The organism is Escherichia sp. WS3227_2, assembly GCF_046486495.1.
Classification (GTDB): Bacteria; Pseudomonadota; Gammaproteobacteria; order Enterobacterales; family Enterobacteriaceae; genus Escherichia; species Escherichia coli.
Genome location: NZ_JBJQLG010000004.1, coordinates 230,687 through 319,467, shown reverse-complemented (window position 1 = coordinate 319,467; position 88,781 = coordinate 230,687). Strand labels below are relative to the sequence as shown.

86 protein-coding genes, 1 tRNA gene and 8 pseudogenes (1 of these 95 cut by a window edge) are annotated in these 88,781 nt (G+C 49.2%); 56 read left to right on the top strand and 39 right to left on the bottom strand.

The features are described 5' to 3' along the window. From ACJHXB_RS08275 to ACJHXB_RS08260, 4 genes are all read left to right on the top strand, one after another. The coding region (locus ACJHXB_RS08275) for an RHS repeat-associated core domain-containing protein (protein WP_175098489.1) at positions 1–349 on the top strand (349 nt) is incomplete at its 5' end. 33 nt (positions 350–382) lie between these two features. Continuing rightward, the gene (locus ACJHXB_RS08270; RefSeq protein ID WP_000981126.1) at positions 383–631 is read left to right on the top strand and encodes a hypothetical protein; all 249 of its coding nucleotides are present in this window, start codon (positions 383–385) and stop codon (positions 629–631) included. Next, on the top strand, positions 632–1,030 hold the full coding sequence (locus ACJHXB_RS08265) for a hypothetical protein (protein WP_000425547.1): 399 nt from the start codon (positions 632–634) through the stop codon (positions 1,028–1,030). A 280-nt stretch (positions 1,031–1,310) separates the two neighbouring features. Continuing rightward, complete coding sequence (locus ACJHXB_RS08260) at positions 1,311–2,447, top strand: ISAs1 family transposase (protein WP_000420957.1); 1,137 nt, start codon at positions 1,311–1,313, stop codon at positions 2,445–2,447. Between the two features lie 175 nt (positions 2,448–2,622). Here the strand turns inward: ACJHXB_RS08260 and yafV are convergent, their stop codons facing one another. Next, positions 2,623–3,393 (bottom strand): 2-oxoglutaramate amidase, encoded by a 771-nt coding sequence (yafV, locus tag ACJHXB_RS08255; protein ID WP_001118043.1) that lies wholly within the window; start codon positions 3,391–3,393, stop codon positions 2,623–2,625. A gap of 180 nt (positions 3,394–3,573) precedes the next feature. Here yafV and ivy point away from each other — a divergent pair, with 180 nt between their 5' ends. Continuing rightward, positions 3,574–4,020, top strand: coding sequence for an Ivy family C-type lysozyme inhibitor (ivy, locus tag ACJHXB_RS08250; protein WP_001308392.1), 447 nt, complete (start codon positions 3,574–3,576; stop codon positions 4,018–4,020). Positions 4,021–4,062: 42 nt separating this feature from the next. Here ivy and fadE read toward each other — a convergent pair whose 3' ends face one another. Further along, positions 4,063–6,507 (bottom strand): acyl-CoA dehydrogenase FadE, encoded by a 2,445-nt coding sequence (gene fadE, locus ACJHXB_RS08245; RefSeq protein WP_000973094.1) that lies wholly within the window; start codon positions 6,505–6,507, stop codon positions 4,063–4,065. A gap of 239 nt (positions 6,508–6,746) precedes the next feature. On the opposite strand from fadE, the gene lpcA reads away from it, so the two are divergent. After that, positions 6,747–7,325 carry a D-sedoheptulose 7-phosphate isomerase gene (gene lpcA, locus ACJHXB_RS08240; RefSeq protein ID WP_000284050.1) on the top strand — a complete coding sequence of 193 codons (579 nt, stop codon included), beginning with the start codon at positions 6,747–6,749 and terminating at the stop codon, positions 7,323–7,325. 121 nt (positions 7,326–7,446) lie between these two features. After that, entirely contained in the window at positions 7,447–8,214 is a 768-nt protein-coding gene (locus ACJHXB_RS08235; RefSeq protein ID WP_000333380.1) for a class II glutamine amidotransferase, read from the top strand. On the opposite strand, the gene dpaA is transcribed toward ACJHXB_RS08235, so the two are convergent. Next, a complete protein-coding gene (gene dpaA / locus ACJHXB_RS08230) occupies positions 8,185–8,925 on the bottom strand; it encodes a peptidoglycan meso-diaminopimelic acid protein amidase (RefSeq protein ID WP_001225679.1) in 741 nt (246 codons plus the stop codon). The genes ACJHXB_RS08235 and dpaA overlap by 30 nt on opposite strands. Positions 8,926–9,225: 300 nt before the next feature. On the opposite strand from dpaA, the gene ACJHXB_RS08225 reads away from it, so the two are divergent. Further along, positions 9,226–9,975, top strand: a complete 750-nt coding sequence (locus ACJHXB_RS08225; protein ID WP_000093946.1) for a C40 family peptidase — start codon at positions 9,226–9,228, stop codon at positions 9,973–9,975. 56 nt (positions 9,976–10,031) lie between these two features. Here the strand turns inward: ACJHXB_RS08225 and ACJHXB_RS08220 are convergent, their stop codons facing one another. The 3 genes and pseudogenes from ACJHXB_RS08220 to ACJHXB_RS08210 all read right to left on the bottom strand — a co-directional run. Continuing rightward, entirely contained in the window at positions 10,032–10,388 is a 357-nt protein-coding gene (locus ACJHXB_RS08220; protein WP_001030484.1) for a type II toxin-antitoxin system HicB family antitoxin, read from the bottom strand. Then, complete coding sequence (locus ACJHXB_RS08215) at positions 10,381–10,659, bottom strand: type II toxin-antitoxin system HicA family toxin (protein ID WP_000598760.1); 279 nt, start codon at positions 10,657–10,659, stop codon at positions 10,381–10,383. The genes ACJHXB_RS08220 and ACJHXB_RS08215 overlap by 8 nt, the downstream gene beginning before the upstream one ends. Before the next feature lie 104 nt (positions 10,660–10,763). Next, positions 10,764–12,482 (bottom strand): annotated as a pseudogene (locus ACJHXB_RS08210) (flagellar biosynthesis protein FlhA); the annotation flags it as partial. Between ACJHXB_RS08210 and lafU the strand changes: the two are divergent. From lafU to prfH, 7 genes and pseudogenes are all read left to right on the top strand, one after another. Further along, positions 12,448–13,233 (top strand): putative lateral flagellar export/assembly protein LafU, encoded by a 786-nt coding sequence (gene lafU / locus ACJHXB_RS08205; RefSeq protein WP_000207554.1) that lies wholly within the window; start codon positions 12,448–12,450, stop codon positions 13,231–13,233. The pseudogene ACJHXB_RS08210 and the gene lafU overlap by 35 nt on opposite strands. 70 nt (positions 13,234–13,303) lie before the next feature. Beyond that, positions 13,304–14,359 (top strand): DNA polymerase IV, encoded by a 1,056-nt coding sequence (dinB, locus tag ACJHXB_RS08200; protein WP_001226183.1) that lies wholly within the window; start codon positions 13,304–13,306, stop codon positions 14,357–14,359. Between the two features lie 51 nt (positions 14,360–14,410). Further along, entirely contained in the window at positions 14,411–14,704 is a 294-nt protein-coding gene (gene yafN, locus ACJHXB_RS08195; RefSeq protein ID WP_000554755.1) for a type I toxin-antitoxin system antitoxin YafN, read from the top strand. A 2-nt stretch (positions 14,705–14,706) separates the two neighbouring features. Next, the gene (gene yafO, locus ACJHXB_RS08190; protein ID WP_001263484.1) at positions 14,707–15,105 is read left to right on the top strand and encodes a type II toxin-antitoxin system mRNA interferase toxin YafO; all 399 of its coding nucleotides are present in this window, start codon (positions 14,707–14,709) and stop codon (positions 15,103–15,105) included. Between the two features lie 9 nt (positions 15,106–15,114). Next, entirely contained in the window at positions 15,115–15,567 is a 453-nt protein-coding gene (locus tag ACJHXB_RS08185; RefSeq protein ID WP_001059899.1) for a GNAT family N-acetyltransferase, read from the top strand. 244 nt (positions 15,568–15,811) lie between these two features. Then, positions 15,812–16,018 (top strand): annotated as a pseudogene (locus tag ACJHXB_RS08180) (RNA ligase RtcB family protein); the annotation flags it as partial. Beyond that, positions 16,014–16,366: pseudogene (gene prfH, locus ACJHXB_RS08175) on the top strand (peptide chain release factor H); the annotation flags it as partial. The pseudogenes ACJHXB_RS08180 and prfH, both read left to right, overlap by 5 nt. A gap of 56 nt (positions 16,367–16,422) precedes the next feature. Here the strand turns inward: prfH and pepD are convergent. Beyond that, positions 16,423–17,880, bottom strand: coding sequence for a cytosol nonspecific dipeptidase (gene pepD / locus ACJHXB_RS08170; RefSeq protein WP_001293009.1), 1,458 nt, complete (start codon positions 17,878–17,880; stop codon positions 16,423–16,425). Between the two features lie 260 nt (positions 17,881–18,140). Between pepD and gpt the strand changes: the two genes are divergently transcribed. The 3 genes from gpt (at position 18,141) to crl (ending at position 20,394) form a co-directional block, all read left to right on the top strand. After that, positions 18,141–18,599 carry a xanthine phosphoribosyltransferase gene (gpt, locus tag ACJHXB_RS08165; protein WP_001291990.1) on the top strand — a complete coding sequence of 153 codons (459 nt, stop codon included), beginning with the start codon at positions 18,141–18,143 and terminating at the stop codon, positions 18,597–18,599. Between the two features lie 91 nt (positions 18,600–18,690). Further along, on the top strand, positions 18,691–19,935 hold the full coding sequence (gene frsA, locus ACJHXB_RS08160; protein WP_000189541.1) for an esterase FrsA: 1,245 nt from the start codon (positions 18,691–18,693) through the stop codon (positions 19,933–19,935). Positions 19,936–19,992: 57 nt separating this feature from the next. Further along, positions 19,993–20,394 (top strand): sigma factor-binding protein Crl, encoded by a 402-nt coding sequence (gene crl / locus ACJHXB_RS08155; protein WP_000174682.1) that lies wholly within the window; start codon positions 19,993–19,995, stop codon positions 20,392–20,394. Between the two features lie 38 nt (positions 20,395–20,432). On the opposite strand, the gene phoE is transcribed toward crl, so the two are convergent. Continuing rightward, positions 20,433–21,488 (bottom strand): phosphoporin PhoE, encoded by a 1,056-nt coding sequence (phoE, locus tag ACJHXB_RS08150; RefSeq protein ID WP_000749881.1) that lies wholly within the window; start codon positions 21,486–21,488, stop codon positions 20,433–20,435. Positions 21,489–21,775: 287 nt separating this feature from the next. Between phoE and proB the strand changes: the two genes are divergently transcribed. The 23 genes and pseudogenes from proB to ACJHXB_RS08035 all read left to right on the top strand — a co-directional run bounded on the left by proB (position 21,776) and on the right by ACJHXB_RS08035 (position 40,330). Next, a complete protein-coding gene (gene proB / locus ACJHXB_RS08145) occupies positions 21,776–22,879 on the top strand; it encodes a glutamate 5-kinase (RefSeq protein ID WP_001285288.1) in 1,104 nt (367 codons plus the stop codon). Positions 22,880–22,890: 11 nt separating this feature from the next. Further along, positions 22,891–24,144 carry a glutamate-5-semialdehyde dehydrogenase gene (gene proA, locus ACJHXB_RS08140; protein ID WP_000893262.1) on the top strand — a complete coding sequence of 418 codons (1,254 nt, stop codon included), beginning with the start codon at positions 22,891–22,893 and terminating at the stop codon, positions 24,142–24,144. A gap of 114 nt (positions 24,145–24,258) precedes the next feature. Next, positions 24,259–24,334 (top strand) — tRNA-Thr (locus ACJHXB_RS08135). Positions 24,335–24,499: 165 nt separating this feature from the next. After that, the gene (locus ACJHXB_RS08130; RefSeq protein ID WP_027661785.1) at positions 24,500–25,714 is read left to right on the top strand and encodes a tyrosine-type recombinase/integrase; all 1,215 of its coding nucleotides are present in this window, start codon (positions 24,500–24,502) and stop codon (positions 25,712–25,714) included. A 391-nt stretch (positions 25,715–26,105) separates the two neighbouring features. After that, complete coding sequence (locus tag ACJHXB_RS08125) at positions 26,106–26,309, top strand: helix-turn-helix transcriptional regulator (RefSeq protein WP_000035054.1); 204 nt, start codon at positions 26,106–26,108, stop codon at positions 26,307–26,309. Next, the gene (locus ACJHXB_RS08120) at positions 26,309–26,740 is read left to right on the top strand and encodes a hypothetical protein (protein WP_000412538.1); all 432 of its coding nucleotides are present in this window, start codon (positions 26,309–26,311) and stop codon (positions 26,738–26,740) included. Before ACJHXB_RS08125 ends, ACJHXB_RS08120 begins: the two co-directional genes overlap by 1 nt. Positions 26,741–26,752: 12 nt before the next feature. Beyond that, positions 26,753–27,586, top strand: coding sequence for an antA/AntB antirepressor family protein (locus ACJHXB_RS08115; RefSeq protein ID WP_001019369.1), 834 nt, complete (start codon positions 26,753–26,755; stop codon positions 27,584–27,586). Next, complete coding sequence (locus ACJHXB_RS08110; RefSeq protein ID WP_027661786.1) at positions 27,579–27,761, top strand: DUF4222 domain-containing protein; 183 nt, start codon at positions 27,579–27,581, stop codon at positions 27,759–27,761. Before ACJHXB_RS08115 ends, ACJHXB_RS08110 begins: the two co-directional genes overlap by 8 nt. Then, positions 27,755–28,390: pseudogene (locus ACJHXB_RS08105) on the top strand (ash family protein); the annotation flags it as partial. The gene ACJHXB_RS08110 and the pseudogene ACJHXB_RS08105, both read left to right, overlap by 7 nt. A gap of 26 nt (positions 28,391–28,416) precedes the next feature. Next, positions 28,417–28,611, top strand: coding sequence for a host cell division inhibitor Icd-like protein (locus tag ACJHXB_RS08100; RefSeq protein WP_001304881.1), 195 nt, complete (start codon positions 28,417–28,419; stop codon positions 28,609–28,611). 203 nt (positions 28,612–28,814) lie between these two features. After that, entirely contained in the window at positions 28,815–29,009 is a 195-nt protein-coding gene (locus tag ACJHXB_RS08095; RefSeq protein ID WP_001065661.1) for a hypothetical protein, read from the top strand. Continuing rightward, on the top strand, positions 29,006–29,269 hold the full coding sequence (locus ACJHXB_RS08090; RefSeq protein WP_001024673.1) for a hypothetical protein: 264 nt from the start codon (positions 29,006–29,008) through the stop codon (positions 29,267–29,269). The genes ACJHXB_RS08095 and ACJHXB_RS08090 overlap by 4 nt, the downstream gene beginning before the upstream one ends. After that, the gene (locus tag ACJHXB_RS08085) at positions 29,266–29,487 is read left to right on the top strand and encodes a hypothetical protein (protein WP_195463474.1); all 222 of its coding nucleotides are present in this window, start codon (positions 29,266–29,268) and stop codon (positions 29,485–29,487) included. Before ACJHXB_RS08090 ends, ACJHXB_RS08085 begins: the two co-directional genes overlap by 4 nt. Further along, positions 29,480–30,082, top strand: a complete 603-nt coding sequence (locus ACJHXB_RS08080) for a hypothetical protein (protein WP_001058743.1) — start codon at positions 29,480–29,482, stop codon at positions 30,080–30,082. Before ACJHXB_RS08085 ends, ACJHXB_RS08080 begins: the two co-directional genes overlap by 8 nt. A gap of 10 nt (positions 30,083–30,092) precedes the next feature. Beyond that, positions 30,093–30,434 carry a hypothetical protein gene (locus tag ACJHXB_RS08075; protein ID WP_027661788.1) on the top strand — a complete coding sequence of 114 codons (342 nt, stop codon included), beginning with the start codon at positions 30,093–30,095 and terminating at the stop codon, positions 30,432–30,434. Beyond that, complete coding sequence (locus ACJHXB_RS08070; RefSeq protein ID WP_001208878.1) at positions 30,427–30,798, top strand: hypothetical protein; 372 nt, start codon at positions 30,427–30,429, stop codon at positions 30,796–30,798. Before ACJHXB_RS08075 ends, ACJHXB_RS08070 begins: the two co-directional genes overlap by 8 nt. After that, a complete protein-coding gene (locus tag ACJHXB_RS08065; RefSeq protein WP_247798048.1) occupies positions 30,785–33,541 on the top strand; it encodes a TOPRIM and DUF927 domain-containing protein in 2,757 nt (918 codons plus the stop codon). The genes ACJHXB_RS08070 and ACJHXB_RS08065 overlap by 14 nt, the downstream gene beginning before the upstream one ends. A 593-nt stretch (positions 33,542–34,134) precedes the next feature. Beyond that, a complete protein-coding gene (locus tag ACJHXB_RS08060) occupies positions 34,135–34,296 on the top strand; it encodes a hypothetical protein (RefSeq protein WP_001018524.1) in 162 nt (53 codons plus the stop codon). Positions 34,297–34,312: 16 nt separating this feature from the next. Further along, a complete protein-coding gene (locus tag ACJHXB_RS08055; RefSeq protein WP_027661789.1) occupies positions 34,313–34,774 on the top strand; it encodes a DUF2824 family protein in 462 nt (153 codons plus the stop codon). Beyond that, on the top strand, positions 34,768–35,445 hold the full coding sequence (locus tag ACJHXB_RS08050) for a hypothetical protein (protein WP_000909176.1): 678 nt from the start codon (positions 34,768–34,770) through the stop codon (positions 35,443–35,445). The genes ACJHXB_RS08055 and ACJHXB_RS08050 overlap by 7 nt, the downstream gene beginning before the upstream one ends. Next, complete coding sequence (locus ACJHXB_RS08045) at positions 35,445–36,764, top strand: phage DNA ejection protein (RefSeq protein ID WP_027661790.1); 1,320 nt, start codon at positions 35,445–35,447, stop codon at positions 36,762–36,764. The genes ACJHXB_RS08050 and ACJHXB_RS08045 overlap by 1 nt, the downstream gene beginning before the upstream one ends. Next, on the top strand, positions 36,761–39,481 hold the full coding sequence (locus ACJHXB_RS08040) for a lytic transglycosylase domain-containing protein (RefSeq protein ID WP_027661791.1): 2,721 nt from the start codon (positions 36,761–36,763) through the stop codon (positions 39,479–39,481). Before ACJHXB_RS08045 ends, ACJHXB_RS08040 begins: the two co-directional genes overlap by 4 nt. A 150-nt stretch (positions 39,482–39,631) precedes the next feature. Beyond that, on the top strand, positions 39,632–40,330 hold the full coding sequence (locus tag ACJHXB_RS08035) for a hypothetical protein (RefSeq protein WP_000594596.1): 699 nt from the start codon (positions 39,632–39,634) through the stop codon (positions 40,328–40,330). 859 nt (positions 40,331–41,189) lie between these two features. On the opposite strand, the gene ACJHXB_RS08030 is transcribed toward ACJHXB_RS08035, so the two are convergent. Both ACJHXB_RS08030 and ACJHXB_RS08025 read right to left on the bottom strand, forming a co-directional pair. Then, positions 41,190–41,627 (bottom strand): hypothetical protein, encoded by a 438-nt coding sequence (locus ACJHXB_RS08030; protein ID WP_000098670.1) that lies wholly within the window; start codon positions 41,625–41,627, stop codon positions 41,190–41,192. A 12-nt stretch (positions 41,628–41,639) separates the two neighbouring features. Next, positions 41,640–42,596, bottom strand: a complete 957-nt coding sequence (locus ACJHXB_RS08025) for a hypothetical protein (protein WP_001528727.1) — start codon at positions 42,594–42,596, stop codon at positions 41,640–41,642. 616 nt (positions 42,597–43,212) lie between these two features. Between ACJHXB_RS08025 and ACJHXB_RS08020 the strand changes: the two genes are divergently transcribed. The 3 genes from ACJHXB_RS08020 to ACJHXB_RS08010 all read left to right on the top strand — a co-directional run bounded on the left by ACJHXB_RS08020 (position 43,213) and on the right by ACJHXB_RS08010 (position 44,640). Next, positions 43,213–43,494, top strand: a complete 282-nt coding sequence (locus ACJHXB_RS08020; RefSeq protein WP_000617442.1) for a PerC family transcriptional regulator — start codon at positions 43,213–43,215, stop codon at positions 43,492–43,494. Between the two features lie 297 nt (positions 43,495–43,791). Then, positions 43,792–43,977: a hypothetical protein gene (locus tag ACJHXB_RS08015; RefSeq protein ID WP_000188903.1), complete on the top strand. Its 186-nt coding sequence runs from the start codon at positions 43,792–43,794 to the stop codon at positions 43,975–43,977. Positions 43,978–44,097: 120 nt separating this feature from the next. After that, positions 44,098–44,640 (top strand): plasmid pRiA4b ORF-3 family protein, encoded by a 543-nt coding sequence (locus tag ACJHXB_RS08010; RefSeq protein ID WP_410233481.1) that lies wholly within the window; start codon positions 44,098–44,100, stop codon positions 44,638–44,640. Here ACJHXB_RS08010 and ACJHXB_RS08005 read toward each other — a convergent pair. From ACJHXB_RS08005 to ACJHXB_RS07990, 4 genes and pseudogenes are all read right to left on the bottom strand, one after another. Then, positions 44,633–44,992, bottom strand: coding sequence for a hypothetical protein (locus tag ACJHXB_RS08005; RefSeq protein WP_001350215.1), 360 nt, complete (start codon positions 44,990–44,992; stop codon positions 44,633–44,635). The genes ACJHXB_RS08010 and ACJHXB_RS08005 overlap by 8 nt on opposite strands. A gap of 344 nt (positions 44,993–45,336) precedes the next feature. Then, positions 45,337–45,567, bottom strand: a pseudogene (locus tag ACJHXB_RS08000) (LysR substrate-binding domain-containing protein); the annotation flags it as partial. Between the two features lie 288 nt (positions 45,568–45,855). Next, positions 45,856–45,924: pseudogene (locus ACJHXB_RS07995) on the bottom strand (hypothetical protein); the annotation flags it as partial. A 211-nt stretch (positions 45,925–46,135) separates the two neighbouring features. Next, a complete protein-coding gene (locus tag ACJHXB_RS07990) occupies positions 46,136–47,020 on the bottom strand; it encodes a LysR family transcriptional regulator (RefSeq protein WP_001119037.1) in 885 nt (294 codons plus the stop codon). 264 nt (positions 47,021–47,284) lie between these two features. Here ACJHXB_RS07990 and ACJHXB_RS07985 point away from each other — a divergent pair, with 264 nt between their 5' ends. Both ACJHXB_RS07985 and ACJHXB_RS07980 read left to right on the top strand, forming a co-directional pair. Continuing rightward, a complete protein-coding gene (locus ACJHXB_RS07985; RefSeq protein ID WP_122989386.1) occupies positions 47,285–48,343 on the top strand; it encodes an alpha/beta hydrolase in 1,059 nt (352 codons plus the stop codon). 141 nt (positions 48,344–48,484) lie between these two features. Beyond that, positions 48,485–49,612 (top strand): MFS transporter, encoded by a 1,128-nt coding sequence (locus ACJHXB_RS07980; RefSeq protein ID WP_000171074.1) that lies wholly within the window; start codon positions 48,485–48,487, stop codon positions 49,610–49,612. A gap of 179 nt (positions 49,613–49,791) precedes the next feature. Here the strand turns inward: ACJHXB_RS07980 and paoD are convergent, their stop codons facing one another. The 4 genes from paoD to paoA are packed head-to-tail and all read right to left on the bottom strand — an operon-like array spanning position 49,792 to position 54,595. Then, positions 49,792–50,748 carry a molybdenum cofactor insertion chaperone PaoD gene (gene paoD / locus ACJHXB_RS07975; RefSeq protein ID WP_000122402.1) on the bottom strand — a complete coding sequence of 319 codons (957 nt, stop codon included), beginning with the start codon at positions 50,746–50,748 and terminating at the stop codon, positions 49,792–49,794. Between the two features lie 9 nt (positions 50,749–50,757). Continuing rightward, positions 50,758–52,956 carry an aldehyde oxidoreductase molybdenum-binding subunit PaoC gene (paoC, locus tag ACJHXB_RS07970; RefSeq protein WP_000667015.1) on the bottom strand — a complete coding sequence of 733 codons (2,199 nt, stop codon included), beginning with the start codon at positions 52,954–52,956 and terminating at the stop codon, positions 50,758–50,760. After that, the gene (paoB, locus tag ACJHXB_RS07965) at positions 52,953–53,909 is read right to left on the bottom strand and encodes an aldehyde oxidoreductase FAD-binding subunit PaoB (RefSeq protein WP_000643332.1); all 957 of its coding nucleotides are present in this window, start codon (positions 53,907–53,909) and stop codon (positions 52,953–52,955) included. The genes paoC and paoB overlap by 4 nt, the downstream gene beginning before the upstream one ends. Further along, on the bottom strand, positions 53,906–54,595 hold the full coding sequence (gene paoA / locus ACJHXB_RS07960) for an aldehyde dehydrogenase iron-sulfur subunit PaoA (protein WP_000070678.1): 690 nt from the start codon (positions 54,593–54,595) through the stop codon (positions 53,906–53,908). The genes paoB and paoA overlap by 4 nt, the downstream gene beginning before the upstream one ends. 406 nt (positions 54,596–55,001) lie before the next feature. On the opposite strand from paoA, the gene ACJHXB_RS07955 reads away from it, so the two are divergent. After that, positions 55,002–55,616: a YagU family protein gene (locus ACJHXB_RS07955; RefSeq protein WP_001019924.1), complete on the top strand. Its 615-nt coding sequence runs from the start codon at positions 55,002–55,004 to the stop codon at positions 55,614–55,616. A gap of 248 nt (positions 55,617–55,864) precedes the next feature. On the opposite strand, the gene ACJHXB_RS07950 is transcribed toward ACJHXB_RS07955, so the two are convergent. The 7 genes from ACJHXB_RS07950 to ecpR all read right to left on the bottom strand — a co-directional run bounded on the left by ACJHXB_RS07950 (position 55,865) and on the right by ecpR (position 63,300). After that, positions 55,865–56,194, bottom strand: coding sequence for a YkgJ family cysteine cluster protein (locus ACJHXB_RS07950; protein ID WP_001303809.1), 330 nt, complete (start codon positions 56,192–56,194; stop codon positions 55,865–55,867). Between the two features lie 313 nt (positions 56,195–56,507). Beyond that, positions 56,508–57,218: a fimbrial chaperone EcpE gene (gene ecpE, locus ACJHXB_RS07945; protein ID WP_097446874.1), complete on the bottom strand. Its 711-nt coding sequence runs from the start codon at positions 57,216–57,218 to the stop codon at positions 56,508–56,510. Then, positions 57,187–58,830, bottom strand: a complete 1,644-nt coding sequence (gene ecpD, locus ACJHXB_RS07940) for a fimbrial adhesin EcpD (protein ID WP_001265652.1) — start codon at positions 58,828–58,830, stop codon at positions 57,187–57,189. The genes ecpE and ecpD overlap by 32 nt, the downstream gene beginning before the upstream one ends. Continuing rightward, the gene (gene ecpC, locus ACJHXB_RS07935; RefSeq protein ID WP_001131071.1) at positions 58,820–61,345 is read right to left on the bottom strand and encodes a fimbrial usher EcpC; all 2,526 of its coding nucleotides are present in this window, start codon (positions 61,343–61,345) and stop codon (positions 58,820–58,822) included. The genes ecpD and ecpC overlap by 11 nt, the downstream gene beginning before the upstream one ends. A gap of 25 nt (positions 61,346–61,370) precedes the next feature. Next, positions 61,371–62,039 (bottom strand): fimbrial chaperone EcpB, encoded by a 669-nt coding sequence (gene ecpB, locus ACJHXB_RS07930; RefSeq protein ID WP_000716405.1) that lies wholly within the window; start codon positions 62,037–62,039, stop codon positions 61,371–61,373. 57 nt (positions 62,040–62,096) lie between these two features. Then, complete coding sequence (gene ecpA / locus ACJHXB_RS07925) at positions 62,097–62,684, bottom strand: common pilus major fimbrillin subunit EcpA (protein ID WP_000730974.1); 588 nt, start codon at positions 62,682–62,684, stop codon at positions 62,097–62,099. 73 nt (positions 62,685–62,757) lie between these two features. Then, the gene (gene ecpR / locus ACJHXB_RS07920; protein ID WP_001605081.1) at positions 62,758–63,300 is read right to left on the bottom strand and encodes an ECP biosynthesis operon DNA-binding transcriptional regulator EcpR; all 543 of its coding nucleotides are present in this window, start codon (positions 63,298–63,300) and stop codon (positions 62,758–62,760) included. 823 nt (positions 63,301–64,123) lie between these two features. Between ecpR and ykgL the strand changes: the two are divergent. Beyond that, a pseudogene (ykgL, locus tag ACJHXB_RS07915) lies at positions 64,124–64,349 on the top strand (protein YkgL). 34 nt (positions 64,350–64,383) lie between these two features. Here the strand turns inward: ykgL and ykgO are convergent. The 5 genes from ykgO to ACJHXB_RS07890 all read right to left on the bottom strand — a co-directional run bounded on the left by ykgO (position 64,384) and on the right by ACJHXB_RS07890 (position 68,033). Further along, positions 64,384–64,524: a type B 50S ribosomal protein L36 gene (gene ykgO / locus ACJHXB_RS07910; RefSeq protein ID WP_000866436.1), complete on the bottom strand. Its 141-nt coding sequence runs from the start codon at positions 64,522–64,524 to the stop codon at positions 64,384–64,386. Further along, a complete protein-coding gene (locus tag ACJHXB_RS07905) occupies positions 64,524–64,787 on the bottom strand; it encodes a type B 50S ribosomal protein L31 (protein WP_000803997.1) in 264 nt (87 codons plus the stop codon). The genes ykgO and ACJHXB_RS07905 overlap by 1 nt, the downstream gene beginning before the upstream one ends. 364 nt (positions 64,788–65,151) lie before the next feature. Continuing rightward, positions 65,152–65,253: a small membrane protein YkgR gene (gene ykgR / locus ACJHXB_RS07900; protein WP_000662258.1), complete on the bottom strand. Its 102-nt coding sequence runs from the start codon at positions 65,251–65,253 to the stop codon at positions 65,152–65,154. 472 nt (positions 65,254–65,725) lie between these two features. After that, positions 65,726–66,868, bottom strand: coding sequence for an NADH-dependent flavin oxidoreductase (locus ACJHXB_RS07895; RefSeq protein ID WP_000182349.1), 1,143 nt, complete (start codon positions 66,866–66,868; stop codon positions 65,726–65,728). A 244-nt stretch (positions 66,869–67,112) separates the two neighbouring features. After that, complete coding sequence (locus ACJHXB_RS07890) at positions 67,113–68,033, bottom strand: alpha/beta hydrolase (RefSeq protein WP_000860029.1); 921 nt, start codon at positions 68,031–68,033, stop codon at positions 67,113–67,115. Between the two features lie 156 nt (positions 68,034–68,189). Here ACJHXB_RS07890 and ACJHXB_RS07885 point away from each other — a divergent pair, with 156 nt between their 5' ends. Next, a complete protein-coding gene (locus ACJHXB_RS07885) occupies positions 68,190–69,116 on the top strand; it encodes a LysR family transcriptional regulator (protein WP_001605084.1) in 927 nt (308 codons plus the stop codon). 199 nt (positions 69,117–69,315) lie between these two features. Continuing rightward, positions 69,316–70,209 (top strand): LysR family transcriptional regulator, encoded by an 894-nt coding sequence (locus tag ACJHXB_RS07880; RefSeq protein WP_000910713.1) that lies wholly within the window; start codon positions 69,316–69,318, stop codon positions 70,207–70,209. 30 nt (positions 70,210–70,239) lie between these two features. On the opposite strand, the gene ACJHXB_RS07875 is transcribed toward ACJHXB_RS07880, so the two are convergent. Both ACJHXB_RS07875 and ACJHXB_RS07870 read right to left on the bottom strand, forming a co-directional pair. Then, the gene (locus ACJHXB_RS07875; protein WP_001172275.1) at positions 70,240–71,229 is read right to left on the bottom strand and encodes an aldo/keto reductase; all 990 of its coding nucleotides are present in this window, start codon (positions 71,227–71,229) and stop codon (positions 70,240–70,242) included. A 26-nt stretch (positions 71,230–71,255) separates the two neighbouring features. Continuing rightward, positions 71,256–72,107, bottom strand: coding sequence for an aldo/keto reductase (locus tag ACJHXB_RS07870; RefSeq protein ID WP_001174465.1), 852 nt, complete (start codon positions 72,105–72,107; stop codon positions 71,256–71,258). A 565-nt stretch (positions 72,108–72,672) separates the two neighbouring features. Between ACJHXB_RS07870 and fdeC the strand changes: the two genes are divergently transcribed. Beyond that, on the top strand, positions 72,673–76,926 hold the full coding sequence (gene fdeC, locus ACJHXB_RS07865; RefSeq protein WP_000092568.1) for an inverse autotransporter adhesin FdeC: 4,254 nt from the start codon (positions 72,673–72,675) through the stop codon (positions 76,924–76,926). A gap of 120 nt (positions 76,927–77,046) precedes the next feature. Here the strand turns inward: fdeC and ACJHXB_RS07860 are convergent, their stop codons facing one another. After that, a complete protein-coding gene (locus ACJHXB_RS07860; protein ID WP_001375817.1) occupies positions 77,047–77,904 on the bottom strand; it encodes a helix-turn-helix domain-containing protein in 858 nt (285 codons plus the stop codon). Between the two features lie 248 nt (positions 77,905–78,152). Here ACJHXB_RS07860 and ACJHXB_RS07855 point away from each other — a divergent pair, with 248 nt between their 5' ends. Continuing rightward, positions 78,153–79,022: an aldo/keto reductase gene (locus tag ACJHXB_RS07855; protein ID WP_001469420.1), complete on the top strand. Its 870-nt coding sequence runs from the start codon at positions 78,153–78,155 to the stop codon at positions 79,020–79,022. Positions 79,023–79,181: 159 nt separating this feature from the next. Here the strand turns inward: ACJHXB_RS07855 and rclC are convergent, their stop codons facing one another. From rclC to rclA, 3 genes are all read right to left on the bottom strand, one after another. Beyond that, positions 79,182–79,775 carry a reactive chlorine species resistance protein RclC gene (gene rclC, locus ACJHXB_RS07850; RefSeq protein WP_001355150.1) on the bottom strand — a complete coding sequence of 198 codons (594 nt, stop codon included), beginning with the start codon at positions 79,773–79,775 and terminating at the stop codon, positions 79,182–79,184. 11 nt (positions 79,776–79,786) lie between these two features. Continuing rightward, positions 79,787–80,023, bottom strand: coding sequence for a reactive chlorine resistance periplasmic protein RclB (gene rclB, locus ACJHXB_RS07845; RefSeq protein ID WP_000474077.1), 237 nt, complete (start codon positions 80,021–80,023; stop codon positions 79,787–79,789). Positions 80,024–80,131: 108 nt separating this feature from the next. Then, positions 80,132–81,457 (bottom strand): reactive chlorine resistance oxidoreductase RclA, encoded by a 1,326-nt coding sequence (gene rclA, locus ACJHXB_RS07840; RefSeq protein ID WP_001046322.1) that lies wholly within the window; start codon positions 81,455–81,457, stop codon positions 80,132–80,134. A 225-nt stretch (positions 81,458–81,682) separates the two neighbouring features. Between rclA and rclR the strand changes: the two genes are divergently transcribed. From rclR to ACJHXB_RS07820, 4 genes are all read left to right on the top strand, one after another. Beyond that, complete coding sequence (gene rclR, locus ACJHXB_RS07835; RefSeq protein WP_000339603.1) at positions 81,683–82,537, top strand: reactive chlorine-specific transcriptional regulator RclR; 855 nt, start codon at positions 81,683–81,685, stop codon at positions 82,535–82,537. Positions 82,538–83,064: 527 nt separating this feature from the next. Further along, positions 83,065–83,784: a (Fe-S)-binding protein gene (locus ACJHXB_RS07830; protein WP_001102122.1), complete on the top strand. Its 720-nt coding sequence runs from the start codon at positions 83,065–83,067 to the stop codon at positions 83,782–83,784. Positions 83,785–83,794: 10 nt separating this feature from the next. Next, on the top strand, positions 83,795–85,222 hold the full coding sequence (locus tag ACJHXB_RS07825; RefSeq protein WP_000023924.1) for a LutB/LldF family L-lactate oxidation iron-sulfur protein: 1,428 nt from the start codon (positions 83,795–83,797) through the stop codon (positions 85,220–85,222). Further along, positions 85,215–85,910, top strand: coding sequence for a lactate utilization protein C (locus ACJHXB_RS07820; RefSeq protein WP_001469421.1), 696 nt, complete (start codon positions 85,215–85,217; stop codon positions 85,908–85,910). Before ACJHXB_RS07825 ends, ACJHXB_RS07820 begins: the two co-directional genes overlap by 8 nt. Before the next feature lie 242 nt (positions 85,911–86,152). Here the strand turns inward: ACJHXB_RS07820 and ACJHXB_RS07815 are convergent. The 3 genes and pseudogenes from ACJHXB_RS07815 to betB all read right to left on the bottom strand — a co-directional run. Next, positions 86,153–86,808 (bottom strand): annotated as a pseudogene (locus ACJHXB_RS07815) (hypothetical protein). A 196-nt stretch (positions 86,809–87,004) separates the two neighbouring features. Further along, on the bottom strand, positions 87,005–88,693 hold the full coding sequence (gene betA / locus ACJHXB_RS07810) for a choline dehydrogenase (protein WP_001159082.1): 1,689 nt from the start codon (positions 88,691–88,693) through the stop codon (positions 87,005–87,007). A 13-nt stretch (positions 88,694–88,706) separates the two neighbouring features. After that, positions 88,707–88,781 carry the final stretch of a betaine-aldehyde dehydrogenase gene (gene betB, locus ACJHXB_RS07805; RefSeq protein WP_000089054.1) on the bottom strand. The gene runs 1,398 nt beyond the window's last position, so 75 of the gene's 1,473 nt are visible here — the last part of the coding sequence; its start codon lies beyond the right edge, outside the window; the stop codon is at positions 88,707–88,709.

The window sequence follows — 88,781 nt, the reverse complement described above, 5'->3', positions numbered from 1 at the left end:
CCAGCCGTACCGTCTGCCAGGGCAGCAACACGATGAGGAGTCGGGGCTGTATTATAACCGTCACCGGTACTACGATCCGTTGCAGGGGCGGTATATCATCCAGGACCCGATTGGGCTGAAGGGGGGATGGAATCTGTACCAATATCCGCTGAATCCAGTGCAACACGTTGATCCATTAGGGCTTAGTACTATGATAATAGGTAACGGCCCCGTTCCTGATAATCCTTTTGGGCATGCTGCGGCGGCAAATCGATATGGATTAATGAGTTCGGGAACTGGGGATGAGATGGGAGCCTCTGTCTCTGATTATTTTAAAAAGATGCAACCCCGCAGAGATACCTGGATTTGAATAATAGATACAACAGATGAAGAAGAACAATGTATGATGAATAAGGCAATAGACCTTAATAAAAAACTAAAAACTATTAACCTCGGGCCTCTTCCTGTTTTAAATAATTGTTTTAGCCGAACGAACATGATTTTTGAGGCGTGCGGGTTTAACAACCCCTCTATGAATACAAATGCGCCTATAAGCCTACAAGTGCTCGGTGAGCTTTATGGATATCAAAGATATATTATGCCTAAAGGTCCTTTCACTGGATTCCCATTTGAATTTCAAGAGGTAAAGTAAATGGAAATGCTTGGGAATATATTAGTGATAATTATTTCCATGATAATTATATCTTGTGATTATTATAATGCTGGCATGGACTATCAAGATAATATAGCCCTCGAGCAAGTCGTAACATGGGATTCTGATAATATATTCACACCTAATATCTTTGAACATAATGGAAGATGTTTTATGAAGAAAAATGAAACATGGATGTTATTAAATGGAGATGCAACACCAAACATTAGAACAATGAGCAATAAGAAAATAGAATGCCTGGAGAAGAGTGAAGTAGAATGGGCTAGTAGGGTTTGCGACAGTATCACAGACAAGGAAAGGGAAAATCTGAAGGCATTAATATGTAGCAAACCAGCTAAATCAGTTAATACAGGCAAAAGACCAGCGTTAGGATATTGAAACCGGCACTGCACTCTATCACTATTACAATATTCTGAGTGACTAGAGCAACTGCTCCGCCATCCGGGCTAGCAGTATGACGACGAATCCGAACTGCACTACAACTGGCACCGGTACTACAATCCGGGACAGGGACCAGGGAAAGATCACGTAACGCTGCTTTTTTGTACTAAGTAATTCGCATTTTATGTTTAAAAATTGAGATATTCCTCATTACCTAAAGCTGTTTTTTATTGCTTATACATGATCAAATACTCCTTACATAATTAAGGAGAACAAAATGGAGCTTAAAAAATTGATGGAACATATTTCTATTATCCCCGATTACAGACAAGCCTGGAAAGTGGAAAATAAATTATCGGATATTCTACTGTTGACTATTTGTGCCGTTATTTCGGGTGCGGAAGGTTGGGAAGATATAGAGGATTTTGGGGAAACACATCTCGATTTTTTAAAACAATACGGTGATTTTGAAAATGGTATTCCTGTTCACGATACCATCGCCAGAGTTGTATCCTGTATCAGTCCTGCAAAATTTCACGAGTGCTTTATTAACTGGATGCGAGATTGCCATACTTCAGATGATAAAGACGTCATCGCAATTGATGGAAAAACACTCCGGCATTCTTATGACAAGAGTCGCCGCAAGGGAGCGATTCATGTCATTAGTGCGTTCTCAACAATGCACAGTCTGGTTATCGGACAGATCAGGACGGATGAGAAATCCAATGAGATCACAGCTATCCCTGAACTTCTTAACATGCTGGATATTAAAGGAAAAATCATCACAACTGATGCGATGGGTTGCCAGAAAGATATTGCGGAGAAGATACAAAAACAGGGCGGTGATTATTTATTCGCTGTAAAAGGAAACCAGGGGCGGCTAAATAAAGCCTTCGAGGAAAAATTTCCGCTGAAAGAATTAAATAATCCAGAGCATGAGAGTTACGCAATTAGTGAAAAGGGTCACGGCAGAGAAGAAATCCGTCTTCACATTGTTTGCGATGTCCTTGATGAACTTATTGATTTCATGTTTGAATGGAAAGGTCTGAAGAAATTATGCGTGGCAGTCTCCTTTCGGTCAATAATAGCAGAACAAAAGAAAGAGCCAGAAATGACGGTCAGAGATTATATCAGTTCTGCTGATTTAACCGCAGAGAAGTTCGCCACAGCAATCCGAAACCACTGGCACGTGGAGAATAAGCTGCACTGGCGTCTGGACGTGGTAATGAATGAAGACGACTGCAAAATAAGAAGAGGAAATGCAGCAGAATTATTTTCAGGGATACGGCACATCGCTATTAATATTTTAACGAATGATAATGTATTCAAGGCAGGGTTAAGACGTAAGATGCGAAAAGCAGCCATGGACAGAAACTACCTGGCGTCAGTCCTTGCAGGGAGCGGGCTTTCGTAATCTTGCCCTGGCTTTATTATCGAATTCGGTGACCGCCTTGACGGTCACTTCTGAGAAAGGCATTTACACAGAATGGTAAACAGACTCACAGAAACTACCTGGCATCAGTCCTTGCGGGGAGCGGGCTTTCGTAGTCTTACCCTGACTCTCCCCCGGCCCTAAACACAACCCCCACTCACCACAACCTAAACTCATCCGCATCCCGCCATGCCGGAAATTTCTCTCTATACTCCCGCAACGCCACCATCGACAGCTCCGCATCAATGCGCGTTGCCTGATGCGCGTCGGCAGTAGCGATAATCTCGCCTTGCGGATTAATCACCCGGCTGTCACCACGATAATGGCAGCCGTTGCCATCGCTGCCGACGCGATTGCATCCCGCCACATACGCCTGATTCTCAATCGCGCGGGCCGTCAGCAATGCCTGCCAGTGCAGAGAGCGCGGAGCAGGCCAGTTGGCGACGTACAGGGCGAGGTCATAATCGTTGAGATTGCGCGACCACACCGGAAAACGTAAGTCGTAGCACACCAGCGGCAAAATACGCCAGCCGCGCCATTCCACAATCACTCGCGCATTGCCCGCTTTATAATGCAGATGCTCATCTGCCATGCGGAACAGATGACGCTTATCATAAAAATGTACCGTGCCGCCCGGCTCAACCAGCAAAAAGCGGTTAACCGAACCAGACTCCGTTTGTAATGCAACACTGCCTGCAATCAGCGCATTGCACTGCTGCGCTTTAGCTGTCATCCAGTTCACTACGTCATCTTGTGCTAGCGACGAAGCTGCCGCTTCCATGGCAAAGCCGCTGGTAAACATCTCCGGTAGAACGATCACATCGCGCCCGGTAATACCTTCCAGTTGACGATCAAAATGACGCAGGTTGGCAGGACCATCCATCCACACCAGTGGTTGCTGCAAAAGCGTAATCTTCAAACCAGGCACGGTGTACAACTCCTTTATGCGAAGGGTTTTATAACTCTAACACCTTATCAGGCAGTTGCCTTAGCGCAGAATAAATTGATAACAAATGCTGATATTGGAAATATCTGATTTGCAAATTATCGTGTTATCGCCAGGCTTTAGGAGGTTAATAACATGGGCAGGATAAGCTCGGGAGGAATGATGTTTAAGGCAATAACGACAGTCGCCGCTCTGGTCATCGCCACCAGTGCAATGGCGCAGGATGATTTAACCATTAGCAGCCTTGCAAAGGGCGAAACCACCAAAGCTGCGTTTAATCAGATGGTGCAAGGGCATAAGCTGCCTGCCTGGGTGATGAAAGGCGGGACTTATACCCCTGCACAAACCGTAACGTTGGGAGATGAGACGTATCAGGTGATGAGCGCGTGCAAACCGCATGACTGTGGCTCGCAACGTATCGCTGTGATGTGGTCCGAGAAATCTAATCAGATGACGGGGCTGTTCTCGACTATTGATGAGAAAACGTCGCAAGAGAAACTCACCTGGTTGAATGTGAACGATGCGCTTTCGATTGATGGTAAAACGGTGCTGTTCGCGGCGTTGACCGGCAGCCTGGAAAACCATCCGGATGGCTTTAATTTTAAATAATTAGCGGATAAAGAAACGGAGCCTTTCGGCTCCGTTATTCAATTACGCGGCTTCAACTTTCCGCACTTTCTCCGGCAACTTTACCGGCTTCGTCGCCAGCTCTTCCGGATCAAAGTCATCAACGTTAATACTGCGCAGACGGCTTTCTTCAGCTTTCACCAGAATAGCGGCTTCATCTTTATCAATCAGCCCCTTCGCCAGCGCGTTGTGCGCCAGTTCATCCAGACGGGTAAATGGCAGATTTTTACCCAGCTCTTTACAGATCCGCTGATGAATCGGGTCGGCGGCAATCACATCCACTAGCGCCTCTTCCAGTAAACCAACCGGGTTATGCTCGCTTGGCGTCAGGTACTGACCGCGACCAATACGTGAACGAGTGGCGTTCGGCACTTGTAAAATCTTCGCCACTTTATGATCCAGCTTGTCAGACGGTGCCAGATAATGACGTCCGGTCGGGAAGATCACCACATTCAGCAGCCCGGCAACCACGCGGTTCGGGAAGTTTTGCAGTAAATCATCCATCGCCTGTTCAGCCTGATACAGCGCATCCTGTACGCCCCAGTGCACCAGCGGCAGGTCGGCTTCATTACGGCCTTCGTCGTCATAACGCTTCAGAACGGCAGAGGCGAGGTAAAGCTGGCTTAAAATATCCCCCAGACGTGCCGAGATACGCTCGCGACGTTTCAGGCTGCCGCCCAGCACCGCCATCGAGACATCAGAAAGCAGGGCGAGGTTGGCGCTCAGGCGGTTCAGATGCTGATAGTAGCGTTTAGTGGCATCGCCGGTTGGCGTGCTGCTGGTTAAACCGCGCGTCAGGCCCAGCCAGAAGCTGCGAACTTTGTTGCTACCGACGTGACCGATATGTTTAAACAGCAGTTTATCGAACGCGTTGACGTCATTGTTCTTCGCCGCTTCCATCTCTTCCAGCACGTACGGATGGCAACGAATCGCTCCTTGTCCGAAGATCATCATGCTGCGGGTCAGAATGTTAGCCCCTTCAACGGTGATGGCAATCGGCGCGCCCTGGTAAGCACGCGCCAGGAAGTTGCTCTGCCCGAGCATAATGCCTTTGCCACCAGTGATATCCATCGCATCAATAATCGACTGCTGCCCACGGTGGGTACAGTGATACTTAACGATAGCCGACAGCACGGCAGGTTTTTCGCCGAGCATAATGCCGTAGGTAATCAGCGACGCCGCAGCATCCATCACATAGGCATTACCGGCAATACGCGCCAGCGGCTCTTCAATCCCTTCCATCTTACCAATAGAGATTTTGAACTGACGGCGAATGTGCGCATACGCGCCCGTTGCCAGCGCTACCGATTTCACACCGCCGGTTGAGTTGGAAGGCAGGGTGATGCCGCGGCCTACCGAGAGGCACTCCACCAGCATCCGCCAGCCTTGTCCGGCCATTTTCGGCCCGCCGATGATGTAATCGATCGGTACGAAGACATCTTTACCGCGCGTCGGTCCGTTCTGGAACGGTACGTTCAGCGGGAAGTGGCGACGACCAATTTCCACGCCCGGCGTGGTAGTCGGGATCAGCGCACAGGTAATACCTAAATCTTCTGCACCGCCGAGTAATTTCTCCGGGTCGGAGAGTTTAAACGCCAGCCCAAGCACGGTCGCAATCGGTGCGAGCGTAATGTAGCGTTTGTTCCAGGTCAGACGCATCCCCAGCACCTGCTGGCCCTGCCATTCACCCATGCAGACAATCCCGGTATCCGGAATCGCGCCCGCATCGGAACCCGCTTCGGGGCTGGTCAGTGCAAAGCAAGGGATCTCCTGACCACGCGCCAGACGCGGCAGATAGTGATTTTTCTGCTCGTCAGTGCCGTAATGTTGCAGCAGCTCGCCCGGGCCTAATGAGTTCGGCACGCCGACGGTAATTGCCAGGATCCCGCTCACGCCGGAGAGTTTTTGCAGCACACGAGATTGGGCATAAGCCGAGAACTCCAGCCCGCCGTACTCTTTTTTGATGATCATCGCGAAGAAACGATGCTCTTTAAGGTACGCCCACAACTCCGGCGGCAGATCCGCCAGCTCATGAGTAATCTGGAAATCATTCGCCATCCGGCAGGCTTCTTCTACCGGGCCGTCGAGAAACGCTTGCTCTTCTGCGGTCAGGCGCGGCTGCGGATAGTTATGCAGCTTTTTCCAGTCCGGCTTGCCCTGGAACAAGTCGCCCTCCCACCAGGTGGTGCCCGCATCAATCGCTTCTTTCTCAGTGCGCGACATCGGCGGCATTACCTTACGGAAACCGCGAAATACCGGCGCGGAAATCATCGACTTACGCATAGGCGCAAAGTTAAATGGCACGAGGATAATGGCCAGAGGCACCAGTACCCACGCCGACCACAGACCAGCAACGCCGAGGGCGGCTGTCCAGGCGAGCAAAATCAGACTGCTGATAAATAAGCTCACGCGGTGATAGAACAACGCGCCGAGCAGGACAACCGTAGCGAGAATACTCAAAATCATCATAACGAAAAGCCCCTTACTTGTAGGAGGTCTGACCACTTGTGATGATATGGTTGTAGTGGATGTAAAAACATTTAGCAATGTGTTTACAATATAATTACAACAAAGCTCACATTGTTGCTGTTTTTATCCGCACTTCAGGTCAAAAAGTCCTGGTCATAGCACCTGCCCGTACTTCTCGCTTTTGGCGGTATCCGGTACACTGCATTTTGTCTATTACATTTATGCTGAAGGATATCCTCATGTACCAGGATCTTATTCGTAACGAACTGAACGAAGCGGCGGAAACGCTGGCTAACTTTTTAAAAGATGACGCCAATATTCACGCCATTCAGCGCGCGGCGGTCCTGTTAGCAGACAGCTTTAAAGCCGGTGGCAAAGTGCTTTCCTGCGGCAACGGCGGCTCCCATTGCGACGCTATGCACTTTGCCGAAGAGTTGACCGGTCGCTACCGTGAAAACCGTCCGGGCTACCCGGCGATTGCCATTTCTGACGTTAGTCATATTTCCTGCGTCGGTAACGATTTTGGTTTCAATGATATTTTCTCCCGTTACGTTGAAGCGGTAGGTCGCGAAGGCGATGTACTGCTGGGGATCTCCACCTCCGGTAACTCTGCAAACGTGATCAAAGCGATCGCGGCGGCGCGTGAGAAGGGGATGAAAGTGATCACCCTGACCGGTAAAGACGGCGGTAAAATGGCTGGCACAGCGGATATCGAAATTCGTGTTCCGCACTTTGGTTATGCCGACCGCATTCAGGAGATCCACATTAAAGTGATCCATATCCTGATCCAGTTAATTGAAAAAGAGATGGTTAAGTAAGGTCTTTTCTCCCTCTCCCTTTCAGGGAGAGGGCCGGGGTGAGGGTAACAGCCTGAACCTTTGTACTTTTTAATCAATCTTCGCCGGGGGCCATGTGCTCCCGCTGTTGTGGAGGTTACCCATGTGCGAATTGCTCGGGATGAGCGCCAACGTCCCTACCGATATCTGCTTTAGTTTCACCGGGCTTGTACAGCGTGGTGGTGGAACCGGGCCACATAAAGATGGCTGGGGCATCACCTTTTACGAAGGTAAAGGCTGTCGCACATTTAAAGATCCACAACCCAGCTTTAATTCCCCCATCGCCAAACTTGTCCAGGACTACCCGATAAAATCCTGTTCGGTGGTGGCTCATATTCGCCAGGCGAATCGGGGCGAGGTGGCGCTGGAAAATACTCACCCGTTTACCCGCGAGTTATGGGGGCGTAACTGGACTTATGCCCATAATGGGCAACTGACGGGCTATAAATCACTGGAAACCGGCAACTTCCGCCCGGTCGGTGAAACCGACAGCGAAAAAGCCTTCTGCTGGCTCCTGCATAAATTAACGCAGCGTTACCCGCGCACACCGGGCAACATGGCGGCAGTGTTTAAATATATCGCCTCACTGGCGGATGAACTGCGGCAGAAGGGCGTTTTCAACATGCTGCTTTCTGACGGGCGCTATGTAATGGCGTATTGCTCGACTAATTTACACTGGATCACCCGCCGCGCGCCGTTTGGCGTGGCAACGTTGCTGGATCAGGATGTGGAAATCGACTTCAGCTCGCAGACCACACCGAATGATGTGGTCACGGTGATTGCGACACAGCCGCTGACGGGCAATGAAACCTGGCAAAAGATTATGCCAGGCGAATGGCGCTTATTTTGCCTCGGGGAGCGTGTAGTTTGATGCCAGCTGTGGCTGCACAACTTCGTGGCTTAACGGCTTGCTGACCACGTAACGACCATTGACCACAGAAACGGTCGGTGGCTTACGGGTTTGCTCAAAGTAGTCGTAACCCGGCTTCAGCTGCTCCCAGAAGTCCTTAAAGTTGGAATATTTATGGCGCTTCATATTGGCGTCGGTCATGCGGAACGGGTAAATACTCACTTGCACGCTCGGCTGACCAAAAACCAGCGCACCAGTAACGAACTGGAAGATCTCATCAATACCCTGATTGGTCATCGCGTAGCAGCCGATGGAAACACAATCGCCGTGGATCATCAGATATTTCCCTTCATAACCATGCGCACGGTCATAGGCATTGGGGAATCCAATATTAATCGCCTTGTAGTAACGGCTGTCTGGTTTTAACTGATTACGCTGGACGCTATAAAACCCTTCCGGGCTTTTGAAATCGCCCTGACGCTGTTTTGGCCCCAAGCCGCCGGAATATTTACAGATTTTATAGCTGTCGAGCAGTTGATATTGCTCGCCCATTTTGACGTAGAGATCGAGCGTACGTTCTTCCTTGAAGATCTGGATGTAGACAGGGGATCCCATCAACTGCTGCTTATACTCTTTGCTCACTGGCGTGGTCGAGCTACTGCTGCCCAGCAAACCGGCAAACGAAACGCACGGGATCAACAACATCGCAAGAATTAATGCGATTTTACGCATACTGCTTATTCCTTGATAAAACGGTTACACACGCCAGGACGGCAAAATAGATCCCAAATCGGAATAGTCTGGATTTGGAAGGCTCACATTATCACCAAAAGAGTTTTACGCAAGCCTGTCGGCGCAGGGTTTACAAATTTAGCACAGGGGCAGTTTTCAATAGTCCGAAAAGCGCATGTATCATTTATTTCCTAAGATTATGAAACCTCAATAGTAATATGCAAATAAGCAATTAATAATCCCGTTTACTCCTCCGGTCTTTTAAAATTCTCACCTTCATTCAGCCGGTTTATGTCCTTCATGTCTTCGTTCTTGCTCGGCAGATTTCTGCATCCAGGCGTGTTTTCGTTATGCGTTTTGCTCCCTTTACTCGCCAGCGCCACCACATCACATATCTCATTCAGCTACGCCGCCCGCCAGCGGATGCAAAACCGTGCGCGTTTATTAAAACAGTACCAAACCCATCTGAAAAAACAGGCCAGCTATATTGTGGAAGGCAATGCCGAAAGCAGAAAGGCGCTGCGCCAGCACAACCGCGAACAGATAAAACAGCATCCAGAATGGTTTCCTGCGCCGCTCAAGGCAAGTGACAGACGCTGGCAGGCGCTGGCGGAGAACAACCATTTCTTAAGCAGCGACCATCTACACAACATCACCGAAGTGGCGATTCACCGCCTGGAGCAGCAGCTTGGCAAGCCTTACGTCTGGGGCGGCACGCGGCCCGATCAAGGCTTCGACTGTAGCGGGTTGGTTTTTTATGCCTACAACAAGATCCTCGAGGCGAAGCTCCCGCGCACGGCCAATGAGATGTATCACTACCATCGGGCAACGATTGTGGCGAACAACGACCTGCGCCGGGGAGATTTGCTGTTTTTCCATATTCACAGCCGTGAAATTGCCGACCATATGGGCGTGTATCTGGGAGACGGTCAGTTTATCGAGTCGCCGCGCACGGGGGAAACCATTCGGGTAAGTCGGTTAGCTGAACCTTTCTGGCAGGATCATTTTTTAGGCGCGCGGCGGATTTTGACGGAGGAGACGATTTTGTAAATGGGTAATATTGACGAACTGGCAAAAGGTCGGATGCCACGCGGCATCCGACCTGTTTACATCTGGGCTGAAAACTCACGTTCTAAGACATCAACAATGAGCTGGTTTTTTGAAATGGAATGTTGTCTGGCGACGATGGTCAGCCGCGAATCAATGTGATGAGGAACACGAAGCGTCAGGCGTTTTTGCTCTTCTTCTTCACGAAAAGGGGCAATACCGTCCTCTTCACAATCCGCCATCCACTCATCCAGCGCGCTTTCGCCTTCACGATATAATGCCTCAATACTTGTGGCTACAAAGTCACAATAACCGTTTACATTGAGGAACTTGCCGCGAAATGCGTTGATATCGGCTTCAAATGTCACTGCGGCTGGTTGACCTTTAATTGTGATAATGTTCGATGCTTTATTCATAATCTACCCCTACACAGTTAACAAACCACTCCTTAAGACCTGCTACTGCGCCTTTATCCATCACATTCTTTGGATGTGGCTCATGTGTGCTGAATTTGGTCGTTCCAATCTGAAATTTTCGTCTGGAGCCGTTGTTATTTTTTATTGTTCCACCCACAGCTTTAATGAGTGCAACAACATCATCCCATTTAATTCCAGATTTTGGCGGCTCCGTCATTACATCGTCGAATGTTTTTCTATGACGAGAGCCTAGCGCGCTGACCTTAATCATACTATCAATCCATGACGTCATTGTATGGTGTCATCGTAGTCTCTTTGCAGTGTGACGTCAATTAATGGTGTCAGGTGCTGCAAAGCATGGAAAAGATTCCTCAATCAACTCAACGCCCCCATAATCTTCAACTCCAGCTCATCCGGCACTTCGTTATACGACAGCACATGCAGCCCCGGCGCAAACAATCTCGCATAGCGCGCCAGCAAAGGACGCAACTGCGGCGGCACCAGCAGCACCGGGTCTTTCCCCGCCGCTTTCATCTGCTCCTTCACCTGCGGCATCGTGATCTGAAACTGGTTGAGCATATTCGGGTCAACCGGTACGCTGTCGAGCATCACTTTCCCGCCCTGTTGCGCCTGATTCACCACGTTGGTCAGCAGATTTTCCAGCTCATTATTCAGCGTATACACCGTCAGCTCCTGCTTGCGAACGAGCGGATGGGTAATGCTGCGCCGTAGCGCCAGGCGCACATCAGCTGCCAGCAGAATATGATCTTTGGTCACTGTGCTACTGGCGACCAGCACGGTGGCGATGGTGACGATATCGCGCAGGGAAACGCCTTCAGTCAGTAGCGCCCGGTACACTTTCAGCAACTGGCTGTAATTGAGCGCCGCGCTCAAATCTTCCGCCAGTCGCGGTGCCATCGACGACAAACGGTTATGCAGCTGAGTAATATCGTCATAGTTAAACAAATCAGGAATATAGCTGCGGACAATCTTGTTCACATGGGTGGCAATCACGCTGGCGCTGTCGATCACCTGATACCCCATATTCAGCGCCTTCGCTTTCTGCGCAGGCTGAATCCAGGTGACCGGCATCCCGTACGCCGGGTCGTTCCCCAATACGCCGTCTATCTCGCCGTAGGTTTCGCTGGAGGGCAGGGCCATCAGTTTATCCGCCGGAATATCCGCTTCATCAGCCTTAATGCCGTTGATGAAAATGGCGTACTGGCTGGGCTTGAGGCGGAAATTTTCCCGAATGCGGATCTCCGGCAGCAGCACGCCGTTGCCGTCGGAAATCACCTGCCGCACGCCGCGAATCCGCTGGGTGAGCGGGTTACCTTGGGCTTTATCGACCAGCGCCACCAGCTTGTAGCCGAGGCTTAAGCTGATGGGCTCGATCAGCGGAATGGTTTCCCAACTGACCTGTTGCTCGCTGGTTTCAGTGATAGTGCGGGTCAGCGTTTCGAGACTTTTCTCTTCTGCCTCCGCCGCCTGCGGGCGTTTGCTCATCCGCCAGCCGGTAAAGCCAAGCAGGGCGCTGAACAGCAAAAACGGCAGATGCGGCATTCCCGGCACCACCGCCAGTACGAACATGATCCCGGTGGCGGTGTAGAGCACCGACGGGCTTGCCAGCAGCTGGTGGCGCACGTCATGGGCGATATCGCCGTTGTCGCTGACGCGGGTGACGATAATCGCCGCCGCGGTGGAAAGCAGCAGGGAAGGGATCTGCGCCACCAGGCCGTCGCCGATGGTCATCAGCACATATTGCTGGAAGGCGGCGTCGGCGCTCAGGTTGTATTTGAAGATCCCGATACAGACGCCGCCGATCAGGTTGATCGCCAGAATCATCATCCCGGCTATGGCATCCCCACGCACAAACTTCGATGCCCCGTCCATCGCGCCGTAGAAATCGGCCTCGCTGGCAACATCTTTACGCCGTGTTTGCGCCTGCGCCTGGTTGATCAACCCGGCGTTAAGATCGGCGTCAATCGCCATCTGTTTGCCGGGCATCGCGTCCAGGGTAAAGCGGGCGGAAACCTCGGAAATACGCTCGGCCCCTTTGGTGACGACGATAAAGTTGATTGTCAACAGCGTCAGTAAATCCGAGCGTGAAAGCATTATCGCCGCGCTGCACGGGCAGTCGATTTTCAATGGCGGCGGGTTGTCGCCGTTAAATAAAATCAGCCCGTCTCATCCGCCAAAACCTGCCACCGTGGCGGTGCCGGAAGAGACGGAGAAAAAAGCGCGTGACGTCAATGAGAAAACGGCGCTGCTGAAGAAGAAATCAGCCACTGAGCTTGGCGAGCTGGCGACCAGTATCAACACCATTGCCCGTGATGCACATATGGAAGCGAATCTGGAGATGGAGATTGTTCCCCAGGGACTGCGCGTGCTGATTAAAGATGACCAGAACCGCAATATGTTTGAACGCGGCAGCGCACAGATTATGCCGTTCTTTAAAACTTTGCTGGTGGAGCTCGCGCCAGTGTTCGACTCGCTCGATAACAAAATTATTATTACCGGGCATACCGATGCGATGGCCTACAAAAACAATATCTACAACAACTGGAACCTTTCGGGCGATCGCGCGCTTTCGGCTCGTCGGGTGCTGGAAGAGGCCGGAATGCCGGAAGATAAAGTGATGCAGGTGAGCGCGATGGCGGACCAGATGCTGCTGGACGCGAAAAATCCGCAAAGCGCGGGCAACCGACGCATTGAGATTATGGTGCTGACCAAAAGTGCGTCCGATACGCTGTATCAATACTTTGGTCAGCATGGGGATAAAGTGGTGCAGCCGCTGGTGCAAAAGCTGGATAAGCAGCAGGTGCATTCGCAGCGAACGCGCTAGATGCTGAATCTTTACGCATTTCTCAAACCCTGAAATCACTGTATACTTTACCAGTGTTGAGAGGTGAGCAATGCGTAAAATCATTCATGTGGATATGGACTGCTTTTTCGCAGCGGTGGAGATGCGCGACAATCCCGCCCTGCGCGATATCCCTATTGCTATTGGCGGCAGCCGCGAACGTCGGGGGGTGATCAGCACCGCCAATTATCCCGCGCGTAAATTTGGCGTACGTAGCGCTATGCCGACAGGGATGGCGCTCAAATTATGCCCACATCTCACCTTGCTTCCGGGGCGCTTTGACGCCTACAAAGAAGCCTCAAATCATATCCGTGAAATCTTCTCGCGCTACACCTCGCGTATTGAACCGTTGTCACTGGATGAAGCCTATCTCGATGTCACTGATAGCGTCCATTGCCACGGTTCTGCGACCCTCATCGCCCAGGAAATCCGCCAGACGATTTTCAGCGAGCTGCAACTGACGGCGTCTGCGGGCGTGGCACCAGTAAAGTTTCTCGCCAAAATCGCCTCCGACATGAATAAACCCAACGGCCAGTTTGTGATTACGCCGGCAGAAGTTCCGGCATTTTTACAAACCTTACCACTGGCAAAAATCCCCGGCGTCGGCAAAGTCTCGGCGGCAAAACTGGAAGCGATGGGGCTGCGGACCTGCGGTGATGTACAAAAGTGTGATCTGGTGATGCTGCTTAAACGCTTTGGCAAATTTGGCCGCATTTTGTGGGAGCGTAGTCAGGGGATTGACGAACGCGATGTTAACAGCGAACGGTTGCGAAAATCCGTCGGCGTGGAACGCACGATGGCGGAAGATATTCATCACTGGTCTGAATGTGAAGCGATTATCGAGCGGCTGTATCCGGAACTTGAACGCCGTCTGGCAAAGGTGAAACCTGATTTACTGATTGCTCGCCAGGGGGTGAAATTAAAGTTTGATGATTTTCAGCAAACCACTCAGGAGCACGTCTGGCCGCGGCTGAATAAAGCTGATCTAATCGCCACCGCGCGTAAAACCTGGGATGAACGCCGCGGCGGGCGCGGTGTGCGACTGGTGGGGCTGCATGTGACGTTGCTTGACCCTCAAATGGAAAGACAACTGGTGCTGGGATTATGATGTATACTATTATGTCTATTCTGGTGTGCATTATTATGAGGGGATCACTGTATGCATCGAATTCTCGCTGAAAAATCGGTCAATATCACTGAGTTACGTAAAAACCCAGCTAAATACTTTATTGATCAACCGGTTGCGGTTCTTTCTAATAATCGCCCCGCAGGATATCTCTTAAGTGCCAGCGCATTCGAAGCGTTAATGGACATGCTTGCTGAACAAGAGGAGAAAAAACTGGTTAAGGCGCGCTTCCGTCCGAGTGCCGCAAGATTAGAGGAAATTACACGCCGCGCTGAACAATATCTTAATGATATGACGGATGATGATTTCAATGACTTTAAGGAATAAGGATGCGGGTATTCAAAACAAAACTTATTTGCCTGCAACTTACAGCAGAGGAACTTGATGCGTTAACGGCGGATTTTATTTCCTATAAGCGTGACGGTGTTTTGCCAGATATATTTGGTCGCGATGCACTCTACGACGACTCGTTTACCTGGCCATTAATCAAATTTGAGCGAGTTGCTCATATTCATCTGGCAAATGTGAATAATCCATTTCCGCCACAGTTGCGCCAATTCAGCAGAACGAATGACGAAGCGCATTTGGTATATTGTCAGGGTGCGTTTGATGAGCAAGCATGGTTGCTCATTGCCATTCTGAAACCTGAACCTCATAAACTGGCTCGAGATAACAACCAAATGCATAAAATTGGGAAAATGGCAGAAGCGTTTCGCATGCGTTTTTGAATTTATATTATGAATAACATACAAATAAGAAACTATCAGCCTGGCGATTTTCAGCAACTATGCGCTATTTTCCTTAGAGCGGTTACGATGACCGCCAGTCAGCATTATTCACCACAACAAATTGCCGCCTGGGCGCAGATTGACGAATCTCGCTGGAAGGAGAAACTCGCGAAATCACAAGTATGGGTTGCGATCATTAATGCACAACCGGTTGGTTTTATTTCCCGCATTGAACACTATATCGATATGTTATTTGTTGACCCTGAATACACCCGCCGTGGGGTTGCCAGCGCTTTGTTAAAACCTTTGATTAAGTCTGAATCCGAACTTACGGTGGACGCAAGCATAACCGCAAAACCCTTTTTTGAACGTTATGGTTTTCAGACAGTTAAGCAGCAGCGCGTTGAATGCAGGGGAGCGTGGTTTACTAATTTTTCTATGCGATATAAACCGCAACATTAAATTCAGCTTGCAATGAAAATAACACCCGCCTGGTATGTGCGCGTTTTCTTATTCCACAAACTGCAAGGAGGTAAATCATGACAAATCCTTTATCAATGACTCTTTGCAGACCTTTCCAGGATTAATTCTTTTTTCTTGCCCTGGATTCGTCTGCCATTTCCTGATTTTTATATTTATATACTCTAAATAATTCGAGTCGCAGTACATGCAACTTGAAGTATGACGAGTATAAATGGGATGGTACATGGGCAAATCTATTCGTCCCTTATCCGATGCGGTATTTACCATCGCATCTGATGGCCTGTGGATCGAGAGTTTAGCGATCCAACAATTACACACCACGGCAAATTTACCCAACATGCAGCGCGTAGTAGGGATGCCAGATTTACACCCCGGACGCGGCTACCCGATTGGCGCAGCGTTCTTCTCCGCAGGCCGTTTTTACCCGGCAAGACGTCGCGGTAACGGTGCTGGAAACAGAAACGGGCCGCTACTCTGACACGCTGCGTTCGGCGCTGATTTCTCTGGATGGCGATAACGCATGGGCATTAAGCGAAAGTTGGTGCGGCACTATTCAGTGGATTTGTCCGAGTCCGTATCGGCCTCATCATGGGCGCAAAAACTGGTTTCTGGGCATGCTAACAAGCGGCTGGCGCGATTGCTGATTGCCTGGAAGCTGGAACAACAGCAACAGGAAAATAGCGCGGCGCTGAAATCGCAGTGGCGAATGTTCCATCATCAAATTGAACGTGGCAACCCGCGACGGACATTTACAGGGATGGCTTTTATCGAAGGATAATGAAGGATGAAACTGCCGGAAGGCGATTAAACGCCATCCGGCAGCAAATCAAATAATTACTTCGCCGGAATTTCTTTCAGCAGTTCAGTCAGCAGTGTCCAGTAATGACCAACGCTTTCGATATGAACCTGCTCATCCGGAGAGTGCGGACCGGTGATGGTTGGCCCGATAGAAACCATGTCCATTTCCGGATACGGTTTTTTAAACAGACCACATTCCAGGCCCGCGTGGATAATCTGGATGTTCGGCGTCTTGTTGAACAGACGCTGATAGGTTTCACGCACCAGGTGCATCACCGGAGAATTAGCGTCCGGCTGCCAGCCTGGATACGCGCCTTTCGCTTCGGTTTTCGCGCCAGCCAGTTTACCCAGCGAATCCAGCATGCTCACCACGTAGTCTTTACCGCTGTCGATCAGAGAACGGATCAGGCAGTGAATTTCTACGTTATTGTCAGTCATGGTCACCACACCGACGTTCAGGGAGGTTTCGACCACACCTTTTGCCACGTCGGAGTTGCGGATCACACCGTTCGGGGTAGCGTTCAGCAGACGAATAAAGGTATCGCGAGATTTCGCAATCAGGGCAGCTTTATCGTTCGCAACAGAGTCCAGCAGCAATGCCAGATTTTTCTCTTTCTCTGCCAGCTCGTTTTTCAGGATCTCCTGATAGGTATTCACCAGAGATTTCAGTGCGTCGACTTTATCAGCTGCGACAGCAATCGTCGCAAAGGCTTCACGCGGGATGGCGTTACGCAGTGTGCCACCGTTGAAATCGATAAGGCGCAGGTCCAGCTCTTCCGCATGACCCGCCAGGAAGCGCACCAGCAGTTTGTTGGCATTACCCAGGCCAACGTGGATTTCACCGCCGGAGTGACCGCCTTTCAGGCCTTTTAAGGTTAACTTGAAGGTTTCAAAGCCAGCTGGAACCGCTTCACGATCTAAATGCAGGTTGGAGGTAAAGTCGATACCCCCCGCGCAACCCATGTAGATTTCACCTTCCTCTTCGGAGTCGGTGTTAATCAGAATATCAGCCTGCAACCAGTTGCTCTGTAAGCCAAAAGCACCATCCATACCGGCTTCTTCGGTCATGGTCAGCAGCACTTCCAGCGGGCCGTGAACCACGTTTTCGTCAGCCAGAACCGCCAGCGCAGACGCCATACCAATGCCGTTATCCGCACCCAGCGTGGTGCCGCGCGCTTTAACCCATTCGCCATCAATATAAGGCTGGATAGGATCTTTAGTGAAGTCATGCACAGTGTCGTTATTTTTCTGCGGCACCATATCGAGGTGGGCCTGCAAGACGACCGGTTTACGATTTTCCATACCTGCGGTAGCAGGTTTACGAATCAGGATATTACCTACCTGATCGCGTTCGACATGGAAACCTTTCTCTTTTGCCCAACCAACAATGTATTCAGCGAGTTGCTCTTCATGATAGGACGGGTGAGGAATAGAACAGATTTTGGCAAAAATATCCCACAGCGGCTGTGGAGATAATTGAGACAGTTCAGACACGTTAAGTCTCCTTGTCGATCACCCGCAAAACAGTATTGCAGGTCACAGGGTTAGCAGAAAATGTTGTCAACACAAGACAGGCTTGCGAGATATGTTTGAGAATACCACTTTATCCCGCGTCAGGGAGAGGCAGTGCGTAAAAAGACGCGGACTCATGTGAAATACTGGTTTTTAGTGCGCCAGATCTCTATAATCTCGCGCAACCTATTTTCCCCTCGAACACTTTTTAAGCCGTAGATAAACAGGCTGGGACACTTCACATGAGCGAAAAATACATCGTCACCTGGGACATGTTGCAGATCCATGCACGTAAACTCGCAAGCCGACTGATGCCTTCTGAACAATGGAAAGGCATTATTGCCGTAAGCCGTGGCGGTCTGGTACCGGGTGCGTTACTGGCGCGTGAACTGGGTATTCGTCATGTCGATACCGTTTGTATTTCCAGCTACGATCACGACAACCAGCGCGAGCTTAAAGTGCTGAAACGTGCAGAAGGCGATGGCGAAGGCTTCATCGTTATTGATGACCTGGTGGATACCGGTGGTACTGCGGTTGCGATTCGTGAAATGTATCCAAAAGCGCACTTTGTCACCATCTTCGCAAAACCGGCCGGTCGCCCGCTGGTTGATGATTATGTTGTTGATATCCCGCAAGATACCTGGATCGAACAGCCGTGGGATATGGGCGTCGTATTCGTCCCGCCAATCTCCGGTCGCTAATCTTTTCAACGCCTGGCACTGCCGGGCGTTGTTCTTTTTAACTTCAGGCAGGTTACAATAGTTTCCAGTAAGTATTCTGGAGGCTGCATCCATGACACAGGCAAACCTGAGCGAAACCCTGTTCAAACCCCGCTTTAAACATCCTGAAACCTCGACGCTAGTTCGCCGCTTTAATCACGGCGCACAACCGCCTGTGCAGTCGGCCCTTGATGGTAAAACCATCCCTCACTGGTATCGCATGATTAACCGTCTGATGTGGATCTGGCGCGGCATTGACCCACGTGAAATCCTCGACGTCCAGGCACGTATTGTGATGAGCGATGCCGAACGTACCGACGATGATTTATACGATACGGTGATTGGCTACCGCGGCGGCAACTGGATTTATGAGTGGGCTACCCAGGCGATGGTGTGGCAACAAAAAGCCTGTGCGGAAGAAGATCCGCAACTCAGTGGTCGTCACTGGCTGCATGCGGCTACGTTGTACAACATTGCCGCCTATCCTCATCTGAAAGGAGATGACCTGGCCGAGCAAGCGCAGGCTTTGTCAAACCGCGCCTATGAAGAGGCCGCCCAGCGTCTGCCGGGCACCATGCGGCAGATGGAGTTTACCGTACCCGGCGGTGCGCCCATCACCGGCTTTTTGCATATGCCGAAAGGGGATGGCCCGTTCCCGACAGTATTAATGTGTGGTGGTCTGGATGCGATGCAGACGGACTATTACAGCCTGTATGAACGTTATTTTGCGCCGCGCGGCATTGCGATGCTGACTATTGATATGCCGTCGGTGGGCTTTTCTTCAAAATGGAAGCTCACCCAGGACTCCAGCCTGTTGCATCAGCACGTCTTAAAGGCGCTGCCTAACGTACCGTGGGTAGATCACACTCGCGTCGCGGCCTTTGGTTTCCGTTTCGGCGCTAACGTTGCCGTACGTCTGGCATACCTTGAATCGCCGCGTCTGAAAGCGGTTGCCTGTCTTGGTCCGGTAGTTCATACCCTGTTGAGTGATTTTAAGTGCCAGCAACAGGTGCCGGAAATGTATCTTGACGTTCTGGCGAGTCGTTTGGGGATGCATGATGCTTCCGACGAAGCGTTGCGCGTGGAGCTGAATCGCTATTCATTAAAAGTGCAAGGATTGCTGGGACGTCGCTGCCCAACGCCAATGTTATCAGGCTACTGGAAGAACGATCCGTTCAGCCCGGAAGAGGACTCACGCTTAATCACCTCATCATCTGCTGACGGTAAATTATTAGAGATCCCATTTAACCCAGTGTATCGGAATTTTGACAAAGGTCTTCAGGAAATCACCGACTGGATCGAAAAACGATTGTGTTAAAAATTTGCTAAATTTTACCAATTTGGTAAAACAGTTGCATCACAACAGGAGATTGCAATGACGTTACCGAGTGGACACCCGAAGAGCAGATTGATCAAAAAATTTACCGCACTAGGCCCGTATATTCGTGAAGGTAAGTGCGAAGATAATCGATTCTTTTTCGATTGTCTGGCTGTATGCGTCAACGTGAAACCGGCACCGGAAGTGCGTGAGTTCTGGGGCTGGTGGATGGAACTGGAAGCGCAGGAATCCCGTTTTACCTACAGTTACCAGTTTGGTCTGTTCGATAAAGCAGGCGACTGGACGAGTGTTCCGGTAAAAGACACTGAAGTGGTTGAACGACTGGAGCACACCCTGCGTGAGTTTCATGAGAAGCTGCGTGAGCTGCTGGCGACGCTGAATCTGAAGCTGGAACCGGCGGATGATTTTCGTGATGAACCGGTGAAGTTAACGGCGTGAGTGAAATGTGCCGGATGCATCACATCCGGCAATATCCATTAAAACTGATAGGTCATGCCAACCGCGACAATATCATCATTATTGATGTTCAGCTTATTATCGCTATCCAGTTGGTTTATTTTATAATCAACAAATGCCGACATATTTTTGTTGAAATAATACGTAGCACCAACATCGATATAATTGACCAGATCTTCATCACCGATGCCTTCAATATCTTTCCCTTTCGATAAGACATAACCCAGCGACGGACGTAGACCAAAGTCAAACTGGTATTGGGCGACCGCTTCAAAGTTCTGTGTCTTATTGGCAAAGCCGCCAGTTATTGGCGTCATTTTGCGTGTTTCAGAATAGAAAGTTGCCAGATAAATATTATTGGCATCGTATTTCAGACCTGTTGCCCATGCTTCTGCACGCTTGCCTGTGCCACGGCTTTGCAGGTTCTGCTCGTTGGTGCGATCAGAGTTGGTATAGGCTCCACTGATGGCGAAATCGCTGCCACCAAAGTCATATGTCAATGACGTGCCGAAGCCATCGCCGTTTTGCTTTTTAACGTCGCGGTTTTCGTTTTTCCCTTGATATTGCAGGGTTAAGTTCAGACCATCGATAACGCCGAAGAAGTCGGTGTTCCTATACGTCGCCAGACCGCTGGCACGTTTGGTCATAAAGTTGTCGGTCTGTGCGGAGGAGTCGCCACCAAATTCCGGGAACATATCGGTCCAGGCTTCCACGTCATACAGCGCGCCCAGGTTACGACCATAATCGAAAGAACCCAAATCTTTATATTTCAACCCGGCAAAAGCGAGACGTGTTTTTTGCTGTGCAGTATCACTCTCTGCTTTATTACCGGCAAACTCTGCTTCCCAGCGACCATAACCGGTCAATTGATCGTTAATTTGTGTTTCGCCTTTAAAACCAAAACGGATATAACTCTGGTCGCCATCTTTACTGTCATTATCACTCATATAATGCATGGCTTTAACTTTGCCATAGACATCCAGTTTATTACCGTCTTTGTTATATATTTCTGCGGCCTGTACGGATGCAGATGCCACAATGCCCATCACCACTAATGCCAGAGTGCTCTTTTTCATTTTCATTCCTGATTTTAATTAACGCGCGAATATTCAGCGGGAGAGTCCCGTTGAAAACAGGAAAGTTTTTAACCTGAGATTGTTAAAGATATATTACAGATTAATAATATTCTTAAAATGTGGTAATTTATTAAATCTGTAATAAAAGCGTAAACAACTGCCGCTACGCTTGCTGATCCCGCGCAACAAAACGCCATGCTTTGCTCGCAGATGGTTGGCAACCGACGACAGTCCTGCTAAAACGTTCGTTTGATATCATTTTTCCTAAAATTGAATGGCAGAGAATCATGAGTGACAGCCAGACGCTGGTGGTAAAACTCGGCACCAGTGTGCTAACAGGCGGATCGCGCCGTCTGAACCGTGCCCATATCGTTGAACTTGTTCGCCAGTGCGCGCAGTTACATGCCGCCGGGCATCGGATTGTTATTGTGACGTCGGGCGCGATCGCCGCCGGACGTGAGCACCTGGGTTACCCGGAACTGCCAGCGACTATCGCCTCGAAACAACTGCTGGCGGCGGTAGGGCAGAGTCGACTGATTCAACTGTGGGAACAGCTGTTTTCTATTTATGGCATTCACGTCGGGCAAATGCTGCTGACCCGTGCTGATATGGAAGACCGTGAACGCTTCCTGAACGCCCGCGACACCCTGCGTGCGTTGCTCGATAACAATATCGTTCCGGTAATCAATGAGAACGATGCTGTCGCTACTGCAGAGATTAAGGTCGGCGATAACGACAATCTTTCTGCGCTGGCGGCGATTCTGGCGGGTGCCGATAAACTGTTGCTGCTGACCGATCAAAAAGGTTTGTATACCGCTGACCCGCGCAGCAATCCGCAGGCAGAACTGATTAAAGATGTTTACGGCATTGATGACGCACTGCGCGCGATTGCTGGCGACAGCGTTTCAGGCCTCGGAACTGGCGGCATGAGTACCAAATTGCAGGCCGCAGACGTGGCTTGCCGTGCGGGTATCGACACCATTATTGCCGCGGGCAGCAAGCCGGGCGTTATTGGTGATGTGATGGAAGGCATTTCCGTCGGTACGCTGTTCCATGCCCAGGCGACTCCGCTTGAAAACCGTAAACGCTGGATTTTCGGTGCACCACCTGCGGGTGAAATCACGGTAGATGAAGGGGCAACCGCCGCCATTCTTGAACGCGGCAGCTCCCTGTTGCCGAAAGGCATTAAGAGCGTAACTGGCAATTTCTCGCGTGGTGAAGTCATCCGCATTTGCAACCTCGAAGGTCGCGATATCGCCCACGGCGTCAGTCGTTACAACAGCGATGCATTACGCCGCATTGCCGGACACCACTCGCAAGAAATTGATGCAATACTGGGATATGAATATGGCCCGGTTGCCGTTCACCGTGATGACATGATTACCCGTTAAGGAGCAGGCTGATGCTGGAACAAATGGGCATTGCCGCGAAGCAAGCCTCGTATAAATTAGCGCAACTCTCCAGCCGCGAAAAAAATCGCGTGCTGGAAAAAATCGCCGATGAACTGGAAGCACAGAGCGAAATCATCCTCAACGCTAACGCCCAGGATGTTGCTGACGCGCGTGCCAATGGCCTTAGCGAAGCGATGATTGACCGTCTGGCACTGACGCCCGCACGGCTGAAAGGCATTGCCGATGATGTGCGCCAGGTGTGCAACCTCGCCGATCCGGTGGGGCAGGTAATCGATGGTGGCGTGCTGGACAGTGGCCTGCGTCTGGAGCGCCGTCGCGTGCCGCTGGGTGTGATTGGCGTGATTTATGAAGCGCGGCCGAACGTGACGGTTGATGTCGCTTCGCTGTGCCTGAAAACCGGTAACGCAGTGATCCTGCGTGGTGGCAAAGAAACCTGTCGCACTAACGCTGCAACGGTGGCGGTGATTCAGGACGCCCTGAAATCCTGCGATTTACCGGCAGGCGCAGTACAGGCGATTGATAATCCTGACCGCGCGCTGGTCAGTGAAATGCTGCGTATGGATAAATACATCGACATGCTGATCCCGCGTGGTGGCGCTGGCCTGCATAAACTGTGCCGCGAACAGTCGACGATCCCGGTGATCACAGGTGGTATAGGCGTATGCCATATTTATGTTGATGAAAGTGCAGAGATCGCTGAAGCCCTGAAAGTAATCGTCAACGCGAAAACCCAGCGTCCGAGCACATGTAATACGGTTGAAACGTTGCTGGTGAATAAAAACATCGCCGATAGCTTCCTGCCTGTGTTAAGCAAACAGATGGCTGAAAGCGGTGTGACGTTACACGCCGATGCTACCGCACTGACGCAATTGCAGGCAGGTCCCGCGAAGGTGGTTGCTGTTAAAGCTGAAGAGTATGACGATGAGTTTCTGTCATTAGATTTGAACGTCAAAATCGTCAGCGATCTTGACGATGCCATCGCCCATATTCGTGAACACGGCACACAACACTCCGATGCGATCCTGACCCGCGATATGCGCAACGCCCAGCGTTTTGTTAATGAAGTAGATTCATCCGCTGTTTACGTTAACGCCTCTACGCGTTTTACCGACGGCGGCCAGTTTGGACTGGGCGCGGAAGTGGCGGTAAGCACACAAAAACTCCACGCGCGTGGCCCAATGGGGCTGGAAGCGCTGACCACTTACAAGTGGATCGGCATTGGTGATTACACCATTCGTGCGTAAATAAAACCGGGTGATGCAAAAGTAGCCATTTGATTCACAAGGCCATTGACGCATCGCCCGGTTAGTTTTAACCTTGTCCACCGTGATTCACGTTCGTGAACATGTCCTTTCAGGGCCGATATAGCTCAGTTGGTAGAGCAGCGCATTCGTAATGCGAAGGTCGTAGGTTCGACTCCTATTATCGGCACCATTCAAACATCTCCCCAAGTCTACTAAAGTCTTTCAAAACCCCTTATAATCCGCGTATTAAAGCCCCGTTCGTCTTTTGACGTCTACTAAAGTCCCTCAAAATCTACGGTCAGATGGGGGTACTTATGGGGGTATTTGCTGTTCGGTTTAGTGGAGGTACCCCCAAGTGAAACTCAATGCCCGTCAAATAGACACAGCCAAGCCAAAAGAGAAGGCTTACAAGCTGACCGATGGTGGCGGTTTGTATCTCTTGGTAAAACCTAATGGAGGTAAATACTGGCGACTTAAATATCGTGTAGCTGGTAAAGAGAAGCTATTGGCACTAGGTGTGTATCCTGAGGTTACTCTAGCCGATGCTCGGGCAAAACGTGAAGATGCGAAAAGAGGTATCGCTGGTGGTATCGATCCGATGGAAGCGAAACGAGAGGAAAAGATTGCCCGGGAAACGCAGTTAAACAACACCTTCAAAGATATTGCCCTTGAGTGGCACAGCAGCAAATTAAAAAAATGGTCTGATGGTTATGCTTCAGACATCCTCGAAGCCTTCAACAAAGATGTGTTCCCTTACATTGGCAAAAAACCCATCGCCGAAATCAAACCACTTGAACTTCTGAATGTGCTGCGTCGCATCGAGGGGCGCGGTGCTACAGAAAAAGCCAAAAAAGTGAGGCAACGGTGCGGGGAAGTTTTCCGCTATGCAATAGTCACTGGTCGCGCAGAGTATAACCCTGCACCAGACCTTACTAGCGCGATGCAAGGCCATGAATCTAATCATTACCCTTTCCTTACAGCCAAAGAATTACCTGATTTTTTCAAGGCATTGTCCAGTTACTCAGGAAGCGCATTGGTTGTTATGGCGGCTCGTCTACTGATTATCACCGGCTTGCGGACTGGCGAACTACGTGGCGCATTATGGGATGAAATTGATTTCAACAAGGCTATCTGGGAGATACCCGCTTCACGTATGAAAATGCGGCGGCCTCATATTGTGCCATTGTCTGAGCAGGCTCTTTCGCTTATTGGGAAGATTAGAGAAATAACAGGCAATTACCCTCTTATGTTTCCCGGGCGCAATGATCCAAGGAAAACAATGAGCGAGGCCAGCATAAACCAAGTGTTTAAGCGCATTGGCTACGCTGGACGTGTAACTGGTCATGGGTTCCGGCACACTATGAGTACGATTTTGCATGAGCAGGGCTATAACACCGCGTGGATAGAAACGCAGCTCGCTCACGTTGATAAGAACTCAATTCGTGGCACATACAACCATGCGCAATATCTGGATGGAAGGCGGGAGATGCTTCAATGGTATGCCGACTATATGGATTCTCTCGAGCATGGCGGAAATGTGGTGCATATGGTGTTTGAAAAACACGCATGAAACAACTGGACAAGTATACAGAGGTTTACTAAAGTATAGGGGAGTAGATTGATAAAAACTCACAGAGGATTGCTATTTAACAGTTAGCCCTGGAGAAGGGCAATCGCTCTTTTATAAACGAAGGTGTATTGAGCCTTCTACGTCGCTGACAAAGCGGAATGTTCTTTAAAACTACTGGATGTCACGCCTAATAGCGTGATCCTGCCGAAATGCAGGGTAGCTCTACCCTTGTGGAGCAAACAAACCAAAACAATCTGACTATCTTTTATAAAAGACCGCAATATGTTTTTCATATTGTGGTCTTTGGCGTATTCGACATTTGACGCAAATAAAACTCTCGCCATTCGTTGCAGGAGGGGGTTATTGCGTCATTAGTACAGGATATTAATAAATGGCTAATTACAATTCATTAATTCGTCTCTCTGAAGTTCAAAGGCGAACTGGTTATAGCAAAGCATGGATTTATCGTCTTATTAGTCAGGGGAGGTTCCCTAAACAGGTAAAAATTGGAAGTCGGGCAATTGCTTTTGTTGAGTCTGAAATAGATGAATGGATTGAGAAGTGTATATTAGAATCTAGAGACGAGGTGGCCTGATGGAAAAGAAAAACCGCCCATTACAGGCGGCTAATTCAGATATTCGTGTATCTGATGTTACGCCCCTTACAAAATCCCTTCAAGCACCAAAGCGTACACCGAAAAAGCATCGTGCCAGAGTCTATATGCTGCGTACTGGTATAGAGGGATGGACAGAAAATGACATTCTTCGCTACTGCCGTCTGTCTTCTGGTCGTAACTATGCAACAGAGTTAGAACGCCAGCTTGGAATCACTCTGGAGCGTATCGACGAAAAGAATCCTGATGGTATCGGAACACACCTTCGCTACCGTTTCTCCTGCCGTGGTGATGTTCTGAAAGTGATCACTCATATTAACCATCTTGCGAACATAAATGATCACAACGGACTTTCTCAGCAGGAAATTGCCGACATTCTGAAACTCTACCCGGACGCGTTTAACGCCGCCTAACGGAGACTGAAAATGAACATCGAAAAAAGCAGATTAATTTCTGAGGCTGCCCCTCATCTGAACGCCTCTCTGGGCACAATTAACGGTAATGAATTTGCCGCAATTGTCCCGGTTATTCCTGGTCATATCGGTGGGCGTGAAACCAATATTGTTAGCGCAAAAGCGTTACACAAAGCGTTGGGCGTGGGAAAAGACTTCTCTACATGGATCACTGATCGCATCTCTGAATATGACTTCACCATTGGGCACGATTACTCAGTCCATAAAACAATTTCCCCAAATTTGGGGAAAAGCCCGAATGGCGCGGCTTACAGCAAGATTAAGCAGTCTGGCAGACCCGGCAAAGACTATCTGTTAAGTGTCGGAATGGCGAAAGAACTGGCAATGATCGAACGCAATGATCAGGGTCGCGCTATCCGTCGTTATTTCATCCAGTGCGAGGAAGAATTACAGCGTAGCGTGCCTGAAATCGCCGCCCGCTATCGTCGCCAGCTAAAAGCCCGTATTAGTGCCGCAAACAACTTTAAGCCAATGTGCGATGCGCTGAATATGGCCCGTGCCGAGCAGGGGAAAACGACGCAGCAACACCACTACACAAACGAGAGCAATATGATTTCTCGTATCGTTCTTGGTGGGCTAACTGCTAAGCAGTGGGCGCGGATAAATGGCTATTCTGGCGAACCTCGCGACCATATGAACGCAGAACAGCTTGAGCACCTCTCATATCTCGAAAGCACCAATATCACGTTAATTGATATGGGCATGGAATATGAGCAGCGCAAAGGAGAACTCACCCGCCTGTCGCAACGCTGGCTCGCCAAGCGTCTGGAGGCGGTCCATGTTTAAGCCGACAGGAACACCACAACCCCAAAAACGCTACAAAGATGCCCACGGAGCACTCGTTACTGTCGAAAGCGTGTCTCACAACCGAGTGACGTTTTATCGCGACGGGTATCAATCGCCATGCGTACAACTGCTGGCGCGCTTCATGAAGGAGTTCGCGGAGGTTAACAAATGCTAACCGTCCAGAAGAAGATATTTTCACTGGCTGGTATGTCGCCAAAATCCAGCAATATGACAGCAAAGTCTGGCATTAATACAGCATATACAAGCAAAGTTTATCATTTTCTGGTGGTAGGAGCGGATGCCTTAACTATGTCAGAAATTACGGTCGATGGTGTTAGCGTTGAGAAGGTCGGCGGCTGCGCCAGAGAATTTCTGGTCGTAGATGGCTTTCTCTGCTCGCGTAGTGACTCCACAAAAACCTTCGTCCACACGCGCGACGTTAACGAAATGAGCGCGATGTATTGTGCATCTGGTGCTTCCAATAGTGAGTTTTCGGAGTCCATAAAAAAGAGCTTGCCGTTATGCGGCAACACGGTTTATGGTTATAAGGCACCTCATAAAACGGGTGCCGGGATTGGCGTCCTGAAAATTCTGAAGGCGACATATGACGCGCCGAGCGTCTTTTTTTATGTCGTAGGTCTGACTCACCCATTTTTTGGGCGTTGGTGTATAATCCAGCGCCTTTGTCAATCAATGGTGGCTCAGGCGGGGGCTTCTTCGGAAGCGCCGGTATCCTTCAGAGCCGGTTACGCCAACCCTGTCTGGGCTACCACCAGCGAAATTGGCGTTTCCGGTGGTAGCGTAACCTGCTATCTGAAGGAGGCTGCCACATGCTGGCTACTACCCCTACCCAAAAACCGCAATTTATCTGGATTATCGCCGCAGTTCGCCGCGATTGCCCGACAATTACCGCCAAAATTCATCATATTGCTGCCGAGTCTGAACGCGATGCTCGCCGTTCTCTGGTGCGCGATCACGTCTGCTTTTTTGCTGGTCGTATCCGCATGGAGGTGGCACATGATTAAAACCTACGATGTGCATATGGATCCCCTCGAACGCACAAGCCAGATCATCACACTGACAGAAGTGATTAACGACATTCTGGTGAGCAACTCTCCCTCACGAGACGAAAGACTGAAGGCGTTACTCGCGATATTGGATCTCGCCGTTCGTGACGTTCATTTCCTGCTGGAAGGTGGCGAAATGCCAGGAAAAACGGGGGCAACCAATGAATAACTCAATTAATGCCCCTCGACTTACGTCCGCACTTCAATTAATCGAGCAAGCAGCGGCTGTCCTGGTTGCTGTCAGTCTTTCGGCTGAAGAAATGGACGCTGCTGATGTCGTGGATGCGATTAAAGCGTGCTCATCTTTGGTTAACGATGCCCGTGCAGAGCTGGTAATTCTTGGGGGTGAAAAATGAATATCAACTTAATTTATCGTCATCCGTGTGAGCTGGAAATTGAATCATTGCTGGGGCGTGAAGAGCCATATCCAGACACATTCACTCCCGCAGATTGCGCGACTGAACGGCTTACCAGAGCGCGCACAGGTCTGGTTCATGTGATGAATGAGATTATTCCCTCGGTGGGAGGGGAACAGGCGACAGTAATCAATAGCTGGCTACAAAAAGTTACCTCCCTGATAGATATCAGTTTAATCGATGTGGAGAGTGCGAAATGACCAACATCCAGCTCATTGAAGCGCAATGTCGCATCGAACAGGTTCAGACTGTTTTAGGGTTCTGGCTTGAAGGGGCCTGCCCCAGCAACAGAGACAAGTTAATGATTGGCGCGGTTATGTCACTGCTCAATGGCGTACCAGAAGCTATTCAGGAAGCAGACGAATTGTTGGGCAAATATGAGTTACAGAATCATTCAGGCGAGGCGAAACATGAATAATTTCTTAACCTTCCATGCAGAAGCAACGCCTGACGGCGTAAACATCATGTACCGCAGCAACGATGGCATGACAGAACGCGTTGAGGCCGTTTCATATATTGATGCCGTAAATCGTCTGGATGCCGGGGATTATGACGATAAACCAGATGAAGGTATGTCAATACATCTTGCTATTGCCGATGGCGGCAACCAGGGATATTTCGATTACACATCACAGCATAACGTCATTATGTGGAGATGGCTGATCGCAACAGTATTCATGCTGGAAATGAGAGAGGAAAACGGCACTGTCAGCATCATTGATGATACTGGCAATCCTTCCGAAGTGGCTGTTTATTCCAACGGCATCGTCGCCATGCCGCTGTATCCAGTAGCAGAGCGCCTCGCTATGGCAAACAACATTGAGGGCGCGATGATAGAACGTTTTGGCATCGAGTCTGGCACAGAACGCGCCATCATTTTCTACAGAGCCATGATGGATGTGGAACAAGGAGCACTGACTCCATTTGGTCGTGAAACGCTTGCTGAACTTCACAACAGCTTTATAGCTGAACTGAATGAAAACGGCATGCCAGCGGAACCAGTGACGCACTGAGGATGGAGCCATGATTACTAAAAATTTCCGACTGAATGCGCTGGCAAATAAGTATGCGTCGGCACTGTATAACCACATTACCTCCACCAGCGGCGGGGACTATTTCATGGTTCATGCGGACGACAAGGCCGTACGTGTGGAAATCGTCAATGGAGTAAAAGGCGTTCGCAGCCTGATCGATAGCTACACACTGGCTGCCATGAAAGTGTTCTACCCGCAGTGGGAAACCGTGGGGATCGAGCTTCTTGATCGTTGCGTCACTAAGGACGGATTGACTGACGTCGGGCGTGAGATATGGCAAAGCATGGTTAATGACATGGGCGCAACTGTAGCGGGAGGTTCTCATGCGTGAAAATGCAGAAATGGCGCTTAGCTCCGCAATCGGAGAGCAGGTGGCAAAGATTGCTGGTGCTGTGTGGATTCATAACCTTCATTCTACTGGTGAAGAGAAAATGGCAATTCAGACGCCAGAGGGACGCACCATTACTACATCTCTGAAGCCGTCAGATGTTTGTGATCTGATTTGCGCATTCATGTACCCAGCAATGAGGACTGTCCACGGCGATAAGTGGAAACTTGCGACAACCGCTGAATTTGATATGTGGCTAAACAATGATGGCATGCTGACTGATTACGGAATAACCAAGTGGCAGATGCTGGTTAGCCATATCGCAAACGCTATAGACCACGTGGGGTACGGTGATGCGAAACATTGATCTTATCCGTCAGGTTATCAGTGCGTCTGAAAACAACTGGCCTCATGTGCTGGGCTGCCTGAACATAAATGTCCCTGACTCTCCGCGCCGTCATGCTCCCTGCCCTGCATGTGGGGGCAAAGATCGATTCCGGTTCGATGACAACGGGCGCGGTAGCTTCATCTGTAATCAGTGCGGCGCTGGTGATGGGCTGGATTTAATTAAACGCGTAAATAACTGCGACACAACAGAGGCGGCGCTTCTTGCCGCTGATGTTCTGGGTATTGATTACCGGACAACGGAAACACCAGAAGCCACCAGCCAGAAACGGGAACAACTGGAAACCGAGCGCCAGCGACGCGAACAGGAGCGCCTGAAAAGGGCAGAGAAGGACGAACAACAAAGACGGGATACGTTTTCCCGTCAGTTTGATGACATGCGCAGAAAGGCTGTAAACGGCAAATCTGATTATCTGGTTGCGAAAGGGGTAGGTGATTTTACACTCCCCGTGTTGCCCGATGGATCTCTGTTGCTGGCGCTGGTGGATAAATCCGGCGCAGTCACAGCAGCACAGACTATTACCTCACATGGTGAAAAAAGACTCCTGACAGGTTCAGCAAAGCGGGGGGCATATCACGCCATAAACGCACCAGAAACAACACAGAGCATCTTAATCGCAGAAGGGCTGGCAACGGCATTATCTGCCCATTTAATTCGTCCAGAGGCGCTGACAGTGGCGGCGATTGATGCCGGGAACCTGTTATATGTCGCCCAGGTACTGCGGGATAAATATCCATCAGCACAAATCATCATTGCTGCGGATAACGACCACAGCGAAGGAAGACAAAACACGGGGAGAATAGCAGCAGAAAAAGCAGCTTTATCTGTTTCTGGATGGGTGGCATTACCCCCGACAGATCACAAAGCAGACTGGAATGATTACCACCAAAAACACGGCATTAAATGCGCCACAGAAGCGTTCAATAAGTCAATGTACCAACCACAGGGTAATGGCGTGAAACAGGAGCCACAGACCATTGAGGGAAGCGATTTTAAGGTTATGGATACCGACCCACTGAAACCAAGAATAGAAAGCCGCGAGGATGGTATTTATTGGGTATCTCCGAGAGCTGACAGCCAGAGTGGAGAAATCATCAATAACGAAAGCTGGTTATGTTCTCCGTTAAGCGTTATCGGTACTGGCAGAGACGATAAAGACCAGTATCTCATTCTTCGCTGGCTGTCGTTTGGTTCTGAAACGCCGACAACCGCTGCCATTCCACTGGCTGATATTGGTGAACGTGAAGGATGGCGCACACTTAAAGCTGGTGGGGTAAATGTCACGACCAAAAGCAGCCTCAGAGCAATACTGGCAGACTGGCTACAACGCAGTGGCTCTCGTGAATTGTGGCGTGTTGCTCATGCCACTGGCTGGCAATGCGGAGCGTACATCATGCCTGATGGGGAAATCATCGGAACACCTGAAAATCCTGTGCTGTTCAGCGGGAGAAGCTCAGCCGCAGCCGGATATACCGTCTCAGGGAGCGCGAAAAGCTGGCGTGATAACGTGGCGCGTCTGGCCTTTGGTAACTATTCAATGATGACCGGGATCGGCGCAGCACTGGCAGCGCCATTGATTGGGCTGGTGGGCGCTGACGGGTTCGGCATTCATTTCTATGAGCAGTCGAGCGCAGGTAAGACCACCACGGCAAACGTGGCGAGCAGCTTATACGGCAACCCTGATTTACTGCGGCTGACGTGGTACGGAACCGCGCTGGGGCTGGCAAATGAAGCCGCCGCCCACAATGACGGACTAATGCCGCTTGATGAAGTTGGTCAGGGCGCTGATCCTGTCAGTGTTTCACAGTCTGCCTATGCGTTATTTAACGGTGTAGGGAAACTGCAAGGCGCTAAAGATGGTGGAAACCGGGATCTAAAACGCTGGCGTACAGTGGCAATCAGCACTGGAGAAATGGATTTAGAAACATTTATCGCTACTTCCGGGCGAAAAACCAAAGCCGGGCAACTGGTGCGACTGCTGAATATTCCGTTGAGTAAAGCAGTACGCTTTCACGATTACCAGAACGGAAAACAGCACGCAGACGCACTGAAAGACGCTTACCAGCATCACCACGGCGCAGCCGGGCGTGAGTGGATTAAATGGCTGGCAGACCACCAGCAACAGGCAATTAAAACTGTTCGTGACTGCGAAAGCAGATGGAGAAGTCTGATCCCATCCGATTATGGTGAGCAGGTTCACCGTGTAGCCGCGCGATTTGCCATTCTGGAGGCCGCATTGCTGTTAGGCGAGGTTGTAACAGGCTGGGATGCTCAGACATGCCGTGATGCGATACAGCACAGCTATAACGCATGGTTGCGCGAGTTCGGCACAGGTAACAAAGAACATCAGCAGATTATTGAACAAACGGAGGCATTTCTTAATGCCTATGGGCTTAGCCGTTTTGCACCATTTCCATACAGCCCGGCAGATTTGCCCATCAAAGATTTGGCCGGATACCGTCAGCGTGGAGAACATGACGAAAGCCCAATGATTTTCTACACATTCCCGGCCACATTTGAAAAGGAGATCGCATGTGGTTTCAACGCAAAACAGTTTGCTGAAGTGTTGAAAAAAGCCGGGATGCTAACCCCACCAAACAGCGGTCGTGGATACCAAAGAAAATCACCACGTATTCAGGGACGACAAATAAACGTTTATGTACTCAATTACCAGCCAGGAGATTATAACTCATCTGAAGAATGAGCTTCTTCATGTGCGTAGAAAAGGTGTTGGTTCAGTTGGTTCAGTTGGTTCAGTTGGTTCAATTTGTAAAGAGTATTGTTTTATAAGGATTTTATTCTTTTTATTGAACCAACACTGAACCAACAACACGGTATTTTGAACCAACACAATGTGACTGAATTGATGCGCACAACACCTGGCTGGCATCAGAGAGTGTTTTACGAGACTTTCGTAAAATCCTGTGTACAAGGGCGTGACGTTTTTGAAAGTGAGCACTACGAAATTTTCGTAGTTCAAAAAACAGCCTCTGAGAAGTTGTTATGCCTGTTCAGCAAACCATCCGCATAGCTGATCGCGAATCAAATTACCAATGGAGCCAGAAGCAAGGGCAGAACTGAAAAGTGCCTGCCGTGAAGAGTAATGCGACACCATAAATATAGTTTTTAGAGTCCATAAAAAACCTGTCAAAACCTGACACACAGAACGATGCCACCAGCTACTGAGCGGTGGCATTTTTTTGTGCTATTTGTTTCATATTTTGCAATTACGATGATGAATATTGCGATTTATGAAACTATAATAACTGTTGTTTTATACAGTTCTAAGGGGGCGTTATGGCTATTTCAGTAAAGCCGGTATTGATAAGTGAGAAGCAAATGGAAGCGATAAAGAAAATTCAGGAAGAGCAGCGTAAAAAATCAGGAATTGGAGTAGCGCCAACTCTGCATGAAATTGCTCGAGGGTTAATAGATAAGGCGCTGGCAGGCTGTATGTGAAAATGGATGGCATCGCATGGAACTAAAATTTATTGATAACCCTGTGCGATTACAGGCCTTTCTTAACGATCCTGGCAATACCGAAAATATTGTTGAGCCGGGGCACACGTACTACATCAAGCCTGATGCGGTATATCTCGGCATCTACGAAGGATTGGTGCTGGCTGGCGTTCATGAAGTGCGTAACTTCTGGCATAGCGTTGTTGAATGCCATGCGGTGTATGACCCCGGATTCCGTGGTGAATATGCACTGCAAGGGCATCGACTATTCTGCAAATGGCTTCTCGAAAACTCACCATTCCTTAACAGCATCACTATGGTTCCTGACACCACGAAATACGGACGGGCAATTATCCGTTTGCTTGGCGCTACCCGTGTTGGTCACCTTGATGATGCTTATATCAGATGTGGTAAACCCGTCGGCGTAACGCTTTATCAGTTAACTCGGCAACAATATAAGGAATTCAGCGAATGTTAATTACCCATATAGCTCATAAACATCTCAATCGTGCCGTATACGAAAAAGGCGGTGATGGTGGTGCCTCTAAAGCTCAGGCGAAGGCCCAGCAGCAGGCAATTGATTTGCAGCGCGAGCAGTGGAATACGGTGATGAATAATCTCAAGCCGTATGCAGAAGTCGGATTGCCTGCTTTACAACAACTACAAGGACTGATGACTCTGGAAGGGCAGAATAAAGCCGCGAATGATTTCTTTGGTTCTGGTTTATATAAAACACAGGCAGATCAGGCCCGTTATCAGAACCTTGTCTCAGCAGAAGCTACCGGGGGGCTTGGCTCAACAGCTACCAGTAACCAGTTATCTTCCATTGCGCCCATGCTTTATAACAATTGGCTTAGTGGGCAAATGCAAAATTATGGAAACCTGCTAAATGTCGGGATGAATGCGGCATCAGGGCAGGCAACGGCAGGGCAAAACTACGCCAATAATACCGGACAACTCTTGCAGGGGCTTGGCGCTATTCGTGCAGGTCAGGCGCAGCAGCCATCCAGTCTTGCGCGTGGTATTGGTGGGGCAGCATCAGGCGCTTTAGCGGGTGCGCAACTTGGTTCCGTTGTTCCTGGAATAGGTACTGCGGCAGGCGCTATTGGTGGTGGGCTTATTGGTCTTGTTGGGGGGCTTGGATTCTAATGGCGACATGGCAACTTGGCGGGCTGCCTAGCATGGCACCGCAAAATGATAATGCTCCTCGTTCTTCCGTTCCTCAGCCTGTGCAGTATCAGCAGCAGCCAAACGTAGGTTTAATGGCGCTACAGGGGCTAAGAGGCGTTGCTGAGATTAATCAGCAGGCGCAAATTTCCCAGCAGCTAAAAGAATATCAGGCACAGTTGGGTAGTGCGGTAGCTAATAATGATCGTGTTGGCGTGCAGAAGTTAATGGCCCAGTATCCCCAGTTTATGGCTGATTCTCAAAAACAGATGGGATTCATTGATGCTGAGCAAAATCGGCAGACCGCTGACGCTGCCATGAATCTGCGTCTTGCGTCACAAACTGGAGATCCACTGACCATGCAGAAGGCCATTCAGCAGGCAAATCCAGTATTACAGCGATTTGGTCTTCCTGCTGAAGAGGTTTATCAGTCTTGGCAGAATGACCCACAGGAATTCAACAGAATCACTGACCTCATCCACCTCCATGCTGATCCAAATAGTTACTTTAGTGTTCAAGAGAAGCAGCAAGGGCAGAGTATTGCACAGCAGAACGCAGATACATCTGCATATAATGCTCAGGTTAATGCGGAACAGGGTAATCGGCGTCTCGATATGGAGCAGTTCAAAGTCCTATCCGATAACCAGCTACGCACGAGAGAAATGGTTCTGAAAGCACGACTTGGACGTGCTCAAAATGACATCGAGAGAGACAAGCTCAATGCTGAACTGAGCAAGGTACAGCAGGCGAAAGTGGAGAAGATGAACGATAAAATTAATACTGTTGCAGGTAACATCGACTCCTTGAACTCTGCGCTTGAAGTGGGTCATGAACTGGCGGGAATTGTAGGGAAACATCCTTCGGCCGTTACCCGTTCGCAGAACTATAACCCCCTGACGCTGGGGTTTGGATTCCTTCCTGATGTAGCAGAAGACACACGAAGCCTACGCGCCAAAGCTGATGAATACAACCTAAAGGTTATTCTGCCTAGCCTCAAAGGGACTTTTGGCTCTAACCCAACCGAAGGGGAAAGGGCTGCCCTTATGCAATCTCAAAATGGCATTAAGTCAGCAACCAGCAATGAGGCATTTTTGCGAGAGTTGAATAAAGCGCAGGACGTAATTATTCGAATGCAGAAACGACAGATTGCCGGGCTCGGTATTCCTGTAACCAAATCTAAGGACGAAGAAACTGATACTAAAATGCTGTTGCAGGATCCTTCTCTGGTTAAGGATTATGTGACCGCACATGGCTATCTGCCGGAAAGTTACTATCAGGCAAAACTTAAGGGATGGCAATGATGGCACAACTGACAGAAAAACAGAAAGCCTATTCCCGTCATCTCGATGAAAAATATGGTTTCCCATCAGGGACGATGGAAACATTAGTTGGCAATGAATCTAGTGGTAACGGAAGTGCCGAGTCACCGAAAGGAGCTAGAGGATTTGCTCAACTGATGCCCTCAGTAATGAGTGATGCTGGTTATCGTGGAACAGATCCGCGCTCACTGCCATTTGAAAAGCAAATGGATATCGCAGCAAACCATCTCAATAAAGGAATGAAGCGATTTGGTGATATAGGTATGGCATTGGCTGGGTATAATTCTGGCTATGCTCGTATTAATGCCGTAAGAAACGGTAAATCTACACTGCCAGATGAAACGGCTAATTACGTAAGTAAATTTGCAGATGCCGGAATAATCCCTGATGACAGTGAAATCTTGCAGTTTGCACAAACCAGTCAACATCGCAATCTTCAGCAGCCTGACTACTCAGAGCTTGATAAAGAAATCTCTCAGGTGGGAGATATTTCTGCATGGGAAGCAAAACGTCAGCAATTTAAGAACATAGAAGCAGGACTACCAACAGCCAGTTCATGGGAGCAGAAAAGAGCTCATTTTCTCGCCGATGAAAATGCCGGGGAACCGCAGCAGCAAGTAGCCAAGTCTAACCTTAATCCTGAGATGGAATATCTTTCGCCAGGACTGAAAGCTGCGCCAGAGCAGATGGCCAGAGGGATTGCTAATATACCGTTTGATGTAATGGACGCAGGCGTGGGGGTAGTCAATGCGGCGCAATCAGCCGGAGCATGGGCAGCTCAGAAGCTTGGTGTGGGTGATGGTACATACACGCCCATATCACCTGTCTTTCGCCCAGTAGACCAACCTACAGATCCATACGCGCAGGCTGGTGAGCAGCTAGCACCTTACCTTATTACAGGATTAGGTGCAGGAAAGGCAGCTACCGCAGCTTCTTCAGTTGCCAACGCTCCACGTGCTGAACGTGCGGCCACAAAGGTGGCTAGTATGTTGGCAGAAAACCTGCCAGGTACATTGGTGAACGCCCAAAAGAACGGGCAGATCAGCCCAGAAGACCTAGCAAAAGAGACAGGTATTGGCCTAGCAGGATCGCTAGGAGCACGCGCTTTAATAAAGAGCGGACAGACAGCCAGTGACGTAATGCGAGATGTATTGCGGAGTAATACAAATCAATCAAGCTATGTGTTAGGGGCAGCAAATACTCTGGAAACCGCCAATGATGTATCGAAAGCAGCGCGTTCTGCCGTAGGCCGAGAGCATATCGCATCGCAGGCATCAAACGTCAGAGATGATGTCGCTAAGGCGGCGAAAATCACTGGTATTAATATCAACACCCTGACGCCTGGAATGCGCTCAGGTAGTCGTGGAATTGCCCAAGCAGAAGGTGTTCTGGCATCAACTCCTGGGAATGTTCAGGATGCTCACCTTACGGCCTTCAATGAAATATCCTCAAAGTTGAATAAGCAGTTGTCTGATTTCGGTGCTGAGTCTGGAAGCGCATCAGAAAAAAGCGCAGCAATTAAAGAGCGCATCATCGCGAGCCTCAGTGATATGAAAACAGCAGAGAATATGGCATGGGCAGAACTGCGAAGCACGATGCCACGCGAAAGGATGAAAATGAGTAATGGGATGGCTGTCGTCCAAGCAGAAAAAGCAGCCAATGTTCCACTCAGCCCGGAGATGAAACAGTTTCAGGCTGCCAATAACCAAGGTGGCGGCATAACCTTCGACGGGATGAAGGCATGGCGTGCTAAGTTTGCTGATGCTGAACAAGCAAACACCCGGGCAGGTAAGGCCAATGCCGCCCGGGTTGCCGGAGAAATGCGCAGAGCTATCACTGATGACATGCGCATCATGGCTGAAAAAGGAAACTTCCTCACAGAATGGCAGAAAGCTAACGATCTCTCTAAAAGTTACATTATCGCCAAACAAAATGCCGAATCTGTTTTTGGTCGAGATCTCGCATCAGACGCTATGGTAAGAAAAGGTGCCGATACGCTTAAGGCATCCGCAAACACTGGAACGGGAGCTTTTCACCGTCTTATCTCCGCGCTGCCGGAAGCAGAACGCCAACCAGCAATAGCATCTATTCTTCAGCATGCTGTGGCGCAGGGAGAGAAGGGAGGAATCGGTGAAGAGTCTGGTATCCAGTATTTTGCCAAGCTCATGACCCAGCAGAATGTAAACGCCATCAGTCGTCATGCGCCAGATCTCGGTAGAATGATGAAAGAGTTCGGTGTACTCGCTAAAGCCAGCACCAGACCGCAGCGATACGTAGAGCGCACGGGAAGAACAACTGAGGCTCTCAAAACGCTCGATTCAGGCCTTCCAAAGATCGTCGGCGTGATTATGAACGGAGTTCAACAGTCAGGTGCGATCGCTGGAGGCTTTGGCGGTGGTGTAATTGGTTCGATTAGTGGTTTGGTTGCTGGTGGCGCGCTGAGAAATACTGTGGCTAAGATTGGGGCGACAAGAAGTGGTCGATATGCGATAGAGAAAGCCGTTCAGGAAGCTACAAAAGCAGTGCGCGCAGGGGCATCACCAGCAGCGATCGCCGCAGCAGAGAAACGATTTTCGGCCAATAAAATTGCCATGAAAGCAATTCGTGATGCCGTTGGGGCTGAAGAATTCGTGAAACTGACAAGGGCCGGGATTGTAGCTACCCTCAGTGGCATGAAAGATGTTAGCGAATGGGAATAGACGCTCTAACTAACAAAACCATAATAGCCAAGGACGGCATACTGATATTGAGCCAACTATCAAAATTCCATATCACATTACGAGCCTGTGGCTTACATTCGCTTACAGTGATGATAATTTATAACCACGCAATTCTTAGGTGAGATTATCATGATTAAAAATCTTCTTTTAATATTATCCCTGTCATTATTGGCTGGATGCGTACAAAAACCGTTAGTAACGGTCAATGCTTTATCTTCCGGGCAATCTGTCGGTAAGAAGTTCTTGATCATCCCCGCAAGCCAAGAACTTTGGAACACCAAACAGATTGAATACACTCAAATAGCTACGGTAGTAGCCGCCAGTTTATCAAGCCAAGGATATACACAAGTTAAAGATGAAAAATTGGCTGACCAGGTAATTCTCTTGAACTTTTTGAGAAGCGGGGCCATTTCAAATACTCGTAATGTAACCATCCCAATATACGGGCAAACTGGTGTGAGCTCAGCAACAACGTACGGAAACTCGAACACCACGTTCAATAGTTATGGTGGTGGCTACGGTACAGCTAATACCACTGGAACGGCAACAACAGTTTATACGCCTACTTATGGAATTACTGGCGCGTATAACACAACTGTGACGGACACGTTCTACGGCGCAGGGGTGATACTCCAGTCGTTTGATGCCAAGGCCTATCTCAATAATAGGCAGATTAATATGTTATGGAAAGTTGGTAGCTCAGTCGTCTCGCAACAGTCTGATGGAATTGCTGATTACAAGGGGTTGGCGAGAATAGCCGCTAGCTATGCCGGGAAAAATACAGAAGGTGATATAACTTTTAATGTTGACCCTAAAGCACCAAATTAACTAATAAGCCCGGTACGCCGGGCATTTTGCCCCCTATTATTCATGAATCGCTTTTTCTAGAAGGTATGCGACAAACGTTAAGTGACATTGCCTACACATTCGGGGCGGGATTTCAAATCCGCTCCCAGTTGATGGGGCCGTTACAGTACGCGCATATCCGCTTTATGTGAAACAGGAAGATTTTTCTGATATCACTGCCACAGCAAAACACCAATTTCGAGACAAGTACGCGCGCGAGGGGTATCAGTTGCAAAAAATTTTGCAACTACGTCCGACCAATACACACACGATGGCGGGGGATACCATAAAACTGTTCTCTACATGAGACAGAGTGGTGGTGATGTGTTGATTATCGGCCTATATGCGCACAGGACGCGCTATGACAATGTTTTATGCGGGTACACCAATCACATGTATCTGGTGTGATAAATCGCGTTACATGACCTCTCATGTTGTGCTGGTGGTTATCACGACGTTCTGAATCTGGCTTTTGTCTGATATTTTGCGACAAGTACGCGCGCGTAACATCGAAATTATCGGATGGCGTATGTTGCTGGCAAGATAAAGTCGGCGTAATACAAAGGCGTTACTTGATAGCAGCAAGATTACAACAATGGTTGTTGAATTTGAGCGATGTAAGGAATTGATTTAGGGAGGCGCTGATGGCTAAAAAGTTCCACTACCAGCGGATGAATGCGCCAGCGATGGCCGTTTGGTAGTAAAAGAGGAGCCATTCCTCAATCAGTTGAATACATTATGCCAACTAAATGGGTGGGGGCACTGTGTGGGTATTCAGCGGTGACGGTATTTTTTAAGCCAAGGACTATCCGTAGCAGGGGGACTCATTTTGAAATATTTATCATATGTAACTTATTATTTTAGATAAAGATTTCCAGTTAAAGAAAAAAGTTATCATTGATATAATCAAATATGCCCCTGCGAGTAGCAGGGCATAATAATCCAGAGGCAGATTGCTGACAACAGGGGCAAACATCGAGATCATTGCTAATAGGCAGGCTGTGATCAGCGTAGTTCCTGTATCAAAAAGCCCCTCAATAATGCCTTTTAGTACTCCGTTACTTTTTAGAGCGCCTACAATTCCCTTTGAACTATCAAAGCTACTTAGCATGGTGACTGATGCCAAAACAAAACCAAAGAGAACTCCAGAAATAGTTGAAAGAGCACCAGCAGCCGAAATGACAGCATTGTGATCTAGGTCGTGTAAAAAATGGGCACCAGCAATAGCCATAGCTAGAGCAAACAATGACTTGGCAGCAAACAATTTCCGAGAACTCATAATGTATTCCTGTTACGTTTGACTAACCAAATAGTACTGGGTTAGATACCTAAGGTTGTCATTCTTTGCTTGTAGCATAGCATTTTTAACGTCAGTATCGGTCGGATACCCATCTGCTTGGATAGGCACCATCTTCTTTACCGTAAGAACTTCGTCTACAAGACTTTTCTTCTTTTTATCGCCCTGAGCAACAACATTTGCTTTCTCAAAAGTTAAACGACCATCACCACCAGGGAACTTTTCTAGCATCTCCTTAAGGCTTTTTTTAACGTCATCCTCAAGCCATCCCTTTGCTTTTCTTTTTAATGGAGAATGTCCGCGTAACGAAATAGTCAGGTGGCTTGAACTGGTGCCTCTGATCATCTCAATCATCTGATTCGCGAACATTCCATCGAGTTGATACTGTGCGGCATTGAAGTTTCTTGGGATGGCCACAGAAATCTCGCAGCTTCTTAGATTGGATCCAGTTTCGAGTAGTTCTTTGATGCTTTCTTCTTTCCAAATGGCTTCAAAAGAAACAGGGACTCCGCGATCACTGGAGTTGAAAAGAAGGAAGGCTAAGTCACTATGGCGTGGACCTAAATGATTTAAAGACAATACTAGAATGTCTGTCTGAGGATAATAAATAAAGTATGTACGTTCTGAAAGAGTCTTTGCCCCGGCTAGAGGGATTTTCTCTTCCACCCACTCTTTATCTGTAATATATGCCAGTGTTGCGCTTTTTCTTCTTCGAGACATGAATCCGAAGTAGGAGCCATCCTCGGGTGAGATGTCTAGAAAATGAATTTTAAGTTCTCTTTCACCAAAGTCTGCATAGTGGGTCATCTTGAAGTCTTTAGAACACCGATCATAGAGATTTTTAAAGGCCTCTGCGGTTAACCCCTTGTTACTAGTGCGAATATTCTCAGAGCTTGTGTAAAAGCCCACCCTTACAGATTTCAAACTTTGATCTTTTGGTGCCACAGTCATTTGAGCTCCATTGTACTCTGCGATAGTTTTTGCACACCTTGAAATCAAAATCTCCATGTCAGTCACGAGAAAATAACTATGGATGAAACCCATCAAAGGCATTGAATACAGGTGGCTTTTGAGAATCATCCTAACCTGGTGACGGTGGTTCGCATATCCTGATGGATGATCAGTGATTAATCAATGCGCCAAGCAGATGTGTCTATGTGTTTGTTAATCATTGCATGACAGTAGATCGACATGGGAGATCACGTTATATAGTTGAATTGTTAGGATATCCATGCACCGATCAACTGACTAGGCTGATGTGCTTTTTAGCAGGTGCCATATAGTAGTTAGGCGGTTCTGTGAAATGATTACTGTTCCAGCATAACTGCGGCATAAAGCGGTGCTATATAAGCTATTTGCTGGCGGATTTAGTCTTCACCGTTCATATATGTAGTGACTATTTGACAGAGTGTTAGTTCACGGACACTTTTTGTTGGTTCAAAATGAGTTGATGTTGGTTCAATATTTTAGAAAAAACACAATAAAAACAACGCTCTTTACAAATTGAACCAACTGAACCAACTGAACCAACACCTTTTTGCTTATCTATATAATCTGAGAGGCAGAAATGATAAGGGACAGGAAAGCTGAAGAGCTGGAGTCAAAAGGGCTATACCGGAGAGCTGCCGCACGATGGATGGAAGTCATGCTGTTATGCAGCGAGGACGATGATCGGGAATGGATAAAGCGCCGCCGTGAAACGTGTCTGGAGAACGTGAAGCGCCCGCCCGTGAAGGTTGAGGAATTTGGCGACCTGCATAAAGCTGTTACCGAAACGCAACACCGCATGGGGATAGCGCAACCGAACGGTAACGCCTTCCGGTTAAATGGCGGCAAGAGGCAAAGGTAGACCACCAGAGGGAAATCATCCTCTGGCTGGCGGTTTCTGGTATTTCGGGACAAGTACGCGCGCGCGTAGCACCCAATCGGTGAGGAAATAGCGGCGACCTGAATGGTCAAAATCACAACGCAGCTATCCCCGTAAGCAGCGCTTAACGGAATAGCAGTAACCTGAATCCAGTGGGGAGGGGGTAGTCAAATCTCTACAGCCCTGACTATCCGGGACTGCCCGCCCCATCGTTTTTTTATACCCGCGAAAAATGAAATTTAATCCGGGCGTGTTTCATCCTTCCAGAGGGTATGACGTATGACACCACGCGAAATAGCCTTATTGACCATCGCCAAACTTGAGCACGGAGGCCACCAGCTTACACAGGCAGATCAACGGGAGATAGAACGATCAGTTAATGCCGATATAGCCCGGCGCGACAGGTTCCGCGAAATGATGCGAGCACCTGCCTACCAGTGGAAGAAGCCAGCGCCGCGCAGGTAGATATGGGATTATTCCACATGTAACTTATGCGTATTAAGCAAATTTCCTTTATTCACCTTTACAGAATTGTGAGTACGTCAGTATCGTTATCCTTCCGATTCGCATTTATTCAGGATTTGCATGTACCAGCTAAAGATAACCATCCGAGACAGCAAACCACCTATATGGCGGCGTGTGCTGGTTCCAGAGCAAATCCCCTTTAGTAAACTTCATGCCGTGATCCAGTTAGCTTTTGGCTGGAATGACGAACACCTGTATATGTTCGAGAAAGGGCGTAAAGGTGATCCAGGTGGCGAGTATCGCGTATGGGGTGAGGATGAAAGCATGGGTAACGCGGCAATCACGCCACTATGGGCGGCGCTCCAGAATGAGGGTGACAAGCTGGTTTACACGTATGACTTTGGCGACTGGTGGGATTGCGTCATTGTGCTGGAGAAGCAAACACACGATACGAGTAATCAGCCCATTAGCTGCCTGCGTGGGAAAGGCACCACCCCGGCGGAAAACTCAGGCGGCTTGCATGGTTACAATGAATTGCTATTACAGGCCAGAGAGTCTGATAATCCTGAGCAGGCCGAGATCCACAATTTCCTGATGCTGGATATTGAACGCCGGGTTTACGACCTGAGCCGCATCAACGACAGATTGCAGGCTATTAACTGACCCGCATGTATTCACCTGATATTGCGTTGTCAGCGCCGCCAGTATCGCGCATAACAGCGCACTGACCGGGTAAACCGTAGCGCACGACCGTTGCGTTAGTATCACCGCCGCGCCGTATCTGGCGCGATTCATACACTGTCACCCGCTCAAGCAGTCCACCAGCAACCATGCTTTCCAGTGTGCGCCGGGTTGATTCGAGCTGGTGACGCTTATCGAACGACACCATGCCATGAAGCAGGTAGGCCACACCCGACACATCGAACGGCGGCGCACCAATCTCACCAGTCACCCATTCGAGGTTATCCGGTTCAAAGTAGCTAAGTATCTCTTTTTTGCGACTGGTCATTCTCATGGCTGGCTGATTCCTTATTGTGGGATAGCACTATCATACAATAAGTGGGTTAAAGGGAGAGCGTTACCGCCTGATATGCTGTATGAATAACAACCAAATTTCAGGGGCGGAAAAAGATATGGGGGTACTTTTGGGGGTATCTATAAAAAATGAACAATAAAAAAGGCAACAAAAACAAAGCTTATCGCCTATGTGTATTGTTCCTATTATCGCACCATTTAAATCAAGTAGTTACCTCACATTCAATTACACCACATTTTCCTCCTGTGCCGTATTTGTGCCATTGTAACCCTGGCAATTCATCAAAATACTGTTCTGACATCAGGCAGTGCAGGTGCAGACATTTAAGCCAATTGCTGCCGCCATTCCTTGACGTGGTCAATCAGGGCGCGGAGCTTTGGTGCAATATTGCGACGCTGTGGGAAATACAGATAGAAGCCCGGAAATTGTGGAAGAAAGTCATCAAGCAGCGATACAAGCTTACCGCTTTCAATATATGGCCTGAAAGTTTCCTGAGTGGCAATTGTTATGCCTGCGCCGGCAAGAGCCAGCCTCAACATCAGACGCAGATCATTCTGCTAATCCCACCGATGCTTCGGTCTGGAGTGGTAAATTAATATTGGACACAGTTTTATTTTCTCTCTTTTTCGAGGGCTATATGAACAGGAAGAATACATCCCTAAGCGGTTAATGCTGGCGTAATCAATAGACCAGCATTAATCACAGATGATTACCAATCAGACAGAAATGGTTAAATCGTCGAATTCATATTTAATACGTTTTCTTACGCCGCTGAGCAACTTGAAAGCAGGAAAAGGATGTATATTTTAAATATCAGTGAAGTGAACAGTTTATTGCCGTTATTAATAGAGATGGAGGAATAAATAGGCGTATTCTACTATTGCAACAAAAACAACGATAATGATCAGTTTTCATAATGAAGTAACCTGACAGATATAAAAATGTTGATTGAGGCTAAATGCCCGGATGAAGGTTGTCGAGGGAGCCAGGTGGTTTTTTCTTTTGGGTGATCTCCATTGCTGGATAGTCCTCTCTTTCTCGCTCAAAGCAGACCCTGGAATTGAATGCAGAGGGACTACCTGACACAATTTTGCACAGTGAAGAGTCGGTCGTTATTAACGTTCAGATTTTCAATGTATCAATGACCATCCGCAGGGCGGGGGAGACGTTGCGATGAGGGTAATAGAGAAACAATCCCTCCATTCGCAGGCTGTAACGCTGCAACACCCTGATAAGCTTACCGTGTTCTAAATCATCCGCGACCAGTTCAACAGGAACATAGGCCAATCCGAGGCCCAGCCGGGCTGCTTCTGCTTCCATATAGCTGTCGGATAAGGCCCATTGCCCTTCAGGGCGATGAGTGATTTTTTTATCATCCTGATTGAGTTCCCACTGGTATACGCTGCCGTCGGCAAACTGATAGGCGATACAGGGATGCGCCTTTAAATCCGCCGGGGTTTGCGGAAAACCATAGCGACGAAAATGTTCCGGAGTCCCCACAATTGCCATCTCCATATCGGGCGTGATGCGTACCGCGACCATACCCTGGCCGACTTCAGGCCCCAGGCGGACACCTGCATCGAATCTTTCCTCGATGATATCGACGAACCGGCTCTCATTTATCAGTTCAAGCCGGATATCAGGATATCTCTGTTTAAATACCGCCAGCTTTGGCAGCAGGCATTTATCAATCGCGTGCTGGCTGGCATTGATACGCACCGTGCCGGAGGGCGTCTCTCGATAGTGCGCCAGCGTGGCAAGCCCAAGATCTAACATTTCAAATCCAGATGCCGTCTTCTGGTAGAGCTGCTCGCCTGCTTGTGTCAGCGACAGTTTACGCGTGGTGCGCACTAGCAGCTGGACGCCCAGCCTTTCTTCAAGCTCGCGAACAGAACGGCTGACTCCTGACTGAGCAAGACCCAGCCGCTGAGCCGCTGCGGTAAAGCTGCCTTCCCGCACCACCTGCATAAACAGGTACAGCTCGTTGTAGTTCTCCCTTTTCGCCATTGAAACATCCCCCCTTCATGCCGGCAATCTCCGCATTAATTTATAACAATATGGTATTAATCTTAGCATTAATCGCCCCCTAATCAGCACTAATTCTGCTCACTATAATGACCCCATCAAAGTAAAGCACCGCAGCGTTGTCCGTCGGAAACCTGTATCTCTCTGTTGTTTTTTATGGGGATTTTTATGAAAGCCTTCACCCGCACGCTAAAAACCGCGATGCCGACCATGCTGCTTTTCGCATCATTAAGTGGAGTCACGACAATGAGTTATGCTGATTCAACCAATCCTAATGCCCCTGTGTCCATGACAGATAAATGGGATAAAACGTTCGCCGAGAGCCAGAAAGTCGATCACCGTAAAGTCTCGTTCCCGAACCGATATGGCATCACCTTAGTGGGCGATCTTTACCTGCCTAAAGACCGTGGCGATCGCAAGCTGGCGGCGATTGCGGTCAGTGGGCCATTTGGCGCGGTGAAAGAGCAATCCAGCGGCTTGTATGCGCAGACGCTGGCGGAACGAGGGTTTGTTACCCTGGCGTTCGATCCTTCTTACACCGGGGAAAGCGGCGGCTATCCGCGAAACGTCGCCTCACCGGATATCAACACTGAAGATTTCAGCGCGGCGGTGGATTTCTTAGGGCTGCAAAAAGAGGTAGATCGCAACCGTATCGGGCTGCTCGGTATTTGTGGCTGGGGCGGCATGGCGCTGAACGACGTGGCGATGGATACCCGCGTTAAAGCGGTAGCTACCAGCGTGATGTATGACATGAGCCGGGCGATGGGTCATGGTGTGGGGGATGGCAAAGACCGTTATTCTACCGCCGACCGTCGTGCCGTTCTGCAATATCTGAATGAACAGCGCTGGAAGGATGCGCAGAGCGGAACGTTCGCTCACGGTGGTCATGATATTAATGTCGACAGCAACGGCAAGGTCAGTGCGGGCGAGCGCATTCTGCCAGAAACGCTGCCGGCAAATCCTCATCCGGTACTGAAAGAGTTCTTTGACTACTATCGCATGCCGCGCGGCTTCCACGAACGTTCCGTTAACTCTACCGGGGCGTGGACGGCAACGATGCCGCTGTCATTTATGAATATGCCGCTGTTGAGCTACGCCAGTGAAATCACCATCCCGACGCTGATTGTGACCGGTGAGAAAGCGCATTCACGCTATTTTGCTGAAGATGCTTACAAGGTGGTTGGCAGTAACGACAAAGAGCTGGTGGTGGTACCAGGGGCAAATCACGTGGACCTGTACGATAACGTGGCCGGAAAAATACCTTTCGCGAAGTTCGAACAATTTTTCCAGACCAAACTGAAATAAAACCTCTCCTGAATTGATGCAAAGCCACCGGCCATAGGCTGGTGGCTTTTATCCTGATCTTTGTGAAATTTCACTATGTCGACACTAAGCCAAACACTATCACCTCATCATCAGCGCGCATACTGGGGCGGTATTTTTGCCATGACCCTGTGCGTGTTTGTGCTGATTGCTTCTGAATTTATGCCCGTCAGCCTGCTCACGCCGATTACCCGCGATTTAGGCGTGACGGAGGGGCTGGCAGGGCAGGGGATTGCTATCTCCGGCGCGCTGGCGGTTCTGACCAGCCTGACGCTTTCAACGCTAGCTGGAAAGATGAATCGTAAGTTCCTGCTGCTGGGGATGACGGTTCTGATGGCCGTATCGGGGCTTATTATTGCGCTGGCTTCCAGTTATCTGATGTATATGGTCGGTCGTGCGATGATTGGTGTGGCTATTGGCGGATTCTGGTCGATGTCAGCGGCAACGGCGATTCGTCTGGTGCCGCAGCATCAGGTCACGCGTGCGCTGGCAATTTTCAACGCCGGTAATGCGCTGGCGACGGTCGTGGCCGCACCGCTGGGAAGCTATCTGGGGGCTACGGTCGGATGGCGAGGCGCTTTCTTGTGCCTGGTGCCCATCGCGGTTGTCGCCTTTATCTGGCAGTGCATCAGCCTGCCAAGCATGGATGCGAATAAAAGCCACACTTCATGTGGCGCGGTATTCCGCTTATTTAGCCGCCGCATGGTTGTGGTCGGCATGATAGCCTGCTGCCTGTTTTTCATGGGGCAGTTTGCACTATTCACCTATGTGCGCCCGTTTCTGGAGTCGGTGACACGGGTTAATTCCTTAGGCTTGTCGTTGATTTTGCTGATTATCGGCGTGGCCGGTTTTATTGGCACGCTGGTTGTTTCGGCATTTCTCAACAGAAAATTCTACCCCACGCTGATGGCCATACCCGGACTGATGGCCGTCATTGCTATCGGTCTGATGCTGACCGGGCATCACGTCTGGACGGTCTCGCTGCTGTTAGGACTCTGGGGCATGCTGGCCACCGCCGCGCCAACCGGATGGTGGACATGGATTGCGCGTACGTTGCCTGACAACGCCGAAGCCGGAGGCGGGCTCATGGTCGCGGTGATTCAGCTCTCCATCGCCCTTGGATCAACAGCAGGAGGCATCGTATTTGACCGCCTTGGCTGGCAGAGCACGTTTGCTATGAGTAGCGTGCTGCTCCTTTGCGCTGGCGTACTGACCTTTGTTACCGCACGCCAGAAGGCCGGTGCGCTTTAGTCCGGCGAGGGCGCGCGTTGCTGAATAAGTTACACAAGGCGATGAGCGCCCACTATGGGTTGGGTGCTCTTTTAAACGATTTAGGTGATTTTCTAAAACGGCTACTGCAGATTTTTCTCTTAATTTATGGGTATTTCCCCCGGAGGCGAGAAAGCGCTCTCCACGCCCGGCCGCAAGGATCAGGACGACGGGGGCAGGCATGAATCCTCCTCCTGATGGAGACGTACAGAGGCGACTTCTGCCAGCACGGAGAGTGCCAGAGTATGCGCATCCCGGGCTTTGGGGAATATCCCGACGGGTGCCCGGATTTGCGCTGTCTCCTCCCTGGACCATCCCAGCTCGTGGAGCTTTTGCAGACGTAAAGTGTGGGTTCGATAGCTGCCCAATGCGCCGAGATAAAAGGGTTTTGCTTCTCGCGCGGCCTGCAACACTGGCAGCTCCCGGTTGAGATCATGGCACAGCAAAATGACCGCCGTATCGGTATCGATCTGAGCGCTGGCTGAGGCCGGAAAAAGATCGAAGATATGGCTGTCATAGCCTGTGGCTGCTGCAAGACTCGCGGTTGCCTGCGCCTCAAGAGAACGTCCGTAAATCATCAGCCTGACGCATGGCCTGAACCCCACCTCAAAGCCATTGAGACTCCAGCCCGTCCGGGTTTGCGTGGGCAGGCACACCAGCGATTGAGCTTGCGGATCGTAGCGCAGACCCGCCGGTTTTCTCTGTTCCAGGCGGTTCAGCACGGCGAGCAGAGGCTGTGCCGAGCGTAGTTTATGGAGCGTCAGCGTGATCCCACCGCCGCAGGGCAGAACGATGTCAAACCACGGCGAACCTTCGCCATAGCGAACTTCGCGATCGCGGCCTGAGCCCATCACCTCCAGCGCTTCAAAAGCGGCAGCGGCCTCCACGCAGCCGCCAGAGACAAAACCGCAGTAACGGCCATCTTCGCGCACCACCATCTGCGCCCCGAGCGGGCGCGCCGCGCCGCCGCGTATCTCCACCAGCGTCACCAGCACCGCTCCTTTACCGGACATTAGCGCCTCTACGGCGAAGCGCAGAATGGTCCGGTGGTCATCGGTGAGAAACGCCTGCTCTGGCTTATGCCAGTGCTCGTCTTTATCAAAAAGCGAGTATGACATTGTTCCTCCTTAAACCACATCCGGCAGTTTATCGAGCAGCTTATCCAGAGTGATGGGATAATCCCGTACCCGAATACCGGTGGCGTTATACACCGCGTTGGCGATAGCCGCGCTCACGCCGCACAGGCCCAGCTCACCGACACCTTTGGCCTTCATCGGGGAGGAGATGGGGTCGGTATCATCCAGGAAAATCACCTCCTGTTTTGGGATATCCGCATGAACCGGCACCTCATACCCCGCCATATCGTGATTAACGAAGTAGCCCAAACGGTCATCTACCGCCAGCTCCTCCATCAGTGCCGCGCCCATGCCCATAGTCATCGCGCCAATGACCTGGCTACGTGCAGTTTTCGGATTCAGGATGCGTCCTGCAGCACACACAGCGAGCATACGCCGGACCCGAACTTCTCCCGTCGCGCTATGCACGCCGACCTCCACAAAATGCCCGGCAAAGGTCGACTGCTGGTACTCCTTGCTCAGTGTTCCGAATTCAATGCTCTCTTCCGCTGTCAGTCTGCCGCCTGCGGTGGCCTCATGTAGCGTGGCGCTTCGGGTACCGTTGGTAATCTTGCCGTCGGCAAACTGCGACTGCTCAGGATCAAACCCGACTGCCGAGGCAATCATTTCGCGAAGTTTCACACAGGCGGCGTAAACGCCGGAGGTGGAGGTATTCGCGCCCCATTGTCCACCAGACCCCGCAGAAACCGGGAAACTGGAATCGCCGAGGTGAACCGCAACCTGCTCCAGCGGTACGCCAAGCATTTCCGCTGCCGTCTGGGCCAGAATGGTGTAGCTGCCAGTGCCAATATCGGTCATGTCCGTTTCCACGGTAACGGTGCCGTTTTGTTCGAGATGAACCCGCGCACCCGATTTTTCCAGCAGATTATTGCGAAAGCCCGCCGCAACACCGTGGCCGACTAGCCACTCCCCGTCGCGTACCTGTCCGGGTGTGGCGTTGCGCTGCTTCCAGCCAAATTTATCCGCTCCGGTGCGCAAGCACTCAATAAGCTGACGGCGAGAGAAGCGGCGCGTCGGGTCGGCGGGGTCAACCTGAGTGTCATTCAGGATGCGAAACTCGACGGGATCGATGCCCGCTTTTTCCGCCAGTTCATCGATCGCGATTTCGAGCGCCATCAGACCGGGGGCTTCGCCGGGCGCACGCATGGCGTTCCCTTCCGGCAAATCAAGCGTGGCGAGCCGCAGGCCGGTATGACGATTCGCCCCTGCGTAAAGAAATTCGCTTTGCTGTACCGCCGTTTCCGGCGTGCCGCCGGGCAGGTTTCCGGACCAGCTTTCATGTGAGATAGCAGTGATTTTCCCGCTCTGGTCGGCACCGATACGCAGGTGCTGAAGGGTGGCGGGGCGGTGCGTTGTGTTATTGGGAATAGTGGGGCGGGGGAGCATCACTTTAACCGGACGTTTCACCGCACGGGCGGCGAGGGCCGCCAGCAGCGCATCGCTTCTCAGGAACAGCTTGCCGCCAAACCCTCCACCGATATACGGGGAGATAATACGCACATTCTCCACGGGCACTTTCAGCGTTTTTGCCAGATCGGTGCGGCACCAGTCAATCATCTGATTTGAGGTCCAGAGGGTAAGCTTATTTCCATCCCAGACGGCCATCGAGGCATGCGGCTCCATCGCCATATGGCTCTGGTCCGGGGTCGTGTAGGTAGCATCAATCTTCACCGCAGCGGAGGTGAAAGCCCCGTCAAAGTCACCAACATTTTTATCGGGCGTGTCTTCCGGCGGCTGACTGACGGCCTGTTTCTCGTCCGCCAGGGAGTAAGCTCCTTTATTACGGCGATAGTGCGCCTGCACCAGCGAGGCCGCCGCTCGTGCCTGTTCGAAGGTCTCGGCCACTACCAGCGCAATGGCCTGATGATAGTGCTCAATAGTGGGGCCGCCTAACAGCCTGGCGGTGTTTTTGTCGCCTTTGCCGAGCACCCCGGCGTTACTGGCGGTAATGACAGCCAGTACGCCCGGCGCTTTTTGCGCGGCGTCCGTATCGAGGGCGGTGAGGCATCCTTTGGCAATGGCGGAACCGACGATATAACCATAGGCGGCGTTGGGGGCTTCTTCATGCCATTCGTAGGCGTAGCGTGCCGTGCCGGTAGTTTTCAGCGGTCCGTCGATGCGGTCATGGGGACGACCGACAACCTTCAGCTGATCGATCGGGTTTTCCCCTGCGGGTTTATCAAATTTCATGCCTGTGCCCTCGCTTCAGCCAGTACGGAGGCAAGCGTTCGCTTCGCCAACAGGAGTTTAAAGGTGTTTTCAGCGGTGGGATGGGCGCTGGCGAACAGCGCGTCATATACGGCCTGCGCCCCCTGGGATAGCTGAGCATCCGCAGCCTCAATGCGCCAGGGCTTATGTGCTACTCCGCCCAGCGCGACGCGCCCGCTGCCGTCAGGCTGAATAATCGCTGCGACCGATACCAGGGCAAAGGCGTAGGAGGCGCGATCGCGCACCTTACGGTAAATATGTTTTCCGCCGAGCGGCGGAGGTAACGTCACCGCAACGATAAGCTCACCGGGAAGCAGGGCGGTTTCAATGTGCGGCGTTTTTCCCGGAGGGTGATAAAAATCAGCCAGTGTGATACTGCGAGTCTTTCCCTCCGGCGTGATGGTTTCCACCACCGCATCCAGCAACCGCATTGCGACCGCCATATCGCTCGGATGGGTGGCAATGCAGGCTTCGCTTACGCCTACCACCGCGTGCTGACGGCTAAAGCCTTCAAGTGCCGCGCAGCCGCTCCCGGGCAGGCGCTTATTGCAGGGCTGATTGGTGTCGTAAAAATAGGGGCAGCGCGTGCGCTGGAGCAGATTACCTGCGGTGGTTGCCTGATTACGTAACTGACCAGACGCGCCAGCGAGCAGGGCGCGGGAGAGTACCGCGTAATCACGACGCACGCGCTCGTGAGCTGCCAGGTCGGTGTTCCGTACCAGTGCGCCGATGCGCAGCCCACCCGCGTCGGTCACTTCAATCTTATCGAGCCCGAGCCCGTTCACATCGATAAGGTGGGTTGGCGTTTCAATTTCCAGCTTCATCAGGTCCAGCAGATTGGTCCCGCCCGCGATAAATTTTGCGCCGGGTACGCGCTGAGCGCTAAGTGCCGCCTCGGCCGGGGTGTTCACTCGTTCATAGGTAAACGCCTTCATGATTTTATCTCCCCCGCAGCGTCTTCAATGGCGGCAAGGATGTTAGCGTATGCTCCACAGCGACAGATGTTGCCGCTCATACGTTCACGGATCTCATCGGCAGTTCTTTCTGGAGGGGAAACCAAATCGACCGTGACGTGACTGGGAATGCCGTCCTGAATCTCTTTTAGCACCGCTACTGATGAGCAAATTTGCCCGGAGGTGCAGTAGCCGCACTGGAAGCCATCATGCTTGATAAAGGCCGCCTGCATGGGGTGAAGATTCTCTGGTGAACCCAGGCCTTCAATGGTGGTGATCTCGGCCCCCTGATGCATGACTGCAAGCGTCAGGCAGGCATTAAGCCTGCGACCATTGACCAGCACGGTACAGGCTCCGCACTGTCCGTGATCGCAACCTTTCTTGGTACCGAACAGATGCAGATTTTCACGCAAAGCGTCCAGTAGCGTGGTTCGGGTATCCACCTCAAGCTGCTCGGTTTTGCCGTTCACCTTAAGTGTCAGGGGCATTATCTCTGGCGCGGGTGTAGCTGCCGGAACGCTTGCTGCAAGCGTAGAATGAGGATAAACCACGGCGGTCGCCGCCGTTGCGGCGCTGACTTTAATCAGATCGCGACGGGTCAAACTAAAATCGTGCGGCTCGTGCTTCCCAACCCGATTATCTTCGGGGTATTCGCCTTGGTTGCTCATACCAGGCCTCCGGTATTCTAAAGGGGAAAATAAGAGAGCGTTGCGAGAGTGCTGATGCTTTTTTAAACGTTAAGCATAGTCGGTGAGAGCAGGAGGATTATTCTTAAAACGCGAATGCAGCTATGAGCCCGGCTAATTAATTCATATTCGCCGATGACGGGAGCTCGTTTATTGCTTTAGTTGTGCGATGCAAAAACCGATAAGGAAACCTGTGATTGTCAGCTCTGCATCACCCTACAAATCTTTGTCACTTCTAACATAAAAATAGGGAGAAATGATGGTGCTTATATTCATTGGCGATTAGGAAACTATCTTGTTATACAAAACAATACAGTTCTTTACATTTGTCTTGTTTTATGAATACTCCTGAAGAGGTGTATAACATAATGGTACAAGCAGGGTAGATATGAATATATTTGAACAAACTCCACCGAACCGCAGACGTTATGGTCTTGCTGCATTCATTGGGCTGATTGCTGGCGTTGTTTCCGCATTTGTGAAGTGGGGGGCTGAAGTTCCATTGCCGCCACGTAGCCCGGTGGATATGTTTAATGCAGCGTGTGGCCCGGAATCATTAATCAGGGCTGCTGGGCAAATTGATTGCTCCCGTAATTTTCTCAATCCTCCGTATGTTTTTCTTCGAGACTGGCTAGGGCTGACAGATCCCAATGCGGCTGTTTATACCTTTGCCGGGCATGTCTTTAACTGGGTTGGCGTTACGCACATTATCTTTTCGATAGTGTTTGCTGTCGGTTATTGTGTGGTTGCTGAAGTATTTCCAAAAATTAAACTCTGGCAGGGCTTACTGGCAGGTGCTTTAGCCCAACTTTTTGTTCATATGATTTCATTCCCTCTCATGGGACTGACGCCACCTCTGTTTGATCTCCCGTGGTATGAGAATGTTTCTGAAATTTTTGGACATTTAGTCTGGTTCTGGTCCATTGAAATTATTCGCAGAGATTTACGAAACAGAATTACTCATGAGCCAGACCCTGAGATCCCTTTAGGCTCAAACAGATAATGCATTGAATAATAAAAATGGCGCAAATGCAGCGCCATTTTTATAGGTTAAAAACATTGCTTTTTACTTTCTGAAGCAGATAGCCAGTGAGTACATCGCGCTACTTCAGGATGCTGTAGATCCGGAGAACACTATAGAGGAAGAGGCATTGTTGCTGGCAGATGGAAGAAGTTTCGGGTTTTGTTATCCCTGAAAAACGAAGCCCCGCGATTATAGCTGGCGGGGCAGTGCAATTAATTATTGCATATTTATAACGGTGTCAGCCCGTATTTAGCTCTTGCACGATTGCAAGCCTCATTGACGACTCCGTTCTCACCAGACATGGCGAATTCTCTGCACGTGGACGATCGATTTTTATATATCGTGCAGCAGGCATTTTTGCCCGGGGTTCCTGCAAGGGCAATACATCGGGGGTTTTTCTGATTGGTACCGCTCATGCATCGGTGAAAAGGGGATATTTGTTCAGTGAGCCTGGCGGGAATGGTACCGCCAGCATCGTCGGCTTCGGCCCAGTAAAAAGAGACGCGGAAAAATGCACAACAGGCACCACACGTCATGCATGGATTCAGATTGCTCATAATTCACCAGTACAGCTTTAAATCGTAAAGAGAACAGCGGTACATCGTATGTAAGAACGTACCGCGGTTGGCTGGTGTACTTTCGATAGTGTGAGTATTGAATGATTTCCAGCCTTTACCGATTTTACGTACTAATTCGTGAATAAACCACTCGTTAGCAGGCTGCCTGGTACCTTTCCGTGTCTCCTGAACACTATGGTGTGCATATGAGAAAGCCCATCGTTACAGGTGATATTGACGATCGCGTCCACATCATTTAAACGATTATTTGAGTCTCTGAGGTGGAGTTCTTCCCTCGACCGATGGATAAGTCTTAGTCCGCCGAAGGGGGCTTAGCCGGACAGGAATCGCTAATCTTAATGAATTTGTCGTTATAGACCAGATAATGATTCCCCAGCTGACGTAACTCAGGCTGATGAACTACGTCTCCCGGACGTAGATACCAGGCATCGCCTTCCTCTTCGGTCGAATCACATCCTGGCTTAATCAGTAGCTTAAACCATGTGTTGCCAGTGTTACTTACCGTTCCTGTCACCTTGTCGAAGGACCATTTAAACTGAACCTGACGTGGTCGTACTACCAGAATGGTATCCATCACCACCACCGGCTCCGTGCTGACCTCGCCGCCGGTCGGGCTACGTCTTGTCTGGTTGCGAGTGGGGACCTCGCGAAATGAGACCCGGTAGTAGCGCTCGCGGTTATCCCGTGGACCATGATAGTAAAATTTAAAATACTCGCTCTCACCAGCCTGCAACGCCAGCTGGCGGGGGGCGAAAAGCAGTTCACCATCCACCGGTCGGGTGCGCAATTCACTGCTGCCCGGGCTATCGATAGCACTGATGGCAATACGGTATATCCGTGCGCTTTTGTTGTTATTCACTACACGTTTGCTGACAAAGTCAGTCTCGGACGGCAGCGAAAATGTCAGATTGCCGACCGAAATCGCCTGTGTCAAAGGTGCCGCTAGCATACAGACCGCTGTCAGCAGGGCCTTAGTTAATGTTACGCCACGTCGCCTGAACATGAATTTCTCCTGAAGCGCTGACTTCGCCAAACCAGCCGTTATCATCTACCGTACGCAGCGAAATGGCGTTATCCATTGGAATCGAAAATTTGACTGTGGTCTTATCCATCTGCCCCACTTCGCCAGAGATATCAGTCCACGGTGTGGTCAACCACAGCGCATCGGTCATATCCCGCCAGCTATCATCGCACCCGGCATCGTAGGTTTTTGTAGCTCCGTTGCGGGTAATAAAGGAAAGCGTCGCCGGGAACGGTACTTTCGCCTTACCGTCATCGGAGCTGAAGACACAATAGGAGCGCCCGCCAATCACCTGCGCGGGTCCGGTCACCTTGATCAGCACTTCGTCGGCAGCTGTTTTACCGCTGGTGGTTACGATATAGCCGAAATCGAGTGCCGACTCGCCGCTGCCAACATATCCCTCCCGCGACGGTGTCTGAGTATATTCATCGGAGATAATACTGATGCTGAAATCACGGGGTTTGATAATCAGCGTGTTGGAGGTAGAAAATTCATACCAGCCAGACTCCGGTGATGTGGTGTTCTGAAAGCGAAAGTTGAATAGATCTTTGGTGTTGATATCGCTGATCCCGAGGTTCACCATCTGCTTAAAGAAGTTGCTCGAGAAGAAAACATAGATCGAGTCTGCGCTCTTCATCTCGTTGAAGGTGTAGTAATAGGCAGTATTGCTCACCGGTTTCCATGAACTGCCATTCAGACTGAACTGCATATCGTACGCCCCGACGGCCGAGGCTAACGACGAGTTGGCGATCGCCGGGAATATATGGATTGAGATGTTGCTGAGTCCGTTTGTTTGCAGGGTGTAGTTGACCATCTTACAACTTAATCCTGAAAGGCTGCCGATGGTTTGCGTCCGGCAGTCGGCGTTCCCTTCGCCCAGAGTCGGTACTCCGTCGCTGTTGATAAATACCTCCGCCAGCGAGTGGGTATTTATTAACCGCAGATTTGCTGCTTTCGTATGGGTGACATTGCGAACATACCAGTTGCCGGAGGCCTGATCCTTACAACGCGCGCCGCTGCTGGCGTCATAGTTCACAGAGGTCTGACAGGCATTGATGGTCATTGTAAAGCTGCTGCCGACGGGCATTTGTTGCATATACTGGTAAAACGCGTCTGACAACATGCCGTGCATCCACTTCGCGCCGCCGCTGGTCACCGTCGCGCCATAAAATCCACTGGCGTCGGTGGTTTGCGGCAGGATAAGACTGGTGGTCATATTACACCCTGCGTACCAGTTGATGCAGCGCAAGCCAGTTAAAGGAGATGAAACTGGTGAATTTTCCAGCCACATATCAAACTTCCAGTTGGTATAAAGGCCGGTGTTGTAACCGTTATCAATGTAGCCGAGGCTTTGCTGATAGATGGTTCCTGAACCATTGTATTTTAAACCGGTCCAGCGGTTGGCACCGGTCAGGCGCGGATCCAGCGCCCCGCCAGGCGTGACGAAAAAGTTGTCGTCTGAGTTGTTTTCGACAAACACAAACTCGCTTGCCGGTGCATCCGCCCAGGTTGTTTTGCTCACTGCAGCTCTGAGCGCGGTTGCAGGCCAGATTAGCGCAAATATTATCATCGCTATCAGTAGGTTAACTCTCATTCTCTTCTCCTGTCTGCGTCACCGCCGCCCACGATGAGAGGCCGCTGCAGACCACATCACCGACCCAGACGGCACCGCGCGCCTGGCTGAGTTCCAGTGCCACTTCGCAGGTTTTATTGCCACTGTAGCGAAAATCGATAGTGGGGTATTTCTTATCCACGTCCATGACAAACTCGCCGTTTTCATCGGTTCGGGTTCGGCCGATATGGTTGTTAATCCGTGCGTTAGCCAGCAGTGTGCCGTCTTCCGCACGGATACGACCGGAGACGGTAACCATCTGCTTCACCTCTGGCTCAATGACAGCGACATTGCCTGGATAGAGAGTCAGATGACTTTTGCGACCGCTGACGATATCGTAACTGTCGAGTGAGTTTTTGCTGTTCTGTAACTCCACCTCATATCTTCCATAGGGAGAGAGCGGGAGATAGTTACGCTTGCCGTTAAGCGGGAAAATCCGCCCGTTGATTTTGGCGCTGATCTGACCGTCGTCCTCCAGCCCGGTGTTGAATATCACCCCAGCGTTGCCATCAGTCCGCCCGCTGGCAGCAATGTTTTTACCCTGCCAGCCGACGCTGCCATTGGCGGTCAAGTTGGTATTGACGTAGCCGTCCGCCGCGCTATTGATGTTCAGCGTTCCGCTGGCGTAACGAGCGTCGAACTGTGCATACGCTCCACCGCTGAGGGTTTTGTCATCACCGGTATCGCCGGAGATGGCTCGTGACAGATTGGCACCAACAGTGCGAATGGTCCCTTCATCAAACTGCTTGCGTGCTGACAGGTTTGCCATGGTGTAGCCGTTTTGATGGGTCATCCCTGCGCTAAACCAGTTGCCCAGTGGTAGCGAGAGATCGAGAGCGATATATTTTCCTGTATTGGCGCTGCTGTCGCCGTTGTTATAGCGCTGAATACCGGCCCGCAGGCCAAGCGTACCAAAGGTACCGCTGTAGACACTTTGATAGTAATCTGCCGTGTAATAATGGCTGTTGTAACGGCGGTCATCATTGTAGCTGATGCTGAATGTGCCCAGCTTCGACCACAGTGAGTTCAGGTTGAGTGTGCCGCCGATAGCACGGTTGTCGGCATCGCTACGTCGCAATTGATTGCCAATGCGGGTTTTTTCCTGATTAACCCACAGCGAACTAAAGCCTCCCGGTAGAGTGGCGCTGATGCTGCCGATGCTGCTCCATGAGCTGTCACTGGCCAGCATATTTTGCAGGTTAACGTTGATCGCTCCCCCAAGCGGCAGCGTCAGACGGGTTTCACCCACCGCCTGATTATCGTATCCATATCCCGTTGCCGCCCAGCTAAGCGTACTCAGTGAGCCGGAGGTCGAGGCACCTGCCAGCCAACTCTCTTTGGCTGGTCGCGTCTTTTTCCCGTTTTCCGACCAGCGATCCATATGAAAGCTACCGCCCCATATCTGCCACGCCAGTGGTGCACCGACGCCGCGCCCCCGGCTAAACAGCTTATTGACCCGTTGAGTGCGTTTGCTGATCACGCGACCGTTAACGATGACCTCAACTTCCACATCGTAAATACCGTACGGTAGACCCCGGGTATCCACTTCATGATTGCCCATGGTGAAGTTCTGAACGCTTAGTAGCCGCCCATCACGGGTGAGATGTACTTCGCCCGCCGCCGGTAAAAAGGCGATCACTGGCGTGGCTGACTGGCTGCTGTCGAAGATGGTGGAGCTGGCCTGGTTTCCCCAGGAAAGGCCGTAAATCTTCCCTGCTGAAATGGCGGTCATCGGCCCTAAGGACTGCAAGTTCCAGGTGTCGAGCATTCCACCGGCAAATCGGTGACCGGCAAAATCGCGTTCATACATCGCTTTATATAATTCACTGTCCTGTTGACCGCTACCGATCCCGTACAGCGAGCCGTCGAGCACCACGTGATGTTCGCGCAGTGCAGTAACGTTATTCAGCGACAGATAGCTGGATGTGTTGCTCCCGCCGTTACGCAACTGGTTGTTATAGACGCCGAAGTTATAGCTCAGATTACTGCTGAGGGTGTTAACACTGGACTGCCCGATGTCTTCGCTACGTGAGCGTAGTACGGTGCCCAGCGCTTCGCGCTTGACCACTAGCTGCAGCAGCAGTTGGCGCAAGCTGAGATCCAGCTGCGCGTTGTCAGTCAGGGGGATGGTAAGGGCCTCATTGAACGGGGCGTTCGCCAGAGCCATCAGCTGCTGTCGAGTTTGTTCGCTGACACTGGCGTTATCTTCACTCTCTTCCAGCTGTATTTTCCGGATGCGTAGCTGTCCATCATCCAGCCAGATAAAAGCGCTGCCGATTCGCTGATCGTCCTGGCGACCCTGGCTACCGGCGAGATGAATATAAAGCGGGACGCTCATGCCGTCCTGGAGCGCCTGACTGAAGGCCTGCGGAATAATCACCCCACCTATTTGCTGCGCACTTATGTCAGCAGCGCTGGCATCGGGCTGAACGAACAAAAAGACCATGCCGAAGGCAAACTGGGCTTTCAGTCCTGGGGAGAACCGTCGTAAAGGCATTGTCGTTATCCATCTGCACAGCTATCTATTTCACGGGAATGAACTTATCACCCTGCCAAAGTGCAACCCGTCCTTTGTTATCCGCCGTGTCCACGCGGGTAAAACGACGCGACTTGCCCGGCATCAGGTAGTAATTCTCTTTACACTCCTTACCATTGGCGGCTTTCAGGCAGGGGCCGTAGGCGAGGATCCGCAGCGTCGCATTTCCTGTATTTGTCAGGGAGCCGTTGGCGTACTGAAAGCGGTAGTTCGCCTGGCGGGGGGCGACGACCAGAATGGTGCCGATGCGGGCGGAAGCAGTGGCTACAGCGCTGCGGTTGGCATTATCGCGCTGCGCATCACTGAGGGCCTGATCGAACCAGACAATGCGGTAATAGCGCTCTTTCTCATCTACTGGTCCCTTATAGAAGAAGCGGATCACTTCGCTGGCTTGGGCGGGTAGCAGCAAGCTAGCGGGAGTGAGTAGCAACTCATCCGGCTTGTCCATTGAGATAACCTGCCCGTCGTCAAGCGGTGAAGAGAGCCGTTCGAGACGGATATTGATGAGGCGGCCACTGTCGGTACTGTTTTGGATCGTTTTGCTCAGCGTGCTGCTGTCACTGTTCATAAACGATGATATATCGCCGACATCCAGCGCCTGGGCCGGAGATATTCCGGAAAACAGCAGAGCGAGAGGCAGAAGGTGCTTTTTCATAACAATTCCGTCCAGGAATAAAGCAGGGGGGCTACCCCTGCTGGTACATCAGAGAGATTAACTGGTCCAGGTCGCGTCGAACTGTACGCTAACGTCGCCGCTCCAGATGCCTTCCGGTAGAGTGCTGTAATCGGTTACTGCGGTGGTACCATTGGTGGTGCCGCTGATGATGGTGAAGGTGAAACCATCCTGTGCGGTGGTACGATTGCTGGCATTGTAACCGTTAGCCAGCGGGCTAAGGTTGCCGCCCAGTACGCCGTTGGCGGTATCGATCATCACGGTATCGCCAGTTTTTTCGACTGCCGCGCCGTTATAATCCACGCCCACATTCAGTGTGGAACCTGAGGTATCCAACTGGGTTAATGTGTTGGTGATAAGACGTGAGGTCAGTTTAAAGGCGGTAGCCGTTGAGTCACCTTCGATAGCCACGTCAAATAGACCTTTCTGTGAGTTAAAACCTTTAATGCCTTCGGCATACTGGAACGCCAGGCTACCGAGTGGCGTCACAACCAGCTTACTGGTGGTGTCTTTTTTGGCTGTTGCTGACCAGGTCGCTACAGCCTGAGCTGTTACGTCAGCAGCCTGCGCCACACCCATGCCGGTAAACACCGTTACCAGAGCTATTGCCAGAACCTTTTTTTTCATTGCTTTTCTTCCCGAGTTGAATTGAGGACATGAAGTCCCGGTGAGTCATTTTTAAAACTAACTTGCCTGGAGTTTACTGAACCAACTTATATAATTTTGAGTACAGCTTGGCCTCTGCATTACGCCGATGGGTATACACTGTCTTCACACTACAATTTTCAATTCTGGCAATCGATTTAGGCAGCATTCCCTGAGCCGTCATGCGGATAATTTCCATTTCCCGGTCAGTGATTTTATCTTTCTTAATATCTTTTCTCAGGAACCTGCCATTAATCACATAGGCCAGTTCTTTTCTAATATCACGACTCAGTCCAGCGTATACCACGCCCCTAATATTGCTGTTGTAATACCAATAATTTGCTAAGGCTTCTGACTTTCTGGCCGCAATCAATACGACCTGTTTCCCCTTTACCGCGGATAACCATTCATTATCACGGTTTATAAACTCAGTTAAAGAATCCGTATTGAGATTGATAAACACGAAATCTTTTCTGATTTTCTCCAGCGATAGATAAATTAATCTGTCGATATCCTCTATCAGTTCAGATAGTCCTTTATAGAAGTAGGCGTCATGGGGAGACCAGATGTATTTATCAGAACGGTTTTGACATTCCATATGGTTTTTAACCTCATAGTCCCTGCTGTAATCACTTTGCCATGTCACTACTTTCCAAACCTGTAATTTTTACAGGTGCATTCAGTTTCCTTAGTAAACCGGAGGTAAATAAGATACGTAGTACATATCAATAAAGGTTAAACGAGATTAAGTTTAATTATTTTCGATTGGGCTTAAATTTATGTTTTTTTCCCGATGAGTGTCAATATGTGAACGGAAAAGGAATTCAATGGTTAAGTCAATATTTAGAAAAACTGAAAATATTGCTTTTTTGATAAGAAGAAAAAGACATTTAGTTTCATAAGGTTATTGGCAATATAACGTTCATTTCTTACTTGCATTTTATATTGGTCAGGAACTTTGCCCTGAAGTGTTAGGAATAGTCTTAATGCGCTGTGTGATGGACTAGTAAAAAAACAAGTTTTAAGGGTAAGGGATAGAATATAAAACTATTATGAGCTGTCATTGAAGATGATTTGCCAATCAGTAAGATATTTTAATGGATTAACATGCCGCACAAAATGGTTATAGGTGTTCATTACAATAAGTGATGGAAAATTGAACGGGTATAAGTACGTCATCTGTTCGGTAAGTCCCCCAAGAGCCAAATTAAGTGAAGTTAAACGAAGGCTGCCAGCTGTCACAGGAACGATGGCCTCTTTGTCAGGGCACTGCATTCAGTCATCTGTGCGCATTACTCTAACTGGCACTCGAACGTCAGCGACGGGGTTACCGGTGGATCAGGCTGTTCCTGTGGCGTAAACGTTTTTATGTTAGTACCAACAGATTTACCACATTTATCATCTTAACAGTTTGAGTGAAAATGCAGGCTGCGCCGCAAAGGGAGGAGACTGATGGCGTGTTCAGTCTAAAAGAGGGTTGATGCCAGCATACAGGGGCGAAGCTGGTCAACACGTCAACATTAATATAATGGAATATTCGGAGAGAAACGTCAGGCAGTTGACCTTAAATGAACAGGAAGATACATCCCCAGGAAAATTAATGCTGGTGTAATAAATACACCAACATTAATCCGGTCTGATTATTAATCAGACAAATATCGTTAATTCGTCGAATTTTAAATCAACGTTTTTTCTTACGACCCTGAACGGCCTTAAAACGTGGATTAGATTTACAAATCACATACAGCCGTCCTTTTCGCTTCACAATCTGACAGTCTGGATGGCGTTCTTTTGCGGTACGCAGAGAGTTAAGGACTTTCATCATGCCTCCTTTTTCGTGCTAACAAAACGACCAAAACGTTGGGTGAACCGTGCAACATTTCCTTCTGATGCCACTGTTCTCAGCTTCCCTGTATAGAACGGGTGCGATTTCGAAGAGACATCAATTGTTACGTACGGATACGTTACGCCATCCAGCTCAATCTCACGGTCTGTTTTGATAGTCGAGCCGATTTTAAAGTACTCATCAACACTGGTGTCATGGAACACCACAGTACGATACTCAGGATGGATATTGGGTTTCATCATTTTTACCGGTTATGTTATAACATAACCGCAAAGATACATGCTCATCCGGATCATTTCAACACCCAATCCCTGTGACTATTTGTAGGATGTGGAATTTCCGCAACGGAGAAGTCTGGTATTGTTAGCAGCCATTGGCGACGCTCTCATAAACGCCTGGATGAGTGATTGATGATGGTTTCGCTGAGAGTATGAATTTTTCGAGAATGGAGGCTATCTCCACTTTACTGGCCGATGATTTATCGCAGTTTGATTGATTACCTGACAGCGTGTATTCCTCTCCCACGGATATAATAATTACTTACAAAAAAGGGAGAGGATGCATATTTTAAATATCACTGCAGTGAACAGTTTATTGCCGTTATTAATAGAAATGGAGAAATAAATAGGCGTATTCTACAATTGCGACAAAAACAACGATATTAATCAGTTTATGACTGATTTGCTGTACTTTATTCTCTTTCATTGGTACTTCCTCGCTTTAAAAAAGAGTGCACTTCGTAAGTGCCCTTATATAAATAACGAGTTTGGTCAACCAATTTTTTGATATGTATCACAAATTTGAATAGATGTATTACATCGGCTATCTTTTATTGCCCCAACGTCATTGATATATGTCGCCTGAAGTCAGTCCGGGAATGAGTCTGATCTCAAAACTGGCCCAGTCCGGGCGTTGATTGGTGCTGAGGAGCATATCGCATCTCATCATAATGTCGTATCTCCTGGGGTGTTATACAAGATATCGTTGTTGGTGACCTGGGCGAGGAATTGAGTTCTATTAAACCGTCAACTATGCTGGATACATACTGGATTACACTGCAGGCACGCCTTACGAGAGAACGTGCCGCAGTGACGGGTTAATTATCTGAAAGAATTTGCGAGACTGTATCGGTTACTCATTGATTTGATAGTTTTACTCTCGGGAGAGTAATAGATATTTAATCTATTAACGGAAACCAGCCAGTTCCTTTCGATGCCTGAATTTGATCCCATAGTTTATCCGGAATGGTTAATTCAGGAACAAGTTGTGGATTAAGGGTTGTTTGAATTTCATGGCCTCTACCTGATTCAGCTAAAGTCACCCATTCTGGATTTATCACCAGCCCTTTACCGATCGCAACAAGTGGCAGGCCAGTGGAAATTGCTTCTTGAGCCTGAGACGGTGTGCGTATTTTACCTGCAGCGATTACCGGCACTCTGCCTGCAATATGATTTAAAATCAATTCAATAGTTCGGGGGCCATTTGGCGACTCAACAGGGTAGCTATCGTTAATACTGACCAGCGAGGTATGTATATACGAAATACCGGATGAAATGAGCCGATCAAGGAGTTTATAAGTATCCTCTATCCGCAGCCCCCCTGTTACAGATTCTTCAGGAGATATTCTGTAACCGATAGCAAAGGGCTTTGTCGCATATTCATAGACTACATTTTTTACTTCCTGTAATACGGCCAGCGGGAAGCGCATACGTCCTTCAAGATCTCCTCCCCATCGGTCATTACGCTGGTTAAATAGAGGGGAGAAGAAATTCTGCAGAAGGAATCCGTGCGCACCATGAAGTTCAACGCCATCAAAACCTGCTTTAATCGCCCTTTTTGTGACATCTCCGAATGCTCTAATGGTTTCCTGAATTTCGTTTTCAGTCATTTCCCTGCTTTGTACCACTCTCTTCATAAAGTCACCAGATTTTACGCTTGATGCGCTGGCACTAATAACATCGTTATTTGGTACAAGCTCCGGGATGGCTTTATTACCGGCGTGGAAAATCTGCAAAATAGCCGGAGCCCCCCCACTTTGGGCTGCCGCTGCTAACTTTTCAAGGCTGTTAATGAAACGGTCGTCATATGCGGCAAATTCATGAGTAAACCCAATGCCGCTTGGCGTGACATAGGTACATCCTGTTATTACTAAACCAACATTTTGTGAGCGGCGTTTATAAAATTCGAGTTCTTGCTCAGAGATGGTTCCATCAGGATTCGCTGACCAGGTCGTCATAGGGGCCATAACGATACGATTACGTAGCTTTATTTTTTCTGTCAGCATAAAAGGAGAAAACAATGATGGGTGTTTATTTGTCATAACAATACCTCAAATGTTTATCTGATTTTGATGCGTATGTTTTAACTGGTTAGTTGTTGCCAGCTTTGGAACCAAGATTTCTGGCTTTATTTATAATCCCTTCAAAGGGTTTCTAATAATCTTAATAATTGAGTTGCTGCTTTTTTGTTTCTTTAATGAAATTTCTTTTTGAGTAATTTTATTATTGTTGTGTAGTCAATAAAGGATAAATGTCAGGGAGATAAGGAATCTCCCTGTAAAATTATTACAAATGTGTTTTATAAAAAGGAATTAATTTATCGAGTGCCTGTTTCACAGGTTCTGGCTTATCATACAGGTCGTAATGTGAATAACCTTCAACCACGACCAGCTCTTTATGTTTTGAGGCAGCGCGGCCAATAATTTCGCAGCCGTCACGGTAGGCACCAAATGCGCCCACTCTATCGCCCACCACAACCATTATTGGTTGAGTTAACAGGACTTCTGCAAGATGAAATGCATCCCAACCCACGGCAACAGTCTGATGTGAGAATAGCGAACGATTTACCCCATTAGGTGCACAGCCTCGTGGCGAACGATAATATTCTGTGGCTTCAAAAAGGTCTATTTCTGTTAATCCCGCTTCAAGAGCTGCATCCGGAGAAGAGGGGAGTAAATCATCTACGCGAAGTTTTGCGCCGTTAGCTTCGTCTGTTCTTTGTTGCGCCATTGCTTCGAGTGCTCCGATAGGATTAAACGCTGTAAATCCCTCACGCATAAGACGCCCGTAGTTTGCACCCGTGACAGTACCAATAGCTTTAATTCGACGTTCTGTCATTGCGGCATTAATGGCATATCCACCTCCACCACAAATACCCAGTACACCAATACGCCCGGCATCAACGTAAGGTAAGGTGGTAAGGTAATCAACGACAATGCTGAAGTCTTTTACTCGCATTGTTGGATCTTCCAGATAACGCGGTTCCCCACCGCTGCTTCCCTGAAAACTGGCATCAAAAGCAATGACGATAAAGCCAGCTTTTGCCAGGGCGGCACCATACACACTACCCGATGTCTGTTCTTTGCAGCTTCCAATTGGATGGGCGCTGATAATGGCAGGATACTTTTTTTCACTATTAAAATCGTCAGGGAAATAGATATCAGCAGCTATATCCCAGTAAGTGTGTTTTATCGAAACAGTTTTCATTTCAAGCTCCGGGGATTTGCCTAAACAGATTTAAATATCATTTCTATTATCCGCAACTGGCATTCGTGTTCATATCGAGAACGGCGTAATAGTATGACTTGTATTGGTTATCATCAATGGTCTAATATCTATCACAGTGTTAAGTTAAGGTTTACAATGATGAAAATAGAGCCTTCAATTTTGCCTTCTCTTGCCTGGTTTGCGCATATTGTTCGTGCCGGCAGTTTTTCCAGAGCCGCTTCTGAAATGGGTATTACGCGGGCCGCATTGTCCCAGAATTTAAAATCTCTTGAGGAACGTCTTAACACCAAGCTGATATACCGTACGACCCGCAATATGTCGCTTACTGAGGAAGGACTGCGTCTGTATGAAGTGCTGGTGTCGGCTTTGGGGCAAATTGATGATGCTTTGAAAGATGTTGGTGATACCCAACTTGAACCTACAGGCCTGTTGAGAATAAATTCCTCCCGTGTTGCAGCAAGGATGCTTATTGAGCCTCATATTGGCGAGTTTCTTACTCGTTACCCCAAAACAAAGATAGAACTCATTATGGATGACGGTTTATCTAACATTATTGCGGACGGCTGTGATGTGGGCATACGTCTTGAGCAAGGACTGGATGAGCATATGACTGCCGTTCCTGTTTCTCCGCTTATTAAACTGGTTACTGTGGCATCGCCAGATTATTTAAAAGAACACGGTATTCCTGAAACGCCTCAGGAACTGAGTAACCATAATTGCCTTCGGTTGCGGCATAAAAGTAGCGGTGCACTCTCTGCATGGGAGTTTTCTAATGTTGCGGGCGGGAATGAAGAGTTCGAAATAGAGGTTTCAGGTAAGTATATTTCTAATGATGACGAAAGCATGATACGAATGGCGCTGAATGGAACGGGTATCATTCAACATCTGGATTTTGCAATCGCTGAACATATCAATGCGGGCAAGTTACAGCCGATTCTTGAGGATTGGGCCGTTTCATTTCCTGGGTTTTATATATATGTTTCATCACGGGTGAGAATGCCCTCTAAAGTTCGTGCTTTTATTGATTTTATGGTGGAGAAAAGAGTAAAAATAGAAAGTTAATGATGTGTGTCAGAATATCGGTAAGAAGAATGGCACAATCGTGAGGATACGTTTATTCATAATAAATCTCCTGAAAGTTTAGAATTATTTTCGATACAGCCAGATTATCATTGTTACTAATAATGTGGTTAAAATAATAGCATCTATGCCCCCCTTCATGAGTGTCTGTGAAGAGGATGCTTCTACAAGGAAATCGCCAATGCTCAAAGAAAACTTCAACGAACTGCAAATCTTTCTTGTGGTGGCAAGAGAGCGAAGTTTTACCAAAGCAGCGGGCAAACTCGGCGTCTCTCAGTCTGCACTTAGCCATGCAATGAAGGCTCTGGAGGAAAGGCTCAATATCCGCCTCCTGACACGGACTACCCGCAGTGTGGCTCCCACAGAAGCGGGGGAGAGAATCATTGCCTGCCTTGAACCGCGTATTGACGAGCTTGAACAGGAACTGGAATCACTTATTCAATTGAACGGCACGCCCTCCGGGAATATTCGTTTATCTGCCGGGGAACATGCCGCGCGAAGTCTGGTCTGGCCGAAGCTAAAACCTTTTCTCAGAGAGTATCCCGAAATCAATGTCGAACTGGTGGTGGATAACGGTTTTGTCGATATTGTTGAAGGCCGTTTTGATGCCGGGATACGACTGGGTGAAAATGTTGATAAAGATATGGTTGCAGTCAGGATTGGACCAGATATGCGGATGGCTGTGGTGGGAGCTCCGGCGTATTTTGCTGCAAACCCTGCGCCTGAAACGCCTCACGAGCTACAAAATCATCGCTGCATCAACATGCGTTTGCCAACTGCCGGTGGGCTTTACCACTGGGAGTTCGAGCGAGAAGGGAAACCGCTTCGCGTTAAGGTTGATGGGCAGCTGACGTGTAGTCCGTTGCCAGAAAGAATTGATGCCGCCTTATCAGGGTTTGGGATCGCTTGTGTCCCTGAAGACATGGTTCAGGAGTATATAAAGTCAGGCAAGCTTATTCAGGTGTTACAGGAGTGGTGTCCAACTTTTCCTGGGTATTATCTTTACTACCCCAGCCGCAAGCAGCATCCGCCAGCTTTTGCGCTGTTGATCGATGCGCTTCGCTATACCGAATAACGGGTCCTTTATCCTGGACCCGTTTGGGTATTAGCGGCCTACGCGTGCCTGGTGTTCAGGCGAGTAACGTTCACCGACGATTTTAATTGTTTCCAGCGCCTCGCTTATCTGCTGCGTATCTTTCTGCGAAAGAACAATGTCAGCAGCGGCCAGGTTTTCTTCCAGCCGGTGCAGTTTAGTGGTGCCAGGGATGGGAACAATCCACGGCTTTTGTGCTAACAGCCATGCCAGTGCGATTTGTGCAGACGTTACCCCTTTCTCCGCAGCCAGTTCACCTAACAAGGTGACCAGTTTTTCATTGGCTTCAATGGCTTGTGCTGCGAAACGCGGTACGGTGCTGCGGTAGTCATCTTTGCCGAAAGTGGTTCCCGGCTTAATCGCCCCTGTCAGGAAACCTTTACCTAGTGGGCTGAAGGGGACAAAACCAATTCCCAGTTCCTCCAGCAACGGCAGAATTTCCTGTTCAGGCTCACGCCACCACATGGAATATTCGCTTTGCAGGGCGGTGACAGGTTGTACCGCATGTGCACGACGAATGGTTTGTGCTCCCGCTTCCGACAGGCCGAAATGTTTGACCTTACCTTCTGCGATGAGGTCTTTCACCGTTCCTGCAACATCCTCAATAGGAACATCCGGATCAACACGGTGTTGATACAGCAGGTCAATAACATCTGTTTTCAGACGACGTAATGATCCTTCAACGGCTTCACGGATATGTTCCGGACGGCTGTTTAAAATCTGCTGCTTATTATCATCGCCAAAGGTAAAACCGAATTTAGTGGCAATCACCACGCGGTCACGAAACGGTTTTAAGGCTTCGCCGACTACTTCTTCATTCAGATACGGACCATACACTTCGGCGGTATCGAAGAAGGTGACGCCACGTTCAACCGCAGCACGAATAAGTTCGATAGCCTGATGGGTATCGGTCGCCGGGCCGTAGCCGTGGCTTAAGCCCATGCAACCGAGCCCAAGGGCGGAGACTTCGAGTCCGGATTTACCCAGATAACGTTTTTGCATTGAATGAATACCTCTTTTATCGCGGCTTAAACATCAAGTTTGCGGCCAGTCAGCCATTCCACCATTGCGGGATCGCGGTGAGAGAAGAACGCGCTGGTTGCGGTATCCAGGGCGGTAATTTGCAGCATATCTTCAGGGCTGAGTTCAAAATCGAGAATGTTGATGTTCTCTTCCATGCGTTCTTTTCGCACTGATTTTGCCAGTGAAGCAATGCCTCGTTGGTAGATCCAGCGCAGAACAACCTGGCCCACGCTTTTGCCATACTTCTCGCCAATTGCCGTGAGAACAGGATGCTGGAACAGACCATTTTTCCCTTCCGCAAACGGTGCCCAGGCTTCTGGCTGAATGCCACGACTTTGCATCCAGGGAACGGCCTGTAGCTGCTGATTGAAAGGGTTAACTTCAACCTGGTTTACCGCCGGAACGACGTTATTAAAGGCGATAAGGTCAGCCAGTCGGTCAGGATGGAAGTTACTGACGCCAATAGCGCGAATTTTACCGGCCTGTTGCAGCTCTTCCATGGCACGCCAGGCTCCGTGGACATCGCCGTATGGCTGGTGAATCAAATACAGGTCAACGTAATCAAGTTGCAGTCGATTCAGAGAGCGTTCGAACTGGGCTTTGGCCCCTTCGTAACTGGTATCCTGCAACCAGAGTTTCGTGGTGACAAAGAGTTCGTTACGGGCGATACCGCTTTGTTTCAGTGCGTTCCCGACCTGGGTTTCATTTTGATAGGAGGCGGCGGTGTCAATCAGTCGATAACCGGTGTTAATAGCGTCAATGACCGCTCTTTCGCATTCAGCGGCATCGGTCATCTGAAATACACCAAAGCCCAGCAGGGGCATTTCAATACCGTTGTTCAGTTTTACTTTTTGCATGGTGTTATCCTTCCGTTATCGTTCATGAGAAGCATAACGTAAAGGGAAAAGCTCGATTAGACGGCAGGATTTGTCAGGGGTTATGAACGAAATTCATAAATCTGTTTGAGTGTTGCGATGAGTCGTGCAAGTTCGATATCCCTGCAATTCACAGTCTGATGAAGGAAAATGAATATCCATAAAAAATATATTGGTTTATCCTGGTGTATATACCTACTTCGACGTATTCCCAATAGCGATTAATTAAAGATAGGTCATTATTATTCACTCTTAATAATGAATTATTCACTGCCCGCAGAGTAAGAAATATAACTTAAGTATCTATTTAATAACTTGCACAAAAAGCTAAATTTTTACCCATAAATAAAAATATAATCCCGCGCCCAACCACCTGATGAGTGGCTACAGACACTGGATATATTAGGTGGCGGTGTACTTTCTTACATAAAGGTATTTCCTTTTCTGCGGAAAAGGAAATCGGGGATTTCCCGGTTTTTCTGACAAGCAGACGCCACTATTTGTGTCTGCCTATGTTCGTTAATTCGTTCATCAGGAAATTATCTCAATGTCACGTTATAAAACAGGTCATAAACAACCACGATTTCGTTATTCAGTTCTGGCCCGCTGCGTGGCGTGGGCAAATATCTCTGTTCAGGTTCTTTTTCCACTCGCTGTCACCTTTACCCCAGTAATGGCGGCACGCGCGCAGCATGCGGTTCAGCCACGGTTGAGCATGGAAAATACCACGGTAGCTGCTGATAATAATGTGGAGAAAAATGTCGCGTCGTTTGCCGCAAATGCCGGGACATTTTTAAGCAGTCAGCCAGATAGCGATGCGACACGTAACTTTATTACCGGAATGGCCACAGCTAAAGCTAATCAGGAAATACAGGAGTGGCTTGGGAAATATGGTACTGCGCGCGTCAAACTGAATGTCGATAAAGATTTCTCGCTGAAGGATTCTTCGCTGGAAATGCTTTATCCTATTTATGATACGCCGACAAATATGTTGTTCACTCAGGGGGCAATACATCGTACCGACGATCGTACTCAGTCAAATATTGGTTTTGGCTGGCGTCATTTTTCAGGAAATGACTGGATGGCGGGGGTGAATACTTTTATCGATCATGATTTATCCCGTAGTCATACCCGGATTGGTGTTGGTGCGGAATACTGGCGCGATTATTTGAAACTGAGCGCCAATGGTTATATTCGGGCTTCTGGCTGGAAAAAATCGCCGGATGTTGAGGATTATCAGGAACGCCCGGCGAATGGCTGGGATATTCGTGCTGAGGGCTATTTACCTGCCTGGCCGCAGCTTGGCGCAAGCCTGATGTATGAGCAGTATTATGGTGATGAAGTCGGGCTGTTTGGTAAAGATAAACGCCAGAAAGACCCGCATGCTATTTCTGCCGAGGTAACCTATACACCAGTGCCTCTTCTGACACTGAGCGCCGGGCATAAGCAGGGCAAGAGTGGTGAGAATGACACTCGCTTTGGCCTGGAAGTTAATTATCGGATTGGCGAACCTCTGGAAAAACAACTCGATACAGACAGCATTCGCGAGCGTCGAATGCTGGCAGGCAGCCGCTATGACCTGGTTGAGCGTAATAACAATATCGTTCTTGAGTATCGCAAATCTGAAGTGATCCGTATTGCTCTGCCTGAGCGTATTGAAGGCAAGGGCGGCCAGACGGTTTCCCTGGGGCTTGTGGTCAGCAAAGCAACTCACGGTCTGAAAAATGTGCAATGGGAAGCGCCGTCTTTGCTGGCCGCAGGCGGAAAAATTACGGGGCAGGGCAATCAGTGGCAAGTGACGCTCCCGGCTTATCAGGCAGGCAAAGACAATTATTATGCGGTTTCAGCGATTGCCTACGATAACAAAGGCAATGCCTCGAAACGTGTGCAGACAGAAGTGGTTATTAGCGGAGCTGGTATGAGCGCCGATCGTACGGCGTTAACGCTTGACGGTCAGAGCCGTGTTCAAATGCTTGCTAACGGTAATGAGCAAAAGCCGCTGGTGCTGTCTCTGCGCGACGCCGAGGGTCAGCCAGTCACGGGCATGAAAGATCAGATCAAGACTGAACTAACTTTCAAACCGGCTGGAAATATTGTGACTCGTTCTCTGAAGGCCACTAAATCACAGGCAAAGCCAACACTGGGTGAGTTCACCGAAACTGAAGCAGGGGTGTATCAGTCTGTCTTTACTACCGGCACGCAGTCAGGTGAGGCAACGATTACTGTTAGCGTTGATGGCATGAGCAAAACCGTCACTGCAGAACTGCGGGCCACGATGATGGATGTGGCAAACTCCACCCTGAGCGCTAACGAGCCGTCAGGTGACGTGGTTGCTGATGGTCAGCAAGCCTACACGCTGACACTGACAGCGGTGGACTCCGAGGGTAATCCGGTGACGGGAGAAGCCAGCCGCCTGCGACTTGTTCCGCAAGACACTAATGGTGTTACCGTTGGTGCCATTTCGGAAATAAAACCTGGGGTTTACAGCGCCACGGTTTCTTCGACCCGTGCCGGAAACGTTGTTGTACGTGCCTTCAGCGAGCAGTATCAACTGGGCACATTACAACAAACGCTGAAGTTTGTTGCCGGGCCGCTTGATGCAGCACATTCGTCCATCACCCTGAATCCTGATAAACCGGTGGTCGGCGGTACGCTTACGGCAATCTGGTCGACAAAAGATGCCAATGACAACCCTGTGACCAGCCTCACGCCGGAAGCGCCGTCATTAGCGGGTGCCGCTGCTGTTGGTTCTACGGCATCGGGCTGGACAAATAATGGTGATGGGACGTGGACTGCGCAAATTACTCTTGGCTCTACGACGGGTGAATTAGCGGTAATGCCGAAGCTCAATGGACAGGACGCGGCAGCGAATGCGGCTAAAGTGACCGTGGTGGCTGATGCCTTATCTTCAGGCCAGTCGACAGTCTCTGTGGCAAAAGATCACGTAAAAGCAGGCGAAAGCACAACCGTGACGCTTATTGCAAAAGATGCACATGGCAACGCTATCAGCGACCTTTCCCTGTCGGCAAGCCTGACAGGTGCTGCATCTGAAGGGGCGACGGTATCCAACTGGACCGAGCAAGGCGATGGTTCCTATGTCGCTACGCTGACAACAGGCGGAAAGACAGGTGAGCTTCTTGTCATGCCGCTATTCAACGGTCAGCCAGCAGCCACCGATGCTGCGCGGTTGACTGTCGTAGCGGGGGATATGTCATCAGCGAACTCTACGCTTGTTGCGGACAATGAGGCTCCGACCGTCAAAGCGACGACGAAACTCACCTTCACCGTGAAGGATGCGTATGGGAACCTTGTCACCGGGCTGAAGCCAGATGCACCGCAGTTTAGTGGTGCCGCCAGCACGGGGTCAGTGCGACCTTCAACAGGAGACTGGTCAGAAACAAGTAATGGGGTCTACGTGGCGACCTTGACTCTGGGATCTGCCGCGGGCCAGTTGTCTGTGATGCCGCGAGTGAACGGCCAAAATGCCGTTGCTCAGCCACTGGTGCTGAATGTTGCAGGCGACGCTTCCCGGGCAGTGATCAGTGATATGGCGGTGAAGGTGAATAACCAACTGGCAAATGGACAGTCTGCTAACCAGGTAACCCTGACCGTCGTGGACAGCTATGGTAACCCGTTGCAGGGGCAAGAAGTTACGCTGACTTTACCGCAGGGTGTGACTAGCAAGACGGGGAATACAGTAACAACCAATGCGGCAGGTAAAGCGGATATTGAGTTGATATCAACCGTTGCAGGGGAACTTGAAATCGCGGCCGCGGTGAAAAACTCTCAGAAGACGGTCACGGTGAAATTCAACGCGGATGCCAGCACCGGTCAGGCAAACCTGCAGGTAGACACCGCCGTTCAAAAAGTGGCAAACGGCAAAGATGCCTTTACGCTGACGGCGACCGTTGAGGATAAAAACGGTAACCCTGTTCCAGGCACTCTGGTGACCTTTAATCTGCCCCGGGGTGTCAAGCCGCTTACTGGCGATAATGTCTGGGTGAAAGCCAACGATGAGGGGAAAGCAGAGTTGCAGGTGGTTTCCGTGACTGCCGGAACCTATGAGATCACGGCGTCGGCAGGAAATGACCAGCCTTCAGATGCGCAGACTATAACGTTTGTAGCCGATAAGGCTACCGCAACCGTTTCCAGTATTGAGGTGATTGGCAACTATGCACTGGCGGACGGCAAAGCCAAACAGACGTATAAAGTTACGGTGACTGATGCCAATAACAACCTGTTGAAAGATAGCGACGTGACGCTGACTGCCAGCCCGGCTTCGTTAAACCTGGAACCGAATGGCACTGCGACAACGAATGAGCAAGGGCAGGCTATTTTCACCGCTACCACTACTGTTGCGGCGACATACACACTCAAGGCGCAAGTGAGTCAGACCAACGGTCAGGTATCAACGAAAACTGCCGAATCTAAATTCGTCGCGGATGATAAAAACGCGGAGCTCACCGCATCATCTGATGTGCAATCGCTGGTGGCGGATGGGAAATCGACTGCGAAGCTGGAGGTTACCCTGTTCTCGGCAAATAACCCTGTTGGGGGGAATGTGTGGGTCGACATTGAGGCTCCGGAAGGAGTGACGGAGAAGGATTATCAATTCCTGCCGTCGAAAAATGACCATTTCGTGAGCGGAAAAATCACGCGTACATTTAGTACCAGCAAGCCTGGTGTCTATACGTTCACATTTAACGCCCTGACCTATGGCGGGTACGAAATGAAGCCAGTGACGGTGACCATAACCGCGGTGGATGCCGATACGGCAAAGGGCGAGGAGGCGATGAAGTAATATTAAGAATATGAAAGTAACATTCTAATAAACAATAATGGCGTTGACATCTTCAACGCCATTATTTATTGAATTGCCTGACAGTAGTCTCGTTATAAATTCATGTAAACATCGTTACAGCTAAACCGGGCGAACGGGGATAAAAATTTCGCAAACAATGTTATTGCTATCAATTTCGACGAAGTTTTCATTGTAATAAAATCGCTCAATATCACTGCCGTTCACTCTGGCTAACCCCCTGGCAGGTAATTCCATCAGATAGAGGTTTCGCGCCCATTCAGGGTAGTGCTCCCACTCACCTTCATAGCGGAAAGAGGCATACAGTCCTCGGTTAATTGTCCACTCTTTCGACATCTCTGAATCGGTTTGTTTGCATACCGTACCGGAAAAAGTTTCAACTGTGAGCAAATCGACCGATTTTGTTGACGGTTCGAATGTGGAGACGAAATAGATATCCGTCTTAAAACTCTTCATACATCTGGCTAAATGATGACGTCGCAGTTTGACTTCTTCATCCGGTGATTTATTCGACACTTCAATGTCATATTTAAATGAATCGCCAAAAATAGGTGTCTCAGGAAAGTTGACTAATTTACACTCCGTCTTTTGCTGTTGACGTATTAAAAAAGAAGGGAAGATATTTGCGAGATCCCAATAATCACGGTGGCGGTATTCACGGGGAGAGCAGCCGAATAACTTTTTAAATTCACGGCTGAATGACTGCTGTGAATCAAAATGCAAAGAGAGTGCAATATCAAGCATAGATTTCGCGGTGAGCCGGACAAGAATGGCGGCACGACAAAGCCTTCGTTTGCGAATGTATTCTCCCAAAGGCACATGCATGAAATTTCGGAACAGAAGCTGGATGTTGCGTCTGCTGTAGCCAGATTTCTGTGCGATATCTTCGATTGAAATAGGGTGCTCAAGATTGCACTCAATCCACTCCAGGAGCTGCTGTAGAATCTTCTGCCTGATCATCACATTCTCCATTAATTCTTTGTCATATCGCACATTTTCGTTATGCCCTGGGCCCTAAGTGTATCAAAAACAGCAAGGCCCAAGGCAAAAGCACTGGTAGCGTCTGCTTCGTTGTCCCCGAAAATAGAGAGGTTTCAGCCCTACATTATTAATGAATTTTTTGCATAAGTGATATCAAAATCCACATACTAATTTGAGGTTATGTTTTAACGTAGACTCATTGTTCATGCCTAATGGAGGGACTGACAGTGGAATTTTCCGTATTAAGTAACAATCTGAAAATGCCGATGATGGGATTTGGTGTTTTTCAGGTTACCGATAAAAACGTGTGCAAACAGTCAGTGTTGAATGCTATCCGCACGGGTTATCGACTCATCGACACTGCAGCGGTATACGGTAATGAAGATGCCGTCGGTGAAGCCGTTCGTGAAGCTATATCTGAAGGTTTATGTACCCGAGAAGAGTTATTTATAACGTCTAAATTGTGGGTGCAGGATATGGTGAATCAGGATATTGCAGCAGCAGGTATTGAAGCATCATTAAAAAAATCGGGACTGGAATACTTCGATCTCTTTTTATTGCACCAGGCCATGCGCGATTATTTCAGTGCGTGGCGTGCACTCGAAGATGCCTATGAAGAGGGCAAATTAAAAGCGATTGGGGTTTCCAATTTCTACCCTCATGTTCTGGCGAACTTTTGTGAAACGGTAAGAGTTAAACCGATGGTCAACCAGGTCGAGTTGCATCCCTATTTTGCCCAACCAGAGGCGCTGGCAACCATGAAGTATTATAACGTGCAGCCTGAAGCATGGGCTCCGTTAGGTGGTGGACGACATAAACCCTTTGAAAATAATCTGCTTCAGAGTATTGCAGATGCCCATCAAAAATCGATTTCTCAGGTCATTCTGCGTTGGAATATTCAACGGGGAGTGGTCGTTATTCCGAAATCGACACATCAACAGCGTATCGAAGAAAATTTTGCTATTTGGGATTTCTCACTGACAGAGAAAGAAATGGCGCAAATTAGTTCGCTTGATTTGGGTTATGTTGGGGAATCGGTAAAACATTTTAATCCTGAGTTTGTTCGTAGTTGTCTTGCTGTAAAAATACATGATTGATATTAATCACTTATTTTACCTGAGATGACAAGAATCTTTTAACAGGGGAGTGATATTGATCTTCACTCTGTCATATCTCCGGTAATATGGCGTCAGGCTTCATCATCAGAAAGGGGGCCTGACGCCTGAAAAAGTGAACAACAGACAGTGTTCGGATTATCAATATTCAGTTTTTAACGTTGAACTGGATTCATTACTGCGTTGTTTAAGAATGTCCCGCGCCGAATCTGCCATTATCATGACAGCACCTGCCAGCATCAGAGTATCTTTCAATACCAGGCGACCAGCACCAGATAAATAAGGGAAACCATGATGAGCGTCACCCAATGCGGGTACCCATGCCTCCGGGGTGGTGATTAAAAATGAGAGTGTTACCAACGGTGTGGTAAATGCCATCAGCCCTCCCAATAAACCTAACCAGCGATTGACAGGATTAGCCAAAACCAGCAGAGCAATAATCACCTCCACGACGCCAAGACCGTTGGAAAAACCATAGGTATTATTGGCCGATTGCCATGCCCTTGCTTCTGGTTTGTATTCGCCTTCGTGAGTCAGATACTGTTTATAGTCTTCCGGGTGTTCATAAAAGAACGACATTAGTGGACTGTTTGCGACGAATGGTGTAATGCTGTCTGCCTCGTAAGGGACAAACTTTAATAACCCAATCCACATAAAAACAATCGCAATACTCAGACGAATCAATGTCAGGCCAATTTTATCTCCCCGACTTAACAGGTGCAGGTATTTTTCCATTGTGAACATCCTTATTTATACAATACTGCTGTTGCGGTTGAATTATTATCAATTCGCATCGATGTGACTTTCCAGGATGAAGCATTATATTTTCTGGCTATATCAGCAATGGCATCCTCCAGAACTGTCGGTGATGCTGATACTGACGAGACGCTGATATGTTTCAGAATTATTTTATCATCTGCATTGGTGGAAAATGCCATAACGCCAGATAATAGTGTTGCAAATAAAACGGATTTTTTAAACATATAAAATACCATCAATGAAGTGATTAAGAATTTATAGAGTAACAGAGAATTAATAAGATTCTTTTCTCTGAGACGCCAGAATATTTGTTCTGGCGTCTGATTTTGAGTTTATTTGACTAATGAAAATAGATCATTGAGTGATTCGCTCATCGACGGATGAGTAAATATCTGATCGCGTAATATGCTATAAGGCAGCCCGGCATCCATCACCATTTTCACTATATTAATCATCTCGTGGGAGTCAACACACAGCAGTGATGCCCCTAATATACGTTGGGTTTTATTATCAATAATCGCTTTTAATACCCCACGAGTATCATTCATCACTCTGGCACGCGGAATTGCAGCTACAGGCAATGTCACCACCTGAATATCAGCACCACTCTCTCTGGCTTGTTCTTCTGTCATACCAACCCTGGACAGGGGCGGTGTCATAAATACGGAATAAGGCACATTTTTCCGATCATCAGTACTACGTTTGCCTTCACCCAGTAACTCATCACGTACAATGCGGTAATCATCCAGTGATATGTAAGTAAATTGCAGCCCGCCGGTAACATCTCCCATCGCCCAAATATTGTCTGCGGTGGTATGTAATCGCTTGTCAACGACAATTGCCCCGCGCTCGTTTACTGCGATACCGGCATTTTCTGGATGTAACGAAGCGGTAGCCGGTTGACGACCGGAAGCTATTAACAGTGCATCCACCGCCAGTTGGGCGTGCTCGCTATGCACTTGCACTTGATTTTCATGGTGACTGATTCGCTCCACATGGGCATTGAGGATAATATCGACGCCCTGATCGCGTAAAATCGTCGCGATATTATCAGCAATATCCCGATCTTCCCGAGGCAAAAACAGCGAAGCTGCCTCTAAAATGGTTACTTTGCTGCCAAAATTAGCGAACATAGAGGCGAACTCAACGCCAATATATCCGCCGCCCAAAATACCTAAATGCCCAGGCAATTCTTTTAGATTAAGTAATCCGGTGCTGTCATATACACCAGGCGTGGTGGTAATTCCAGTAATTGGCGGAACCACGGTTTGTGCACCGGTATTAATAAAAATTTTCTCGCCATGAATTTCCAGATTTCCCTCAGGCCGATGAACACGCAGGCTATGATTATTGATAAACTCCGCCTGGCCGTCGATCACGTCGATATTGGGCATATCCGCAAGATTATGAAAATTCTTATTACGTAAAAAATTAACCACTTCATTTTTACGCTGTATGGCACGGACAAAATCTGTGTGCTGCTGTGCGTCATGAACCAATGTTTTGGTTGGGATGCAGCCGATATTAATACAGGTCCCGCCATACATTGCATTTGATTGTTCGATGAGAGCCACTCGCCAACCTGCTTTTGCCAGCGTGACGGCTAATGTTTTTCCAGCCTTGCCAAAACCAATAATCACTGCCTGATATTTATTCATGATGATTTCCTGTCGAAACGCGTTCATTTGACATCATGACTATAGATGCAAAAGAGCAAATAACATTTCTTCACAACGCTTGATATTTTGTCTTATCGTCTGGTATTTTCTTTTTCTTAATCAGAATCACAAAACAAAAATCATGATTAACTATTTGATGGTATTACATTAATTATTTACTAAGATTGTTGGTATTTGTAATCAAAAACCACTCAGGAGTCTGATATGGATGCCCTTAGCCGTTTGTTGATGCTTAACGCTCCACAAGGAACGATCGATAAGAATTGCGTGTTAGGAAGTGACTGGCAACTTCCACATGGTGCCGGGGAATTGTCGGTTATTCGTTGGCATGCGTTAACGCAAGGAGCGGCGAAGCTGGAAATGCCGACGGGAGAGATTTTTACATTACGCCCGGGAAATGTGGTCCTGCTACCACAAAATTCAGCTCATCGCCTGAGTCATGTCGATAATGAATCGACCTGTATTGTCTGTGGCACTCTTCGGCTGCAACATTCGGCGCGTTATTTTTTAACGTCTTTGCCGGAAACGCTGTTTGTAGCACCAGTGAACCATAGCGTGGAATATAACTGGCTGAGGGAGGCGATCCCGTTTTTACAACAGGAATCCAGATCGGCAATGCCGGGAGTGGATGCTCTGTGTAGCCAGATCTGCGCTACATTCTTTACCCTCGCGGTGCGTGAGTGGATTGCACAGGTTAATACAGAGAAAAACATTCTCAGTTTGCTTCTGCATCCACGTCTTGGTGCGGTAATACAGCAAATGCTGGAAATGCCAGGACACGCCTGGACCGTCGAATCGCTGGCCAGCATCGCCCACATGTCCCGGGCAAGTTTTGCCCAGCTTTTCCGTGATGTTTCCGGAACCACGCCGCTAGCTGTATTAACAAAGTTGCGTCTACAAATAGCGGCCCAGATGTTTTCCCGGGAAATGCTCCCTGTTGTGGTGATCGCTGAGTCAGTAGGCTATGCCAGTGAATCATCTTTTCACAAGGCGTTTGTCCGCGAGTTTGGTTGTACTCCGGGAGAATATCGGGAAAGGGTCAGACAGCTTGCACCCTGAATAAAACCGCCAGAAATCAGGGCAAAGATAATCCGCATTCCGGGAGTTGTGAGCCTTTCAACTATTTCTATTTCCAACGGTGGTTTGGGCTTTATATATTTTTTTCTGATGGACTCTAGCTCAGTTTTTAAATAAAAATGCAAACTAAATTGCTTCAATTAAATAAAATGCCGATTATTACTTGATACGTAATTATTGTTGGTGATTTTGTTTGTACACCATCAGTGTATATCTCAATAACCCCTGAATAAGTAGCACTGAATAGGTATAAGGGATGTAGCCTTTTTAAATGGATTTCTTATGCCAAAAATGATCGTCGATTTCCCTATAAAATGTGAGCGATGCCGAAAGAAATAAAATTAGTTATTGCATTTGAAGTTTGGATGAAAGATTATCATTTGTCATACAAATGAGGGGTGGTATGTTGCTAGCCAATTAAAAAAGAACGCCATATTTATTGATGATTGATCCCCCGGAAGGGGGGAACCATCGGGCATAAATGGGCATGAAGTAATGGAGTATTAGTTGTGAATGTCAATTTCTTTGTCACCTGTATTGGTGACGCCCTGAAATCAAGAATGGCACGAGACTCCGTGCTGCTACTGGAAAAACTCGGCTGTCGCGTAAATTTCCCGGAGAAACAGGGATGCTGCGGTCAGCCTGCGATCAATAGTGGTTATATCAAAGAAGCGATTCCAGGGATGAAAAATCTGATCGCCGCACTGGAGGATAACGACGATCCCATTATTTCACCGGCTGGCTCCTGTACCTATGCCGTAAAAAGTTACCCAACGTATCTGGCGGATGAGCCTGAATGGGCATCACGTGCCGAAAAGGTTGCCGCGCGTATGCAGGATCTCACCTCTTTTATTGTTAATACATTAGGGGTAGTCGATGTAGGTGCCAGTTTGCAAGGGAGAGCGGTGTATCACCCATCTTGTAGCCTGGCCCGTAAGCTGGGGGTGAAGGACGAGCCACTTATGCTGCTGAAAAATGTGCGTGGACTGGAGCTGTTGACCTTTGCTGAACAGGATACCTGCTGCGGATTTGGCGGCACGTTCTCGGTCAAAATGGCCGAAATATCCGGCGAGATGGTGAAAGAAAAGGTTGCGCACCTGATGGAAGTCCGCCCTGAGTATTTAATTGGTGCTGACGTGAGTTGCCTGCTGAACATCAGTGGGCGATTACAACGGGAAGGGCAGAAAGTCAAAGTAATGCATATTGCCGAAGTGCTGATGAGCCGCTGAGGATATAAAGATGTCGATCAAAACCAGTAATACAGATTTTAAGACACGCATCCGTCAGCAAATTGAAGATCCGATCATGCGCAAAGCGGTGGCAAACGCGCAGCAGCGTATCGGGGCAAATCGGCAAAAAATGGTCGATGAATTGGGGCACTGGGAGGAGTGGCGCGATCGGGCCGCCCAGATACGTGATCATGTTCTGAGTAATCTCGACGCTTATCTGTACCAGCTCTCAGAAAAAGTGACGCAAAACGGCGGTCACGTCTATTTTGCAAAAACCAAAGAAGACGCTACCCGCTACATTTTACAGGTTGCCCAACGCAAAAATGCCCGGAAGGTGGTGAAATCTAAATCGATGGTGACCGAAGAGATTGGTGTCAATCATGTGTTGCAGGATGCTGGCATTCAGGTGATTGAAACCGATCTGGGTGAATACATTCTCCAGCTGGATCAAGATCCGCCCTCTCATGTTGTGGTCCCGGCAATTCATAAAGATCGCCATCAGATCCGTCGGGTGCTACACGAACGTCTGGGCTATGAGGGGTCGGAAACGCCTGAAGCAATGACCTTATTCATCCGGCAAAAAATCCGCGAAGATTTCCTCAGTGCTGAAATAGGTATTACCGGCTGTAATTTCGCGGTGGCAGAGACCGGTTCGGTATGCCTGGTGACCAATGAAGGTAATGCGCGAATGTGTACCACGCTGCCTAAAACGCATATTGCAGTGATGGGAATGGAGCGTATTGCCCCCACGTTTGCAGAGGTAGATGTATTGATCACCATGCTGGCGCGCAGTGCCGTTGGTGCACGTTTGACGGGATACAACACCTGGCTGACAGGACCACGCGAAGCGGGGCACGTTGATGGTCCTGAAGAGTTTCATCTGGTTATTGTCGATAACGGGCGTTCTGAGGTGCTGGCCTCTGAATTTCGGGATGTGCTGCGCTGTATTCGCTGCGGGGCTTGTATGAATACTTGTCCGGCATATCGCCATATTGGCGGTCATGGATATGGCTCTATTTATCCAGGGCCAATTGGTGCGGTGATTTCCCCGTTACTTGGCGGCTATAAAGATTTTAAAGATTTACCCTACGCCTGCTCTTTATGCACAGCTTGTGACAGCGTGTGTCCGGTGCGTATTCCGCTGTCAAAACTGATTTTGCGTCATCGTCGGGTGATGGCTGAAAAAGGGATCACCGCAAAAGCAGAGCAACGGGCGATAAAAATGTTCGCTTATGCCAATAGTCATCCAGGATTGTGGAAAGTCGGGATGATGGCTGGTGCTCATGCGGCAAGCTGGTTTATCAATGGCGGCAAAACACCACTCAAATTTGGCGCGATTAGCGACTGGATGGAAGCACGCGATCTTCCTGAAGCTGACGGAGAGAGTTTCCGTAGTTGGTTTAAGAAACATCAGGCGCAGGAGAAAAAGAATGGATAATCGGAGCGAATTTTTGAATAACGTTGCTCAGGCACTGGGTCGCCCGCTGCGACTTGAACCGCAAGCAGAAGATGCGCCGCTTAACAACTATGCTAACGAGCGGCTTACCGAACTTAACCAACAGCAGCGCTGTGACGCGTTTATCCAGTTTGCCAGCGATGTTATGTTGACGCGCTGTGAACTGACCAGCGAGGCGCAGGCCGCAGAAGCTGCAATACGTCTGTGTAAAGAGCTGGGAGATCAGTCGATCGTGATTAGCGGTGACACGAGGCTGGAGGAATTGGGGATTAGCGAACGTTTGCAGCAGGAATGCAATGCCGTTGTTTGGGATCCGGCGAAAGGTGCCGAGAATATCTCGCAGGCAGAGCAGGCTAAGGTGGGTGTCGTGTATGCTGAATATGGTTTAACCGAATCGGGAGGCGTGGTTCTTTTTTCCGCCGCCGAGCGCGGGCGTTCATTGAGCCTGCTCCCGGAATCTTCTCTTTTTATCCTGCGTAAAAGCACAATCCTGCCGCGTGTAGCGCAACTCGCAGAAAAATTGCATCAGAAAGCGCAGGCCGGTGAACGAATGCCTTCCTGCATTAACATCATTAGCGGCCCCAGTTCAACGGCGGATATTGAGCTTATCAAAGTCGTCGGAGTTCATGGCCCGGTGAAAGCGGTGTATCTGATTATTGAGGATTGTTGAGAGAGATATGAAGTCTGGACATAAACCTGAAGAAGGCATACGAGGTTGAAAATAGCGTTTAGGACAACCTGACTTAACCCCGTTCTGTCATGGTTATGCTCCTCTTCTTTAAATATCCTGGCATTAGTAATGCCAGGATATTTACAGTGAAAAAGACAGGCATCCATTCCTGAAAACGGGTTCCCTTCCCGGTCATTGTCACTTCAGTTTTATACAGGCACTCTCTATCAGAATGCTGTTTATTACTGCCCAGAGTTTTGTTGGTATTCATCTACCATTTTTTTGACAAGGCAAAACATTACAGAAATCACAATGCTTAGAAAAAATCCCAGAATCAGGCAAATGGCAGCAGGATATTTACTTTTTATTTCTAGTGAGCTTATAGTTACACAGCCATCACCGTTCGGATACAATGACCAGTTCCTGGTCAGGTATATCATTTTTGTATAAAGCTCACTGTTAATTGCTGAAGGTGTTTGTATCTCATCGAGAACTTGCCTGCCATTATGATATTCTGACGCATACCATTTGATAATAGACGCCTGCACGCGAGATATTTCCGCTTCAGCAGTTGGTAAATCTCTCTTATCTCCTGACCATTCCAGCTTTATTTCTCTGTTCTTGACATCTGGGCTGGTGTGAAAAAATGTAGTAATTCGCTGTATAACATCTTCAGTCATTGTGGTCTGACAGGCAAAGTTATTATTGCTATCACAGCTAACAAGTATGCCAGGTGTTGTCTGGTTTATTTTTAGACTGTAACTCACTTTTATATTATCTTTATTGATATACAGAAACAACAGCACCATTGCCATACAGATAGCTATAATAAAAAGGATAACACGAATCTTTTTAAAATCTCAATCAGATTGATATCCTGTTTGATTTGTTCATTCATAATATATCCAGAAAATGAAATCTGTCGCAGATAATATTGTATTAATAGTCTGTATCAGGAATGTTCGGGTTAAATATCAGCGAAAAACCAGCATCATGAATACTGGATATGAAGCATGAGAGTTACCTCAATGTTCTATATAACGATTCGGTCCCCATACCTGGAACGGTAACTCTCAATCTGATAGGTTCCTGAGTTAGTTCAAATCACGACTCATTTTTTTCGCTCTTACTGGCATCCCATTTGCCACAAAATATCTTGCCGTGCTCCTCGGCAACGCTTCCTGTCCACGAATCATGTCCGCTATTTTCTCGCCAATCATAATTGTCGTGGCGTTCAAATTCCCGGTGATAATCTGCGGCATAATTGACGCATCCACCACGCGCAGGCCTTCCAGCCCGTGTACGCGGCCTTCGGCGTCAACCACTGCCATCTCGTCATAACCCATTTTGCAGGTACCGCACGGATGAAACGCGGTTTCGGCGTGGTTACGCACGAACTCATCGAGCTGCTCATCCGTCTGACATTCCGCGCCGGGGCTGATTTCGCGGCCACGGTATTGATCCAGCGCGGGTTGATGCATGATCTCGCGGGTGATGCGAATTGCGTCGCGGAACTCCTGCCAGTCCTGCTCGTGCGACATGTAGTTAAACAGAATTCCCGGATGCTGGTGCGGGTCGCGGGATTTAATCCGCACATGCCCACGGCTTGGCGAGCGCATCGATCCGACGTGGCACTGGAAGCCGTGCTCTTTCACTGCGTTCGAGCCGTTATAGTTAATCGCCACTGGCAGGAAATGGTACTGAATATTCGGCCACGTAAATTCCTCACGGCTGCGAATAAATCCGCCAGCTTCAAAGTGGTTGCTGGCACCAACGCCGGTGCCGCCAAACAGCCACTCCGCACCGATTTTCGGCTGATTCCACCACTGCAGGGCAGGGTAGAGGGAAACCGGTTCTTTGCACTCATATTGCAGATACATCTCCAGGTGATCCTGAAGATTTTCGCCGACGCCAGGTAATTCATGCACCAGCGGAATATCAAACTCCGCCAGCAGTCCAGCGTTGCCGACGCCGGAGCGTTGCAGGATCTGCGGTGAAGCAATCGCGCCTGCACATAACAGCACTTCTTTATTCGCCGCCGCGCGGGTCGGAATGGTGCTGTCGCCTTCCAGCCACTCGACGCCCACCGCGCGTTTGCCATCAAAAATGATGTGATCGGTCATGGCGTGAGTACGAATGGTCAGGTTAGGGCGCGATTTGGCCTGATCGAGATAGCCACGCGCGGTGCTGGCGCGACGGCCCTGCGGTGTGACGGTGCGATCCATCGGGCCAAAACCTTCCTGCTGATAGCCGTTGAGATCGTCCGTGCGCGGGTAGCCTGCCTGCACGCCCGCTTCAATCATCGCTTCAAACAGCGGATTGACGCCGGGTTTGGAGGTGGTGACGCTCACCGGGCCGTCGCCGCCGTGGTAGTCGTTCTCGCCCACGTCGCGAGTCTCGGCCTTGCGGTAGTAGGGCAGGCAGTCGAGATAACTCCAGTTCTCCAGGCCAGGTTCTTGCGCCCAGTTGTCGAGATCCAGCGCGTTGCCACGGATGTAGCACATGCCGTTGATCAGCGACGATCCACCCAGGCCTTTACCGCGTCCGCACTCCATGCGGCGGTTATTCATAAACGGTTCAGGTTCCGTTTCATAGGCCCAGTTGTAGCGTTTACCCTGTAACGGGAATGCCAGCGCGGCGGGCATCTGGGTGCGGAAGTCAAAGCGATAGTCCGGGCCGCCTGCTTCAAGCAGCAGCACGGTTATGTTCGGATCTTCAGTCAGACGGGTAGCGAGGACGTTGCCGGCTGAGCCGGCACCAATAATGATGTAGTCAAATTGCAAATAAACCTCCTGGTTAGAATATGGACTGGAATTTAGCCATCTCAACCTGGATGGACTTCACCTGGGTGTAACTCTGGAGCGTCATCAC

Coding starts and splice junctions, on each gene's coding strand:
- ACJHXB_RS08270 (WP_000981126.1), top strand. CDS start 383: ATGATGAATAAGGCAATAGACCTTAATAAAAAACTAAAAACTATTAAC.
- ACJHXB_RS08265 (WP_000425547.1), top strand. CDS start 632: ATGGAAATGCTTGGGAATATATTAGTGATAATTATTTCCATGATAATT.
- ACJHXB_RS08260 (WP_000420957.1), top strand. CDS start 1,311: ATGGAGCTTAAAAAATTGATGGAACATATTTCTATTATCCCCGATTAC.
- ivy (WP_001308392.1), top strand. CDS start 3,574: ATGTTTAAGGCAATAACGACAGTCGCCGCTCTGGTCATCGCCACCAGT.
- fadE (WP_000973094.1), bottom strand. CDS start 6,507: ATGATGATTTTGAGTATTCTCGCTACGGTTGTCCTGCTCGGCGCGTTG.
- lpcA (WP_000284050.1), top strand. CDS start 6,747: ATGTACCAGGATCTTATTCGTAACGAACTGAACGAAGCGGCGGAAACG.
- ACJHXB_RS08235 (WP_000333380.1), top strand. CDS start 7,447: ATGTGCGAATTGCTCGGGATGAGCGCCAACGTCCCTACCGATATCTGC.
- dpaA (WP_001225679.1), bottom strand. CDS start 8,925: ATGCGTAAAATCGCATTAATTCTTGCGATGTTGTTGATCCCGTGCGTT.
- ACJHXB_RS08225 (WP_000093946.1), top strand. CDS start 9,226: ATGTCTTCGTTCTTGCTCGGCAGATTTCTGCATCCAGGCGTGTTTTCG.
- ACJHXB_RS08220 (WP_001030484.1), bottom strand. CDS start 10,388: ATGAATAAAGCATCGAACATTATCACAATTAAAGGTCAACCAGCCGCA.
- ACJHXB_RS08215 (WP_000598760.1), bottom strand. CDS start 10,659: ATGATTAAGGTCAGCGCGCTAGGCTCTCGTCATAGAAAAACATTCGAC.
- dinB (WP_001226183.1), top strand. CDS start 13,304: ATGCGTAAAATCATTCATGTGGATATGGACTGCTTTTTCGCAGCGGTG.
- yafN (WP_000554755.1), top strand. CDS start 14,411: ATGCATCGAATTCTCGCTGAAAAATCGGTCAATATCACTGAGTTACGT.
- yafO (WP_001263484.1), top strand. CDS start 14,707: ATGCGGGTATTCAAAACAAAACTTATTTGCCTGCAACTTACAGCAGAG.
- ACJHXB_RS08185 (WP_001059899.1), top strand. CDS start 15,115: ATGAATAACATACAAATAAGAAACTATCAGCCTGGCGATTTTCAGCAA.
- gpt (WP_001291990.1), top strand. CDS start 18,141: ATGAGCGAAAAATACATCGTCACCTGGGACATGTTGCAGATCCATGCA.
- frsA (WP_000189541.1), top strand. CDS start 18,691: ATGACACAGGCAAACCTGAGCGAAACCCTGTTCAAACCCCGCTTTAAA.
- crl (WP_000174682.1), top strand. CDS start 19,993: ATGACGTTACCGAGTGGACACCCGAAGAGCAGATTGATCAAAAAATTT.
- phoE (WP_000749881.1), bottom strand. CDS start 21,488: ATGAAAAAGAGCACTCTGGCATTAGTGGTGATGGGCATTGTGGCATCT.
- proB (WP_001285288.1), top strand. CDS start 21,776: ATGAGTGACAGCCAGACGCTGGTGGTAAAACTCGGCACCAGTGTGCTA.
- proA (WP_000893262.1), top strand. CDS start 22,891: ATGCTGGAACAAATGGGCATTGCCGCGAAGCAAGCCTCGTATAAATTA.
- ACJHXB_RS08125 (WP_000035054.1), top strand. CDS start 26,106: ATGGCTAATTACAATTCATTAATTCGTCTCTCTGAAGTTCAAAGGCGA.
- ACJHXB_RS08120 (WP_000412538.1), top strand. CDS start 26,309: ATGGAAAAGAAAAACCGCCCATTACAGGCGGCTAATTCAGATATTCGT.
- ACJHXB_RS08115 (WP_001019369.1), top strand. CDS start 26,753: ATGAACATCGAAAAAAGCAGATTAATTTCTGAGGCTGCCCCTCATCTG.
- ACJHXB_RS08110 (WP_027661786.1), top strand. CDS start 27,579: ATGTTTAAGCCGACAGGAACACCACAACCCCAAAAACGCTACAAAGAT.
- ACJHXB_RS08100 (WP_001304881.1), top strand. CDS start 28,417: ATGCTGGCTACTACCCCTACCCAAAAACCGCAATTTATCTGGATTATC.
- ACJHXB_RS08095 (WP_001065661.1), top strand. CDS start 28,815: ATGAATAACTCAATTAATGCCCCTCGACTTACGTCCGCACTTCAATTA.
- ACJHXB_RS08090 (WP_001024673.1), top strand. CDS start 29,006: ATGAATATCAACTTAATTTATCGTCATCCGTGTGAGCTGGAAATTGAA.
- ACJHXB_RS08085 (WP_195463474.1), top strand. CDS start 29,266: ATGACCAACATCCAGCTCATTGAAGCGCAATGTCGCATCGAACAGGTT.
- ACJHXB_RS08080 (WP_001058743.1), top strand. CDS start 29,480: ATGAATAATTTCTTAACCTTCCATGCAGAAGCAACGCCTGACGGCGTA.
- ACJHXB_RS08075 (WP_027661788.1), top strand. CDS start 30,093: ATGATTACTAAAAATTTCCGACTGAATGCGCTGGCAAATAAGTATGCG.
- ACJHXB_RS08070 (WP_001208878.1), top strand. CDS start 30,427: ATGCGTGAAAATGCAGAAATGGCGCTTAGCTCCGCAATCGGAGAGCAG.
- ACJHXB_RS08065 (WP_247798048.1), top strand. CDS start 30,785: ATGCGAAACATTGATCTTATCCGTCAGGTTATCAGTGCGTCTGAAAAC.
- ACJHXB_RS08060 (WP_001018524.1), top strand. CDS start 34,135: ATGGCTATTTCAGTAAAGCCGGTATTGATAAGTGAGAAGCAAATGGAA.
- ACJHXB_RS08055 (WP_027661789.1), top strand. CDS start 34,313: ATGGAACTAAAATTTATTGATAACCCTGTGCGATTACAGGCCTTTCTT.
- ACJHXB_RS08050 (WP_000909176.1), top strand. CDS start 34,768: ATGTTAATTACCCATATAGCTCATAAACATCTCAATCGTGCCGTATAC.
- ACJHXB_RS08045 (WP_027661790.1), top strand. CDS start 35,445: ATGGCGACATGGCAACTTGGCGGGCTGCCTAGCATGGCACCGCAAAAT.
- ACJHXB_RS08040 (WP_027661791.1), top strand. CDS start 36,761: ATGATGGCACAACTGACAGAAAAACAGAAAGCCTATTCCCGTCATCTC.
- ACJHXB_RS08035 (WP_000594596.1), top strand. CDS start 39,632: ATGATTAAAAATCTTCTTTTAATATTATCCCTGTCATTATTGGCTGGA.
- ACJHXB_RS08030 (WP_000098670.1), bottom strand. CDS start 41,627: ATGAGTTCTCGGAAATTGTTTGCTGCCAAGTCATTGTTTGCTCTAGCT.
- ACJHXB_RS08025 (WP_001528727.1), bottom strand. CDS start 42,596: ATGACTGTGGCACCAAAAGATCAAAGTTTGAAATCTGTAAGGGTGGGC.
- ACJHXB_RS08020 (WP_000617442.1), top strand. CDS start 43,213: ATGATAAGGGACAGGAAAGCTGAAGAGCTGGAGTCAAAAGGGCTATAC.
- ACJHXB_RS08015 (WP_000188903.1), top strand. CDS start 43,792: ATGACACCACGCGAAATAGCCTTATTGACCATCGCCAAACTTGAGCAC.
- ACJHXB_RS08010 (WP_410233481.1), top strand. CDS start 44,098: ATGTACCAGCTAAAGATAACCATCCGAGACAGCAAACCACCTATATGG.
- ACJHXB_RS08005 (WP_001350215.1), bottom strand. CDS start 44,992: ATGAGAATGACCAGTCGCAAAAAAGAGATACTTAGCTACTTTGAACCG.
- ACJHXB_RS07990 (WP_001119037.1), bottom strand. CDS start 47,020: ATGGCGAAAAGGGAGAACTACAACGAGCTGTACCTGTTTATGCAGGTG.
- ACJHXB_RS07985 (WP_122989386.1), top strand. CDS start 47,285: ATGAGTTATGCTGATTCAACCAATCCTAATGCCCCTGTGTCCATGACA.
- ACJHXB_RS07980 (WP_000171074.1), top strand. CDS start 48,485: ATGACCCTGTGCGTGTTTGTGCTGATTGCTTCTGAATTTATGCCCGTC.
- paoD (WP_000122402.1), bottom strand. CDS start 50,748: ATGTCATACTCGCTTTTTGATAAAGACGAGCACTGGCATAAGCCAGAG.
- paoC (WP_000667015.1), bottom strand. CDS start 52,956: ATGAAATTTGATAAACCCGCAGGGGAAAACCCGATCGATCAGCTGAAG.
- paoB (WP_000643332.1), bottom strand. CDS start 53,909: ATGAAGGCGTTTACCTATGAACGAGTGAACACCCCGGCCGAGGCGGCA.
- paoA (WP_000070678.1), bottom strand. CDS start 54,595: ATGAGCAACCAAGGCGAATACCCCGAAGATAATCGGGTTGGGAAGCAC.
- ACJHXB_RS07955 (WP_001019924.1), top strand. CDS start 55,002: ATGAATATATTTGAACAAACTCCACCGAACCGCAGACGTTATGGTCTT.
- ACJHXB_RS07950 (WP_001303809.1), bottom strand. CDS start 56,194: ATGAGCAATCTGAATCCATGCATGACGTGTGGTGCCTGTTGTGCATTT.
- ecpE (WP_097446874.1), bottom strand. CDS start 57,218: ATGTTCAGGCGACGTGGCGTAACATTAACTAAGGCCCTGCTGACAGCG.
- ecpD (WP_001265652.1), bottom strand. CDS start 58,830: ATGAGAGTTAACCTACTGATAGCGATGATAATATTTGCGCTAATCTGG.
- ecpC (WP_001131071.1), bottom strand. CDS start 61,345: ATGCCTTTACGACGGTTCTCCCCAGGACTGAAAGCCCAGTTTGCCTTC.
- ecpB (WP_000716405.1), bottom strand. CDS start 62,039: ATGAAAAAGCACCTTCTGCCTCTCGCTCTGCTGTTTTCCGGAATATCT.
- ecpA (WP_000730974.1), bottom strand. CDS start 62,684: ATGAAAAAAAAGGTTCTGGCAATAGCTCTGGTAACGGTGTTTACCGGC.
- ecpR (WP_001605081.1), bottom strand. CDS start 63,300: ATGGAATGTCAAAACCGTTCTGATAAATACATCTGGTCTCCCCATGAC.
- ykgO (WP_000866436.1), bottom strand. CDS start 64,524: ATGAAAGTCCTTAACTCTCTGCGTACCGCAAAAGAACGCCATCCAGAC.
- ACJHXB_RS07905 (WP_000803997.1), bottom strand. CDS start 64,787: ATGAAACCCAATATCCATCCTGAGTATCGTACTGTGGTGTTCCATGAC.
- ykgR (WP_000662258.1), bottom strand. CDS start 65,253: ATGAAAGAGAATAAAGTACAGCAAATCAGTCATAAACTGATTAATATC.
- ACJHXB_RS07895 (WP_000182349.1), bottom strand. CDS start 66,868: ATGACAAATAAACACCCATCATTGTTTTCTCCTTTTATGCTGACAGAA.
- ACJHXB_RS07890 (WP_000860029.1), bottom strand. CDS start 68,033: ATGAAAACTGTTTCGATAAAACACACTTACTGGGATATAGCTGCTGAT.
- ACJHXB_RS07885 (WP_001605084.1), top strand. CDS start 68,190: ATGATGAAAATAGAGCCTTCAATTTTGCCTTCTCTTGCCTGGTTTGCG.
- ACJHXB_RS07880 (WP_000910713.1), top strand. CDS start 69,316: ATGCTCAAAGAAAACTTCAACGAACTGCAAATCTTTCTTGTGGTGGCA.
- ACJHXB_RS07875 (WP_001172275.1), bottom strand. CDS start 71,229: ATGCAAAAACGTTATCTGGGTAAATCCGGACTCGAAGTCTCCGCCCTT.
- ACJHXB_RS07870 (WP_001174465.1), bottom strand. CDS start 72,107: ATGCAAAAAGTAAAACTGAACAACGGTATTGAAATGCCCCTGCTGGGC.
- fdeC (WP_000092568.1), top strand. CDS start 72,673: ATGTCACGTTATAAAACAGGTCATAAACAACCACGATTTCGTTATTCA.
- ACJHXB_RS07860 (WP_001375817.1), bottom strand. CDS start 77,904: ATGATCAGGCAGAAGATTCTACAGCAGCTCCTGGAGTGGATTGAGTGC.
- rclC (WP_001355150.1), bottom strand. CDS start 79,775: ATGGAAAAATACCTGCACCTGTTAAGTCGGGGAGATAAAATTGGCCTG.
- rclB (WP_000474077.1), bottom strand. CDS start 80,023: ATGTTTAAAAAATCCGTTTTATTTGCAACACTATTATCTGGCGTTATG.
- rclA (WP_001046322.1), bottom strand. CDS start 81,457: ATGAATAAATATCAGGCAGTGATTATTGGTTTTGGCAAGGCTGGAAAA.
- rclR (WP_000339603.1), top strand. CDS start 81,683: ATGGATGCCCTTAGCCGTTTGTTGATGCTTAACGCTCCACAAGGAACG.
- ACJHXB_RS07825 (WP_000023924.1), top strand. CDS start 83,795: ATGTCGATCAAAACCAGTAATACAGATTTTAAGACACGCATCCGTCAG.
- ACJHXB_RS07820 (WP_001469421.1), top strand. CDS start 85,215: ATGGATAATCGGAGCGAATTTTTGAATAACGTTGCTCAGGCACTGGGT.